Genomic DNA, 111,142 nt, shown 5'->3' with positions numbered 1-111,142 from the left:
CACGTCGTGGGCGATCGCGAGGTACTCCGGCAGTTCCTCGTCGGAGCAGTGCAGCACCTCGAGTACCCCGTCGAGGTCGAGGCCCTCGCCGGTGTCCAGCACAGCCTTGGCAGCATCAAGCATGCTCGTACCTTACAAATCGTTCGGGCCGCCTGTCCGCACCCGATGACTTTGTGCACACCGCACAATCGGTATCGTAGGGGTCCTACAACGGCAGGGGGAGTCCCGGTGGAGTGGCTGAGCGCGCTCGATGAGGAGGCCGCGGCCCGGCGGGCGGCCGGTCTGCGCCGTGAGCTGCGCCCCCGCGCCGATGACCTGCTCGACCTGGCGGGCAACGACTATCTCGGCCTCTCCCGGCACCCGGCGGTGCTCGCGGCCGCCGCTGCCGCGTTGTCGGCGTACGGTCTCGGCGCCACGGGCTCGCGCCTGGTGCGCGGGACGACCGCGCCGCACGAGGAGCTCGAGGACGGCCTCGCCTCGCTGCTCGGGTTCGGCTCGGCGCTGGTCTACTCGTCCGGCTACCTGGCCAACCTCGGCGCCGTGCGCGCCCTGGCCCGCCCCGGCGCGCTGATCGTCTCCGACGCCCACAACCACGCCTCGATCGTCGACGGCTGCCGCCTCGCCCGGGCCGGCCGCGACGGGACCGAGACCGTGGTCGCCCCGCACGCCGACCCCGACGCCGTGCGCGCCCTCCTCGCCGCGCACCCGGGCCGCCCGGCGCTGGTCGTCACCGAGAGCGTCTTCTCCGTGGACGGGGACCTGGCGCCGCTGGCGGAGCTGTACGAGGCCGCCCGCGCCCACGGCGCCCTGCTGCTCGTCGACGACGCCCACGCGCTCGGGGTCATCGGCCCCCACGGTGCCGGCGGCGTCGCCGCGGCCGGCCTGGCGGGCGCGCCCGGCCTGGCGGTGACCGCGACCCTGTCGAAGTCCCTGGGCGCCTCCGGCGGCGTGATCGCGGGCCCGCCCCAGCTGCACCGCCAGCTCGTCGACACCGGCCGCACCTTCATCTTCGACACCGCCCTCCCGCCCGCCGTGGCCGCCGGTGCCCGCGCCGCGCTGGACCTGCTGGCCGGCGGCGACGACCTGCGCGCCGAGCTGCGGGCCCGGGCCGCCCGCGCGGCCGAGCGCCTGGAGGTCCCGACCCCGGCCGGTGGCGTCATCTCGGTCGCGGCACCCGGCCCGGACGAGGCCCTGGCGTGGGCGCAGGCCTGCCGCGACCGGGGCGTGGCGGTAGGCTGCTTCCGCCCACCGTCCACACCGGACGGACGGTCCCGCCTGCGCCTGACCGTCAACGTCGGCCTCGCGCCCGACGCCTTCGACGAGGCGCTCGACATCATCCTGAAGGAACGCCCTTGAACGCCCCCCTGGACGCCCTGTTCGGCGAGGAGATCCCGGGCCCGCTCACCGGCCCGCTCGTGATCACCGGCACCGACACCGGCGTGGGCAAGACCATCGCGACCGCCGCCATCGCCGCCGCCGCCACGGCCGCGGGCCAGCGCGTCGCCGTGGTGAAGCCGGCCCAGACCGGCACCGCCGACGGCGACGAGCCGGACGCGATGACCGTGGCCCGCCTGGCCGGCCCGGACACGACCCGCACCCTGTCCGAGTTCCCGGACCCGCTCGCCCCGCTGGCCGCGGCCCGGGTGGCGGGCGAGGACGCGCTCACGGCGGTGATGGCCCAGCTGGCGATCCGCGCCATCGTCGAGGACCACGACGTGACCCTGATCGAGGGCGCCGGAGGCCTGCTGGTCCCGCTCGGCGAGGGCGGCTGGACGATCCTGGACCTGGCCGCGGCGCTGCAGGCCACGGCGATCGTGGTCGCCCGGCCGGGCCTGGGCACCCTGAACCACACGGCGCTCACCCTGCGGGCCCTGGCCGAGCGGGAGATTCCGGCACTGGTCGTCTTCGGCACCTGGCCGGCGGAGCCGGAGCTCGTACACCGCACGAACCTGCACGACCTGGACGCCGACCTGGCCGGCGCGATCCCGGACGGGGCGGGGGCGATGACGCCGGAGGTCTTCCGGCGGGAGGCTTTGCACTGGCTGGACGCGCGCCTGCACGGTCGCTTCGACCCGGTGGCGTTCCGTTCTCACAGCCGCTGACGCCCTGTCGCGCGAAGGCCAGGCGACTTTCGGACATTTGCCCCGTCCCGGGGGTGTAAGGCGTTGCTGGCGGCGCGTGCCGGGGCGATATCTCCGATGTCATCGACGGGGGTCGGGGTTGCGCCTACCTTCGCGGCTCTCCCGGAGGGTGTGGCCGGTGCGGGTCGTCGGTGGTGTCCAAACGAGTAAGCGTGGTCCGGCTGCGTCGTTGCCCACTGGGCATTCCTCTCGGCCGTTTTGAGTGTGCCGGGTTCGTCTGGGTCATCATTCGGTGGTCCCGGTTTGAATATGTTCGCCATTTGCGTTGGGCTTGGTTTGAGATCGATGTTTGGGTTGGTTGCTGGGATAATGCTGGTATGGGGCAGATGCAGTTGTTCAGTTCTCGGGAATTGGCTGCTATGCGGGATCGGACGAAGGCTCGGAATTGGTGGCCCGGGAAGGATGAGTTTCGGCGGGAGGCGCAGCGGCGGCGGGATTGGGGTTTGGTGAGACGGTATGCGGAGAAGTTGCGCCGCATCCACGGAGCTGCGGAGAATGCCCCGGCGGAAACGCCGCCCGCCCCACGGCAGCCGGTCGAGGAACATCACGCCGGCGTCCGTTCCGAGGTTGGTGCCGCCTCTGCTCCGGCGCGACAATCTCCCGGTTCCGGGCCACGCGATTGCACCGCCGAAACCGAACAGGACGCCGCCACCCGCGCGCGGTCGGCCCGACCAGAATCAACGGCACCTGCTGAATCTCCGGCTATTTCAGCCGCATTTCGACCACGGCCCGGATCAGGCTCTCGCGCGACGGCGGCGCAAGTCTGTGGTGCACAGATCGGGATTGCGCGCGGTCCTGGGCCGGGGCACTTGCAGCGGGTGAGCGAGGCGCTTGGGCGCGCGCGTTGTGCGGCCGCGGCGTGCGGGCCGCGCGGCGCGTGGCTGCGTGTGCGAATTCGGCGCGGGGCGGCGTGCGGCTCGGACGTCTGTGGGGATACGGCGCCGATGCCAACGCACCTCGCGCAGGCGCGCCCGTGGACGCAACGGGGCCCGAACGCGGCGCACTTGTGGACGCGCGTCAGGCGAACGGCGCTCGGGCGCCCGCCGGACGCTGTGCGCAGTCGTGGGGAAGGCGAGCGGATCAGCGCGGCGACGGGGCCAGGACCGAGGACGGCAGCGACAGCCGGAACGAAGTGTCGTCCAGGCGCAGATCCCCGCCGCACAGATTTGCCACCGCCCGGGCGACCTGGACGTCCGGGGCCGGCTTCGGTGGGGCGTCGCTCGGCCGGCGCTGGGGTGCGGCCGACGTCAGCTCGCCCGCCGGCACGATGCGCGCGTCCAGGCGGATGGACGGGTCGCGGCGCAGGGTTATCTCCACGTGGGCTCGGGCCGGTGCCGCGATCGTCAGCCACAGGACGAGCTGACCGACCAGGTGGCGGCAGATCATCTCGTCCACGGCGACCCGGGCGGTCTCGGGCACGTCGGCGTGCACGCTCACCGCGCCCGCCACGGCGACCCGGCGGGCCAGGTCCACGGCGTCGCGTACCACGCCCACGAGATCCGTCGCGCCCTCCCGGGCGGGCGGGGTGGCGGTGGTCGTGGAGGCCAGGGGGAGCACCACGCTGTCGACGTACCGCTCCAGCCGCACCGCGTTGCGATCGATCGCGTCCAGGCATGCCGCGCCGTCGCCGGGGTCGTCCGGCGGCAGGTCGTCGCGCAGGAGGCGGGTGTACGCCTTGATCGACGTCAGCGGCGTGTGCAGCTCATGGCGCATGCGGGCCGCCGCATCATCACCGGTGGTGAACACAGTACGTCAAACCGGGTCCGGCGCCGCGAAGGTTCGCCCAGTCACTCGTTCGCGTTGACAGGCAACCAAATGGCTGCCTAACATGAGCAACCGAAAGGCTGCATATTAAGGTGCGACGGTGACTGATGTGTTCCGGGCACTGGCCGACGAGAGCCGGCGGGCGCTGCTCGACCGGCTCAACCACGCCAACGGGCAGACCCTGCGCGAACTGTGCGCGGGCCTGGACATGACCCGCCAGTCGGTCAGCAAACACCTGGCCGTGCTGGAGGAGGCCGGCCTGGTCACGACGGTCCGCCGGGGCCGGGAGAAGCTGCACTACCTCAACGCCGCCCCGATCAGCGACATCGCCGAGCGCTGGATCAGCCGCTACGACCGGCGGCGGGTCGAGGCGCTCGCCGACCTCAAGAAGGCTCTGGAGGGACCCTCGATGAGCAGGCCCGAGTTCGTCTACACCACCTACATCCGCACCACGCCCGAGCAACTGTGGAAGGGCATCACGGATCCCGCGTTCACCCGGCAGTACTGGGGGCTGGCCTTCGACACCGACTGGCGCCCCGGCTCCGTGATGACCTGGCGGCTCGACCGCAACGACACGGTCCTCGCCGACCCCGAGCAGGTGGTGCTCGTCGCCGAGCCGTTCACCCGCCTGTCGTACTCGTGGCACAGCTTCACCCCCGAGTGGGCCAAGGCCTACGACCTCGACGAGGGCTACCTCGCCGAGGTCGCGGGGGAGCCGCGCTCGAAGGTGACGTTCGAGCTCGAGCCGCGCGGCGAGCACGTGAGGCTCACCGTCACGCACGACGGCTTCGAGGAGGGCAGCGCGGTGCTCCCGGGCCTGTCGGAGGGCTGGCCGGAGCTGATCGCGAGCCTGAAGTCACTGCTGGAGACCGGCAAACCCCTGAAGACGGCATGACACACCGCTAAATCGTGAAATGTCCGATATGTCGCGGCGCGAAGCGCCCGACATATCGCCGCCCCGAACGCTCCCGGACCGGCCGGGTCCTGGGCGATCAGCAGTTCCCGGCCACCGCAGCCGGCTATCAGGCGCTGCTGGCCTGGCTACGGTCCCTGGGCCGGGTCGTCAAGGTCGGGGTCGAAGGGACCGGTACCTACGGCGCCGGCCTGGCAAGATGCCTGACCGCGTGTGGTGTCGAGCTGGTCGAGGTCGACCGCCCGGACCGCAAGACCCGCCGCAACAAGGGCAAGTCCGACCCGATCGACGCGATCGCCGCCGCCCGGGCCGCCCTGTCCGGGACCGCGGCCGGCGTGCCGAAAACCCGCACCGGACCGGTCGAAGCGATCCGCGCCCTGCGAATGGCCCGCCGCGGCGCGGTCAAAACCCGCACCGCCGCACGCAACCAGCTCCACGGCCTCATCGTCTCCGCCCCGCAACCCATCCGCGCCGCGCGCCACGCACTGCCCACCGGCCGCACTGCTCACCGCCTGCACCAGCCTGACCGCCGACGACACCCGCCTGGCCGACCCCACCGAGGCCGGCAAAGCCGCGCCTTTCCGCCCTGTTCGGCGTCGGCCCCGACGTCGCCGGGCAACTCCTCGTCACCGCCGGGGACAACCCCGACCGCTCGGCGCTGGCGCGCCGTCGCTGCCAGGTCCGCCGCTGGTCACCCCGATTCGATCCCTACGGGAGCACGACCACGGAGGTGCCCGAGCCGATGTTGTCCAGCAGTGTCTTCTGGGCCGCCGGCGGCATCCGCACGCAGCCGTTGGACTTGCGGTAGCCGAACTCGTTGCGGTACCAGGCGTGGATGCCCGTGTGCGCGTCGGCCAGCCCGCTCGCGACGGCCTTCTTGTCGTCCGGCACCGCGCCGAGGGCGAGCACGTCCAGCCCCGCGTACACCTTGCTCGGCAGCGCCGAGCGCCCCAGCACGAAGGTCCGCCCGAGCGGCGTCTCGGTGGCGGACGCGCCGACGGTCACGGTCCACGTCTGCTGGGCCTGGCCGTCGCGCAGCCAGGTGAGCGTGTAGGCGCCGCGGTGCACGACGATCTGGTCGCGCAGCGGGGTGGTGCTCCAGCCGCCCGGCGGCAGCCAGCCGATGCTGCGGTTCATCGAGGGCAGCAGGACCGCCACCCAGCCGTCCTGCCTCGCGACCACCGGCATCACGAGGTTCACGCCGCTGATCTGCGGGGTCAGGTACGCCCGCGCCGTGCCCCCCACCCCGTCGTACACCGGCTGCTTCTCCCGCACCTGCAACCCCTCCGTCAGCGGGACGGTCGAGGCCTGGTCGGGGTCGGCCGGGAACCCGGTCGCCGCCTGCGTGTAGGTGATCGTGGTCAGCCCCGCGGCGGGCGGGGCCGCGCTCGGCGGGGCGGCCGGCGGCGCCGGCGAGGAGGGGCCGGCCACGAGCGTCGTCGGGTCCGGGGCGCCCGGCGTGGCGCCGGGGCCGGCCGGGTGGTGCTTGGCGGAACACCCCGTGAGGGTGATCGCGAGCGCGGCGAGGGCGACGGCGCGGCGGGCGAGCATGGGTATGAACTTAGCCGCTGATCGCCGCCGCCGTGTCCGTCAGCCGGTCCAAGGCGGCCGGCAGATCGGCCGTGGCGATGGCGCCGAACCCGATGGCGAGCCCGCGATCCTCGGCCGGTGACGCGTAGAAGTGCGACAACGGCTCCACGGCCACCTCCGCGGCCCGCAGCGCGCGCACGAGCGCGCCGACGTCGGCGGGGCCGGTGCAGCGCAGGGCCAGGTGCAGCCCGGCGCTGGACGGGACCGGCGCGAACCAGGGCGCCAGCGGCCCGGCGGCGGCCCTGACCACGAGCTCGTGGCGGGCCGCGTAGATCCGGCTGACCCTGCGCAGGTGCCGCCGCAGCAGCCCCTCGTCGATGAACGCGGCGAGGGCCGCCTGCGCCGCGGGCTCGCCGTGCCAGTCGGCCAGGGCGCGGGCCGTGCGCAGCGCCGGGCGCAGGGCCTCGGGCGCGACCAGGAACCCGAGGCGCAGCGACGGCAGCAGCGTCTTGGAGAACGAGCCGACGTAGATGACCCGGCCCGTGCGGTCGAGGCTCTGCAGCGGCTCCAGCGGCCGGTCGGAGTAGCGGAACTCGCTGTCGTAGTCGTCCTCGACGATCGCCGCCCCGTGCTCCTGGGCCCAGGCCAGCAGCGCGGTGCGCCGCGCAAGCGACATCGCGGTGCCCAGCGGGTGCTGGTGGGAGGGGGTGACGTACACCAGCCGGGCCGCCGCGGGAATGCGGTCCACGACGATCCCGTCGGCGTCGACCGGCACCCCGGCGACCCGCGCGCCGTGGCTGCTAAACAGCCGCCGGGCCGGCCGGTAGCCGGGCTCCTCGACGGCGACGACCGCGCCCGGCTCGACGAGCACCCGCGCGACGAGGTCGAGCCCCTGCTGCGCGCCCGCGGTGACGAGCACGTCCGCCGGAGCGGCCCGCACCGACCGAGACAACCCGATGTGCCGGGAGACGGCCGCGCGCAGCGACGGCAGCCCGGACGGGTCGTCGTACTCCGCCGACGCCCGCACCGAGCGCGCCAGCAGCCGCCGCCAGGTGGCGAGCGGGAACAGCGACGCGTCGGGGTGGCCGATGCGCAGGTCGAACCGGGCCCCGGGCGTGGGCGACGCGTCGGGCGGCACCGCCAGGAACCGCGCCGTGGGCCGCAGCGGGCCGGCGGGCGCGCGGCGGGAGAGGGCGGGCGGCCCGCCGTACGACACGAACGTCCCCGCCCCCGACCGGCCGGCGAGGAACCCGTCCCCGACGAGGCGGTCGTAGGCGGCGGCGACCGTGTTGCGGGCGACCGACAGGTCCCGGGCCAGCTCCCGGCTCGGCGGCACCCGCTCCCCGGGCCGCAGCCGCCCGTCGAGGATCGCGTCGCGCAGCTGCCGGTAGATCCGGTCGGTGCGGTCGCCGCGCCCCTCCAGGCTGATGTGCAGGTCCACCGGCTTTGGCCCAATCGATCGTGCGCGGATTGGCCCTTCTGCGGGGCCAAATCCGACCGTAGCGTCGCAGGCATGCTCACCGTCAAGCAGGGCGCGGCGCTGTCCGTCGGCGCGGTCCTCGGCACCGGCGTCATCGCCCTGCCCGGGCTGGCCGCACAGGTCGCCGGGCCGGCGTCGCTCGTCGCCTGGGTCGCGCTCATCGCCCTGTCGGCTCCGCTCGCGCTCACCTTCGCCGCCCTCGGCGCCCGCTTCCCCGACACCGGCGGCGTCGCCTCCTACGTCGGGCGCGCGTTCGGCCCCCGCGCCGCGGCCGTGGTCGGCTGGGCCTTCTACTTCGCCGTGCCGGTCGGGGCGCTGCCCGCGGCCACGTTCGGCGGCGCGTACGTCACCGCCGTGCTCGGCGGCGGCCAGCGCACCACGCTGCTGACGGCCGCGGCCCTGGTGGCGCTGGTCACCGCGGCCAACCTCGGCGGCGTCCGGCTGAGCGGCCGCTTCCAGCTCGGCCTGGCCGCGGCCCTGGTCGCGCTGCTGCTGGCCGCGATCGTCACCGCCCTGCCGCACGCGGACCCGGCCAACCTGCGCCCGTTCGCCCCGCACGGCTGGGCCGCGATCGGCCCCGCGGTCGCGGTGCTCGTCTGGGGCTTCGCCGGCTGGGAGGCGCTCACGTCCCTGGCCGCCGACTACCGCGACCCGCGCCGCGACGTGCCCCGCGCCACCTGGATCGCGGTCGCCGTCGTCGGCGTGCTGTACCTCGCCGTCGCCGCCACCAGCCAGCTCGTGCTGCCCGAGCCGTCCGGCGCGCCGCTGGCCGACCTGCTCGCGCTCGGCTTCGGCCACGGTGCCCGGGCACTGACCGCCGTCGTGGCGCTGCTGCTGACCGCCGGGGCGATGAACGCGTACTTCGCCGGCGCCGCCCGCCTCGGCGCCGCCCTCGGCCGCGACGGCGCGCTGCCGGCCTGGTTCGGCCGCGGCGCCGACGCCGGCCAGGTGCCCCGCCGCAGCCTCGCGGTCGTCGCCGGCCTCGCCGCCGCCACGCTCGTGGTGGCCGCCGTGACCGGGCTCGGCCCCCGGCCCTTGATGCTGCTCACGTCGGGGTCGTTCGTCGTGGTGTACCTGCTGGGCACCGCCGCCGCCGTGCGGCTGCTCCCGCACCGCTGCGCGGCCCGGCGCACCGCCGCCGTCGCGCTGGTCTGCGTCGTCGGCCTGCTCGCCCTGACCGGCGTCTACCTGCTGTGGACGGCGCTGGTCGCGGCGGCGGCCCTCGCCTACCGGGCCGCCGCCGCGCGCCGTCAGAGGTCGCGGTCGTTCACGATGTGCATGGCGGCCTCCTCGGCCGAGGCCGCGCCGCCGTCGATGCCCACGTCGGAGCCGACCTCGTCCTTCTCCTCGTCCTCGCCGATGCCCTCGTCGGGCGCGACGAGCCGACCGGCCCGCCGGTCGCCGACCTCGCCGTCGTCGAAAAACTCGCCGGACTCGGTGGCGCGGCCGTAGTCGTCGAGGTCCGGGCGGGCCGACGGGTCCGGCTCCTCCTGGCGCAGCCGCTCGTCGAGCGACTCACCCTGCTCGGCCTCGGCCTGGGTGACCCCGAACGCGGTCACCCCACGCGGCTTCTCCGGCGGCGAGTACCCCTCGTCGAGGGCGTCGTCGAGCCCGCGGTCGGACAACGTGTCCTCCACGGACAACTGGCCCTCGTCGTCTGGATCCGGGTCCCAGCTGTCGGTCTGCTGCGTCATGTCGAAATCCCCTCGAAGGCGTCTGATCCGGGCGCGTCTGATGCTGGTGCCGCTGTGTCCCCTATACCCAGCGGCGCCCGAATCCGAGCCTAGATCACGGCCTCGCGTGCACGCTTGTGCGCGGCGATCAGCTCCGCGTACCGGTGCCCGCTCGCCTTGATCGTGCGCGCCTGGGTGTCGTAGTCGACGCGGACCAGCCCGAACCGCTTGTCGTAGCCGTACGCCCACTCGAAGTTGTCCAGCAGCGACCACGCGAAGTACCCGTCGACCGGCGCCCCGCGCAGCACCGCCTGCCGCACGGCGTCCAGGTGCCCCTCCAGGTAGTCGGTGCGCTCCTTGTCCTGGATCTCGCCGCCGGGCTCCACGGTGTCGTGCCACGCCGAGCCGTTCTCGGTGACGAGGATGCTCGCCGGTCGGTAGGTGTCGGCCACGCGGACCAGGATCTCCTCGAGGCCCTTGGCGTACACCTCCCACGGCATCGCCGTCTCGACCGACCCGGGCACCGGGATCTGGCGCGCGAACGGCGCCGCCCCGGCCGGGTCGTCGACCACGATCTGCCGGAAGTAGTAGTTGACGCCCAGGAACTCGGTCGGCGTCGCGATGATCCCGAGGTCCCCGTCGCGCACCGGCGGCTCGACGCCGTAGCACTCGACCATGTCGGCCGGGTAGCCGCGGCCGAACACCGGGTCGAGCCACCAGCGGTTGGTGTGCCCGTCGGCGCGCACGGCGGCGGCGACGTCCTCGGGCCGGTCGCTGCCGGGCTCGATCGGGCTCAGGTTGAGCACGATGCCCACGTTCGGCGCGAGCCGCGCGTTCGCCCGGATCGCCTGGTCGACGAGGCCGTGGCCGAGCAGCACGTGGTGCGAGGTGTGCACGGCCCGGGTGAGGTCGCGCTCGCCGGGCGCCATGCGGCCCTCCAGGTGCCCGATCCAGGACACGCACAGCGGCTCGTTGACGGTGTTCCAGTCGGCGACCCGGTCCCCGAGCCGCCCGGCCACGATCGCGGCGTAGTCGGCGAAGGCCTGGGCCGTGTCCCGGTTCGGCCAGCCGCCGGCGTCCTGCAGGGCCTGGGGGAGGTCCCAGTGGTACATCGTGGCGAACGGCCGGATGCCCTCGGCCAGCAGCGCGTCGACGAGCCGGTCGTAGAAGTCCAGGCCGGCCGCGTTCACGGCGCCGGTGCCGTCGGGCAGCACCCGGGGCCAGGCGACCGAGAAGCGGTACGCGTCGAGGCCCAGCCGCCGCATGATCGCCACGTCCTCGGGCCAGCGGTGGTAGTGGTCGCACGCCACGTCGCCGGTGTCGCCGTTGTCGACGTTGCCCGGCGCGTGCGAGAAGGTGTCCCAGATGGACGGCTTGCGCCCGTCCTCGGCGACGGCGCCCTCGATCTGGTACGCGGCGGTGGCGGCGCCCCAGACGAAGCCGGGCGGGAGTGCGGACAGATCCAGCACGGGGCGGTCTCCTCAGGTCAGATCTTGCCTTCGGCCGAGCGGAGCTTGGCCTTGATGGACTCGGTGGTGACCGGCCTGCCGGCCGCCGCGTCGGCGAACAGCTCCGCCATCGCCGTGCCGACGAGGGTCTCGAACCGGCTCTCCTCGGGCACCTGCGGCAGCGGGGCCGCGGTCGAGTTGAGCACCTGGAAGAGCACCTCCTGCTCGGGCGTGCGGAACGCCGCGTCGGAGTACGCCGAGCGCACCGCCGGCAGCGAGCCGTAGGCCTTGTTCAGGATGATCTGCTCCCGGTCGCTGGTCATGAACTCGACGAAGTCCAGCGCGCCGGTGAGGTTGCGGGTGTGCTTGTAGACGGCCATGTTGATACCGGCGACCATGCTGTTGATCCGCACGCCGCCGGCCCGGTACGGGTCGGCGAGGAACGGCACCGGGGCGACGCCGTAGTCGTCGGGGTTCATCCCGGCCTGCCGCAGCGACGGCCCGGCCGCCTGCCACAGCAGCATCGCGGCCTTGCCACCGGCGAAGGCGGCCCGCGACTCGTTCTTCGCGTAGCCCGCGCCGGCCGGGTCGACGATGTGGTCGTCGGCCATCAGCCCGACGTAGCGCTTGATCGCTGCGACGTTCTGGTCGGTGTCGAAGGTGGGGCTGCCGTCGGCGGCGAACCACTGCCCGCGGTACTGCTGCGAAAAGGTGAAGGCGTGGTGCGCGTTCTCGGCCGGGTTGCCGCCCTCGATCGCCAGGCCCCACTGCCCCTTCGCGGGCTTGGTGAGCCGCTTGCCGTCCGCGACCAGTTCGTCCCAGGTCTTCGGCGGGCTCGCGATGCCCGCCTCGGCGAACATGCGCTTGTTGTAGTACAGCGCGTAGGACAGCGAGTACAGCGGCACGGCCGACGGCGGCGTGCCGGGCGCCCCCGCGGCGGCCAGCGCGTTGGGCACGAACCGGTCCCGGCCGCCGACCTTGTCCAGGGTCCGGCCGTCGAAGGGCACGAAGGCCCCGGTCGCCTGCAGCGAGGCCGACCAGGTGTTGCCGATGTTCACCACGTCCGGCCCGCCGTCGTCCTTGGTCGCGGCCATGAGCCGGTCGAGCAGGTCCGGCCACGGCACCACCTCGAGCCGCACGTGGACGCCGGTGCGCTGCTCGAACTCGTCGAGCTGCGGCTGCAGGGTCGCCCGGTCGAAGTCGAGGCTCGGGCCCTGGTTGCTGGCCCAGTAGACGAGGGTCTTCGCGTCGGCCGCGGGGTCGTCGCACGCCGCGACCGACCCGGCTAAGAGGGTCAGGGCGGCGAGGCTGAGGATGGCGCGGCGCAGCGGCATGGCGGGGCCCTTCTCGACAGGAGGGGGTGGCGGCGGTGTCCCTTATCTATCGAGACGTAATCGATCGAGACTTAATTTATGTCGCCATTTAAATGGCGCTCAGATCGTGCGTCAAGGTCTCTGCCCTTAGAGTTGCCAGCGCGGGCGGCGACGACGACGGGGGTTGGCGTGCAGGTCGAGCGGGCGAGCAATCGAGGAGTACGACTGCGTAACCGCTCCGCCCTGCTGACCCGGCTGTTCCTGGAAGGCCCGCTCACCCGCCAGGACCTGTCCCGCCGCACCGGCCTGAGCCAGCCCGCGGTGAGCAACGTCGTGAGCGACCTCATCGACGACGGGATCGTCGAGGAGGCCGGCGCCCAGGAGTCCGACGGCGGCCGGCCCGGCATGATGCTGCGCGTCGACCCCGGCTTCGCCGTCGTCGCGGGCGTCGACGTCGGCGAGACCCGCGTCCGTGTCGAACTGTTCGACCTCGGCCTGCGCCGGCTCGCCGAGCACGACCACCCGATCGAGCCGGGCGGGACGCCGCCGGAGGCCGTGGCCAGGCACATCCTCACCGGGCTGCGCACGGTCGCGGCCGGCCGCGAGGTGCTCGGCGCCGGGATCGGCGTCTCCGGGATCGTCCAGCAGCGGCCGGAGGGTGCCCTCGTGCACGCGCAGACGCTCGGCTGGGATGCCGTACCGCTGGAGGCGCTCCTGCGCGCCGGCACCCGGGTGCCGCTGCACCTCGAGAACGGCGCGAAGACCCTCGGCCAGGCCGAGATGTGGTTCGGCGCCGGCCGCGGCCACCGCCACGCCGTCTTCGCCCTCCTCGGCTCCGGCGTCGGCGCGGCCGTCGTCACCGGCGGCACCACCTACCGCGGCGCGTCCAGCAGCGCGGGGGAGTGGGGCCACACCACGCTCGTCTACGGCGGCCGCCCCTGCCGCTGCGGCTCCGCCGGCTGCCTCGAGGCCTACGCCGGCGCCGCGGCGATCCTCGCCCGCTTCCGCGAGCGCTCCGGCCGCCCGGCCCCCGGCGGCGACGAGGAGTCCCGGCTCACCGCCCTGGCCGCCGCGGCCGCCGACGGCGAGCCCGACGCCCGCGCGATCCTCGACGAGACCGCCGACTACCTCGGCGCCGGCGTCGCCAACCTCGTCAACCTGTTCAACCCGGAACTCGTCGTCCTCGGCGGCTGGGCCGCGCTGGCCCTGGAACACCTCCTGCCGCGCGTGCGCGCCTCGGCCGCCCGGCACGCCCTGCGCCAGCCGTTCGCCCAGGCCCGCATCGAGCTCGGCCGGCTCGGCCTCGACGCCGTCGCCCTCGGCGCCGCCACCCTGCCGATCGCGCGGCTGCTCACCGGCGGCGGGGCCGGCCCGCCCGCCGCGTGACCCGGCAGGTATCGACGCAGGGGAATTGATCGATGCCGGTATCGTGCGCGTCGTGGTCCAGGACGCGCGCAGGCGCCGGGGAATGCGCGACGTCGCGGCCGCGGCCGGCGTCTCCGTCAGCACCGTCGCCAACGTCCTCAACAACCCCGGCGTCGTCGCCGAGGCCACCCGCGCCCGGGTCGAGGCGGCGATGGACACCGTCGGCTTCGTCCGCAGCGCCCCCGCCCGGCAGCTGCGCGGCCTGCCCAGCCGGCTCGTCGGCTCGATCACCCCCGACCAGAGCCACCCCTTCTACGCCGAGCTCAACCGCGGCATCGAGGACCACCTCGACGAGGCCGGCTGCATGCTGCTGGCGTGCAGCACCGACCTGCGCCCCGACAAGGAGCTGCGGGCCCTGCGGCTGCTGGAGGAACAGTCCCCGCGCGGCGTCATCATCACCCCGACCGGCGAGCAGCCGCAGCGCCTGAGCGCCGTCAGCTCCCGCGGCACCCCCGTGGTCCTGCTCGACGCCCGCCAGGGCGGCACCGGCCTGTGCGCCGTCGCCGTCGACCACGAGCTCGGCGGCCGGCTCGCCGGCGAGCACCTGATCGGCCTGGGCCACCGCCGCATCGCGTTCGTGACCGCCGGCCCCGACATCGAACCGGTCCGCCGGCGCCGCGACGGCCTCGCCGCGGCCTCCCGCGACGCCGGCCTCGTCGAGCTGCGCATGGCCCCCGGCGGGTTCGCCGAGGACACCGGTGCCGTGATCAGCGCCCTGCTCGACCGGGCCGGCCCGCCGACCGCCGCCGTCTGCGTCAACGACGTCGTCGCGCTCGCCCTCATCCGCGGCCTGGAGGCCCGCGGCCTGCGCGTGCCCGGCGACCTGTCCGTGGTCGGCTACGACGACCTGCCCTTCGCCGCGCACGTGCGCCCCGCGCTGACCACGATCGCCCGCCCGATCCGCGCGCTCGGCCGGGCCGCCGCCGAGCTCCTGCTGTCCGAGGACACCGCCGGCCACCGCCATCAGGAGGTCGTCTTCGCCCCCGAGCTCGTCATCCGCTCCACGACCGCCGCCGCCCGTCCGGCGAGGTAGACCGTCAGTGGATGCTCCGCCCCGAGCAGTGCACGACAGGTCTCGGCCCGGGCGTTGAGCAGGCTGATCCCAATGCGCTCGTGGACGTGCTCGCTGGAGCTGCGGACCGCGTGCAGCAGTATGTCCTCGCCGGTGTCCGTCGTCAGTTGCTGCAGCTGCCCGCCGGCGGCTTCGCGCTCGCCCGCCTTGAACGCCCAGGTAGCGGCGTCTAGCCGGGTGCACAGGGAATGTGGATGCCACCGGCCCAGGATGCGCTCCCGGTCGCTGGCGAGTTCGAGCGTGAGCCGCGCCGCCGCCGCGAACTCTCCGCTGCAGCCGCAGATCTGCCCGATGAGGGTGCGGGTCTGCAGCACACGTGGGCTGTCGGGGCCGAGCAGGCGGTTGTAGGCGTCGCGGACCTCTGCCAGGAGGACCACGGCCTCGGCGGGCCGTGTCTCGGCCAGGAAGGAGCCGATGTAGTGACTGGTCAGGATCGTGTCATGGTGGTCCGGCCCGTATACCCGCTCGTGGTCGCGGCGTAGCTCCTCCAGCAGGGCCAGGCTCGTCGCGGTTTTCCCCACCTTGCCCAGCGCGTAGCCGTGCAGCCGCCGCGCGTCGAGCGTGGCCGGGTCGTCGGGGCCGAAGACGCGACGAAGGTCCGGCACCAGCGTCTCGAACATCCGCACCGCCTCGGCCTGGTCGTGCGGGTCGGCCAGACCCTGGGCGAGCCGCAGCCGGGCCCGCAGGGTCTCCGGTGCGTCGGGGCCGAGGGTGCGTTCACGCTCCCGCCACAACCTTCCGAGTTCGCTGATCGCGGCGTCCCCGTCCGAGAGCAGCCGGGCGTAGAAGGCGGCAGTGACATCGGCGTCGGCGATCCCGCCGGCGGCGGCCCGGCGGAAGGCGAGCACAGCGATGTCGTTGATGAATCGCTGCGCCGCGGCCTCGCCGATGTCGAACGCCTGCCCCGGCGCGGCCTGATCGATCAGCGCCGTCCACGTCTCCTGCGGCACCCGATCCAGCCCACCGACGTCGATGAGGTAGTCGAAGGCCAGCAGCCGCCCATCGTCGCCGGTCGGTACCAGCAGGCTGCTGGCGCCGTGGGCCGGGGCGGTCGCCCAGCGCACCGCCTCGTCCAGCGGTTCGGGCCGCAGCAGCGCACCGTCGCGCTGTCGCAGGTAGGACTCGGCCAGCAGCGCGAGGAATTCGACCGGCTGCGGCTCGTGCACGCCGGCGCGGCGGCAGTCGACGGCTGCTGCCACCAATGCGGCGCCCCGCGGGTGGGCACCCGGGCTCCAGCCGGCCTGCCAGGCCCGCGCCAGGTCAGGTCCGGCAGCGAGGAGCTCGGCGACGCCGAAGCGCCCGGCGTTGCGGACCGCACCGCGGATGCGCGGGTCGTCGTCGTGCTCCCGGGCTCGGGCGAGTTCCGCGTCGCTCCACTGGCGGGGCAGCTCCACGACGCTCGCCAGCCCGAGCACATCGCGGGCGTCGCGCCAGGTGCTGCGAGAGCCGTCGGACGGATCCGTGGAAGCGACCAGCCGGTCGTACTCCGGGCTCCGGAGCGTCGCCACCAGCCGGACGTCCCGGTCGCCGCTGGTCATCCGGCGCACCACCGCGGGGGTCAAGCCGTCCACGCCCAGAAAGCGTTCGAGGTCGTCGAGCCACACGACGGCCCGGTGCAGCTCCGCGACCACCGGGACGATACGGGCCAGAGCCGGCCGGTCCGCCGGCGCGACGAAGACGTGCCGCGCCAGCTGTTCCCGCACCGCCTCGTAGGCGGCGCGCGTCTTGCCCGCCGTGGAGTCCCCGACGAGGAGCACCAGTCCGCCTTGGCCGAGCGTGGCACGCAGCCGGTCGTCGGCGTCACGGGCGATGTACGGCGGCACCCGGTCGAGCCCGCGACGCCTGCCCGCCCCGCGATCGTGGGCCTCTGCTGGGTGCACCCGCACGGCGAGCGCGTCGTCGACGTCGCGGACCAAGGGCAGCCGCCCGCCCGGGCCGATGACGAGCAGACTGTCGGGCAGCGTGACGCGTAGCTGGTCATGCTTCGTCAGCAGCACCTGACCCCGCCCGGCGACGACGGCGAACACGGCGGCGCCGACCGTGGCGACACCCAGGAGGAACGGCCGGCCGGGAAACAGCGCCGAGACGATACCGGCCGCCGCGACCGGCGGAGCCGACACCACCAGCAGCGCCCAGCCCCGCAGCCGGTTCGATAGACGACGACGCATAAGTACACCTAAGGGCACGCAGGGTAACCGGAGGAAGCAACTCGGCGCGAAGCCGATAGGGTGACCGCATGGCCGTCGCGCAGTCGCTGGGGGAGCTCCCGTACGCCGCCTACCTCCGGCCCCACCCCGACGGCGAACCCCTCGCCCCCGACGGCGACTACACCGAGATCCACTTCGACGGGGCCGCGTTCGACGGCGGCGAGGCGACCAGCGCCAAGTTCATCGAGTCCGCGTTCACCGGCACCACCCTCACCACCGTCGGCCTCGAACGGGCCCGGTTCAGCGACGTGTGGCTGAGCCGCAACCGCTGGGTCGGGGTGCGCGTCGCCGGCGGCGAGTGGCTCGACGTGGCCGTGCTCGACAGCGCGCTCGCCGGCGTGCAGGCGTACAGCTCTCGCCTGCGCCGCGTCACCTTCCGCGGCTGCAAGATCGACACCCTGAACCTGCGCGGGGCCACGCTCACCGACGTCGTCTTCGAGGACTGCGAGCTCGACGAGCTCGACTGCGCCGGGGCCGGCCTCACGAACGTCACGTTCCCCGGCTCGTCCCTGCGCAACGCCCGCTTCTCCCAGGTGACGTGCAAGAAGGTGGACTTCCGCGGCGCCCGCGAGCTCGACGTCGCCGACGGCGCCGACGCGCTGCGGGGCGCGACCGTCGACGAGCGTCAGCTCATGCAGCTCGCACCCGCCCTGGCCCAGGCGCTAGGCATTCTCGTCAAGTAGCGCCGCGACCGCCTTCGCCACGCGGCGCTGCCGGGTCTCGGCGGTCTTCGCGCCCTCGACCGACAGCACGTGGCGGCTCTGGTTGCTGTACGACAACGCGTCGAAGCGCGCCCGCGCCCCCGGCTCGGCCTCCAGCGCCGCGGCCAGGTCGGCCGGCACCGCCACCGTCCGCGGCGCCCCGTCCGGCTCGACGTCCACGTCGAACGTGTCGCCGGCCGCGACCCCCGCCCCGGCCCGCACCTCGGCCGAGACCGGCAGCAGGAACGCGCCGCGCATCGAGGCGACCGTGCTGCGGTACGTGTACCCGTTGATCGTCACCGTCACCGGCGGCTTCCTGCCGGTGCCGAGCGCCTCCACGACCTCGGCGGGCACGGTGATGCCGGTCGCCGTCCTGCCGTGCAGCTCGAGGGTCGCGCGGAATCTCATGGGGCTCAGCCAAGCAGGCGCAGCGCCTGCCGTACAGGAAAACGCTCGACCGTCCCCACGAAGGACGTCTCCCCGTGGCAGAAGCGCTCGAACATGCGCCAGCCCGGCGGGGTGCGCAGCAGGTTGTGGAACAGCCGCGGATGGCGCGCGAACACGGCCAGCAGCCGGGCGCCGGCCCGCATCGTCGGCACCAGCGTCTCGGTGACGTCCCGCTCGTACCTCGCCAGCTCCTTCCCGGCCGCCGCCGCCCCGGCCAGCGCGCCCGAGCGGGTGGCGAAGCTGATCCCCTCCCGCGTCCACGGTTCGAGCAGCCCCGCGGCGTCCCCGGCGACGATCACGTTGCCCCGGCGCAGCGGCGACGATTCGGTACGGCACCGCGTCAGATGCCCCGAGTCGTGCACCGGCTCGATCCCGTCGAGCCCCAGCCGCGCCAGAAAGTCCCGCAGATAGGCCTTGGTCCGCTCGCCGTCCCCGCGCGCCGAGATCACCCCGACGGTGAGCAGGTCGCCCTTCGGGAACACCCACGCGTAGGAGCCGGGCAGCGGCCCCCAGTCGATGAGCAGCCGCCCCTTCCACTGCGCCTGCCGGTCCGCGCCGATCGGCAGCTCCACCTCCAGCCCGAGGTCGACCTGCCCGTACTCGACGCCGACATGGCGCGCCGTGACCCCCGACGACCCGTCGGCCCCGATCGCCGCCGCCGCCGTCACCGTCTCGTCGCCGGCGAGCCGGATGCGCACCCCGCCCTCGTCCTGCTCGACGCCGCGGACCGGCGTCGCCTGCCGTACCGTCGCACCCGCTTCTTCCGCGGCCCGCCGCAGCGCGTCGTCGAACTCGGGCCGCCGGACCATCGCCAGCAGCGGCCGCCGGGCCGACCTGCGCGTGAACGCCGCCCGCCCGTCGTGGGTGAAGTCGGCCCGCTCGATGCGGTCGTCGGCCGGGACCGTGATGCGATCGGCGACCGCCGCCACCGAATGGCCGATCAGCCCGCCGCCGCAGGTCTTGTACCGCGGGTGCGTCGCCTTCTCCAGGACGAGCGTGCGCGCGCCTCGCCGGGCGGCCTCGTACGCGGCTGACAGTCCCGCCGGTCCGCCACCGATGATCGCCACGTCCCAGTCAGTCACCCGAGCACCTTAACGGTCCGGCCCGGCGGCCCCGCGCTCGTCGTGCTCCGGCCGTCCGGCCAGGGTGACTTTGGCCTCGTGTGACCAACACATCAGCCGTTCGGGTGACGAATCTGCTTCACTCGGTGCATGTCCGCGATCGACCACCTGATCCATGCGAATGCCCGGTACGCCGAGACCTTCCCGGGCCCGCGCCCGCTGCGCCCGAAGCTGCGCCTGACCGTGATCTCGTGCATGGACTCGCGCCTGGACCTCTTCGGCGCGCTGGGCCTGGAGATCGGCGATGCCCACCTGATCCGCAACGCCGGCGGCCTGCCGACCGAGGAGGTGCTGCGCTCCCTCGCGATCAGCCAGCGCAAGCTCGGCACCCGCGAGGTGGTGCTCATCCACCACACCGAGTGCGGCATGGAGGGCTTCGACGACCCGGCGTTCCGCGCCGAGCTGGCCGAGACGGGCGTGACCCCGACCTGGAACGTGCCGGGCTTCAGCGACCTGCACGACACCATGCGCAACTCGATCCGCACGGTTCGCGAGTGCCCCTGGATCCCGTACCGCGAGGACGTGCGCGGCTTCATCTTCGACGTGGCGACCGCCAAGATCGAAGAGGTCGTCTGACACTAGGTCGCCCTCCCGCATGCCGGACAATGACGTCCGCATGGTGAACGCTGCCCCGCACTGCGCGTAGACACCCCAGTGCGGTCCGTGTCGACCCGTGAGCCCCTACCGCAAATTGCATACGGCAGGGGTGGCGCCGAGGGATCCACGCCGCCCGCATGGGGTGATGCATGCGGCACGATCGGACCCATGCGCTACGGGGGGAGACTCAACCGGATCGAATTCACAGCCCTGATCGACCAGCAGGCCGGCCGGGTCCGCGCGAACGCCGCGACGCTGCCGCTCTACGGTCCGGCGACCTGGCCGGGCCCGTGCCGCCTGGGCGCCTGGGGCTGGGAAGACGACCGCCTGATGCACGCCGGCCTGCTCTACGGCACCCCGGAGACGGCCCCCATCACCGCGACCGCCGCCCCCGCCCTGGCCGGCGTGGGCCTGGACACGCCCGGCACCACCGTGACGGCCACCGCCCCCGCCCCGGACGGCCCGTGGGTCGAGGTGATCACCACCGCCGGCCCGCCGATGCCCCAGCTGATCGACCTGCGCATGGCCGCCACCGCCGCGGCCCGCACGGACCGCCGCAGCGTGGAACGCGCCCTGCGCGCGGCCTCGACCCCGGCCCCGGAGCGCGTGACGATCCCCGTCGACGGCGTGCCCCGCGAGTTCTCCCGCTGGCCGGACGAGCCGCTCGGCGACTCCCTGGGCCGCGGCTGGCTGGCGATCCTGGACGAGGTGCCGGGCCTGCTGCTGCGCGTGTCGGGCCTGACGCCGGCGGATCTGGCCCTGGCCCGGGTCCGCGACGTCGAGCCACATTTGACGGGCACGCGGGCGCACCTGCTCGCCGGCTACGACGCCTACGGCAGCGACTGACCCGGCCCGACGATCACTGGGCCGCGAGGGCCTGCGCGAAGTTGACCCGCTGGATCGCCTCCGCCGTGTGCAGCGGGGAGTACACGATCTCCTGCGCCAGATAATGGTTCGGCCCCGACTGGATCGACACCACGAGCGGCCCCGACATCGCGTGCGTCTTCGCGGTCAGGAACAGCAGCCCGAACAGCAGAAACAGGCTCAGCCCGCAGGTGAAGATCGACAGCAGCAGCGCCAGCACCGCACACGTCACCGCCAGCCCGACACCCCAGCCCGCCGTCGTCGTGATCGGAATCGGCTGCGAGACCACCATCCAGCGGCTGCCGCGGATCGGCCACACACCGACGGGGGTGTAGATCGCCACCCCGTCGACGCGCACGTCGCCGATACGCACGTCGGGGCCGTTGTAGAGCGGGGCGCCGCTGTACGGCACGGGCAGCGTCACAACCGGATTCTCGCCCAGCCCCCGCCCCGCGAGACACCGGCCGGAAGGACGGAATGCACTCACCCGCGACGATCCGCTCGTCGTCCTTACGTCCCGCTCCTCACGCCCGGCCGACAGCACCCAGCGCGGCGAGCTGTTCCTCGTGTCCGGTCAACGGCACCCGGCGGGGCGCGGTGATCTCTGTTCCTTGTGTCCGGCCGACGGCACCCAGCGCGGCGAGCTGCTCCTCGTGCCCGGCCGACAGCACCCAGCGCGGTGATCTCTGTCCCTCGTGTCCGGCCGACAGCGCTCAGCCCTGCGACGGAGCCAGCCCGGAGAACCCAGGGCAATCCTGAAACGCCGTTCGGCCCCACCGGCGCAGGCTCCCCGGCCCGGCAACCACGCCCGCGCAGCTGATCCCGAACCCCCTCAGCGCCGACTCCCAAACGAGCCAGACGTGTGCAATGTTTCGCGGCCCCCTGGGCACGGCCGGGCGGTCCCCATCCAACCCCGGGGACCGGGGGACCGCCCGATGCCCAGCGGAAGCAACGCCCGCAGATTGCCGCAGCTCCCGCCAAATCACGAAATTTCAGGACATAAGCGAATTAAGCTCGCCAAAGTCATACGAATCCGCCAGCGAGCTGTACGTACCCGCGGTGTACGCCTCCCGGGCCGCCCGCCGAGCCAACGCGTACGCGGCCTCGGCAATCCACGACCCAAGGCTGACCCGCGCCACCCCGAGCGCCGCAAGCTCCCCAACCGAAGGCGTCCCCGGCTGCGCGAGCACGTTCAACGGCGCCGGAATCGCCTTGGCCAGCCCCGCGATCGTGTCGGCATCGGCGACCCCGGGCACAAAGATCCCGGTAGCACCGGCCGCGAGATACGCCTCGGCCCGGCCGACGGTCTCGTCGGGACGGCCGCGAAAGTACGTGTCGACGCGAGCGTTGATGTAGAGCTCCACACCCGCGTCCTCGGCCGCGGCGCGGGCCGCCGCGATGCGCGCCTGCTGGCCGGCGACGTCGCGCAGGCCCGCCGTGTCGCCGTCGCGGGCGGTGTCCTCGAGGTTCACCCCGACGGCCCCGGCCGCGATGACGCCGCGGATCGTCTCGGCGACCTCGGCCGGCGTGGCGCCGAAGCCGGACTCGATGTCGGCGGTGACGGGCAGGTCGGCGGGGACGGCGCGCACGATGCGGGCAAGGTGCTCGAGGGCCTGGTCCCGGGTGAGCGCGTCGCCGTCGGGGGCGCCGAGGGTCCAGGCCACGCCGGCGGAGGTGGTCGCGATCGCGGGGGCGCCGGCGGCGGCGACGACGCGGGCGGACGCGGCGTCCCAGGCGTTGACGAGCACGAGTGGGTCGGTGGCGGTGTGCAGGGCCCGGAATCGAGCGGCGCGGTTGGTCATGCGCGCCATTCTTCCGCCGCCGCGCGGGGCCGCCCCAACGTTTCAGTCCACACTAAATTGTTCCCGTGGTGTCGATCGATCTGTCCGCGTCCGCGATGGCGCGGATCCGGTTCGCGGTCTCCCCGTTGTGGGAGACGATCGCGAGCCTGCGAGTGCTGCGCGACCCGGGCGCGCACGCGATCCATCTGCCCTGGGTCTCGCGGGTGCGGGGCCTGGACCTGCCGGGGCTCGCGGGCCTGGTGCCGCCGGCGCCCGGCTACATCCCGGACTTCCTCACCCCGACGCCGCCGGGTCCGTTCCCGGAGCTCGACGACGAGCTGGCGCCGCTCGCGGCCACCCCGGCCGGCGTCGTGCGGGCGCAGACGGGGAGCGATCTCGATCCGGAGGTGCTGGCGGGGCGGCTGCGGGAGTACTTCGCCGCGGCGATCGCCCCCGACTGGGCGCGCATCCGGGTGCTGCTGGAGGCGGAGGTGTACGCGCGGGCCCGGTCGCTCGCCGCCGACGGGGTGGGCGGGCTGCTCAATGACCTGCACGCCAACGTGTCGTTCGCGGACGGGACGTTGTCGGTGCTGCAGCGCTGGTGCACGGCCGGGGATGTGCGCGACGGCGGGGATCTGGTGCTCGTGCCGTCGGTGTTCGTCTGGCCGTCGGTGCTCACGGTCTTCGGGGAGCGGGCTCAGCTGGCGTACCCCCCGCGCGGGGTCGGGGCGCTGTGGGAGTCGCGGGGCGGGGGCCGAAGCGCGTTGGGGGCGCTGGTGGGGCGGGCCCGGGCGCGGTTGCTGCTCGAGCTCGCGGTGCCGGCCTCCACGAGCGATCTCGCGGGGCGGACCGGGCTCACGCCGGGTGGTGTGTCGCAGCATCTCGCGGTGCTGCGCGCGGCCGGGCTGGTGCGGGCGCATCGCGCTGGGCGGGCCGTGATCAATGTCCGGACCGAGGCCGCCGAGGTCCTGATGGAGGCCCAGGAATGACGAAGATGACACGGGTGACCAAGGTGGTGCCGCACTCCGCTTTCCAATAGCACCATACACTATGCCACCTAATCGATCTTCCGAATGAACACGTCGAGTAATCGGTTGGCCCCACAAAAAGAACCGGCCGGCGCCAATGGTAGCGCCGACCGGCTCAAGAGCATTGACCGTGATTACGGTCGGTGAAATGCCGTTACGATCAGTTCTCCGAGGCGCCGAGCTCGGCCGTGCTCGCGCCCTCGACGCCCTGCTGGTGCACCTCGGTGCCCTCGGCGAACGCGGCCTCGAACTTCTCCTGCAGGGCGTTGAGCTCGCTGAACTGGGCCTCGTGCGAGGACTGGGCGCCCTCGGCGGCGAACACGTGGTCGTCGGAGGTCGCGTTGTGCGAGTAGTTGGTGTAGTCGTCCGACTCGTAGTGCACGGCCGCCGGCGCGTCGTACTCGGTGTGGTGGCCCTGCGAGAAGTTCGTCGACTCGGCGTCGTGGTGGCCCTCCTCGTAGACGCCGAACTGCGACTGCGCGTCGGTCTCGGAGCCCTGCGCCTGCTGCAGCTGGTCGATCTCGCCGCTCTCCTGGCCGGCCTCGTAGTGGCCGTAGTCCGCGCCGGTGTCGCCGGTCTCGAAGTCGCTCATGTGATGCGTCCCTTCAAAGGTCTGTGCGTAATGGTCTATGACGTGCCAGCGGCGCGTTGTGCGATGCGTGGTGAAAACGTGCTGGTGGGAGCGTAGACCGGCCCGGACGGCCCGAACTATCCCCCACATGACAGCTGATCAGCCAGTTTTCGTCGCGGCGCGGTGGCCGGTGCATACTCCTGCGGTGCTACGACACTGCTGTGACGGGATGCGTGCCCAGTTTCAGGACGACGACGTGGACCCGTGGGACGACCCGGACGTGGTCGTCGTCTACTCGGCCAAGTTCGACGAGTACGGTCTGCCGGTCCGCGACGGCGGCACGTCGATGGTCGTGATCGGCTTCTGCCCGTGGTGCGGCGCCCGCCTGCCGCAGTCGCGGCGGGACGCCTGGTTCGACGCGATGGAGCGGCTCGGCCTGGACCCGTGGGAGGACGAGCTGCCGGAGGAGTACCACACCGACGCGTGGTGGAAGCCCGAGCAGGTCCCGGGCACCGAGCGCGAGCACGTTGAGCCCGAGCGGGTGATCACGCCGAGCTGACGAGCCGCAGCGATCCCCCTACACCGGTTCGAGCAGCTTCGACTTCTGCACGATGGGCACGCTGAGCGTCTTGTACCCGACCTGCTCGAAGAGCACCACGACGCGGTCCTGCTCGTAGGCCATGACCGTTCCGGTGCCCCAGGCGGAGTGCCGTACCTCGCTCGAGACCGGGAACGGCCGGCTCTCGTCGACGGTCTTGCCCCCGGGCGCGGCCGGGCGCGGGTGCGACGGCGCGGATTCGGGCGCGGACGGGCGGCGGAACAGTTTCTGGTACCACTTGAGCGCCGGCACGACCGGGTCCACGACCACGGTGCCGTTGGCGCAGTTGTCGCAGTGCCCGCACGGGGCGTCGGCCTGTTCGCCGAAGTACGCCAGCAGGGACCGCCCGCGGCAGTTCGCGCTCTCCGCGTACTGGCGCATCATGTCGATCCGCGAGCGCCGCAGCGTCTGGTGCCGCTCGAACTGGGCCAGGGCGAGCCGGGACGCCTCGGCCGGGGTGGGCGCGTACCGCGGGACGGTGAGCTTGTTCCCGGCGCCGACCTCGGCCGCGCCGACCTGCTCCAGGAGGCTCAGCAGGGCGGTGATCCGGCGGGCGGGCAGTCCGCTGCGGGTGGCGAGCGCGGCCCTGGTCGCGGGGCCCTCGCGCAGCGCCGCCGCCAGCTGGGTCAGCTCCTTGCCGTCGGGCGCGCCGGTGGCGAAGAACCGCTGCAGGGCGACGTCCTCGGCGCGGAAGAACAGGATGGTGTTGGCCGGCTCGCCGTTGCGCCCGGCGCGCCCGATCTCCTGCAGGTAGCTGTCGGGGGAGTCGGGCAGGGCGACGTGGTGCACCCAGCGGATGTTGGGCTTGTCCACGCCCATGCCGAACGCGCTGGTGGCGACCATGACCGGGATCCGGTCGGCCATGAAGTCCTCGTAGCGGCGGTTGCGCTCGCCCGCGGCCAGGCCCGCGTGGAAGGCGACCGCGTCGATGCCGCGGTCGGCGAGGCGCTGGGCGTACTGCTCGGCGATGGCGCGCGTCGGGGCGTACACGATCCCGGGGTGTCGCTCCTGCTCGACCTGGGCCAGCAGGCGCTGCCAGCGCTGCTCGTCGCTGGTGCAGTGCACGGCGCCGAGTCGCAGGTTGGCCCGGTCCAGCCCGGCGACGAGGGTGAACGGGTCGCGCAGCCCGAGCGCGGCGATGATGTCGGCGCGCACGGGCGGCGAGGCGGTGGCGGTGAGCGCGACCACCGGTGGCCGGCCCAGTTCCCGGATGAGGTGCCCGAGCTGCAGATAGTCGGGGCGGAAGTCGTACCCCCACGCGCTGACGCAGTGCGCCTCGTCGACGGCCACGAGCCCCGGGCGCAGCGCCTTGACCTCGGCGAGGCGTTCGGGGTTGCCGAGCTGTTCGGGCGTGATGAACAGGAACCGGGCGGTGCCGGCCCGCAGCGCCTCGAGTGCCCGGCGCTGCTGGGCGGGGGTCTCGGCGGAGCTGATCCGCACGGCCTGGCCCTCGCGGCGGCGGTTGAGCCCGGCGATCTGGTCCTGCTGGAGGGCCAGAAGTGGTGAGATGACCACGGCGGGTCCGGCGATCAACGTCGCCGGAACCTGGTAGATCGCGGATTTTCCGCCGCCGGTGGGTAACACGACGAGTGCGTCACGCTTCTTGAGCAGGGCACGCATCGGCGGCAGCTGTCCGGGGCGGAGGGTGTCCCAGCCGAACTCTCGGCGGGCGGCACGGCGCAGGCGGGGCGCGTGGGGCACAAGGTTCATCGGGCGCGACTGTACCGGTGTTCGAACGCTTCGGCGCGCTATGCGACACGCCGAGCCTTGAGGACTCTCACCGTTCAGCAACCGAGATGCACCCGAAAGTGACGGCGTAAGCACCCTTCGTAGTCGAAAGTTCTTCGTGTCAGCAGGTGGACCGCCTGCATGGGGTCCACCCGGACACGAGGGGGAACCGATGACAACGACCCTTGAGGGTGCCACGCTCAAGGTCCAGTTGGAAGGCCGAGAGCTCGAGGACCTGATCCGCGAGCATCTGCCGCTCGTCGGGCATCTGGTGCGCCAGACGCTCGGCCGCCTGCCTGCCCACGTCAGCCGCGAGGACCTGGTCTCCGCCGGGATGGCGGCCCTGGCCGGCGCCGCCAAGGCGTTCGACCCGAGCCGCGGCATCCCGTTCGGCAGCTTCGCCACCACCCGCATCCGGGGCGCGATCCTGGACGAACTGCGCGGGCTGGACTGGGCGAGCCGCTCGGTGCGGGCCCGGGCCCGGCAGGTCGACGCGATGCAACAGGAGCTCACCGCGGCCCTCGGCCGCACCCCGACGAACGCCGAGCTCGGCGAGGCGCTCGGGGTGAGTATCGACGAGCTGCAGGCCATCGACGATGACGTCCAGCGGGCGGCCGTACTGTCGCTGCAGGGATTCGCCGCCGGCAGTGCCGAGGACATGGTCCCCGAGCGGGCGGCCGGGCCGGAGGACCTGATCCTGCATCGGGAGCGCATCGGCTACCTGCACAACGCCGTCGAGGCGCTGCCCGAGCGGCTCGGGAAGGTCGTCAAGGGGTACTTCTTCCAGGAGCGCCCCATGATGGAGATCGCGCACGAGCTCGGCGTCACCGAGTCGCGGGTCTCGCAGCTGCGGGCCGAGGCGTTGATGCTGCTGCGCGACGGGCTCAACACCCACCTCGACCCGGATCTCGTCTCGGCCAGCGACAAGCCGACGGGGTGTGTGGCCCGCCGCCGCGAGGCGTACCACGACAAGATCGCCAACGCGGGCAACCTCAACAGCCGCCTGGCCCAGACCAATCACCACGGCATGCCGTTCACCCAGTCCGGCCGCCACGCCTAGATCCGCGGTACCGCGGGGTACTCGGCCGGGGCCTGTCATGTATATGGCAGCCCCCGGCCGCACGTATTGCAACGCCAAAGATCGTGCGCACAGCGGTGGTAGGGTGGCCGCTGCAATTGGTCCGGCACGTGCTTGATACGTGCACAAATGCGCACCGATTGGCGGTCGAATGCGTTTCCAACCGGATGATGTCGACACTCCGGAACATGATGATCGGCCGGGGGAACCGGCCCTCCCGGTGCGTCGGCGGCGGGGCGGGCGCCGGCTCGGGGTCGTGGTCGCCTCGGCCGCCGCGGTGCTGCTCGTCGCGGCCGGCGCCGGCGCGGTCACCTACATGCACAAGGACTCCGCCGCCTCGAACCCGGAGACGGGCCAGGCGATCGACGCCGCGGGCAACGGCGACCCCGCGGGCGAGTCGGGCCTCGGCGAGGGGCCCTCGGGGTCCGCCTCGGCCGGCCCGTCGGCGTCGGTCAAGCCGGGCGGCGCCGCCTCCAAGGCCGGCGTCGGCTCCGCCCCGGGCGCCCCGTCGATCGCGCCCGCGGCCGGCAAGCGCTGGACCATCGGCTTCAGCGAGGAGTTCAACGGCAGCTCGCTGGACAAGACCAAGCTCAGCCCCTGCTTCGACTGGAACACCGGCGACTGCACCTCGACGTTCAACGGCGGGCGGGAGCACTACCAGCCCAGCCAGGTGGTCGTCTCCGGCGGCACCGCGAAGCTCATTGCCGCGCCGCTGAGCCCGCCGTACAAGAGCAGCGCCTGCCAGGGCGGGTCGTGCACGTACAAGGCGGGCCTGGTCTCCACGGCGCGCCCGAACGCCGACAACGGCTCGAAGTACCTGTATTCGTTCACGTTCGGCTACGTCGAGTCGCGCTTCAAGTTCCCGGCGACGCAGGGCTTCTTCACCGCGTTCTGGATGCTGCCGGCCGACCCGTCCTACAACTACAAGACGGAGCTCGACATCCTCGAGGAGATGGGCGACGACCCCTCGACGATGTACATGACGTACCACTGGGACGACCGCAAGGAGTCCATGCACGTCAACACCGGCAAGAAGAACAACGGCAAGTGCGCGGCGAAGGACTACTCGAAGGACTTCGTGCGGATGGGCGTGGACTGGGAGCCCGACCACATCTCCTGGTACATCGACGGCGTCGAGTGCGCGCGGTTCACCAACGCGCCCGCCATCGAGAAGGGCCCCATGCAGCTGCTCATGCACATGATGGTCGACAACGACTGGCAGCGCGGCTGGGGTGTGGGGCTCACCGACCCGTCGCTGACCCGCCAGCTCGAGGTCGACTACATCCGCGTCTATCAGCAGACGGCCGCCTAGCCGGGAGTGTCGTCGGCCCGCCGGTTCCCGTGACCGGCGGGCCCGGACGCTGACCGAACGGTCAATCCGGTCTCGGCGTATCGAACAATTAACCCTGTCGACGTCCAGCGATACGCTGTCGCCTGTTTCACGGGTGGACAGGGGGCGTAAATATGTCGCTGCGTCGGCGTTTGTCGGTTTTCGCAGCAGCCGCCGTCACGGCCGCCGGCGCGGCATTCGCGCTCGGATTCGGACATTCCTCCGCAACGGCGGCGACGTTGCCGAACGGCTTCCAGGAACAGGTCGTGTTCAGCGGCCTGACCCAGCCGACCAGCATCCAGTTCGCATCCGACGGCCGCGTGTTCGTCGCCCAGAAGAACGGCGTGATCAAGGTCTTCGCCAGCCTGTCGGCCACGAGCGGGACCGTCTTCGCCGACCTGTCCGCCAAGGTGCACGACTACTGGGACCGCGGCCTGCTCGGCTTCGCGCTCAGCCCGACGTTCCCGGACGACCCGTCCGTGTACGTGCTCTACGGCTACGACGCCCCGCCCGGCAAGACCGCCCCCGTCTGGCACGACGACTGCGTCGTCGAGGGCGGCGGGGCCGGCGGCAACTGCGTCGTCACCGCCCGGCTGTCGAAGCTGACCGCCGCCGGCAACCAGTGGAACGGCACCGAGACGCCGCTCATCAACGACTGGTGCCAGCAGTTCCCCAGCCACTCCATCGGCGACCTGCACTTCGGCCCCGACGGCGCGCTCTACGTCTCCTCCGGCGACGGCGCCAGCTTCGGCACCGTCGACTACGGCCAGTTCGGCAACCCCGTGAACCCCTGCGGCGACCCGGCCGGCGAGGGCGGCGCGCTGCGCTCGCAGGACCTGCGCAGCACCGGGGACCCGTTGCAGTACGACGGCTCGATCCTGCGCGTCGACCCGGCCAACCCGGCCGCCGCCAAGCCCGTCGGCTTCGGCCTGCGCAACCCGTTCCGGTTCACCGTCCGCCCGGGCACGAGCGAGATCTGGGCCGGCGACGTCGGCTGGAACTCGTGGGAGGAGATCAACCGGATCCAGACGCCGTCGACCTCATCCCCGGTGAACTTCGGCTGGCCCTGCTTCGAGGGCGCGGCCCGCCAGCCCGGCTACGAGGGCGCCAACCTGGGCCTGTGCAACAGCCTGTACGCGAACGGCGGGCAGACCAGCCCGTACTACACCTACAACCACTCCAACAAGATCGTGCCGGGGGAGTCCTGCCCGTCGGGCGGCTCGTCGATCACCGGGCTCGCGTTCTACCCGGGCGGCGGGTCCTACCCGAGCACGTACAACGGCGCCCTGTTCTTCGCCGACTACGCCCGCGGCTGCATCTGGGCGATGTTCAAGGGCGCGAACGGGCAGCCCGACCCGACCCAGATCCAGACGTTCTCGACCGGCGCGGCGTGGCCGGCGTACCTCACGATGGGCCCCGGCAACGACCTCTACTACGTCGACCTGGTCGGCGGCACCGTCCGGCGGATCCGGTACTTCCCGACGAACCGCCCGCCGGTGGCCTCCTTCACCGCCACCCCGACCTCGGGCACGACCCCGCTCGTCGCCCAGTTCGACGCGTCGGCCTCCACCGACGCCGACGTCGCGGACCAGAACCAGCTCACCTACCAGTGGGACTTCGACGGCGACGGGAAGTTCGACGCGACCGGGGTCAAGGTCTCGCACCCGTACGACAAGGACGGCAGCTACACCGCGATCCTGAAGGTCACCGACCCGCTCGGCGCGAGCGGCACCGCGACGACCACGATCACGGCCGGCACCGAGACCCCGACGGCGGTGATCGACTCCCCGGCGGCCACGTTCACCTGGGGCGTCGGCGACACGGTGAGCTTCTCCGGTCACGCGTACGACCCCCAGACGAAGAGCAACCTGCCGGACTCGGCCCTCAAGTGGGAGCTGCAGATGGAGCACTGCTCAGCTCCGGACAACTGCCACACCCACTTCCTGCAGACGTTCGGCGGCGTGAGCAGCGGCTCGTTCGAGGCGCCGGACCACGACTACCCGTCGTACCTGCGGCTGAAGCTCACCGCCACCAACGACGCCAATCTGACCAGCGTCGCGACCGTCGACCTGCAGCCCAAGACCGTCGAGCTGTCCTTCGCCAGCAAGCCCTCGGGCCTGCAGGTGGTCGTCGGCTCCTCCAGCCAGGCCACGCCGTTCACCCGCCGGGTCATCGTCGGCTCGACGAACTCGGTCAGCGCGCCGGCGCAGCAGACGACGAGCACGATGCTGTACTCGTTCGGCAACTGGTCCGACAACGGCAACCAGACCCACGCCCTGACGGCGCCCGCGACCGCCACGACGTACACGGCCACCTACAACGGCGTCGCCCCGATCGAGCTGCGCGCGAACGCCAACGGCAACTACGTCACCGCGGACAACGGCGGCAAGGCCCCGCTGATCGCCAACCGGACCGTCATCGACGCCTGGGAGCAGTTCGACGTCATCGACCAGGGCGGCGGCTTCGTGGCGCTGCGCAGCCGCTCGAACCTGCAGTACGTGACCGCGGAGAACGGCGGCAACTCCCCGCTGATCGCGAACCGCCCCGCCGTCGGCCCCTGGGAGAAGTTCGAGCTGATCGACAACGGCGACGGCACGATCAGCCTGAAGGCGAACGCGAACGGCAACTACGTGACCGCGGAGAGCGGCGGCAACGCGGCCCTGATCGCCAACCGCACCGCGATCGGCGCCTGGGAGAAGTTCACGAGGGTGAAGGCGCCCACGACCGTGAACGTGACCGCGTACATCAACAACTTCCTGGTGACGGCGGAGAGCGCGGGCACCAAGCCCCTGATCGCCAACCGCGGCGTCATCGGCGCGTGGGAGACGTTCGACATCGTCGACACCGGCGACGGGTACGTGGCGCTGCTCGCCCACGCGAACTCCCGCTACGTGACGGCCGAGAGCGCGGGCGGCAAGGCCCTCATCGCCAACCGCACCGTGGTCGGCGCCTGGGAGAAGTTCCAGATGGTGACGAACGCCGACGGCACGGTCAGCTTCAAGGCCAACGCCAACGGCCGCTACGTGACGGCCGAGAGCGGGGGCGGCAAGCCCCTGATCGCCAACCGCACCGAGATCGGCGCGTGGGAGAAGTTCGGCATCGCCCCGGCCTGATCAGATCCGTCGCCGACCGGCCGGGCCCCGCTCAGGGACCCGGCCGGCCCGGACTTGAACAGGCCGGCACGCTCTACGGCGCCGCACCCACCGGTCCGGGTGCCGACGTCCGGCCGTCCTTACGCCGTGGCCGGGCTGGCAGCTAAGAGACGCGCTCGATGTGCGGCTCCGGCACCGCCCACGACCACTCCAGCGCGGCCCGGAAGAGCGCCTCGGCAAGCCCGCTTCCGCGCGCCTCGGGGCGCACGAACACCGCGACGACGTGCGTCTGCTGCACGCCCTTGCCAGAACTCGTCCGGCATCGCGGCGGCCTGCTCGTACGTCTCGAGAAAGGCGATCGGCGCGACCGTTCGTCCCGGTGACCCCCCTGCTAGCCCCTCGAGGGGCTGCAGTAGCGCCTGGTCGTCCACGCCGGCAACCGGTCCGCGGCGCCGAGACGCGTCATCGACGCAGTGCTCGCCGACGCCGTGTGGATCGGGTGTCGTCTAGACGACACGGCCCTCGGCGAACAAACCTCCGGCGGGACGCATCGAACCCTACGAAACCGATGACGACTCTGAAGGAGTCCACCATGAACGCCAAGGTCCTGACCGCCACCGCCGTGCTCGCCGCCGGTCTGCTGCTGGCCGCCTGCACCAAGCCTCAGCACCAGAGCGGCGATGCGGCCCCGGCCGGCGCCCCCGCGTCCCCCACCGCTGCCCCAGCCAGCCGGCCGGCCACCACCAGCGCCCCGACCGGCCCGCCGGCCACCATCAACGCCCCGACCAGCCGCGCGGCCACGAACGACTTGAGCGTCGTGCTCGGCCCGGACGGGTTGGGCTCGCTGAAGCTCGGCATGAACCGGCAGCAGGCCCTCGCGACGCAGATGGTGGCCTCGCTGCCGGAGGCCACCAACGGCTGCACGACCGGGATTCTGTACGGTGCCCACAAGCCGTACGAGGGCGCCGTCTGGCTCCACGCGAGCGAGGGCGTGAGCGCCATCTACGCGTTCTCGGACGTGCACACCCGCGAGGGGCTGCATCTCGGCTCGACCTACGACGAGCTGATGCGGACGTACCCGGACTGGCAGCCCGTCGACCTGGGCCAGCGGGACGACCGTGGCTACGCGAAGGTGCCCGGTAACGCCAATGCCGTCTGGCGGATCGCGACCTCGGACGGCAAGGTGGCCTCGCTGGCCCTGCAGCTGCGCCACCAGGGCTGCTACGAGTAGGTAGAGGTTGTCGCTGCTGCATGCGGCGACCTGCCGCTCGGCCATGCCGTCTCACCATCACCGCTCACTAGTGATGCGGTGGCATCCGCCATGATCGCCGCCAGGTTGGCGATGCCCGTACACGCCGGGGGCCGGCGATGTGTTCGGCGTGCGCGATGTCGGCGACGAGGTGCCGAGCTCCGGCCGCGGAAGGTTCCTCCGGGACAGAACAGCTAGGCCAGGCGTTCGCGGACGTGGCGGCGGGCGTCGTGGATGCGGGACTTCAGGGTGCCCGACGGGATGCTCAGGTGGCCGGCGATCTCCTCGTAGGAGAGCTGGCACAGGTCGCGCAGGACCAGCGGGGCGACCAGCTCCGGGCGGTGGGCCTCCAGCTGCTCGAGGGCGTCCAGGAGATCCAGGCGGGAGCCCGCGATGACGCTCGTCGTGCGCGGGTCGGCCCGGTCCACCGGGAGCTGCGGGGTGGCCTGCTCGCTTGCTCGGCGCTTCAGGGAGCGGTACGTCTGGCGGGCGCAGTTGGCGGTCACGACGTACAGCCATGTGGTGAACGTCGAGCGGCCGTCGAACGTCGATATCTTCATCACCACCTGGAGCAGGGCGTCCTGGCAGGCCTCCTCGGCGTCCTGGCGGCAGGGCAGGATGCGCTGGCACTGGCGCATGACCTGCGGGGCGATGCGGGCCAGCAGCGCGTCGCGGGCGGCGTCGTCGCCGGCGCCCGCGCGTGCCGCGAGCTGGTCCAGGTCAAGATCTTCCGTCGCCACCGGTGCCCCCATCCGCGTTTGCGTTGGCTCATAATACGGGCGTGCCAGTACCCGACAAGATCGGTCGATATCGTGTGCTGCGGCTGATCGGCTCGGGCGCGTTCGCCACGGTGTGGCTGGGCGCCGACGACGCCCTGGAGGCGTCCGTGGCCATCAAGGTGCTGGCGGACAACTGGGCGTACCACGCCGACCTGCGGGCCCGCTTCGAGGAGGAGGGCCGGATCATGCGGCGGGTCGACTCGCCGCTCCTGGTCCGGGTGCTGGACGTGGGCGAGCTGCCCGACGGCCGGCCGTACCTCGTGATGCCCTTCGCCGCCGGCGGCACGCTCGCCGACCGGCTCGCGGCCGGGCCGATGCCCGTGCGGGAGGCCCTGCTCGTGGCGGCCGACATCGCGGGCGGGGTGGCGGAGCTGCACGCGGCCGGGGTCCTGCACCGCGACCTCAAGCCGTCCAACGTGCTCTTCCAGCCCGCCGACGACCGCGACCGCGTGCTCGTCGCGGACCTTGGGCTGGCCAAGGCGCTGGCCAACGCGTCGGGCTTCACCATCGCCGCCGGCACACCCGGCTACGCCGCACCCGAGCAGGGGCGGCCCGGCTTCGGCCTGGACGTGCGCGCCGATGTCTACGGCATCGGCGCGACCCTGCACCACATGCTGACCGGCCGCCCGGCCCGGCCCGGCGACCGGCCGTCCCGCGGCCGGCCCGGCGTGCCACCCACAGTGGACGAGATCGTCCGCCGGGCGCTGCACCCGGACCCGCGCCGGCGATGGGCGTCGGCCGCCGAGCTGGCCGGCGCGCTGCGGGCGGCGGCCGAGTCGACGCGGGAGGGTGCCCGGCGGCGCCGGGCCTTGCAGGTGCCGGTCCGGGTCGGCGGCGCCACGCTCGCGCTCGCTGCGGCACTGGCCCTCGCGGGCTCGGCGGCGGTGCTGCCGGCGCCGCCGGGCTGGGTGCGGGTGCGCGACGCGGCCGGGGTGGTGTCGATCGCGGTACCGCGGGCCTGGGCCGGCCACCTACGCGACGCGGGCTGGAACCCGTCGGCCCTGCGGCTGCCCGGCGTCCACGCGCCGGGCCTCGTCGTCGCGCCCGACCTCGCCGCCTGGGCCGACCCGGCGAGCGTGCTGCCGGGCGTCTTCGTCGGCGCGAGCGACGCCCTGGCCGGCGGCGCGACGCCGGCCCTGCCCGACCACGAGCCCTGCGTGCGGCAGCCCGACCGCACGGCCACCGCTGCGGGGGCCAGCGCACAGGTCCGACGCTGGACTTCCTGCCCCGGACCGGTGTCGTACAGCGAGGTCGTCCTCGCCGTGCCGCAGCGGGCCTACGGCGTCTACGTGCAGATCAAGCAGGTCGACGGGGTTGACCGGACCGACGAGATCCTCGCCGGCCTGCGGCTGTCGGCCTACTCGTAGCAGGCGTCGTCGACGACCATCAGGCTCAGGACCGTCACCAAGCCGTTCACAGCCACGATCGGGCACGCCGCATCCGCTCCGCCTGGCCGGGGGTGCACGCAACGACGAACGTCGACCAGAGGGCGGGTCTGGGCGAGCGAAGCGAGCCAGTGCCGACGCGAAGCGAGGCATGGGGGGCGCGGGGTGGCGAAGCCCCCCCCTGGAGCGAGCGCCAGTGAGCGCGAGGAATCCACCACCGAAACGGCGAAAAGGGGCGGAGCCGCTTGAGCAGGCTCCACCCCTCGGTGGTGGGCGATACTGGGTTCGAGCCAGTGATCTCTTCCGTGTCAACGCCATGATGACGCGCCTGGCGATTGGATTCCGACTCGATGTTCCAAACCGTCCTCACGTTGACCGTAAGAAGGTTCGACGATACGCATCCCGCAACTTGTCTCACCGCAAGTCTTTCCGAGGCTATTGACCGCTTGACGGCACTGGAGCGTAAGGCGGCTGGCCTGTAGGCCGCCGTTTGTCACACTCCGGCGGCGAGCCATCTCCGGCAAGTCACTGAGCCATTCCGCGCAACGTGCTGCTGACGCTGGGTGATCTCCGGTGGTCCGGCGGCTGACACGCCGGAACCCGTTGTGGTGCAACGAAAAGACGCAGAACCCCGGTATGAAGGTGGTCCTCTCACAGATCAACTTCACATGGGGCTCTGCGCCGACGATGAGTGTCACATACACCGCGTCCCTGCCGGTACGCGACGAGACGGTGGACTTCCTGTCCGGTCTGCTGACAGCCGAACGCGCCCGGCGCGGCACGCGGCAGCGGACCAGGTCGCTGTCCTGCCACGAGCAGGCGGTGCTTGTCCTGCGCTGGTTCTGCGACGGCACCCGGATGAGCCAACTGGCCGCGGACAACGCGATCAGCGTCTCGACCGGCTACGACTATCTGCACGAAGGTGTCGACGTCCTCGCCTCGCGGTCACCCTGCCTGCACGGCGCGCTTCTGGCAGCCAAGGCAGCCGGCTACGGCCACGTCATGATCGACGGCACCCTGATCGAGACGGACCGGTGCCGCACGCCCGGCCCGACCCCCGGCGTGGACCTGTGGTGGTCGGGCAAACACGCCCAGCACGGCGGCAACGTCCAGGTCATCACCGCCCCGGACGGCTGGCCGATCTGGACCTCCGACGTGCGACCAGGCCGGGAACACGACACCACCGCAGTCCGGACGCACACCGAGATCCTGCCTGCCCTCACCACGATCGCCGCCGATCTGCGCACCCTCGGCGACCTCGGCTACGAAGGCGAGGCCGGCACCATCACCGTGGCGTTCAAGAAACCCAAGGACAGCCGGCTCACCCTGCACCAGCAGCAGCTCAACCGAGCCCACAACGCCGTACGCGCGATCGCCGAACGTGGCAACGCCCTGCTCAAAGGCACCTTCAAGGCACTCCGCAACGTCAGCCTCTGCCCCTGGCGGATCGGCAGAATCGTCGCCGCCGCACTCGTCCTGCTGCACCTCGACCACGCCCGAACAACATGACCATCAGTGATCAACACGTTGCGCGGAATGGCTCACTGTGCCCGGCGCCCGCTCGATCAGTGGGCGCCGGGCTTCGGCGCGTTCAGCCTCGGGCGCGAGTCCCGAGCGGTCGCGCAGCGCCGAAGGCCGCCTTGAAGACGTATGGAAAGTTTGCGCCCGGACAAACGGGCACGGGTGCGACAACCGAACCCCGGCAAAGCCATGGGTGTCGCGTATGTCCAGCGCGGTGTGAGGACCTCTGCGCGGGATGGTGTGCTCGGCTGCCGGTTCACGCTCTGCCCATGACCAGCTTGCCGCTCCAAGTCGCCGGCGGCATCAAGGTCCGTTTCCCTTGTGGCTGAGGCTGGTCGCGTTCGAGCCGGGACCTGATCATCGAGTGGCGGCTCGAATGCCCGCGACGATCGCGGCAACCAGGAGCGCGAGCGCGAGCACGAGCAGTACAACAGGACCTAGCAATAGCGTCAGTATCAAAACCAGCAACACAGCAAGTTTCAGCTGGAGGCTTGTCTGCGACCAAGCACCCTTGATCGCAGGCCAGACAGGGTTCTTTCCCCGCAGCTTGGCTTTCAGCCCCTCGAAGACCGCCTGCGTGGCGGGCGCTCGGCTTGCCACGAAATTGTTCAGATCGTCGGCCCAGTCCTCCACCTTCCGCGACGCCTTCGCAGCGGCGTACCGCAGGGCCGCTTCTTGCAGGTCACGCAGCGCAGATGCCACGCTCGCCGGCGCGAGGGCGCTCTTCGCGCCGCTGGCGGTGTTCGATGCTGTCATGTCGCGATCTCCCCATCAAGGATACCGCCACGGTGCAGGGGACGCTGAAAAGGTTCTGGCGCGAACTTGGTGATCTTCAATCAACATACGTCAGCGATCCGAACCGCAAATACGCCGCCAACCACTGCAGGAGACCGGGTCGCTAGTGTCCTGCGTCAGAAATTCGCCTACAAAATCGGGCGAGTGACTCCAGGATCTCCTCGGCGGTCTTGGTCCAGATGAACGGGCGTGGGTTGCTGTTCCAGTCAGCGATCCACGCCCGGATGTCCGCTTCCAGGGCTTGGACGCTCTTGTGGACGCCGCGGCGGATCTTCTGCTCGCTGAGGAACCCGAACCAGCGTTCGACCTGGTTGATCCAGGACGAGCCGGTCGGGGTGAAGTGCATGTGGAAGCGGGGGTGCCGGGCCAGCCAGGCCCGGATGGCCGGGGTCTTATGGGTGCCGTAGTTGTCGCAGATCAGATGCACATCCAGTTCCGCCGGCACGGTCTTGTCGATCGCGACCAGGAACTTCTGGAACTCGGCGGCACGGTGCTGGCGGTGCAGCTGGCTGATCACAGTGCCGTCAGCCACGTTGAACGCGGCGAACAGGCTGGTGATCCCGTTACGGGCGTAGTCGTGGGTACGCCGCTCGGGCATGCCCGGCATCATCGGCAGCACCGGCTGCGAACGGTCCAACGCTTGGATCTGGGACTTCTCGTCAACGCAGAGCACCACCGCCCGTTCCGGTGGGTTGTGATAGAGCCCGACCACGTCAACGACCTTCTCGATGAACAGCGGGTCGGTCGACAGTTTGAACGTGTCCGCCCGGTGCGGTTTCAGCCCGAAGTCCCGCCAGATCCGTCCGATCGTGGACTTCGACAGCCCCGACCGCTGCGCCATCGACGTGCGCGACCAGTGGGTAGCGTTGCGCGGCGTCTGTTCCAGGGTGGCCACCACCACCTCTTCCACCCGGTCCAGGCTGATCGACGGCGGCCGGCCCGGCCGCTGCTCGTCGATCAGCCCGTCCAGACGCTCGGCCAGGAACCGCCGCCGCCACTTGCCCACAGTGGACAGATGCACACCCAAAGCCGTGGCCACATCAGTGTTCGACGTGCCCTCGGCGCACGCCAGAATGATCTTCGCCCGCATCGCCAGGACCTGCGCCGACTTCGCCCGCCGCGACCAGCGGACCAACGTCGCGCGCTCCTCGTCGGACAACACCAGCGGCGGGGTGGGACGCCCGGTCCTCGGCATCCCATCACCCTACACCTATTTATAAGGCGAACTTGTGGCGCGGCACACTAGGTGGTGTTTGCGCTGGTGAATGGCCATCCATCAGTGGCGCATGCACTCTCCTAACGCGGGTATTTGAGGTGACACCGGGTCCTTCGCTCCGGGATGCTGCCTGGCGGAGGTGGCGGAGCGTTGGCCGGTGCGAGTGTGGCGGTGTGTGTTGAGGTGGTCGATGGGCAGCCGGTGGTGGAGGCGGTCGCCGCCGCTCTAGAGCCGTTCGACATGGCGTACGGTCCGGACGGGCGCTGGGACAGGTGGCGTATTGATGGCTGGCTGCCGGTACGTGCCGGCTGTGAGGACGATCCTCGGGTCCTGCGGGTGTCGGAGCCGCGGGAGGGGTGGGTGCCTGATCGGTGCGACGGCGCGCCCCGCGGGCTGCTGGACTTCACGCTGGTGCGTTCGGCGGCGCGCGAGCGGGCTGAGGCCGTATGGGCGGAGTGGTACGAGATCGCGCGCCGCTGTCCGGCCGGGCGGCCGCTGGGGGATTTCCTACTGCGGCATCGGGCGGACCCGGAGGGCTATTCGCTGGACGCGGCGCGGCTGGACCACCGCAGCCAGCCGGTCATGCAGGCGTACATCGCGGCGCACGACATCGGCCCCGGTGTCATCTGGTTCGAGTCCAACGACCCGATCGGCCTGTTCGGCTACGAGCCTGAGCCCTACGTGGGCAACCGCGTAGCGCGTGTCGTTCCGGCCTCGGAGTTGCTGCGGCTCGACGGGGTCTGGGTGGAGTACGGCGATTACCCCAACTCGGGCAACAGGTTCGATCACACCAGTTGGGACGCGTACTACCGCGCGGCGGACGCCTACCTGGACGCGCTGCCCGGCGACGCGTATGTCGTCCAGATCCACATTCACAGTTGACGGTGATTGCGGCTTGACCTACGTGCGGCGCCACGCCGCAGCTTGCGGTGGTGCCTTCTCATCCCAGGGTCCGCGCCCGCTGGCCTCGTAGCGCCAGATCTGCCGTGGAAGGGCTGGACGCTACAACCTCGGCTCTATCGGGAACGGGAGCTTGGCTGCCCACGCTTGAAGCGCTCCAGCGGCGCTCAACCAGCGGGCCTCCGTGGCCGATGTGACTCGGCGGCGCGTGCAACAGGCCATAGCCGATCTCGGATACGTCCGGGGTGCAGCCGGCGGGGGAGTTGGCACCGCACTGGCGCCGGAACGGGTTCGTCACGTGGCTGTTCCGCCCGGCGGTCTCGGGCTGGTATCGGGCCAAGGCGCCGCTCGCGTCCCGCCCGGTGCCGCTGCTGGCCGAACCGTGGCCGGGCATCCCGGTCCGGGGCCGCGATGCTGCGGGGCGTGCTCAGTGCTGCTGGACGCCGATCGCACCGGGCCTGACACCGCACGGTCTGCGCCACAGCTGCAAGACGATGATGGTCGAGCTGGGCACCCCGGCGACGTTGATGGACGCGCAGACGGGGCACGCGGACGGCTCGGTTCAGGCACTGTATGCGCACGTCACGGTGGCTATGGTTCGGCGGCTGTGCCCGGCGTCGCCGGTCGGTGTCCTGGATCGCCTGCTACGGGAGAACTGAGCATGCCCCGCTTCGCAAGATCGTCTCCCAGAATTCTCCCGGGCGTCGGCCAAGACGGGAAACGGCCGGTCCCTCGTCGCGAGGAAACCGGCCGTGACCTGGTGTTTCATATGGTGGGCGATACTGGGTTTGAACCAGTGACCTCTTCCGTGTCAAGGAAGCGCGCTCCCACTGCGCCAATCGCCCTAGCAGTACAGCCACACAAAATGCGGCGGCTCCGAGGTGGGAACGGGATTTGAACCCGTGTACACGGCTTTGCAGGCCGTTGCCTCGCCTCTCGGCCACCCCACCGTGGTGACTATCCCGAGCGGACGACGGGATTCGAACCCGCGACCCTCACCTTGGCAAGGTGATGCGCTACCAGCTGCGCTACGTCCGCACCGCCAGCTACGTTCCCTGGCGACGGATGCAAACTTTAGCCGACCTCCAACCCCCATGCCAAACCGGTATCCCGCTTCGGCGCGTCGAGCCCGTCTGAGCTGGGATTTCATCCGGACAGACCCGCGCAGGTGCGCAGGCCCGCGTACCGGCGGCTCAGCTTGTCCGCCGCGGCGCCCGTCAGCAGGACCGGCTGGCCGGTGTCGGAGACGACGGCGGGCAGGAACTCGGCCTTGGTGACGGCCCTGGCGCGGACCGTCAGGCGCAGGATGCCGGTCTCGGTGCTCTTCGACGTGCCGTACCACAGGAAATTGCCCAGGCCGTAGGCCACATAGGTGCTGCCCAGCCAGCCGGAGCCCTGCAGGGTGTGGGCGTGGGCGCCGATGATCAGGTCGGCGCCGGCCTTCGCGAGGCGGGCCGCGAACGTCTTCTGTTCGCTGTTGGCGCAGCTGTTCGCCTCCTCGCCCCAGTGGTTGAACACGATCACGAGGTCGGCTCGGGCGCGGGCGGCGGTCACGGACGCTGTGGCGCGGTCGGTGTCGAAGGCCAGGGCCACGCCGGGCCGGTCGGGGCCGGGGGCCCACGTCGAGGCGAGCTCGTGGACCTGGCTGAAGCCCAGCAGCGCGACGCGGACGCCCTGCACGGTGGTGTAGAGGGGCGCGTAGGCGTCCTCGGTGTTCCTGCCGGCACCGAAGTACGGGTAGTCCGCCGCGTGCAGGGCGTCGAGGGTGTCGAGGAGGCCGACCCGGCCGTAGTCGAGGATGTGGTTGTTCGCGATGGTGACCGCGTCGATCCCGGCGGCCTTCAGCGCGTCGACGGCCCTGGGGTCGGTCCGGAAATGGTACGTCTTGGGCTCCGGCGTCCCCCGGGTCGTGATCGCGGTCTCGAGGTTGACCACCGTGAGGTCGGCGTCGGCGAGCGTGGACGCGATCGGGCCGAACGCGGTCGCCGGGTTCGACAGCAGCTTCGCGGTGCGGTCCATGAAGTGCACGTCGCCGGCGAAGGCGAGGCGCAGGTCGGGCGGCGCCGGGGAGGCCGACGGGGTGGCCGCGGCCGAGGCGGGGGCCGCGGCGGCCGGCGGAGCAGTCGCGGCCGGAGGATTGCTGCAGCCCGCGAGCAGCAGCGTCAGGGCGAGCGCACGCACCTTCACGGCGTCACGCTAACGGGCGACGACCCCGGTTGGGAGTCCCGCGGGCGAATGCGCTACAGTCCTTTCTCAGTGCGGACGTAGCGCAGCTGGTAGCGCATCACCTTGCCAAGGTGAGGGTCGCCGGTTCGAATCCGGTCGTCCGCTCTTTTCATTTCGATTCCCGCCGGCGCCCGGCGGGAATCGGTCGTTTCGGGGCCTTGTCCAGCACCCACAGCGGATTGGACACGCCCACGACGTCGCCGCCGGCGAGACGGACCTGGAGCCGGACATAATGGCCCGGCGACACCGTGACAGTTTTCGATTGCTCCGTTTTCGTCGACGGTACCGCGGCCGCCTCGTCGACCACGCCGACGATCAATTCCGCCTTGGCCCCGCCGGGCAGGCCGGTCGCGATCGCGTCGACGGTCACCGGCGCCCGCGTCATGAGCACGGCACCGAGATGCGAAACGCCGCCGACGCGCAGATCCAGGCTTCCCCGGTACCGCGCCAGATCCGTGAACCACGCCGCCCCCCTCGCCATCGCGGCGAGCAGATCCGGCTGGGCGAGCGACGGCGACCACACGTAGGTGATGTCGTGCTCCGGCTCCTTCGCCCAGTCCGTCGCGTCGTGGTCGTCGCTGCTGCCGACCGCGGTGAAGAACAGCGCGTTGCGGCAGGCGACGTCGTACACCCACAGCAGGTCGTCGTACGGTTTCCGGCCGATCTCGACGAGGTCCACGCCGAGGAAGTCCCGTTCCAGCATCAGCTTCACGAGCTCGTCGCGCTTCGCCACGTCCATCGGATGGTTCCAGCACACGAGGCCGCCGTGCGCCTTCAGGTACCGCACCATCGACGCCGTCAGCGCCGGGCTGTCGTCGCGGACCGGCGGGCGCGGAAACGACGGGAACCGCTGGTCGCCGCCGAACCAGTTCAGGTGCCGCACGAGCGAGATCTCCATCGCGCGGTAATGCGTCACGCCCGCCCCGTGCTTCGCCGCCGCGGCCGCGATGACCTCGGCCCGCAGCTGCTCACCGGCCTGCCCGGCGCGCCGCGAGCGGTGGAACGTGAGCCGGTCGGCGACGAACCCGGCGTGCTGGACCCCGATGCGCAGCCCGGTGAGGGCGTTGTCGCCGGCGGCGATGGCGGGCCACAGTTTCGCGACGTCGTCGCGCAGCACGAACGTGTATTCCCGCCATTGACCGGCCTTGATGGGCAGGCGCACCGTCCCGTTCGGCCCGGTCGCCGTGTGCGTGGTGGCGGCGAAGGGCCCGATCTGGTACCGCAGCCGCAGCACCCCCAGCCCGGGATGGTTCGACAACTGCAGCTCGAAGAGCAGGGAGCCGTCCGCCGGGAGCGTTTCCGGCAACAGGTCCAGGGTCAGCTCGGTGTCGGCGATGCAGGCGTTCATGGTGTTGTTCCAGGACTGCCCGCGGTACCAGATGATGCCCTTGTTCTTCGAAACGAGCCGGAGGGCCTTGCCGGTGCCGTCCTGCGGCGAATGGGGCGAGGCGACGAACTCGGCCACGGCCCCGGCGGGCCTGCCCTCGGTCTCCTTGACCCATTGCCAGTCCAGGCCGTGCTCGGGCTCGACGGCCCCGTCGAAATGGACCGCCTGACGGTGCTCGAACGCGGCGATGCGGAAGTCGTGATCGGTCCACCAGACCACGTCGACGTTGTTCGCGCGGGCCTGTTCGAGGTGTGCGGAGAAGCTCGCGAGGCCCTCGCTGAACGGGCCGTGAATGTGCGTCGCCATGCTGACCGGCCGCAGATCCCGCGCCGGTTCCGTCGCGGGCGGCACGACTCCGGCGGCGAGGGCGGCCCCGGCGGCGCTCAGCACGGTGCGGCGGGTCAGTGGGTGATCCACATTCCCTGACGTTCCCGGAACACCGCCGGGCGGCGCAGGCGAATCGCTAAAGCTGCTCCACATGAATGTCGAGCTGACCCGGCCGGAGCTCCTCGACGCGATAGCCGAGGCCGCGCAGCGTCTGCGTGAGCCGCGCCGGCGTGCGCGGCCGCGCCCCGGACTCGAGCAGCGCCCGCACGATCCGGCCCTTCGTCGCCTTGTTGAAGTGGCTGACGACCTTCCCCCCGTGCAGCACCCGCACCGTGACGGCGTGCGGCGGCGTCCACATGCCCGCGTACGCCGACGAGCGCAGGTCCAGCACCAGCTCGTCCCCGGCCACGGCGTCCAGGGGCGCCTTGAGCGCCGCCTTCCAGTGCGCGGCGAGCGGCCCGGTCGACGGCAGCCGCACCCCGATCGAGCACCGGTACGGCGGAATCCGGTCCCCGACCCCGACCACGCCCCACAGCCCGGAGAAGATCAGCAGCTGCTTCGCGGCCCGCCGTTTCGCGGCCGCGTCGAGGCCGGCGAGCCCGAGCGCGTCGTAGAGCACGCCGGTATACACCTTCCCCGCGGCGACCGCGGGCGCGCTGGCCAGCCGCGCGTTGCGCTCGACCTCACCGGTCTGCCCGGCGCCGAGGCCGAGCGTGCCGATCGCGAGCTGCGGGTCGGCCGCGAGCGCGACGAGGTCGTCGAGCACTTGCCGCCGCGCGTCGCCGAGCTCGGGAACGGACAGCGTGGCGAGATCGACCGGCCGCCCCCGCCGCGGAGCGTCGGCCTTGCCCTCGGAGGGCGGCAGCAGGATGAACACGACGCCTATTGTTCAACAACCACCTCGACCGTCTCGGCATCGACCTGCTCGACGGTGCCGTCGGCGCGGCGGATCTCCAGCAGCGGCACGCCGCGCTCGATGCCGAGCCGGGCCCGCTCCTGCGGGCTGGGCATCCGCCCGACGAGCGCGGCGCCGCGCTCGAGCACGATCCGGCGGCGCTTCGGCCGGGCCCGTACCCGTGCCGCCCGGCCCCGCTGGGTGGCGATGAGGCCCTCCTCGCGCAGCAGGGCCAGGGCGCGCCGGACGGTCATGAGGCTGACCGCGAACTCCCGCATGAGGAGGGCCTCGGCGGGCAGCGGCCGCCCTTCCTGGTACTCGCCGGCCGCGACCTGCTCCCGGAGCTGGTCGGCCACGGCGCGGTACCGCACCGCCGGCTCGCTGCTCCGCCCCCGCACGCGGCGACGGTAGCCCACAAGGCCGTATGGCCATAAATAATGCTCAACACAAGTTCCTCGAAGAGCGGCCGCCGTACCTCGAGCGCATGGGGTGCGATCACCGCGTGTATTACGGCGAGTTCACCCCCTACGAGGACGCGCACGACGAAGTGTGGTGTGACCGTTCGACCGGCGTGCACTTCCTGCGCTACGAGCCGGCCTACCGGCGTCTCAACATCGGCTGGCTCCAGGCCGGCCGGCCCTGGACCGCCGCTGCGGCCCCGGAAGGATTCGCCGGCCACCAGCGCGCCAGCGCGGACACCGCCGAGATCGGAGTCCCCGCCGACGGCAACACCGCCTACGCGGCCCCACGCCTCGTCGGTCACTACGTCATCGACCACGGCTACCGGCCACCGCAACCGTTCATCGACGCCGTGCTCGCTTCCGACCCTCACAGCTCCCGGCCGACGCACGGCCCAGAGATCCGCTTTCCGTGGATCCCGAGCCAAGCACGCCTGCGCTGCGTCGACGATGACGACTTCTGGGACGACCACACCGGGACGTAGACCTTCTGCTCGAGCCGATGCGACTGCTCCCACGGGCAGCCCGGGCATCACGTCATCGGAGTCGGCGATAGAGGGCCCACCCTTTGCCTGTCAGAGCCCACTGCCCGTATCCAGCCGAGTTGACGGGCTCCAGCAGGCCCTCTCGCACCATGGCGGCCCGCTCGTAAGAAGTGCGGTTCGCCCAGTTGGGTTCGTTGGGGTGCTTCTCCGGTGAGCGCCAGTCTTCCTCGGTGAACCGGCCGTGGAAGGCTTTTTCCATGGCTCGCAGGGCCGCGTCCCGCCTCGCCTTTCCACCCATTCCGCCGAGCGTCTGCACGAGCCAGATCCGAAGCTGGGATTGTGGCGTCAATGGCACGCGGGCTCCTCAGGGAAGAAGATCGCCGCTAACCGTAGCGGCATCGACCACTGCAAGAAAGATCCCGCTGACTGGTTCCTCATCCGCCCTCGCGCGTAGCAACGGCGCAGCCATCGGCAAGCCAAGGACCGGCACTTCAGTGCCGATCGCTGGAGCAACGCAACGTATGAGCGCGGCGGTCCCGGGCCGCCTCCGGGTCGCGGTCCAGCGGCCGTTCGTCGAGCGTGGCCTGCGCGATCAGCGACGTGAGCCGCAGGCGTAGACGGCGAGACCGGCGCCGCGCGAGACCGGCGCCGCGCGGGGCGGCGCCGTGCGGGGTGGCGCCGTGCCGGGCGGCGGAGATCGCGGTCTGCAGCCCCAAGCGTCAGCGTCACGCACGCCACCGGCCTGACCGGCGCGGGCAGATCGGCAGCGTCTGCGCCGCCCATCGGCACCGGCACGGCCGGGGCGGCGAGCCGGAGCAGCATCGCGGCCATGGCCGGCGCGCCGTCCTGGATCAGCTTCGTGGCCAGCGGTGCCCGGCCGGCCAGGCGGTGATGTCACGCAGCACCGCCGGGTCCGCGATGCGTGCGCCTGGCGGAAATTGGTTTCCTGTGCCAACCTATTGGCATGAGTACTGATTCGGTGCCCGCCGGGGAAGATCCGCGGCGGCTGCTCTCGGAGGCCCGGGGGCTCGCCCGCCGGGTTCGCGTCGACCAGCGGGTGACCTGGTTCGCGCTGCTGGTCCTGGCGGTGGTCACGTTCGCCGCCATCCCGTTCGACTGGTACTTCTTCGACCCCGCCTTGTCCTGGCGCCGCGGCGTGCTGTTCTTCTGGCCCCCGGCCCTGCTGCTGTCCTACGCGGCGATCGCGGCCTGCTACGTGCGCGTCGCCCGGGCGCGGGGGCTGGGCGCTCGCGTGCGGCCGTACGCGATCACCGGCATCGCGCTCACCGTGCTGTTCACCGCCGCGTGGATCGCCGCGCGGCTGTACTTCCCGACGCATCCGCAGCGGCTCCCCGAGTGGGCCCTCGTGATCGACCGGCTCGTCGCGCCGTGGGGCACGATCGGCGTCGCGCTGCTCGTGCTGGCCCGGCTCGAGCGCAACGTCGGGCTGCTGGTGTTCACCCTCGCGTACCTGACCGTGGTGCTGGTGCCGATCGACTTCGGCTGGCACTCGGAGGGGCAGGGGGGCACCTTGTTCCTGCCGCAGCAGTGCATCAACGGCGCCGTGCTGCTGCTGGGCGCCGCCGGCTTCGGGCTGGCCGAACGGCGGCGGCGATGACCGACGAGCCGCTGCACCCCGTCAACGGGCTGGACGAGGTGGTCCACCAGCGGGTCCGGCTGGGCATCCTCACCATCGCCCACGAGGCGCGCCGGGCGGAGTTCGGCTACCTGCGCGCCCAGCTCGACCTCACCGCCGGCAATCTGTCCAAGCACCTGAGCGTGCTGGAGGCCGCCGGGCTGATCGAGATCGAGAAGGGCTACGCCGGCAAGCGCGGGCGCACCTGGATCAGCCTCACCGCCGCCGGCGACACCGCGCTCGCCGAGGAGGTGGCGCGGCTCAAGCAGCTGATCGCCCGGGTCGAGACCGCGCAGCCGCGGCGGGAGGACTGAGCGGCCCGGCCCTTCGAATGTGCGGGCGGTGCGTGGTGCGGCTAGCGTCGGCGTCGATACCTACAGCAGGAGGTAGCGATGGCATGGAGAGCCGCACGCTCGTTGCTGGTCCTCCACCAACAGTTGCAAGCCGGGGCGCCGCGGGCACGGCCGCCCGGGACCGGGGCCGACGAGTGGGGGCTGATCGGCGACGCGGCGCATGACCCGACGTCCGACCACTCGCCGCACAACTTTCCCGGCTGGGGCAACCAGATCGTCACCGCGGCGGACTTCCCCAACCGGCCGGATCTCGGGCTCGACGCCCACCGGGTGCTCGACGACATCCGGCGCTCGCACGACGGCCGGGTGAAGTACGGCATCTCCAACGGGCAGATGTTCTCCAGCTATGCGGTCAGCGGGTACGGGGCCTGGACCTGGCGGCCCTACAACCCCAAGAACGGCGACCGGCACTTCACGCACGGCCACCTGTCCGTCGTCGGCGACGCGCGGGCGGACGGCACCCAACCCTGGCAGACGATCGGCGCCGGTCTCGGCGGCGACGAGGAGGATGACGACGACATGGGCGCTTCGTTCGGTCCGATCAGCATCGAGCGCGAGGGTGTCACCTCGCTGACGATCCCGCCGGTGCAGGCGGGGCTGGCCGACCCGCGACCGGCGTGGCTGAACTTCTGCAACGACACGGGGCAGGTGTACGGGCTGCGCGTGTGGTACACCACCGGCAACGAGACCTTCTCGCCGTTCCCGGGCACCAGCAACGGGCAGCTCGCCCTGCGCTCCGGGCAGCGCTGGAGCGGCGACATCCCCGCGGGCACCTCCTGCCTGTCGATCCTGCGCCAGGCGATCGACGCCGACGGCAACGTGGTCGCGCCGACGGCCGAGTACCGCGCGTACGCCGGCCACCTCACCTGCGCCATCGAGCGCGGCGCCGTCAAGCGCTGAGGTCGACATCACGGCCGGTGCGGGCGGGACCCGCGCCGGCCGTGGGCGCGGCTGGACCATGATGGGACCGTGAACTTCCGCTCGATCTACGCCCACGGCTTCGCCCGGGTGGCCGCCTGCACCGGGCAGACCGCCATCGCCGACCCGCCCGCCAACGCCGCGGCGATCCTGCGGCAGGCGCGGGAGTGCTCGGACGAGGGGGTCGCCCTCGCCGTCTTCCCGGAGCTCGGCCTCAGCGGGTACAGCATCGAGGATCTTCTCCTGCAGGACGCCGTGCTCGACGGCGTCGAGGACGCGCTCGCACAGGTCGTGGCCGGATCCGCCGATCTGCTGCCGGTGCTCGTCGTCGGGGCGCCGCTGCGGCACCGGGGGCGCGTCTACAACTGCGCGGCCGTCGTGCACCGCGGCCGCCTCCTCGGCGTCGCGCCCAAGTCCTACCTGCCCAACTACCGCGAGTTCTACGAGGCCCGCCAGCTCACCGCCGGCGACGCCGAGCGGGGCGGGACGATCCGGGTCGGGGGAGTGGACGTGCCGTTCGGGCCCGACCTGCTCTTCGCCGCCGAGGACCTGCCCGGGTTCGTCCTGCACGTGGAGGTGTGCGAGGACATGTGGGTGCCGGTCCCGCCGAGCGCGGAGGCCGCGCTCGCCGGGGCGACGGTGCTCGCGAACCTCTCCGGCAGCCCGATCACCGTCGGCCGGGCCGAGGACCGCCGGCTGCTGTGCCGCTCGGCGTCGTCGCGGTGCCTGGCCGCGTACGTGTACGCCGCCGCGGGCCTCGGCGAGTCCACGACCGACCTGTCGTGGGACGGCCAGACGATGATCTACGAGAACGGGGCGCTGCTGGCCGAGACCGAGCGCTTCCCCGACGGCGAGCGGCACGCCGTGGCCGACGTCGACCTGGACCTGCTGCGCCAGGAGCGCCAGCGGATGGGCACGTTCGAGGACAACCGGCGCACCCACGAGGAGCGCACGCGCGACTTCCGGCGCATCGCGTTCACGCTCGCCCCGCCCGACACCGACCTCGGGCTGCGCCGCGTGGTCGAGCGCTTCCCGTTCGTGCCCGCGGACGTGGAGCGGCTCGCGCTGGACTGCTACGAGGCGTACAACATCCAGGTCGCCGGCCTGCGTCAGCGCCTCGCCGCGATCGGCGAGCCGAAGGTCGTCATCGGGGTCTCCGGCGGCCTCGACTCGACCCACGCGCTCATCGTGGCCGCGCGCGCGATGGACCGGGCCGGCCGCCCGCGCACGGACATCCTCGCCTACACCATGCCGGGTTTCGCCACGTCGAGCGGTACCAGGGACAATGCTTTCGCCCTGATGCGAGCCCTGGGCGTGAGCGTGCACGAGCTCGACATCACCCCCACGGCGCGGCTCATGCTCGCCGAGCTCGGGCACCCGTTCGCCGCGGGGGAGCCCGTCTACGACGTGACGTTCGAGAACGTGCAGGCCGGGCTGCGCTACGACTACCTGTTCCGGATCGCCAACCACCGCGGCGGCATCGTGCTGGGCACCGGGGACCTCTCGGAGCTGGCGCTGGGCTGGTCGACGTACGGCGTCGGCGACCACATGAGCCACTACAACGTCAACGGCGGCGTGCCCAAGACGCTCATCCAGCACCTGATCCGCTGGGTGGCCGCGAGCGGGCAGTTCACCGACGAGGTCGCCAAGATCCTCTCGGTGATCGTCGAGCAGGAGATCAGCCCCGAGCTCGTGCCGGGGGAGGAGCTGCAGTCCTCGGAGTCGAAGGTCGGCCCGTACGCGCTGCAGGACTTCACGCTGTTCCACGTGCTGCGCTTCGGGATGCGCCCGTCGCGGATCGCCTTCCTGGCCTGGCACGCGTGGCGCGACGCCGACGCCGGGGCGTGGCCGGCGCACTTCCCGGACCACCGGCGCGTCGCCTACGACCTGCCGGAGATCCGGCACTGGCTCGAGGTGTTCTGCCGGCGGTTCTTCGGCTTCGCCCAGTTCAAGCGCTCCGCCCTGCCGAACGGCCCGAAGGTCTCGGCGGGCGGCTCCCTGTCCCCGCGCGGCGACTGGCGGGCCCCGTCGGACGGCAACGCGAACGCCTGGCTGCGTGACCTCGAACGGTGGGACATGTCGTGAGCTGCTTCAGCTGTACGCAGAACGCTCGCCGCGACCTTCCGTTGCGCGAGCGGATCGCCGTGGACGAGCACTGGCGGGTGGTGCACGCCTTCGACACCGGTGTCGCGGGCTGGCTGATCCTGGTTCCCCGCCGGCACGTGCTGTCGATCGCCGAGCTGACGGATGCCGAGGCCGCGGCGCTGGGCACGTGGCAGGTGCGGCTGTCGCGGGCCTTGCACGAGGTGACGGGCTGCGAGAAGACGTACGTGGCCCAGTTCTCGGAGGCCGAGGGCTTCGCGCACGTGCACTTCCACGTGGTCCCGCGGGCCGCGGACCTCCCGGACCCGGCGCGCGGCCCGGGGATCTTCGGCCTGCTCCGCCCGGCGCCCGGCCTCGTCGTCCCGGCGGAGCGGATCGACGAGGTGTCGGCGGCCCTGTCAGCCCTCCTGCGCTGAGGCCGGCTCGTCGCCCGGGCCGAGCGGCTCGGGCTGCCGCTGCGGCGCACGCACCGGGGCGTCGGCGCCGGCGTACTCGGAGCGCACCATCGAGTACAGGTACAGGCTGCGCCACCGGCCCTCCCGGAACTGCGACGCCCGGATCTCGCCCTCGCGGGTGAACCCGGCCTTCTCCAGCGCCCGCTGCTCGGCGACGTTCTCCACGTCGGTGTACGCCTCCACGCGCTCGACCGGGGTCGTGCCGAACAGGTACGCGGCCAGCATCCGCTGCGAGGCCGTGCCCGCCCCCCGGCCCCGGAACTCGGGCAGCAGCTGGATGCCGATGGTCCAGCACGCCCAGACCGGCACCCCGTAGGTGTTGCGGCTCCAGTGCACGGTCCCCGCCACGGCTGCGTCCAACAGCACGATCAGGCACCCGATGTCCGGGCCGATGAGCCGGTTCTCCTCGAAGCGGCGGCGGATGGCGACGATGTCGCGATACCCGGACCAGTTGAACTCGCCACCGGTCTCGGGGTCGTCGGCCTGCCGCTCCAGCAGCCACAGATCGGCGGCCGTCACCGGCCGCAGCACCACGTCCGGAGTATCCACGGGCGCAGCGTACCGGCAGCGGGGCCGGATCGATGGCCCGCTCGTTCGGGTGCGGTCTGTGGAGAACCCTTCGGGGACGAGCCGAACCCGCGCCGGTGGACGATGATCGGCGCGGGCGGAGGTTGGAGAACCGCCCGGCATCTGCGCGAGACCGTGCACGCCGGTGTGAGGCGCCGCGGGCGGCCCTGGCGCCGTAACCCAACAACGGCGGACAAAACGGTCAAGTCCCGGCCGGGGCGGTCGATGGGGACCGTGTGCACTCTGAGGCGGCCGGGCGGCTGGGCGCGGGAGCGAAGACGCTCACGCCCGTCACGCTGCCCGGTGACCGCCTGCGCCGCGAGGCCGTCATCCTGCAGCGCCTCGGGGGCATCGGCGGCGTGCCGGTCCTGCTGGAGCCGTGCGACGGGACCTGCCTGCCGGTCGTCGGGCACGGCCGGCCGCGGGCCGTGCTGCCCGGCACCGACCTGACCAGCGCCTGCGTGGCGGCCGCGCGGCCCGGCGCGGGGGCGGGCCGCAGCGGCTCGCCGAGGCCGCGGACGTCGCGCTGGATGAGGCGAAGCGCGAAGGGCGCAACCGGGTCGCACCGGGTTTGCGGCCCCCGGTAATCTCAGCGGTTTGAGGGAGCAAGCAACGGCGATGGCGGACCACCGCGCGGACCAGCCCACCGGCGAGCAGGCCGGCGGGCCGGTGACGCTGACGTTCGCGGAGCTGGAGTTCGTGCTGCGCTCCGCGGCCGAGCGCGGGGTCGACGTCGACGACGTGCGCCGCCGGCTCAACTTCCAGCCCGGGGTCTCCACCGGGATCGTGGTCGCCGCCGGGGTCGCCTCCCTCGTCGCGCGGGACCTGTGCCGCCTCGACGACAGCGGCGTGCGGCCCGGCGAGTTCGTGCAGGGCGCGATCGCGGCCCTGGCGACCCGGCACACGAGCACCGAGGCGGCCGGCTGGCTGGACGAGCGCCCCGTCGTGGTGCACCTGTTCTCCGGCGTGACCGGCCGGCTCGCGGTCTACCCGGGCTCCTACGGGCTCTTCTCCGTCGAGCTCATCGACGCGACCGAGCCCCTGTCGGCGCCCGTGATCCGGTTCCTGGACCTGTGCACCTCCGGCGACGGCGCGGCCACGGTGCTGATCCGCACCCAGGCCGGCGCGGCCGACGAGTCCGGCGTCGCGGTCGCCCGCAGCGCCGCCGGTGCCTGGTTCATGTCCGACTCGTTGGAACGACCGGACCCGGGCCGCCCACTGGCCCGTGCGGCCGTCGTCGCCCGCCTCCTGTCGCTGCTCGCACAGCCGGTGGGAGTCTGATGGACGCCGGGCAGTCCGTCGTGTCCGGTCGTTTCGGCGATGGTGCGATCTTGACGATAATGGGATCTTGATGGCGTTCGTGGTTTCGATGGCGGTGGAGGGCTGATGGCGACAATCCGGGCCGGCAAGGCGACCGACGTCGGGAAGATCCGCCGCCGCAACGAGGACAGCGCGCTGGTCGGCGAGTGCATCTTCGCCGTGGCCGACGGCATGGGAGGCCACGCGGCCGGCGACGTCGCCAGCCACCTGGCGGTCACGGCCCTGGAGCGCCTCGACGGCGTCGCGGGCCCGGGCCCCCTCGACATCCGCGACGAGATCGTCCAGGCCAACGCCGACATCCTGGCCGCGGCCGCGGCGGACCCGAGCCAGGGCGGCATGGGCACCACGGCCGCCGGCCTGTGCCTGGGCAAGGTCGACGGCGACGAATGCTGGATCATCTTCAACGTCGGGGACTCGCGGGTGTACCGCTTCGTCGGCGGCACCCTCGACCAGCTCACGATCGACCACGTGGCCCCCGAGGCGGTCACGATGCGCCGAGGCGTGATCACGCGCGCCCTGGGCACCGACCCGGGGCCGCGGCCGGACCTGTGGGTGCGCACGGCCGAGGCCGGGGAGCGCTTCCTGGTCTGCTCGGACGGCCTGCCGCTGGAGCTCACCGACGACGAGATCGCCACGGTGCTGACGGGCTGCGAGGACCCGCAGGCGGCGGCGGACGAGCTGGTCCGCCGGGCGGTGCTGGCCGGCGGCCGGGACAACGTGACCGTGGTCGTGGTCGACAACGTCTAGCTAGTCGCCGGCGCGGGGCCACCGGACTCCGGTCCCGGCGGCCGGGTGCACCTCCTCGACGTCCCCGGTGCGCACGACGAGCACGGGCACCCCGTCGGGCAGCCCGAGCTCGTCACGCTCCCGGGGCGTCGGCATGCGGGCCCGGACCACGCTGGTGGGGCCGGCCTCGACCACGTTCGCGGGCGTCTCGACGGCCGGCACGGCGCGCCGCTCGACCCGGATGTTGCAGTCCCGGCCGATGACGAGCAGGCCCTCGTTGCGCAGGATCTTGACGGCCTTGAGCGCGGTGTCCCGCCCGACCCCGAACTCCTTGGCGATCTGGTCGGCGCTGGGTATCAGCGCCCCGACGGCCAGCTCGCCGCCGCAGATCCGCTGCCGGAGGACGTCCGCGATATGGTCGTAGCGCGCCACCCGTTCAATGTAGCCAAGTGGCCCTACGGAACAAAAGCCCCCTTCGATGCGCTGGCTAGGCGCTCGGGGACGCGGAGCGGCGGTAGGCCAGCACGCCCACCACCAGCCCGGCCAGGCCCAGGACCAGCCCGGCGATGCCCAGGCCGATCGCGGTGCCGTCCGAGGACGAGGAGGAGGACGCCGGGTCGGCGGCGTTCACCGCCGGGCCGGCCGAGGTCGTCGCGCCGGCCACGGCGGTGTCGGCCTTCTTCGCCAGCTTCAGCACCGGCGCCGGGTGCTCGGCCTGCGTGCCGGCCGCGGGCTCGTCGATCCAGCGCACGACCTCGCCGCTGGAGTACGTCTGCAGGGCCTTGAACACGATCTGGTCGACCTGCGGCAGCGGGCCCAGGGACACGTCGAACTCCTGGAACTGGTGCGGCTTGATCGCCGAGTTCGCGTCCGCCGTCCACGTGATCTTCGAGACGGCCTCGGTCAGCTCGGCGCCGCCCTCGGTCTTCACCGGCGTCGCCAGCTTCGCCGTCTCGGTCGCCGCCGTCCAGCCCGGCACGGGCTTGAGCGACACCGAGGCGATCGGCTTGTCGGTCGGGATGGCGACCTCGACCTTCGTCGTGCCGGCGTCGTCGCGCTCGTTCGGCACGCGGAAGGTCACCTTCGTGTACCCGCCCTGGACGGCGGTGTTCGGGTTGACCGTGACGTGCGCGGAGGCGAGCGCGGGGAAGGCGAGCGCCGCGGTGACGGCCGCGGCGACGGCGACACCGGCGCGGACCACGTGGGTCAGGCGCATGACGGGGGCATCCTCTCGGGAGACGTGTACCGCGCGGTTAGTCGGCGCACGTCCCCCGAAAGTTCCTACAGATCCGACGGGTCGGCGTAGGCGGTCCCGATGGCCGTCACCGCGAACAGCGCCACCGCGAGCACGTGCACCCCGGTGCACCACAGGCAGATCGCGTGCAGCGTGAACAGCTCCGCGAACACCAGGTAGAACACGAAGAGCACGCCGATCGTGGCGAGCGCCAGCCGGCCCGTCCGGATCGCGGGCATCGACGAGCGCCACAGCGGGCCCGCCGAGAGCGCGAGCATCGCGGCGAAGTAGACGAGGCCGAGCACGGCCACGGGGATCCCGAACACCGCCGACTGCTCGGACGTGGTGACCTTCAGGCAGTTCAGCGCGCCGGTGTCCGGGCAGGCGAGCGTGGTGGACGCGGTGAAGTGCTCGACCGTGAGGTACACCGAGATCCCGAGGCCGGCGACCGCCAGCACCAGCGACGCGAGCGGCACCCACGGCTGGACCCGGCTGCGGTCGAGCTCGATCTCACTGGCCGACATTCGCGAACTCCCCCTGGTAGGCGCGCACGGCCGCGCTGGAGCACACGTCCGCGGGCTGGTTCCCGGTGATCTTGCACAGCAGGGCGGTCATGGCGTTGGCGCTGCCGTCGATCGCCCGGCCGAGCTGGCTGTTCGGGTCCTTGATCGCGTCGAGCACCTGCTGGTGCGTGTGGTTCGCGAGCAGCTGCGGGCTGTAGGAGGCGCCCGCCTGGATGGCCTTGTTCGCGAAGTCCATGAACGGGATCGCCCCGGCCGAGTCCTGGGGCACGTAGGGCGGCGCGTTGTACTTGGCGAGCACCTGCTGCTGCGCGGGGGTGAGCTGGTCCAGCGGCGCGTACTGCCCGCCGACGCGCTTGTTCGTGGTCGTCTCGACGCCCTGGAACGCCAGATACTGACTCGTGTACTTGGCGCCGTGGAACGACAGCGTCGGCGTGTTGGGGTAGGCGTCGTCGGCCGCGGACGTCGTGAGCGTCAGCCCGCTGAACGTGCCGAACCGCGACAGCGCGATGACCACGGGCCAGCGCTGGGCCGCGCAGAACGGGCAGTACTCGGCGCCGACGTAGAGCACCAGCGGCTTGCCGCCGTCGGTGAGCGCGGGCTGCCCCGTCAGCGCGGTCGGCAGGGCCGGCTTCTCGCCCGCGGCCACGGTGTCGAGGGTCGCGGCCGGCACCGAGGTCACCCCGCTGATGACCGCCTCGGCCGAGGCGCCGGTGGGCAGGGCGCTCGGCGCCTGCGCGCCGCCGCCCGCGGTGCCGAGCTTGACCAGCCCCATCACCACGAAGACCAGCAGCACGGCCCCGATCGCGGAGTACGCGATCCGCATCCGGCCGCGCCGGGCGGTGGCCCGCTCCTGGATCATGCGCATGCGCCGCGCATACTCGCGCGAGTCACGCTGCCGTTTCGACACGCGGCCAACCTCCTGCGATGTGCGGTTGCGTTCGTCTCCTTAGTCGCACGGGGCGGGCGACCGGTTCCCGGAATCGGGCGAAAGATCACCCGAAGCGCCTCGATCGTAAGTCACGGGGCTCGCGGGAGACCGGGGCGAAAGACCCGAAAACCCATGACTCCGGTCCGTTGTGCGCACGACCGTTGCTCCCGTCAGAAATCCCGGCCTCCGCGGTGGGCAGGACCGCACCACGTAGATTGACGCCTATGCAAAGACGACACCTGCTCGCCGCCGCGGCCGGAGGGGCCGTCGCGGGCGCCGCCGGGCTCGCCGGCACCGCGGACGCCGCCGACACCGACGCCTTACGCCCGGGCAAGACCCGGCTCATCAGCCTGTCCCACGTCAACGACCCGGCCAAGACCAACATCTACCCCGGTGACCCCGCGTTCACGCTCGAGACGATCGCGACGATCGAGAACGAGGGGTACTACCTGCAGTACGTCCGCGAGGGTGAGGCGACCGGCACCCACTGGGGCGCCCCGGGCCACTTCAACGCCGGCGAGCCCCTCGCCGACGACCTCGACCCGAACGATCTGTTCCTGCCCGCGGTGAAGATCGACGTGCGCGACAAATGCGCCCGAAACGCCGACTACGCATTGACGATCGACGACGTCAAGCAGTGGGAGAAGCGGCACGGCCGCATTCCCGCCGAATCCATGATCATCATGTGGACCGGCTGGGAGTACAAATGGGGCACCCCGGCCTTCCCGAACCTCGACCGCGACGGCGTGCTGCACCAGCCCGGCTTCGCGCCCGAGACGATCCAGTGGTTCATCGACACCGGCCGCATCGGGCGCAACGGGGGCACCGGCATCGACACGTTCGGCCCCGACCTCGGCACCGACCCCGAGTACCTCGCCTCGCTGCTGGTGTACCGGCGCCACCGGATCAGCCTCGAGATCCTCGCGAACCTGGCCCAGTTCCCGACCACCGGCGCCTCGGTGCTCGCCGGCGGGTTCATCAACTACAAAGGGTCGGGCTCGACCGCCCTTGTCTTCGGCGTCATCCCGCCGGGCGTGCATGTGTGAGTGAGGCCGGGCCGGTCCGATTGACGTAAGGACCGGCCCGCCTTAGTGTCCTTTTATGAGCACGATGTCCGGAGCCGAGTCGTCCCAGGCGGCGACCACCCCGCTGGTCCTGCCCATCTCCCGCTCGCTGGTCTGGCTCGGCGGCACCGCGCTGCTCGCCCTGCTGCTGTACTACTTCATCGGCATCGACCAGGGCGCCGTGTCGATCTTCGGCAGCGACAGCCACGTGCACGAGTTCGTCCACGACGGCCGGCACTTCCTCGGCTTCCCCTGCCACTAGCGCTCTCCCGCCTTCCGGCTTCCCCTGCCGCTAGCGCAGGTTGAGCACGCAGTCCCCGCAGGTGCCGCCTCCGGGGACGCGGTAGTAGAGGCAGCAGTTGCGCCGCTGCAGCCGGCCGCCCCGCACCTCGGCCATGCCCCGCAGCGGCGCCCGCTCCAGCAGCCCGGCGACGATCGGCCAGGCGTCGGCGGAGAGCTGCCCCGCGGCCCCGCCGAGCGCCGAGGCCACGTTGCCCCAGAGCACCCGCGGCGAGAGCCGGAACCGCTCCCCGAACACGGACACGAGCGGCTCGACCAGCCCGAGCACGACCACGTCGAAGAACTCGCCCGCCGGCCGGGACCCCGCACCCGAGACCGCCATGGGCAGCGGCCCGCCCGGCACCTCCCGCCACCAGAGACCCTCCGGCGTCACGGCCGGGATCGAACCCGAGTCGAGCACCTGGGCGAGGGGCGGCGAGACGAGCCTCGACGCGTACCCCAGCAGCAACACCGACGCGACCACCCGCTCCGGCAGCGCGTCGACCTCCAGCCCGAGCATCCCCGCGAGCGCCGCCCGCGACGCCGCCACCCGCGAGGCCGCCACGTCCGGGGACAGCAGCTGCGTGAACGGCCGCCACGACGAGCCGCCGTCGTGAGGCTCCCAGACGAAGTACGGATTCACGCCCGAACCCTAGCCGCTCGACGAGCGCGGAAAAGTTCCCGAGTTGGTTGAACCCTGAACTGTCTGATGGGGTAGAGGTCGACAGGGAGGCCGTCGAGAGGGGCTGCGCGTGACGCGCGACGAAGAGCTCATGACCGCGCTGTACACCGAGCACTACGGTGTGCTGCTCGCCTTCGTCTCGCGGTACGAGCGGGACCGCCACCGCGCCGAGGACCTCGTGCAGGACACCCTCCTGCGGGCCTGGAAGCACATCGAGCGCATCGACGTCAGCCGGGACACCACGCGGGCCTACCTGCTCACCATCGCGCGCAACGTGGTCAGCAACAACTGGCGCGCCGAGCAGCGCCGGCCCAGGCTCGTCTCCGACCCCGACGCGGTGGCGGCCGTCGCCGACCCCGACAACGTCGACGAGCTCGTCGAGGGGTGGCTGATCACCGCCGCCCTCGACCGCCTCTCCGTCGAGCACCGCGAGGTGATCCGGTCGGTGTACTACGACGGCCGGACGGTCGCCGACACAGCGAAACGCCTCTCGGTACCGGAGGGTACCGTCAAGTCGCGCGCCTACTACGCGGTCCGGGCGCTTCGGGCGGTGTTCGAGGAGATGGGGGTGTTACGGTGACCGCCGGCCACGACGCGGTGCGCCGACTGCTCGGGGCCTACGTCCTGGGCGGCCTCGACGACGCCGACCAGGACACCGTCGACGCCCACCTGAGCACGTGCGCCGAGTGCCGCACCGAGGTGGGGCGCCTGGCCGCCGTACCGGAGCTGCTGCAACGCCTTCCGAGCGGCCCCGGCGCACCGCTCGAGCCGCCCTCCCGCGCCGGCCTCGACGCCCTCCTGCGCCGGGCCCGGCCGCGGCGCCTGCCCGTGGTGGCCCTCGCCGCCGCCTGCCTCGTGCTGGCGGTGCTCGTCGGTCTGCTGGCCGTGAACCGCCCGGAGTCCTCGTCCCCGCCACCGCGGGCCGGCGCGTCGCCGAGCGCCTCGGCGAACCCGGGCACCATCGTGGAGTTCGAGGCCGCGGCGGGCAGCGGGCTGTCGGGCCGGGCGACGCTGAGCCCGCGGCAGTGGGGCGTGTCGGTGTCCCTGGAACTCGCGGGGCTGCCGGGCGAGGGCCCCTTCACGATGCAGGTGCTCGGCCGCGGCGGGCAGTCGGAGCAGGCGGCGTGCTGGGGCCGGACTCAGACGGCGCAGGCGCGGGTGACGGGGGCGAGCTCGATCCAGCTGGCGAACGTGGACGCCATCCAGGTCGCGGACCACGATGGCCACTTGCTGGGCTCGGCTCGTCTCGCCTGACGCGGGTTGATCTCGTTATGTCGGGCGCTGGCGCGCCACGACATAACGGATTTATACCCTGACGGGTGATAAATCCGATCTCAACGTCGGAGGGCGCGTCTTGGTCGTCGCGGTAGGGCCGGTCTGCGGCTTCGGCGCTCGGCGGCCGAACGTCGGAGGGTGCGTCTCGGTCGTCGCGAGAGGGCGGTCTTTGGCTTCGACGCTCGGCGGCCGGTGGAGGGCACTGTCGCTCGCCGGCGTCGAGGACCGCTTGACGGGCCGGGTCGTTGCCGTGCGGGCGTCGGGTGGAAGGCGCGGCGGCCTCCGAGCCGTGCGTGGGTCCCTGCGCGTGGGGGGTCGTTGCCGTGCGCGCGTCGGGTGGAAGGTACGGCGGCCTCCGAGCCGTGCGGGGACCCCTTCGCGTCGGGGGTCGCTGCCGTGCGCGCGTCGGGTGGAAGGCGCGGCGTTCGGGCGACGGTGCGGGTTGTCGGCGGCTGTAAAAACGAGTAAGCGTGGTCCGTCGGCGTCGTTGGTCGCCGGGCATTCCTCTTGGTTGGCTCGAATGTGCCGGGTTTGTGCGGGTCGTCATTCGGTGGTCCCGGCTTCAATATGTTCGCTATTTGTGCTGGGATGTGGCTGGGGTCGAGGATTCGGTGGTGTTCTGGGATAATTGTGGTATCGGGCAGTTGCAGTTGTTCAGTTCGCGGGAATTGGCTGCTATGCGGGATCGGACGAAGGCTAAAAATTGGTGGCCGGGGAAGGATGAGTTTCGTCGGGAAGCGCGGCGGAGGCGTGAATGGGGGATGGTGAGGCGGCATGCGGAGAAGCTGCGCCGCATCCATGGTCCCGCGGAGAACACCCCAGAGAAAATCCCGGTGCAGGCCCCTTCCGGTCCAGCCGGAACCGTCGAACACCGCGTGGTGGCACCTGCTGGTGTGTCTGAACAATTGCACCGGCCCTCCGGCGAAACCGGCGCCGCGTTTCCCGAATCCAGCAATCCTGCGGGCCGCGACCGTGCCATTCCGTCGCCGGGGCGCTATTCCGCTGGGCCGGCCGCGGAGGATGATCAGGGAGCGGTTGGGACGTCACCGTCCGCGGGTCTCCATGCTGAGCCGAGCCCGGCCGCCGGCGTCGAGGAACGCGCGCCGGTCGTGCTCGCCGTGGGGGAGGCGCGAGCTGGGCGGGCCACCGGTGCGCAGGGGCCGACTTGCCGGAGCCAAACCCGTAAAGGTTGCGGTTCGGGTGGCCGATGGTTGCGATGTGGAGGTCACAGGAGTAGCGGGGATCGCGACCCGCATGGCGGAGATCCGCTCCCAGATTGCCGCCTTCCGCCCGCAGACCACGCCCGCCGCGGCCGGGGCCGAGTCGTTTCAGCAGACCCTGGACGCGACGATGCGCACCGCGCGTACGCCGGAGGGGGTGCCGGTCGAGCTGGCGAAGTACGGCAACGGCAAGATTCCCGAGAATGCTCTGCAGCAGGTCGGCGGCACCGGGCATCGGCTCTGGGGGCCGGCCGCGACGAGCCTCGACATGCTCATGCGCGCGGCTCGTCAGCAGGGGGTGCACATCGGCATCACCGACTCGTACCGGCCCTTCGCCGAGCAGGTCGACCTCGCCAAGCGCAAGGGGCTCTACTCGCAGGGCGGGCTCGCCGCCAAGCCGGGGACCAGCGATCACGGCTGGGGCATGGCCGTCGATCTCGACCTCGACGACAAGGCCCAGGCGTGGATGCGGCAGAACGCGGGGCGCTTCGGGTTCGCCGAGACGACGCCGCGTGAGCCGTGGCACTGGGCGTATCGCGTCGCGAAATAGGAGCCGGGACGGTGCCGCGTGGGCCGTGGCGGTGGGCGTGTCGCGTCGCGGAGTAGGAGCCGGGACGATGCCGCGCGAGCTGTGGCGGTGGGCGTGTCGCGTCGCGGAGTAGGAGCCGGGACGGTGCCGCGCGAGCTGTGGCGGTGGGCGTGGGCCGTGGCGCTGGGCGTATCGCGCTGTGGAGTGCGTGGCGCGGCCGCGTGGGTGGTCCGCGAGCGTGCGGCCGGGACGACGCCGTGTGGGCCGTGGCGGTGGGCGTATCGCGTCGCGGAGTAGGTGGCGCGCCGAAAAATCGGTGCCGCGCCGCAGAATTAGGGGCGTGATCGCGCTCTTCACGACCGTGCACCTCGCACTGGCCGCCGCGTGGGCGGGGGCGATGGGCTACAGCCTGCTCGTGGTGCAGCCCAAGGCCGAGCGGTTCTTCGCCGGGCGGGACGACGACTACGAGGATTTTCTGCTGGTCATGGCGCACGGGAACCGGTGGAAGGTCGTGCCGCTGATCGCCGGGCTGATGGTCACCGCGGTGCCGGCCCGCCTGATGTACCTGCTGCCGGTGTACGTCCTCACCGCCGTCGTCTTCGCGAACGTCAGCTGGCGGCATTGGCCGGCCCGGGTGTTCGCGCTGCCGGCGGAGCGGGCCGGGTTCCGGCGCAGTCTGCGGCGGCAGGCGTGGGTGATGACCGTGCTGGCCGGTGGCGCGTTTCTGACAGGTCTGGCGGCAACCAGCGGACTCTTCTGATCTCCCTGCCGCGGTTAGGGTCGTTTGCGACCTGACGAACGACCTGACGAACGACCTGACGAACGACCTGACGAACGACCTGACGAACGACCCGACAAACGGCACGACAAACGACCTGACGAACGGCCCGACAAGCGGCCCGACGACCGACGACCAGACGAGCGACCTGACGAACCAAGGAGAGGGCAGCCCAGTGACCGGTTTCCGCCACGACCTGGCGCAGCTGTTGAAGGCCAGGTTCCCGGTCCTGTACGTCGAGTCGTACGAGGAGCACCGCGTGCTCACCGAGCTCGCCACCGTCGCCGGTGACGCCGCGCTCGTGCGCACCCCGCGGCCGGTGTGGACCTGGTCGGCGACGAGCGGGCTGCTGCAGCCGGACGGGGTCGCCACGCAGTACACCACCGAGCCCGACAACGCCCTCGACGCCGTGCTGCGCATCCAGCAGCCCGGCCTGTTCGTGTTCCGCGACCTGCACAACTCCCTGGGCGGGGACGTGCCGGTGCTGCCGAGCGTGGTGCGCCGGCTGCGGGACATCGCCGCGGCGTTCAAGGCCGGCGCGGTGCCCCGGACGCTCGTCATCGTCGCGCCGGTCTTGCGGATCCCGGCGGATCTGGAGAAGGACATCACGATCGTCGACTTCCCGCTGCCGACCGAGGCCGAGATCCGCGGCGTGCTGGAGGCGATGATCGCGGGCAACGCCGCCGGCGGGCGGATCCGCATCGAGCTCGACCCCGTCGGCCGCGAACGCTTCGCCAAGGCCGCGACCGGGCTCACGCTCAACGAGGCCGAGAACGCGTTCGCCCGCGCGATGGTCAACGACGGCGTGCTCGACCTGCACGACCTCGACGTGGTGCACGAGGAGAAGCGGCAGGCGGTACGCAAGGCCGGGGTGCTCGAATACGTCGAGGCCGGGGTGCGCCTCGACCAGGTCGGCGGGCTGGAGAACCTCAAGCGCTGGCTGGCCAAGCGGGACAACACCTGGCTGGCGGCCGCCGCCGAATACGGGCTGCCGGCCCCGAAGGGCGTGCTCATCACCGGCGTCCCCGGGTGCGGCAAGTCGCTGACCGCCAAGGCCGTCGCCGCCGCCTGGGGGCTGCCGCTGCTGCGGCTGGACATCGGCCGCGTCTTCTCCGGCCTGATCGGCTCCAGCGAGCAGAACATGCGGGCCGCGCTGCGCACCGCCGAGGCGAGCGCCCCGTGCGTGCTGTGGGTCGACGAGATCGAGAAGGGCTTCGCGGCGAGCGCGTCCAACGACGGCGGTACGACCAACCGGGTCTTCGGCACGTTCCTGACCTGGATGCAGGAGAAGACGGGCTCGGTGTTCGTCATCGCGACCGCCAACGACATCGAGCGCCTCCCGCCGGAGCTGCTGCGCAAGGGCCGCTTCGACGAGATCTTCTTCGTGGACCTGCCCAGCCGGGCGGAGCGCGCCTCCATCTGGGCCGTGCACCTGCGCCGGCGGCTGAACCGGCCCGCGGTCCAGGGTGCGCTGCACGTCGACGACGCCCTGCTGCGCGAGCTGTGCACGCTGTCGACCGGCTACTCCGGCGCCGAGATCGAGCAGGCGGTCGTCGCGGCGCTCTTCGACGCGTTCTCCGAGCGGCGCCCCCTGCACCGGGACGACCTGCTGCGGGCGACGGCGGCCACGGTACCGCTGAGCGTCACCCAGTCCGAGAAGCTCGACGCGATCCGGGAATGGGCCCGCACCCGCGCCGTGGCGGCGACGGCCGCCGAGGACTGGGACGCCGGCGAGGAGCCGCCGACCGCACCCATGCCCGTGCTGGGCACGCACGGACGCACGATCGAGGTATGACGATGAGCGTTTCGCTGATCCTCCTGCCGCTGGCGATCGCCGCCGCCGCGGCCCACGCCGGGCTCACGAAGGGCACGGACGCGACCGTGTGCGAGGTGCAGACCCGGATGCGCGACGCGGGCCTGCTCGCGGCCGCCCTGCGGGACACCCGGGCGGCGGTGACGCCCGACGGGGACGGGCTCGTCGCGGACTGGGCGGGCGTGCGGGCCCGCTTCGTCCGCGACGAGCGGCAGGTCTGGTCCGCGCACTTCACCGGCGACGTCGACGAGCCGCGGGCGGTGGACATCGTGCGGGCGGTCGACGCGGCCTACGGCCGGCAGGTCCAGGCCGCGGTGCTCGAGCGCCTGACCCGTCGCGCCCCGGCCGCGGGCCTGCGCCTGGAGTCGCGCTCGGTGACTCCCGACCGGGCCGTGCGCCTGGTCTTCGCCGTGGAGCGGGCCGGATGAAGCGGATCGTCGTGACGGTGGCCGAGGACGGCACGGTCGCCGCCGAGACGCTGGGCATGAGCGGCTCCACGTGCCTGGACTACATCGCCGTGCTCGAGGACCTCCTGATGGCGCAGACGGTGCACAGCGAGTACACCCGCGAGGCGGCGGTGCAGACGACCAGGCAGGAGCAGCACGATGGCCGCTAGCCCCGCGAGCCTCGGCTGGCGCCTGCGCAACAGCTGGTGGGTCCTGCTCGTCGTCCTCGGCCTGGGCTGCCTCAGCGGCACCGGCTTCCTCTACATCGGCATCACCGCCCGGCGCCCGGCCTGGTGGGGGATCGGGGTGGCGTACCTCCTGCTGCCGTGGTCCGCCCTGGTCGCCATCAACCGCCTGGACAAGGACTCCGAGCTGAGCACCGCGCTCGCCGTGGCCTACTTCGCCCTGTGGTTCGCGAGCATCCTGCACGCCCTGATCCTGAACGGCTCCTGGCTGCGCTGGCGCGCCGCGAACCGCCCCTGGTTCGAGGCCTCCCAGGCACAGCCCGGGCCGCTGGCCCCACCCCCGGTCTTCTCGGCCCCGCCCGCCCCCGCGCCGGCGCCGGTCTTCCCGGCCCCGCCCGTCGCCGCGCCGCCCCTGGACGTCAACGCGGCGACGGCGGCCCAGCTCGCCCGGGCGGCCGGCCTCGACCTCGGGCGCGCCGAGCGGATCGTGGCGGATCGCGAGGCCCGGGGCGGCTTCCAGACCGTCGAGGAGTTCGCGACGGCCGCGGCCCTGGCCCCGCACGAGTTCGCCCGCGTCCGCGCCGGGCTCACCTGCACCCCGCGCCCCCGGGCACCGCACCAGCAGGGCCCGGGCCGTGTCCTGGACTTCTGAGCCCCGCCCGCCCGTCGACGCCGGCACCGTGGCCGTGGCCCGGCTCGTGGAGCGCACGACGGCGGAAGGCCCGGGGGAGCGCACGGCCCTGTGGGTGCAGGGCTGCACCATCCGCTGCGCCGGCTGCTTCAACCCGCACCTGTGGACCTTCCGCGGCGGCACCCCGGCCCCGACGGCGGAGGTCCTGACCCGGGTCCTCGCCGCGGGCACGGAGGGCCTGACGCTGCTCGGCGGCGAGCCGTTCGACCACGCCGCCCCGCTCGCCGTGCTCGCCGCGGGCGTGCGGGCCGCGGGCCGCTCGGTCCTGACGTTCTCGGGCTACACGACGGCCCAGCTGAACCGGGCGGTGCGCGACGGCCGCGGGGACGTCGCGGCCCTCCTGGACGCGACGGACCTGCTCATCGCCGGCCCCTACGTCGCCGCCCTGGTCGACCGTGACCGCCCGTGGGCCGGCTCGACGAACCAGGAGTACGTCCACCGCGGCGACCGTATCCCCCCGTCCGCCGTGGCCGCGTCCCCGGACCGGCTGGAGATCACCGTCGGCGCCGACGGCACCCTCGCGGTCAACGGCTGGGCCGACGACGAGACCCTCGACGCCCTCCTGCACGACCTGGGCCGCCCGGCGCGCCCGGCCCGCACCCGCTGACGCGCCGGCTCAGCGCACGAGCAGCACCACGAGGGTGCGCGGGCCGTGGACGCCCTCGACGCGGTTGAGCTCGATGTCGCTCGTCGCCGACGGGCCGCTGACCAGTGTCAGCGGGCGGGTCGGGGTCAGCCGCGTCAGCAGGTCGGGGACGCTCTGCACGACCTGGTCGGCCCGCACCACGCAGAAGTGCCGGTCCGGCACCAGGCTGATCGCGCGGCGGCCCTGGTCCGGCGAGCCGTCCAGCGCGATCGTCCCCGTCTCCGCCACCGCCGCCGCGCAGCAGGTGACCACGCCGGCGAAGGCGTCGAGCTGCGCGGCCGGGAGCGAGCCGTCGTCCACGGTGGAGCCGGGCACCGGGAACGGCAGGCCCGGCGGCACGATCAGCGGGCCCACGCCGTCCAGCGCCGCGGCCAGGTCGGACTCGAGCGCGGCGGCGGTCGTGGCCACGACGGTCGCCTTGTAGTCCTCGAGCCGGTCGACCAGCAGGTCCAGGTCGCCCCGGCGGGACGGGTCGGCCGGGCGGTAGTCGCGCGGGACCGCGGGCACGGCGGGGGAGGAGCCGAGCGCGGCGCGGATGCGGGCCAGCACCACGGAGCGCGAGTCGTCAGCCATTGCGGGTGCGCCACCATTCGCGGAAGGTCTGGGCCGGCGGGCGGGGCAGGTCGCGGCTCGCCGTCCACGCCGACAGCGGCGGTGGCAGGGCGCCGATCCGGTCCCGTTTCCGCCCGAGCAGCCGGCCGAGGCGCAGGAGCCGCTCGCCGCCGCGGAAGCGGCCCGGCCGCGCCATCACCCACGACATCGCGGCCATCGAGACCGCCTCGGCCGACGGTCCGCGGTGCTCCTCGACGTGCCGGGCCCGCAGGTGCACGAGCAGCGACGGGATGTCGATACGCACCGGGCAGGCGTCGAAGCAGGCGCCGCAGAGGCTGGACGCGTAGGGCAGCGAGGCGTTGTCCTCGACCCCGGTGAGCTGCGGGCTCAGCACCGCGCCGATCGGGCCGGGGTAGACGGAGCCGTACGCGTGACCGCCCGTGCGCTCGTAGACCGGGCACACGTTGAGGCAGGCGCTGCAGCGGATGCAGTGCAGCGCCGAGCGGCCGGCCTCGTCGGCGAGCACCGCGGTGCGCCCGTTGTCCAGCAGCACCAGATGGAAGTCCTGGGGGCCGTCGCCGGGGGTGACGCCGGTCCACAGCGAGGTGTACGGGTTCATCCGCTCCCCGGTCGAGGAGCGCGGCAGCAGCTGCAGGAACACCTCGAGATCGGTCCACGTGGGCACGAGCTTCTCGATGCCCATGACGGTGATGAGCGTCCGCGGCAGGGTCAGGCACATCCGGCCGTTGCCCTCGGACTCGACCACGGCGAGCGTCCCGGTCTCGGCCACGGCGAAGTTGGCCCCGGACACGGCGACGCGCGCGGTCAGGAACTTGCGCCGCAGGTGGGCCCGGGCGGCCATGGCGAGCTGGCGCGGCTCGTCGGTCAGGTCGGCGGGCGCGCCCTCCATCTCGCGCAGGAAGATGTCGCGGATCTCGGTGCGGTTGCGGTGGATCGCCGGCACCAGGATGTGCGAGGGCTTGTCGTGGCCGAGCTGGACGATGAGCTCGGCCAGGTCGGTCTCCCACGCGGCGATGCCCTGCGCCTCGAGGGCCTCGTTGAGCCCGATCTCCTGGGTCGCCATCGACTTGACCTTGACGACCTCGTCGGCGCCGGCCCGGCGGACCAGGCCGGCGACGATGGCGTTGGCCTCGTTGGCGTCGCGGGCCCAGTGCACGTGCCCGCCGCGCGCCGTCACCCGCTCCTCGAGCTGGACGAGCAGCTCGGGCAGGCGGGCCATGGTCGCGGCCTTCAGCGCCTCGCCGGCCCGGCGCAGCTCCTCCCAGTCCGGCACCTCGGCGACGACCGCCGCCCGCTTGGCGCGGATGGTGCGGGTCGCGTGGCCGAGGTTGCGCCGCAGCTGCTCGTTGCCCAGTGCCGTGCGCGCCGCCGCGGGGAAGGGCTCGTCGCCGCGCAGCTGCCCGACCCCGCGCGGGGCCACCGCCGGCATCCCCAGGAATGTGCTGGTCATTGCGCCGCCAGGATTTCAGCCAGGTGTACCGGCTTCGTGTCCACCGACAGCCGGGACAGGCCGCCGCCGATGTGCATCAGGCAGGACGAGTCGCCGGCGCAGACCGCGTCGGCCGAGGTCGCCAGCACGTTGCGCAGCTTGTCGGCGAGCATCGCGGCCGAGGTGTCGGCGTTCTTGAGCGCGAAGGTGCCCCCGAAGCCGCAGCACTGCTCGGCGTCGGGCAGCTCGACCAGGTCGATGCCCTCGACCTCGCGCAGCAGCCGCAGCGGCCGGTCCCCGACGCGCAGCATGCGCAGCGAGTGGCAGGTGGGGTGGTAGGTGACCCGGTGCGGGTAGCGGGCGCCGACGTCCGTCACGCCGAGCACGTCGACCAGGAACTCGGAGAGCTCGTAGGTGCGCTCGGCGACCTCGCCGGCCCGGGCCGCGAGCTGGCGCTTGCCGGCGCGCTCGGCGACCGTGGCGTGCTGGTGACGTACCGAACCCACGCAGGAGCCCGAGGGCGCTACGATCGCGTCGTAGGGCTCGAACGTGCGCATGTGGTGCTCGACCAGCTTGACGGCCTGGCGCTGGTAGCCGGTGTTCACGTGCATCTGCCCGCAGCACGTCTGGGCCTCGGGGAACACCACCTCGTGCCCGAGCCGCTCCAGCAGCGTCACGGTGGCCTTGCCGACCTGCGGGAACATCGCGTCGACCAGGCACGTGACGAACAGCGCTACGCGCACGGTCACCGGCCCTTTCGACGGCCGCGCGGGCGGCCGCTCGACTCGCGGACGATCAGCTCCGGTTGGAAGACCACGTGGCGGTGCTGGTGCCGGCCGTCGTCCTCGATCTCCTCGAGCAGCAGGGCGGCCGCCGTGCGGCCGAGCTGTTCGCGGGGTTGCCGGACCGAGCTTAACGGCACCGCGGCGGCCGCGGCGAACTCGATGTCGTCGTAGCCGACGATCGCCACGTCCTGCGGCACCCGCAGGCCGCGCTGGGTCATCTCCTGCAGCACCCCGAGGGCGAGCAGGTCGTTGGCGCAGAACACGGCGGTCGGGCGCGCACCGTCCGGGCCGGAGGCGATCTGCGTGGCGGCGGCCCGGCCGGCCGCGACCGTGAGGTTCGGCGTCGGGACGACGACCAGCTCCGCCCGGCCCTCGACGGCCTCGGCGATGCCGGCCCGGCGATCCTGGACCTGGGCGATCGACATGGGGCCGCCGACGAAGGCGATGCGCCGGTGCCCCCGCTCGACGAGGTGCTCCCCGGCGAGCCGGCCGCCGAGAACGTCGTCGACGGCGACCGAGCAGCGGCTGTGCCGGCCCGAGCCGCGGTCCACGAGCACGACCGGGGTGCCGCGCCGGATGAGCTGCTCCAGGCGGGAGCTCGGCCCCTCGTCCACCGGCGTGATGAGCACCCCGCGCACCCGCTGCTCCTCGAGCAGCTCGAGGTGGCGTTGCTCGCGGTGGGCGTCCTCGCCGCTGTTGCACACCACGACCATCACGCCGTGGTCCTCGGCGGCCGCCTCCGCGCCGCGCACGACGTCGGTGAAGAAGGGGTTGGTCACGTCGAGCACCACCAGCGCGATCTGCCGGCTCTGCCCGGCCCGCAGCTGCCGCGCCGAGTCGTTGCGCACGTAGCCGAGCTCGGCGATCGCGTCGAGCACGCGCTGGCGGGTGGTCGTGGCGACGAGCTCGGGGCGGTTGAGGACGTTGCTGACGGTACCGATGGAGACGCCCGCCCGCCGTGCGACCTCTTTGATGCCCGTTGTGGTGGTCATCGATCTCCTGAAACGAGTCAACATCCGGCGCGCTGCGGTGCGCCGCGTCCGGTGTATCAAATCGGTAACGCGATCGAAACCCTTGACGGCGTCAGGGCTCGGCTTCTACCGTCACTCTAACCATCCTATGAAACGTTTCACAAGGACCCTCAGAAAGGGGGCCCGCGTGCTCGTACTCGAGGGCGTCAGCAAGTCCTTCGGTGCCGTCGCGGCGCTGCGCGACGTGCGCCTGGACCTGCGCGCCGGCGAGGCCCACGCGCTCGTCGGCGAGAACGGCGCCGGCAAGTCCACGCTGGTCAAGATCCTGGCCGGGGCGCACGCGCCCGACGCCGGAACGCTGAGCCTCGACGGCGAGCCGCTGGTGCTCGCCAACCCCGCCGCCGCCCGCGCGGCCGGCATCGCGGTCATCTACCAGGAGCCGACGCTGTTCCCGGACCTCTCGGTGGCCGAGAACATCTTCATGGGCCGCCAGCCGCTGAAGTCCGGCCGCCGCATCGACACCGCCGAGATGCGCCGCCGCGCGACCGAGCTGTTCACCCGCCTCGGCGTGCAGATGGACCCCGACCGCCCGGCCCGCGGCCTGTCGATCGCCGACCAGCAGCTGGTCGAGATCGCCAAGGCGCTCTCCTTCGACGCCCGGGTGCTGGTCATGGACGAGCCGACCGCGGCGCTGTCCGGCGTCGAGGTCGAGCGGCTCTTCGCCGTGGCCCGCTCGCTGCGCGACGCCGGGGCCGCGGTCCTGTTCATCTCGCACCGCTTCGACGAGGTGTTCGCGCTGTGCCAGCGCATCACCGTCATGCGCGACGGGCAGTGGGTCTCCACCGACCCGGCCGACGAGCTCACCGTCGCCGACGTCGTGCGCCGCATGGTCGGCCGCGAGGTCGGCGAGCTGTTCCCCAAGGAGGAGGCGGCGATCGGGGAGGCGCGGCTGGAGGTGCGCGGCCTCAACCGGCAGGGCGCCTTCCACGACGTCAGCTTCACCGTCCACAGCGGCGAGATCGTCGCCCTGGCCGGGCTCGTCGGGGCCGGGCGCTCCGAGGTCATCCGGGCCGTGTTCGGCGTCGACCGCTACGACTCGGGCGAGGTGCTGGTCGACGGCCGGCGCTTGCGCGCGGGGAGCGCGTCCGCCGCGATCGGGGCCGGCCTCGCGCTCGTGCCCGAGGACCGCCGCCAGCAGGGCCTGGTGATGGAGCTGTCCGTCGAGCGCAACGCCACCCTGCCGCGGCGCTGGTCGCTGTCCCGGCTCGGGCTGCTCCTCGGCGGGGCCGAGCGGCGCTCCGCCCAGGACTGGGCCGGGCGCCTGCACGTGAAGGCGGGCCGGCTCGGCGACCCGGTCTCCACGCTCTCCGGCGGCAACCAGCAGAAGGTGGTGCTGGCCAAGTGGCTGGCCACCCGGCCGCGCGTGCTCATCGTCGACGAGCCCACCCGCGGTATCGACGTCGGCACCAAGGCCGAGGTCCACCGGCTGCTGACCCGGCTGGCCGGCGAGGGCGTCGCGGTCCTCATGGTCTCCAGCGAACTGCCCGAGGTGCTGGGCATGGCCGACCGGGTCCTCGTGATGCACGAAGGGCGGCTCGCCGCCGACATCCCCCGCACCCGAGCCGACGAGGAGTCCGTGATGCTGGCCGCCACCGGGCAGGGGGAGCGATGACCGTCGTCGACACCCCGGCCCCGCCGCGCACCGCCCGGGCCACCCGGCTCACCCACCGCGTCTTCGTCGTGCGGGAGCTCGGCATCCTCGTCGCGCTCGTGCTGCTCATCGGCGTCACGGCGATCACCAACCCGCGCTTCCTGTCCCACCAGAGCGTCAAGGACCTGCTGCTCGGCGCCACGATCCTGGCGATCCTGGCCACCGGGCAGGCGATCGTCGTCATCACGCGCAACGTCGACCTGTCGGTCGGCTCGGTCCTCGGCCTGTCGGCGTTCCTGACCGGCACGCTCTTGCTGCACCACCCCGGCCTGCCGATCCCGGTGGTGCTGGTGGCGGGCGCGGCGCTCGGCGCGGTGTGCGGCGCGGTCAACGGCGCCCTCATCGCCGCCGCCCGGGTGCCGGCGCTCGTGGTCACGCTCGGCACGCTGTACGTCTTCCGCGGCATCGACTACCGGTGGGCAACCGGCAAGCAGATCAACGCCGCGGACCTCCCGGTCGCGTTCCTGCGCATGGGGACGCGCACGATCCTGGGGGTACCGCTGCTGACGCTCTTCGCCCTCGTCGTCGTGCTCGCCGCCGGTTTCTGCCTGCGCTCGTACCGCAGCGGCCGCGAGCTCTACGCCATCGGCTCCGATCCCGCCGCGGCCCGGCTGTCCGGCATCGCGGTCGGCCGGCGGGTGTTCTTCGCGTTCGTCACCTGCGGCGCGCTCGCCGGGCTCGCCGGAACCCTGTACGTGGCCCGCTTCGGCACCCTCGACGCCAACGCCGGGCTCGGCCAGGAGCTCAACGTCGTGGCCGCGGTCGTCGTCGGCGGGGTCGCGATCTTCGGCGGCAGCGGATCCGTCTACGGCGCGGCCCTGGGCGCCATGCTGCTCACCACCATCGGCAGCGCCCTGCCGGTGCTCGGCGTCACCCCGTTCTGGCAGAAGGCCGCCGTCGGCGCGCTGATCCTGGCCGCGATCGGGCTGGACCGGGCGCTGTCGGTGCGCGTCACCAAGAGCCTGCAGCGAGGGGTACACCAGTGAATGTCATCCGCAGGCTGGGCTCCTGGGACCTGATCGTCCTGCTCGCCCTCGTGCTGGTCGTCGCCATCGGCGCGAGCACGATCGAGGGCGTGGCGAGCCCGCGCTTCTGGCGGTTCGTGACGCTCGAGGTCATCCCGATCGCGATCGTGGCCCTGCCGCTGACGCTCGTCGTCATCACCGGCGAGATCGACCTGTCCGTCGCCAGCGTCATGGGCCTGACCTGCGCCGTGATGGGCGACCTGTGGGCCCACGGGGTGACCTCGCTGCCCGTGCTCGTGGTGCTGAGCCTGGTCCTCGGCGCCGTGCTGGGGGCGGTCAACGGCCTGTTCGTCACGGTCTTCGGGCTGCCCTCGCTCGCGGTCACGATCGCAACGCTGGCCCTGTACCGGGGGCTCGCCTACGTCGTGCTCGGCGACCGGGCGATCTCCGACTACCCCGATTCGTGGACCAGCGGCTCGACGAAGGCGATCCCCGGCCTGACCATCCCCTGGTTCATCATCGTCGTGGCGGTCCTCGCCGTGCTCTTCGCCGTGGTGCTGCACGCCACGCCGATCGGCCGCGGCCTCTACGCGATGGGCAACAGCGCAGAGGCCGCCCGCTTCGCCGGGGTCGCCGTCGGCCGCACCAAGTTCTGGCTGTTCGTCACCACGAGCACCATGTCGGCCCTGGCCGGAGTCTTCTGGACCTTCCGCTTCGCCAGCGCCCGCGCGGACAACGCCAACGGCCTGGAGCTCGCCGTCGTCGCGGCCGTGCTCCTCGGCGGCGTGTCCATCTTCGGCGGGCGCGGCGGCCTGCTCGGCGTCCTCGGCGCCGTCGTGCTCATCTGCGTGCTGCGCAACGCGCTGCAGCTGGCCTCCGTGCCCGAGAACACGCTCACCATCGTCACCGGGTCGCTGCTCATCGCCTCGGTCGTCGGACCGAACGCCGTCGCCATGGCGCGGGAACGTCTGCGCCGTCGCCGGCCCGCCTGAACGTTCGCCGAACACCCCCAGGGAAGTCCCGCCCGCCAGTTGAAAGGATTCACATGAGACGAGGCAAGCTCATCGCGGCCGTGGTCGCGACCGCCCTCGCGTTCAGCATGTCGGCCTGCGCCGAAGACTCCGGCTCCTCGACGTCCGCCGACAGCAGCGGGGGCGCCGGCGGCTCCGGCACCATCAAGAGCGGGCTGAAGGTCGCGTTCCTGCCCAAGCAGGTCAACAACCCGTACTTCGACACCTCCGACAACAAGGGCGGCAAGGTCGCCGTCGAGGAGTTCAAGGGCACCTACAGCGAGACCGGCCCGTCCGAGGCGAGCCCGTCGGCCCAGGTCAGCTACATCAACACGCTGTCGCAGCAGGGCGCGAACGTGATCGCCGTGTCGGCCAACGACAAGGACGCCATCTGCGGGGCGCTCAAGGACGCGCGGCAGAACGGCGCCAAGGTCGTCACCTACGACTCCGACACCAAGCCCGAGTGCCGCGACCTGTTCATCAACCAGGCCAGCACCGAGGGCATCGCGAAGATCCAGGTCAAGCTCATCTCGGACGCGATCGGCGCCGACGGCGGCGAGATCGCGATCCTCTCGGCCACGGCGAACGCGACCAACCAGAACGCCTGGATCGAGCAGATGAAGACCGAGCTGGCGAAGCCGGAGTACAGCAAGCTCAAGCTCGTCGACACCGTCTACGGCGACGACGACGACCAGAAGTCGTTCCAGGAGGCCCAGGGCCTGCTGGCCAAGCACCCCAACCTCAAGGGCATCATCTCGCCGACCACCGTGGGCATCGCCGCCGCCGGCCGCTACCTGAGCGGCTCGTCGTACAAGGGCAAGGTCCAGCTGACCGGGCTCGGCACGCCGAACCAGATGAAGGCGTACGTCAAGGACGGCACCGTCAAGGCCTTCGCCCTGTGGAACCCGGCCGACCTCGGCTACCTGGCCGCCTACGCCGGCGCCGCGCTCGCCTCCGGCCTGATCAAGGGCAAGGAGGGCGACAAGTTCACCGCCGGCAAGCTCGGCGAGTTCACCGTCGGCAAGGACGGCGTCGTCCTGCTCGGCGACCCGTACACCTTCAAGGCCGACAACATCGACCAGTTCAACTTCTAAGGGGTCGTCGTGCGCCGGTACTGCTTCACGCTGCAGGTGAAACCCGAATTGCTGGAGGAGTACCGGCGCCGGCACGCCCACGTCTGGCCGGAGATGCTCGTCGCGCTGCGCGGTGCCGGCTGGCACGAGTACCAGCTCTTCCTGCGCGACGACGGACTGCTCGTCGGCACGTTGCTCGCCGACGACCTGGCCGCCGCGCAGGCCGCCATGGACGCCACCGAGGTGTCCGCGCGCTGGGAGGCGCAGATGGCGCAGTTCTTCATCCACGGGCGGCGCTTGGTCGTCCTCGACGAGGTGTTCAACCTGGAGCACCAGCTTGGAGCATTGCAATGACCGATCTCGCCCCGGAGACGCGGGCGCGTGTCGCGGCGCGGCTGCGCGATCAGCGGATCGAGACGGCGTCCTGGGCGTACGGCAACTCGGGCACCCGCTTCAAGGTGTTCGCGCAGGAGGGCGTGCCCCGCGACCCCTACGAGAAGCTCGCCGACGCCGCCCAGGTCCAGCGCTTCACCGGCGTCGCGCCGAGCGTCGCGCTGCACATCCCGTGGGACCTCGTCGACGACTACGCGGACCTGGCCCGGCACGCGTCCGACCTCGGTGTGCGGGTCGGCACCATCAACGCCAACGTGTTCCAGGACAACGACTACAAGCTCGGCAGCGTCACCAACCCCGACGCCGGCGTCCGGCGCAAGGCGATCGGGCACCTGCTGGAGTGCGTCGACGTGATGGACCGCACCGGGTCGCGGGACCTGAAGCTGTGGTTCTCCGACGGCACCAACTACCCGGGGCAGGACGACGTGCGCACCCGGCAGGACCGGCTCGCCGAGGCGCTCGCGCAGACCTACGCGCGGCTCGGGGAGCACCAGCGGATGCTGCTGGAGTACAAGCTGTTCGAGCCGGCGTTCTACATGACCGACGTGCCGGACTGGGGCACCGCCTACCTGCACTGCGCGGCCCTCGGCGAGCGCGCCCAGGTCGTCATCGACACCGGCCACCACGCGCCCGGCACGAACATCGAGTTCATCGTGGCGATGCTGCTGCGGGCCGGCAAGCTCGGCGGCTTCGACTTCAACTCCCGCTTCTACGCCGACGACGACCTCATGGTCGGGGCGGCGGACCCGTTCCAGCTGTTCCGCATCATGCACGAGATCGTGCTCGCCGACGCGCTGAGCGACCAGGGCGCGTACAAGGGCGTCGCCTTCATGCTCGACCAGTGCCACAACATCGAGCCGAAGATCCAGGCGGTCATCCGCTCGGTGCTCAACGTGCAGGAGGCGACGGCGAAGGCGCTGCTCGTCGACCACGCGGCGCTGAAGGCGGCGCAGGACGCCGGTGACGTGCTCGGCGCGAACGAGGTGCTGATGGACGCGTACAACTGCGACGTGCGGCCGCTGCTGCGCTCGGTGCGCGAGGACATGGGGCTCGACCCCGACCCGATCGGGGCGTACAAGCGCTCCGGCTACCTGGAGAAGATCGTGGCGGAGCGTGTGGGCGGCAACCAGGCCGGGTGGGGCGCGTGAGTGCCGACGACCTGATCGCACGGTCGAACCGCCTGGGCGCCGACCCGCGCAACACCAACTACGCCGGTGGCAACACGTCGGCCAAGGGGTCTGACACGGACCCGGTGACCGGCGGCCCCGTCGAACTGTTGTGGGTCAAGGGCTCGGGCGGCGACCTGGGCACGCTGACCTCGTCCGGGCTCGCGGTGTTGCGCCTGGACCGCCTCCGTTCGCTCGTGGACGTCTACCCGGGCGTCGAGCGCGAGGACGAGATGGTCGCCGCGTTCGACTACTGCCTGCACGGCCGCGGCGGCGCGGCCCCGTCGATCGACACCGCGATGCACGGCCTGGTCGAGGCCCCGCACGTCGACCACCTGCACCCCGACGCCGGGATCGCCCTGGCGACGGCGCTCGATGGCCCGGCGCTGACCAAGGAGTGCTTCGGCGACCGCGTGCTGTGGGTGCCGTGGCGCCGGCCCGGGTTCCAGCTCGGTCTCGACATCGCCGCCGTGCACCGCGCCAACCCGCAGGCGATCGGGGTGATCCTCGGCGGTCACGGGATCACGGCATGGGGCTCCACCTCCGAGGAGTGCGAGCGGAACTCGCTGGACATCATCGCGACCGCCACCGCGTTCCTCGCCGCGCGGGGCCGGCCGGCGCCGTTCGGCGCGTCCGTGCACCCCGCACTGGACCCGGACGAGCGCCGTGCTGTCGCGGCCGGGCTCATGCCGCTGCTGCGCGGGCTCGTGTCGACCGACCGGCGGCAGGTCGGCCATTTCCGGGACGACGACGTGGTGCTGGACTTCGTGGGATCGGCGCGGATGCCCCGGCTCGCGGCGCTCGGGACCTCGTGCCCCGATCACTTCCTGCGGACCAAGGTGCGTCCGATGGTCCTGGAGCCGGGCGGCGGCAGCGAGGAGCGCATCCGCGAGCTGCACGCGGCGTACCGGGCCGACTACGCCGCCTACTACGAGCGCAACGCGACCCCGGACTCGCCGGCCATGCGTGGCGCGGACCCGGCGATCGTGCTCGTGCCGGGCGTGGGCATGTTCTCCTTCGGCGCCGACAAGCAGACGGCGCGGGTCGCGGGCGAGTTCTACGTCAACGCGATCAACGTGATGCGCGGGGCCGAGTCCGTGTCGGCCTATGCGCCGATCGACGAGGCGGAGAAGTTCCGGATCGAGTACTGGGCCCTCGAGGAGGCCAAGCTCCGGCGCATGCCGAAGCCCAAGCCGCTCGCGACCCGGATCGCGCTGGTCACCGGCGGCGGCTCCGGCATTGGGCGGGCCATCGCCCTGCGCCTGGCGGCCGAGGGCGCGTGCGTCGTCGTGGCCGACCGCGACGCCGCCGCCGCGGCGGCCGTGGCGGGCGAGATCGGCGGGGCCGACGTGGCGCTGCCGGTGACGGTCGACGTCACCGACGAGGACGCCGTCCGCGCGGCGCTCGACGCGGCCGTGCTCGCGTTCGGCGGCGTCGACCTCGTCGTGAACAACGCGGGGCTCTCGGTGTCCAAGCCGCTGCTGGAGACCACCACGGCCGACTGGGACCGGCAGCACGACGTGATGGCGCGCGGCTCGTTCCTCGTCGCGCGGGAGGCGGCCCGGGCCATGGTCCGGCAGGGGCTCGGCGGCGACATCGTCTACATCGCCAGCAAGAACGCGGTCTTCGCGGGGCCGAACAACGTGGCCTACGGGGCGACGAAGGCCGACCAGGCGCACCAGGTGCGGCTGCTGGCGGCGGAGCTGGGGGAGCACGGCATCCGCGTCAACGGCGTCAATCCCGACGGCGTGGTCCGGGGCTCCGGCATCTTCGCCTCCGGATGGGGCGCGCAGCGGGCCGCGGTCTACGGCGTGCCCGAGTCGGAGCTGGGCGCCTTCTACGCACAGCGCACGATCCTCAAGCGGGAGGTCCTGCCCGAGCACGTGGCCAACGCGGTCTTCGTGCTGACCGGCGGCGAGCTGTCGCACACCACCGGCCTGCACATCCCGGTGGACGCGGGCGTGGCGGCGGCGTTCCTGCGATGAGGATCGCGGCGGTCGATCTGGGGGCCTCGAACGGCCGGGTGATCGTCGGGGACGTCTCGTCCTCGTCGCTCACCTTCGCCGAGGTGGCCCGGTTCGCCAACGACCCGATCCGGGTCGGCGGCGTGCTGAGCTGGGACTTCGAGGCGTTGTACCGGGGGGTGCTGGAGGGGCTGGCGGCGGCCGGCCCGCTGGACTCGGTCGGCATCGACTCGTGGGCCGTCGACTACGGCCTGCTCGACGAGCGCGGTGCCCTGCTCGGCCACCCCGTCCACTACCGCGACGCGCGGACGGACGGGGTCGCCGACCGGTTCGACGGCTACGAGCTCTACCGGGCCTCCGGCATCGCCACGCTGCCGTTCAACACGATCTTCCAGCTGGCCGCGGCCCGGGGCAGCGAGCAGCTCGAGGCGGCGCGGACGCTCCTGCTCATGCCGGATCTGCTGTCGTACCGCCTGACGGGCGTCGCGGGCACCGAGCTCACGAACGCCTCGACGACCGGGCTGCTCGCGGCCGGCGGCGGCAGTGGATGGTCGCCGGGCCTGCTGGCGCTGGCGGGGGTCGACGCGGCGCTGTTCCCGCCCCTGCGCGCGCCCGGGACTCCCGCGGGCACGATCAAGACCTCGATCGGGGTGTCGCCGGGCACCCCGGTCACCGTCGTCGCGTCGCACGACACGGCGTCGGCGGTGGCCGGGGTGCCCGGTGCGGGGAACTTCGCGTACATCTCCTGCGGCACCTGGTCGCTCGTCGGCGTGGAGCTGCCCGCGCCGGTGCTGACCCGCGACTCCTACGAGGCCGGCTTCACGAACGAGATCGGGGTCGACGGGACGGTGCGGTACCTGCGCAACGTCATGGGCCTCTGGCTGCTCCAGGAATGCATGCGGGAGTGGTCGCTGCCCCTCGCCGGGCTGCTGGAGGGCGCGGCGGCGGCACCGGGCGGGCGCAGCGTCGTGGACGCCACCGATCCCGCGTTCCTCGCGCCGGGCGACATGCCGGCGCGCATCGCCGCGGCGTGCCGGGCGGCCCAGCAGCCGGTGCCGTCCACGCCCGCGGAGATGACGCGCTGCATCCTGGACTCCCTCGCGCTGGCCTACCGGCGGGCGATCGACGACGCGCGGCGGCTCGCCGGGGTGAGCGTGGACGTCGTGCACATGGTGGGCGGGGGCGCGCTGAACACGCTGTTGTGCCAGCTCACCGCGGACGCCTGCGGTCTGCCGGTCCTCGCCGGGCCGGTCGAGGCCGGCGCGCTGGGCAACATCCTGGTGCAGGCGCGGGCGCTCGGGGTGGTCGACCCGGACCTGACGGCCATGCGGGAGCTGGTGCGCTCGACGCAGCCGATCGTGCGGTACATGCCGCGCGCCTAGGCGGATTTGCCGTACCCCTGCGGTACGGTGGCGGCATGGTTAGAACAGACGTTCTAGGCCGTGGGGAATCTCGACTGGAAGGCCAGGCGGCCCTCGGCGCCGGCCGCGATGCGGGTGAGCTCGTCGTCGAGGCGCATGAACACGGCCCAGACCGGCTCGCCCCTGGCCTCGGCGACGACCCGCGCGACCCGCTCCTCGAGCCCGGCCTGGCGCTGCCCCTTCCAAACCTTGTCGGCGAGCGTGACGAGCAGCTCCTCGAGCGTGGCCGCGTCGCGCCGCCAATTCCCGTGCAGCGCCGCGAACCGGGCCAGGCGCGGCTCGACGAGCAGCTGCTGCCCGGCCGGCTCGTGCTGTGCACCGGACCCGGACAGCTCGCCGGGGAAGCGGACCTTGCCGATGTCGTGGGTGGCCGCGCCGAAGAGGACCGCCGCCCGGTCCACCTCCACCTCGCCGCCGACCCAGTCGACGATCTCTACGGCGACGTCGTGCACGGCCCGCAGATGGGCGCCGAGCCGGGCCGGCGCGCCGACCTGCCGTAGCAGCGCGGCGGCCGCCTCCGGCAGCGGACGCGGCCCTTCCTCGGTGATCGCCCGCTCCAGGGTGCTCACGCGGCCACGATCCCCGCGCTGCGCACCAGGTCGGGCGCGGCGTGGAACCGGCCGCGGAACACGGTGGGCGCGCCGGGCGAGCGCCGCAGCCGCTCCGGGAGGATCTGCGCCTCGAACGAGCCGGTCTCCACGTCGATCGTCAGCCGGGCGTCGAGGAAGTCCAGCCAGGTCCCGACGATCGGCGACCACAGCTTGTAGACGACCTCCTTGGCCGAGAAGTGCACCGCCGGCCACCAGTCCTCGTCGCCGCGAGCCGCACACCAGGCCAGCTCCTCGGGCCGGCAGATCGCGGACCGGATGTTCTGCGGCAGGATCGTGCGCCGCTCGGCATCGATCCCGACGGCCCGGACGTCCTCGCGCCGGGCGACGGCCGCGGCGCAGTAGCCGGCGGTGTGCGTGATGCTTCCGGTCGTCCCGTCGGGCCAGATCGGCGCCCGGTTCGCGGACGGCACGAGCGGCTTGGCGTGCACCCCGAGCCGCGACAGCGCCCGCCGCGCGCAGCTGCGCCCGGCGGTGAACTCCCGCCGCCGGCTCTCCACGGCCCGGGCGCTCAGCCCGGCGGCCTCGTCGGGCAGCAGCTCCGCCGTGTAGTCGGCTTCCCCCGCGACCTCGACGGCCACCCACTCCGGCAACAGGTCCCGCACCCGAGCGACTTTACTGTTCGCGCACTCCTGCGCCCACCCCGCCGGATCACCCGGCGCCGGCGTCAGCGGCCGGTTTCCGGATCGCGGGTGGTGAATGGCAGGAACAGCCCGCCGAGCACCGCCCCCGCGAGCACCGTCAGCACGACGACGCCGCTCCACAGCTCCAGCGACCACGCGACCCCGAGCGAGAGCCGCACCCCGAGCAGGTGCGTGGGCCAGACGAGCAGCGGCACGACCACCCCGATCGCGAGCGGCACGGTGCCGGCCCGCCGGGCTACGCCTCCCTGGACCCTTTGGACCACGAGATCGGCCAGGACGGCCCCGAGCAGCGGCCAGAGCTGCGCGGAGAGATTCTCGAAGTCGGAGAACACCCCGTTGGGCACCGAGGCGGCCGCGACCACGAACGTGACGAGCCCGAACGGCACCCGCCCGAGCCGGCTCCAGACGAACAGCACCGCGGCGACGACCAGCACCGAGTACGTCAGGTACTGCGCCATCCCGAGCGCCTGCCCGTTGCCGTATCCGCTGCTGGCCGCCGGGGCGTCGGTGAACGGCGAGAGATAGTCGAGGAAGAACGCCGCGACCGCGGTCGCGCTCGTGGCGCTGATGAGCACCGGCACCTCGGCCGCGCCCACGGGGCTCGCGGGGCCGTCGCGCCGGTCGCGCTTGGCGGCGGCGGCGCGCACGGGCGTCGCGATCATCAGCGACCCGGCGGTGAGCAGCAGCAGGTGCGGCGGACTGAGCAGCGCCTCGAGATTGACCTCGATCCCGAACGTGATGTGCCAGAGCATGTCGAAGACCCCGCCGGCGGCGAAGAGGATCGCCCCGAGCAGCCCGAGCCCGTATCCGGCCGGCACCCAGGTCCGCACCGCCCCCTCCGGGCGCCCGCGCCACAGCCGGGCGGGCACCAGACTGATCGCGAGCGCCGCGTAGCCGCTGTAGAGCACCCCGTGCCACGGCGTGAAGAACGTCTCGAGCGACGGGACGTGCGAGTGCGCCCACCCGTCCATGAACAAGCCGCCGGCCAGCCAGACCGAGGCGAGCGCGACGATGAGATCCCGCCGGTCGGTCGAAACCGGCCGGTGCGCAGCGGTACGTTCGGAAACCGTGGACGCCATCCATCGATCCTGACGCATAGCGCGCTCGCGCACAGCCTCGTTTCGGCCGACAACCCCGCCCTGGGTGCCGAAAACGGGCGGTTCGGTCAGGTCGTCGTCCGGCGCAGCAGGTGCTCGCGGGCCCCGGCGTCCATCGGCCCGTTGCGCGCGGCCAGGTGCGCGGCAAGTTCCTGGCGATGCTCGGGCGTGCGGTTGCCGCCGTACTTGAACTTGCCCGCCACCGCCGTGATCGTCAGCTCGATGCCCCGGATGCCGGGCAGGTTGCGGTCCGACGGCAGCACCGGCGCGCGCTCGGTCGCGGGCTGGAACTGCGCGAGCTGGCGGCGCAGCAGGGCCGCCTTCTCGGCGGGATCGTCGATGACGCGCACGTCGCACGAGAGCTGCACGGCCGCGTAGTACGACGTCGGCACCCCGTCCCGCGGATCGGTGCCCGGCCTCGCGTTCCAGTCCGACGGCACGTACACGTAGTCGCCGACGACCGCCAGCAGCGCCCGCGGATGCTCCCGCAGCGCCGCCCACACCGGATTGGGCCGCGCGAGGTGCAGCCAGACGCGCTCGCCGCCGTCGAACGAGAAGTGCGTCGGCACCACCACCGGCAGGTCGCGGCCCCGCCCGGGCGCGATGAGCTGCCCGAAGTCGTGCCCGCCCAGCCACTGCCGCCACTCGGAGCCGTCGATCGGCGCGTCCCACGGATGTACCAGCACGAGGACCAGCCTGCACCACGAACGGGTCAGGCGGGAAGGCTCGCCCCCTGGGCTCGCAGGACGCGCTGGACCTGGGCGGCCGGGATCTCCCGCGGGGGCTTGCCGATGTGGGCCGCCAGCGCCGCGCACACCCCGGCGGCCTGCCCGGTCGCCATCGAGATCGGCATGATGCGGTACGAGCTGTGCGCCACATGGTCGCCCGAGATGCAGCGGCCCGCCACGAGCAGGCCGTCGGTGTCGCGGGGGAGCAGGGAGCGCAGCGGGATGTCGTACGAGCGCCCCTGCGGCACGCGGCGCAGGATCGTGCCGGGGCCGTTCGGGTTGTGGATGTCCACCGGGTAGGCGCCGCGCGCGATCACGTCGTCGAACGAGCGCGCGCTCAGCACGTCCTCGCCGGTGAGCTGGTAGTCGCCGAGCACCCGGCGCGTCTCGCGAACGCCGACGTGCACGCCGCTCTGCAGGACGTACGACTCCTGGAACCCCGGCACCCGGTCGTGCAGGAACCGCGCGATCTGGGCCAGCTGCCGGTGCGTCTCCAGCTCGGCGCGGGTCAGGTCCCACACGCTGATGCCCAGGCCGCCGATCCGCGTCGAGTTGACGGAGACCTCGTCGGGGTGCGGGGTGGCGAAGAACAGCACGTCCTCGCGGTGCAGGTCGAGCTCGCCGGCCTCGCGCGCCTGGCGGATCAGGTCCCAGAGCCCGTGGACTCCCCGCCACTGGTCGGGATGCTCGTGGACGTAGTCGAGGAACGCCGCGCGGTCGAAGTTGCCGACGCGGAACATCAGCGTCATCGGCTGGGTCAGGCCGTCCTCGGGGCGGCCGATCTCGTAGGGGGCGCCGGACGCCGCGGCGAGGTCGCCGTCGCCCGTACAGTCGACGACCACATCGGCGTCGAGCACGACCGGGCCCGACTTCGTCTCGAACACGACCCGGGAACCGCCGTCGGGCAGCGCCATCATGTCCGAGGCGAAGGAGTGCAGCAGGAGCCGGACACCGCAGCCGGTCAGCATGTCGTAGGTGACGAGCTTGAACAGCTCCGGATCGAAGGGCACGGTGTAGCCGGTGCTCGGGTCCGGTGGGATGGCGCCGCGGGCCCGGACCAGGCGATCGAGCAGCGTCCACAGGACCCCCGCCACGACCGGCTCACCCTCGCCGTGGTCGGTCGGCAGCAGCCGGTTGTCGTCGCCGCCCACGGCCTGCTTCATCTCGTTGTGGAAGCTCATGAGGGGCATGACCAGCGCGGCCGTCGCGTTGCCGCCGAGGAACCCGTAGCGCTCCACGAGCACGACGTCGGCCCCGGCCGCGGCCGCGCCCGTCGCCGCCCCGATCCCGGCCGGCCCGCCGCCCACGACCAGCACCTCCGTGCGGCCGCCGTGCGTCGCCGAGCGCGGCGGGAGCTGCACCTTGGGCAGCCCGCGCGGCCGTTCGAGCGCGGTCACGCGCTCACCGCCTCCCGTCCGGCGACGGGCACCAGGCGGTCCAGCTGCGCACCCAGCCGCCGGCCGGTCTCCGTCGCGCGCTGGCGCAGCCCGGCGACCCGCGCCGAGACCTCGTCCTGCCGCTGCGGCCGCTCGTCCCACAGCCGGTCGACCTGGGCGATGAGCGGGCCGGCCGCCTCCCGCACGACCCCCCGGGGAACGGGCGCGCCGATGCGTTGCGCGAAGTCGAAGACCTTGCCGGCGTACGGCAGGGCCAGCAGCGGCACACCGGCCAGCGCCGCGAAGATGAGGAAGTGCAGTCGCATGCCGACCGCGAGGTCCAGATGACGCATCAGGTCGAGGATCTGGCCGGGCCGATATTGCCCGTTGAGCACGCGGCAGTGCTCGGCGGCGGTCATGCGCGACAGTACGGCGTGCGAGTGCCGGATGTCCGAGCGCTCCATAGGCACGAAGAGTAGTGCCGCGTCGAGCCGGTGCACGATGAAGTCTCCGACATGGGCGAGGAGCTGGTGGTACTCGTCCGCGTCGAGGTGCTGCGCCGCCCGGCCCGGCTCGCGCACGCTCATGCCGACCACGCGCCGCCCCGGCGGGAGCGTGCCGTCCAGCGTGGCGGCGTCGAACTCCTCCGGCTGCAGCAGCAGGGCCGGGTCCGCGGTCACGGTGACCGGCGCGGTCACGCCCGCCTCCTCCAGCGCGACCTTCGACTCCTCGTCACGCACCGTGAGCTCCGTCGCCGCGCCGAGCACCTCACGCGCCATGGTGCAGTCGAGGTCCTCGGTGAGCGGGCCGGCGCCGATGGCGTAGGTGAACACGGGCACCCGCCGCTCCTGGGCGGTGCGCACGACCCGCAGGTAGCGGCGGGCCTCGGTGTCGTACAGGATGCCGCCCCCGCCCAGGACGAGCAGGTCGAGGCGGGCCAGGGCCTCGGCGGTCCGGTCGCGCCCGACGCCCTCCCACGGGGCGACGGCGATGCCCGGGTGCTCGGCGGCGGTGTGGTCCGGGTCCCGCGAGAACACGAGGACCCTCGCGTCCGGGCGCCGGGCCCGCAGGTCGGACAGCAGGCTGGCCAGAATCGCCTCGTCGCCGAGGTTGTACCCGCCGTAGGAGCCCAGAACGCCCACCCGTGGACCGTGCTCGCCCATGATCGCGCCTCCCGTCGCCGGAGCCGGCCCGACTACCCACGAGCGGAACTGTCACACCCGACCCTTATGGTGGATTTCGTGATCCACCTTCCAGCCGTACGTCGCGGCCCGTTGCGAGCGATCAGTGCCCGTCTCGGCCTCGCCGTCGGCCTGGTCTGCGCGATCGTCCTGGTCATCTTCATCGACCGTGATGGATACCGGGACGTCAACGGCGACGGCCTGTCGCTGCTGGACTGCTTCTACTACGCCGTCGTGACGCTCTCGACGACGGGCTACGGCGACATCACACCGGTGTCCGAGTCCGCCCGGCTCGTCAACATCCTCGTCATCACGCCGGCCCGCGTGCTGTTCCTGATCATTCTGGTCGGCACCACCCTCGAAGTCCTGACCGACCAGTACCGCACCAACCTCAGGTTGCAGCGGTGGAGGAAGCGCGTGAAGAACCACGTCATCGTGTGCGGCTACGGCACCAAGGGCCGGGCCGCCGTCAGCACCCTGCTGGAGAACGGCTTCGACAAGACCAGCGTGGTGGTCGTCGAGAGCGACCGCGGCGCGCTGCGGCAGGCCACGGCCGACGGGCTCGTCGCGATCGAGGGCTCGGCCACCCGCTCCGGCATCCTCGTCGAGGCGCGCGTGCAGGAGGCCAAGGCGGTCATCATCGCGACCGACAGCGACGACGCGTCGGTGCTGGTCACGCTCACCGTCCGCCAGCTCACCGCGGGCAAGGTGTCGATCATCGCCGCGGCCCGCGAGGCCGAGAACGCCCCGCTGCTGCGCCAGTCCGGCGCCCACCACGTCATCGTCTCCTCCGCGACCGCCGGCCGGCTGCTGGGCCTGTCCACGACCGCGCCGCCGCTCATCGAGGTCGTCGAGGACCTGCTCACGCCCGGGCAGGGGATGGCCCTCGCGATGCGCTCGGCCCGGCGCGACGAGGTCGGCTCCTCGCCCCGCGAGGTCACGGAGCTGGTGATCGCGCTGTTCCGCCGGGGCAAGGTGCTGTCGCTGGCCGATCCCGAGGGCACGGCGATCCAGACCGGAGACATGATCGTCTACGTCCGCGACGACCGCCCGGAGTCGATTCCCGCCATGCCGTAGCCGCCCGTCCGCGCTCCGGACCTTGCCGTAGGGTTCGTCGGGTGGCGGCGCGCATCGGGACGTTCCTCGCGGCCGTCGTGCTCCTGCTGCTGGTGGCGACGCCGGCCCGGGCCCACGGCGGCGCCTCGGTGACGATCCACGCCGACGGCCTCGGCTCCGTGTGGATCACCGCCCAGTGGCAGGACGGCCACCCGATCAACGAGCCGACGACCGTGACGCTGACGGCCTCGGACGGCGCTTCGGCCTCGGTGGCGCCGTCGGTACTGCGCCAGACCGGCGACGAGCGCGGCACCCAGACGTACGGCGGCACGCTGACCCCCGGCTCCTGGCGCGTGGCGATCGACCTCGGCGCTCCCGTGAACGGCCACTGCCAGGCGGTCATCCCCGTAGCCGCGGCAACGGCCTCGGCCACGCCGACGGAGGTCGCGTGCCTGATCCCGGCGACGGGCTCGTCCACGGCGGCGGCTCCCTCGCGGGGCGGCGGCGGGAGCTTGGCGCCGCTGTGGTTCACGCTGGCCGGCTTGGTCGCGGCGGCCGCGGCGACGACACTCTTCGTGCGGCGCCGGCAGCGCCCCTGAGGCCGCGCGTCTGCTCTCGGCTCCCTTGCCCGCGTCCGTCCCCGGCTGCGACGGCCGTGCCGCTCGTGGCCGGCGCGGCGGCGACGGTCCTTGTGCCGGGTCCTTCCTTGGTTCGCTTGGCCGTGCTGCTGTTCGCCTCCCTGCCTTTCTCGCGGCGCGTGTTCACTGCCCGGATTTTTTGTCGTACCCCTGTTCTAAATTGTCGGCATGGGGCACGCGCTGACCGCAGAGGACCCGTTGGAATGGCGCGACCGGCTGCAGACGATGCTGGCCGAGCACCGGCTCCGCCGCGCCCGTCGCGCCGCGATCCGGACCTCCTTCGCCGAGGCGAGGCGGCGGGGGCTCGAGGAGCGGCACGCCGAGCGCCTGGCTCGGATTGACCGTGAGGCGCGCACCGCCGAACTGGAGGCGCACTGGGCCCAACGGGACGCTCGGGCCGCCCGCCGACCACGCACCGCCTGGGCCCCGCCACCGCCGCGCCCGACACTCAATTCGCCCGCGCCCGCGCCCGCGCCCGTGCCCGCGCCCGCGCCCGTGACGGCGGCGGCGCCTGCGCCCGCGCCCGTGACGGTGCCCGTGCCCGCGGCGGCGCCTACGCCCGTGACGGCGGCGGCGCCCGCGCCCGTGCCCGTGCCCGTGCCCGTGACGGTGCCCGCGGCGGCGCCTGCGCCCGCGCCCGTGACGGTGCCCGTGCCCGTGCCCGCGGCGGCGCCTACGCCCGTGACGGCGGCGGCGCCCGCGCCCGTGACGGTGCCCGCGCCCGTGCCCGTGCCCGTGACGGTGCCCGCGGCGGCGCCTGCGCCCGTGACGTCGGCGGCGCCTGAGCCGGTCGCACTCGATTCCCAGTTGCCCGCGACCCCGGCGCCCGACGCCGCCCAGGCTCAATCCGCTGCCCCGGCTCTATTGTCTTCGTCGGCCTTCTTACCTCGCTCGGACGGCGCACGGGCCGGTCGATCGCGACCCTCGCCCTGTTCCGCTTCTCTACCAGCGAGCCGTTCCCGGACCGGCGTCGATCTCCGAGAGCGGGGCCCACCCGAGTGGCCGTGGTGTTTTCGCCGGCCGGTGCTCGATCTCGGCTCGGTGGGCTCGGCAACACCCTGGTGAGGCGGAGGGGGGACTGCCAGAGTGGGGCGCTAGGCTCGCTGCGTGACTGCTGAGGCCAACGGCGAGGTGGACCCGGCGACCGAGGCGCTCCTGGCCGCGCGGTCGGGCGACGAGCGGGCCGCGGCCGTCTTCGTGCGGGCCACGCAGGCGGAGGTCTGGCGGTTCGTCGCGGCGCTGGTGGGCGTGGCGCAGGCCGACGACGTGACCCAGGACACCTACCTGCGGGCCTTCCGGGCGCTGCCGGAGTTCGCGGGCCGCTCCTCGGCGCGCACGTGGGTGCTCTCCATCGCCCGGCGGGCGTGCGCCGACCAGGTGCGGGCGGCCGTTCGCGCGCGGCGCCTCGAGGCCCGGGTCGTGGCCGAGCCGGCGTCGCTGGCCGAGACCGACCACGCGGGCCTGCACGCCACGAACTCGCTGGTCGCGGCCCTGCCTGCGGAGCGCCGGGTCGCGTTCGTGCTGACGCAGGTGCTCGGCTTGTCATACGCGGAGGCCGCCGAGATCGAGGACGTCCCGGTCGGGACCATCCGCTCTCGGGTCGCCCGGGCTCGCGCCGACCTGGTCAACGCCATCGCGGCCGCCCGAGCCGGATGACCGACGCCCACCGAGATCACCTACACGCGCCGCGAACCGGGGTGCCCGCGCCGCGAACCGGGGTGCCCGCGCTGCGATCCGGGGTGCCCGCGCTGCGATCCGACGTGCCCGCGCTGCGAACCAGGGCGCCCGCGTCGCGATCCGGGGCGCCCGCGCTGCGATCCGACGTGCCCGCGCTGCGAACCAGGGCGCCCGCGTCGCGATCCGGGGTGCCCGCGCTGCGATCCGGGGTGCCCGCGCTGCGATCCGGGGTGCCCGCGCTGCGATGCGAAGTGCCCGCGTCGAGCTGGATGGCCGACGACCGCCGAGGCGACCTGCGGGTGCCGCGAACTGAGGTGCCCGCGCCGCGTTGGATGGCCGATGCCCGCCGAGGCGACCTGCGTATGCCGCGATCCGAGTTGTCTGCGCCGGGCCGGATGGCGAACGTCCGCCGAGGCGACCTGCGCGCATCGCGAACTGAGGCGCTTGCGCCGCAAAACGAGTCGCCTGTGCTGAGCTGGATGGCGAACGTCCGCCGAGGCGACCTGCGCGCATCGCGAACTGAGGCGCTGGCGCCGCAAAACGAGTCGCCTGCGCTGAGCTGGATGGCCGACGACCGCCGAGGCGACCTGCGTGCGCCGCGACCGGAGGTGCCCGCGCGGAGCGGGGCGACTGACGTCCGCATAGATGACCTGCGTGCGCCGCGATCCGAAGTGCCCGCGCTGGGCGGGATGGCCGGCAACCGCCGAGACGACCTGTGTGAGGGCGATGACTGTGGGAAAGAGGTGCGGGCGATGAGGCGGGGCGCGGCGGCCGTTCGTGGCGGTCTGCACCTCAGCGCCGTCGTCTGGCGGCTTGTTGCTGCGGTCTGCGCCGGGATCGTCGGCGTTGTGCTCTACAGCGGGCCGGCCGCCGCGCACGGGGCCGATGCGCCCGTCGCCGTCGGCTACGTCGTGCGCGTCGCGTCCGTCTCCGTTGCCGGGGTTCAGGTTCGCGCGGTTGAAGGTGGGGCTCGGCTCGAACTCGTGAACCGGTCGGGACGGGAAGTCGTCGTGCTCGGGCTGCAAGGCGAGCCGTTCCTGCGCGTCAGTGGTCGCGGCGTGGAGGAGAACCGGCAGTCGCCCACCTGGTTCGCCAGCCGGTCGATCAGTGGGAGCGCCGCCGGGGGGAGCGCGACCGCCGCGCCGGAGTGGCATCTCGTGGCGAACCAGCCGCGGGTACGGTGGCATGACGAGCGGGCGCGGGAGTTGCCGGCTCGCGCGTGGAGTGTGCCGCTGCTGGTCGACGGGCGGGAGCCGGGGATCGTGCGCGGCAGCGTCGCGGCGGTTCCGGCGCCGCGGACCGGGTGGTGGTGGGCCGGGGGCGTGCTCGGGGCCGTGGTCGTCGGGCTGTTGTGGCGGCTGCGGACCCTCCTGGCCGTCGCCGCTGTCGGGGGCGGGGTCGTCGCCTCCGTCTGGATCGTGCAGTCCGCCGTGCTCGCCGCCTCGCCGGCCGATGGGGTCGGGGCGCAGGTGCTGGCCCGGCTGTGGCCGCTCGTGGCGGCCGTCGGCGTGGTGGCGGCCGGGGTGCTGTCGCTGTTCAAACGTGTGGACATCGTGGTGGCGATCGCCGGGGCGTGTCTGGCCGTCATGGTGGGCGTGGGCGACTCGGCGGTGTTCCGGTATGGGACGCTCGCCGGGCCGACGTGGGGCAGATGGGGCGTCGTCGTGGCGCTGGCGGTGGGCGCGGGGCTCGCGGTCGCCGGTGGACTGCGGTGGTATCAGGCAGCCGGCGAAGATAGCGATCAAGAACCGAGCGATCAAGAACCGAGCGATCAAGAACCGCGCGACGCAGCACGGCGCGACGCAGCACGGCGCGGCCCAGAACGGCGCGATGCAGAACAGCGCGACGCAGAACAGGGTGGGCCAGAAGCCGAAGGCGAACGAGAGCGTGACCGGGCGCCGTCGGAGAGTGCACAACCATCACTGGAGAAGTAAACAAAAGCGAACGAGTTCTTTCATGAACGACCGTTTCTCTGCATAATCGGGCATCGATGTTCCCCGCCAGGAGCAAAGGAGTCCGATCGTGGACCGTAGGACCTTCGTCGCGCGAGGGGCCGTCGTCACCGGCGGCGCGATCGCGCTCAGCACCGCCGTCGCCGGGGTCGCGAACGCCGCCGTGCGCACCAGCAAGACCGTCGTGGCCGGGGCGCGCACCGGGCAGTACTCGCCGAACCTCGCCCCGCTCAAGGCCACCCCGTTCCTGAAGCTGCCGCCGGGGGCCGTGCAGCCGCGCGGGTGGATTCGCAACCAGCTCAACATCGAGGCCGACGGCCTGTGCGGGCGGATGACCGAGGTCTCCGACTACCTGGTGTACGCCAACTGCGGCTGGGTCGACAAGACCAAGGGTGCCTGGGAGGAACTGCCGTACTGGCTGCGCGGCTTCGGCGACCTCGGGTACGTCACCGGCAACACGCGCATCCTGGCCCTTGCCCGCCAGTGGATCGACGGCATCATCGCCAACCAGGCCTCCGACGGCTTCTTCGGGCCCAACAGCCTGCGCACGAGCCTCGAGGGCGGCCCGGACTTCTGGCCGCACATGCCGCTGCTGGACGCGCTGCGCTCGTTCGCGGAGTACAGCGGCGACACCCGCGTGGTGCCGTTCATGCGCAAGTACTTCCAGTTCCAGAACGCCCAGCCGGCCGCCGTGTTCAACCGCAGCTGGGCCGCCCTGCGCTGGGGCGACAACATCGACAGCATCTACTGGCTCTACAACCGCATCGGCGAGAGCTGGCTGCTCGACCTCGTGCGCAAGATCCACGCGGGCTCGGCCGACTACACCAACGGCATCCCGAACTGGCACAACGTCAACCTGGCGCAGGGCTTCCGGGAGCCGGCGCAGTACGGGCTGCTCGACACCGACCCGAAGTTCCAGCAGGCCACGTACAACGACTACAACACGGTGATGGGGCTCTACGGCAACTTCCCCGGCGGCGGCTTCGCCGGCGACGAGAACTGCCGCACCGGCTACACCGACCCCCGCCAGGGCTTCGAGACCTGCGGCATCGTCGAGTTCATGCACAGCCACCAGATGCTCGCCCGGATGACCGGCGACTCCGTGTGGCTGGACCGCTGCGAGGACCTCGCGTTCAACTCGCTGCCGGCCGCGCTCGACCCCGCCCAGAAGGGCGTCCACTACATCAGCTGCGCGAACAGCATCGCGCTCACGGACCGCACGCTGACGCAGGGGCAGTTCCAGAACGGCTTCCCGATGCTGGCGTACATGCTCGGCATCCACAACTACCGCTGCTGCCCGCACAACTACGGCATGGGCTGGCCGTACTACGCCCAGGAGCTGTGGTTCGGCACGTGGGACAACGGCCTGTGCGCCGCGATGTACGGCGCCTCGCAGGTGACCGCCAAGGTCGGCGCGAACGGGACCACCGTCACGATCACCGAGGACACCGACTACCCGTTCAGCGACACGATCACGTTCACGCTGGGCACGCCCGGGGCCGTGAGCTTCCCGCTGTACCTGCGGATTCCGGGCTGGTCCACGGGTGCCCAGGTCCGGGTCAACGGCACCCTGGTCACCGGCGCGCTGCAGCCGGGCTCGTTCGTCATCCTCGACCAGACCTTCAACAACGGCGACAAGGTCACCGTCACGCTGCCGATGCGCACGACGGTGCGGACCTGGGCGAAGAACGGCAACGCGATCAGTGTCGACAACGGCCCGCTGACCTTCTCGCTGTCGATCCCGGAGCGCTGGTCGCGCATCGGCGGCACGGACGCGTGGCCGACCAGCGAGGTCTACACGGACGCCGCCTGGAACTACGGGCTCCTGCTGGACCCGAACAACCCCGCGGTCACCGTCACCCGCAAGCCCGGCCCGCTGGCCGCGAACCCGTTCACCCGCGACGGCGCCCCGATCTCGCTGACCACCACCGGGCGCAAGATCCCCAACTGGCAGGCCGACGCCGAGGGGATCATCCGCACGCTGCAGCAGAGCCCGGCCCGCTCGACCCAGCCCAACGAGACCGTGACCCTGCTGCCGATGGGCGCACAGCGCGTGCGCATCACGGCGTTCCCGCGCATCAGCGACGGCGCGGAGGCGATCGAGTGGTCGATCCCGGCGACGGCCTCGGCGTCGTGGTGCTGGGGCGGCGACAGCGTCGGTGCGATCAACGACGGCAAGGTCCCCAGCAGCTCCGGCGACCAGTCCATCCCGCGGCTGACCTGGTGGGACCACCTCGGCACGAGCGAGTGGGCGCAGCTGTCCTACGCGACGCCGATCAACACCGGCGCGGTCTCCGTGTACTGGTTCGACGACACCGGCGCCGGGCAGTGCCGCGTGCCGCAGTCGTGGCAGGTGCAGTACCTCAACGCCTCCGGCCAGTGGACGGCGGTGAGCGGGGCCTCGGCGTACGGTACCGCGCTGAACACCTTCAACCGGGTCACCTTCAACTCGGTCACCACGTCGGCCCTGCGCGTGGTCGTCCAACTCAAGGCCGGCTTCTCGGGCGGCATGCTGGAAATGCGCGTCGAGGGCACCACGGCACCCATTGCCTGGAAGCGCATCCAGAACAAGAACAGCCTCAAGGTGCTGGGTGTCGCGGGTATGTCGACGGCGAACAGCGCCAATGTCGTGCAGTTCGACGACAACGGGACGGCGGACCACAACTGGCGCCTGATCGACGCGGGCTCAGGGTGGTACAAAATCCAGAACCAGAACAGCGGGAAGCTCCTGGCCGTGCAGAACATGTCGACGGCCGACGGTGCGCCGGTCCAGCAGTACGAGGACAACGGCAGCGCGGACCACCTGTGGCGGCTCGTGGACAACGGCGACGGCTGGGTGCGCATCCAGGTCCAGCACAGCCTGAAGGTGCTCGGCGTCTCCGGCATGTCGACGGCGAACAGCGCCCAGGTGGTGCAGTTCACCGACAACGGCACCGCCGACCATCTGTGGAAACTGCTTTAGCTTCGGTACCGTGGCCGCGGCATCAACCGCGTCGTGGGCAACCCGGGGGCGGGGAGCGGTTCCTCGCCCCCGGGCACGACGCCGAAGCGGTCCGCGCCGCGCGTCCAGTCCTCGCGGGCCTCGACGATCTCCTCGTGCGAGCGCCCCACAAAGTTCCACCACATCACGAGCTCCTCCTCGAACGGCACCCCGCCGAGCAGGAACAGCCGCGCGCCGTCCTCGGCCTCGAACCGGAGGCGGTCGCGGCGGGCCCCGAGGTAGAGCAGTGAGCCGGGCGCCACCTGCACCCCCTCGACCCGGGCGACCCCCTCGGTGACGACGACCGCGTGCTCGAAGTCGGCCCGCACCGCGATCTCGGCGCCCCCGGCCAGCCGGACGTCGGCCCCGAGCAGCTCGGTGTGCACCTCGGCGGGCGACCGCGCGCCCTCGAGCTCCCCGACCGCGACGATGATCCGGGTGCCGCCGTCGGCGAGCTCGGGCAGGTCCGCGATGTGCTGGAACGCCGGGGCGCGGTGCCGCGCGCCCTCCGGCAGGGCGACCCACAGCTGCAGGCCGTGCAGGATCGGCGGCCGGGCGGCCGGCGAGTTCTCGGAGTGCGCGATGCCGCGCCCGGACGTCATGATGTTGAGCTGCCCCGGGACGATGACCTGGTCGGAGCCGAGGCTGTCGCGGTGGCGCACCTCGCCGCTCATCAGCCAGCTCACGGTCTGCAGCCCGATGTGCGGATGCGGCGGCACCCGCATGCCCGGCGTCCCGGTGACGTCCTCGGGCCCGAAGTGGTCGAGGAAGCACCACGCCCCGACGGTCCGCCGCGACTTGTTCGGCAGGCTGCGGCGCACGACGGTGTACCGCCCGAGCGGCACGTCGCGCCCCTCGAGCAGCTCGGCACACGGCGCGGCATCGGTGTCGACCGGCAGCTCGACCTCGGCCGGCTGCCCCTCCAGGTTGCTCACGGTTCCGATTGTGGTCCAGGTGCCGCGGGGAGCGAAAAGTCGGGCGCTCCCGCACCGCGAGGAGCGAAAAGCTTGGGCCTGCGCGGGGAGCGAAAAGCTCGGGCGCTCCCGCACGGCGAGGAGCGAAAAGCTTGGGCCCGCGTGGGGAGCGAAAAGTCCGGGCGCTCCCGCACGGCGAGGAGCGAAAAGCTTGGGCCCGCGTGGGGAGCGAAAAGTCGGGCGCTCCGCGCCGCGACTTTTCGGACTTATGCCCCGTCAGGCGATATGTCGTTTATCGGGGAAAAACCGCCAATGGGCGGCATCGAGCCGGTACGTTGGCGAACGTGGGGCTACTCGTCGCCGCGATCCTCGCCGTGCTCGTCGCCGGGGGCGCCGTCTACCTCGGCTGGGCCGCGCTGCAGGCCGCCCGCCGGGCCGCGGCCGCCGTCGTCGAGCTGACCGCGCTGTACCGCCTCGCCGACGACCGCCGCGACGCCGAGCGCGTGTGCGCGTGGGCGGTCAGCGAGCGCGAGACGTTCGAGAAGATCATCACGCGCGGCGTGGTCGGCGCGGCGGTGCGCAATGCCGGGCAGGCACCGGTGTACGACGTCGAGATCGTCTTCCACGACCCGCCCGCCGCGTGGACGGCGATCCGGCGGGTGCGGATCGTGCCGCCGGGGGAGCAGCCCGAGGTGTACGCCGGGTTCGACCAGGAGCAGACCGACGGGCCCGTCGACCGGGACCGCATCAACGACGACGGCACCATCCGGCTCGCGCCCTCGGCCGACATGCACGTGGAGCTGCGCTTCACCGACGCGAGCGGCCGCCGCTGGCAGCGCGACGACAAGGGCGTGCTCAACCTGACGGCCGAGGACGTCCCCCGGGCCCCGGTCCCGGTCGAGACCGCCTGATCTGGCGAAAACCGGCAAAGCTCAGATAAGCGGCGGCGGGCGAAAAATGCGGATATGTCGTGGCGCGAAGCGCCTGACATATCAAGTCAAGCGCACACGGTCAGGCGACGACCGTTCCCGCCGCGGCGATCGCCGCGCCCCGAGCCCCCGCCATGTCGCGCTCCGGCACCAGCGAGAACTCGGCCACCGCGGCCTGCTCCTCGCGCAGCAGCGTGTGCTCGCGCACCCGGGCCAGGAACCAGTCGCGGAAGTGGGGTGCCGCCTCCACCACGCCGCCGCCGACGAAGTAGCAGTCGGGGTCGGTGAAGTTCGCGGCGATCGTGAACAGCCGGCCGAGCCCCATCGCCTGCTGCTCGAAGATACGCAGGGCCAGCGCGTCGCCCTGCTCGGCGTAGGAGCGGACCTGCTTCGCGGCGGACTTGAGGGAGTCGGCGCCGTGCAGCGGGTGGTCGGGGAAGCGGGTGAGCCAGTACGGCAGCAGGTTGCGCACGATCCCGGTGAGCGACGAGACGCTCTCCACGTCGCCGAGGAAGCCGCACCCGCAGGACGGCAGCGGCTGGCCCTCCTCGAGCAGCCCGTGCATCGGGATGTGCACGTGCCCGAGCTCCCCGGCCATGCCGGCCGCGCCCCGGATGACCTTGCCCTGCTCGATGACGCCGCCGCCGAGGCCGGTGCCGACGATCGCCGAGACCGACGACTTGGTGTCGGCGGCCGGCCCGAAGTACACGTGATGCGCGTAGAGGGCGGCCGCGTTGCCGTCGTTGTTGTAGACGACGGGCAGGCCGAGCCGGCGCTCGAGCGCGCCGCGGAAGTCGTAGCCCCACCAGGCCGGCTGGGAGAAGTTCGTCGCGCCCTTGGACGAGATGACCCCGTCGGCGCTGGCCGGGCCGGGCGTGTCCAGGCCGACGGCGACCACGCGGGAGCGGTCGACCTTGGTCACCGCGAGGATGTTGTCGAACGCCGCGGCCAGCGACTCCACGGCCGCCTCGGGGCCGTCGAGCACCCGGCTCGGCACCTCGACGAGCCCGTCCACCAGGAACGAGCCCTCGTGGTCGAGCACCGTGGCGTTGTTCGCGGTGCCGCCGTTGTCGAGCCCGACAACGACCCAGTCCTTGGCGTTCACCATCGTCGACTCCCTGAGAACTTCGGCGTGGCCAGCACGGTACCCCATTGACCTCAAGCGCGCTTCAGGTCGCACAGTCGTTGCTCATGAGAGCCGCTGCCTTCGCCGAACCCGGTCCGCCCGACGTCCTTCGCCTCCACGACCTGCCCGAGCCGCAGGCCGGACCCGGTGAGGTCCGGGTCCGCGTGCGCTTCGCGGGCGTCCAGCCGTTCGACGCGGGGCTGCGCCGCGGGTGGGTCCCGCCCTACGCGCCCGTCACGCTCCCGCAGATCCCCGGCAACGAGTTCTCCGGCGTCGTCGACCAGGGCACGGACGCGGTGCCGGTGGGCTCGGAGGTGCTCGGGTTCAGCGTGTTCAACGCGTACGCCGAGTGGATCGTGGTGCCCGAGGACCAGGTCACCCCCAAGCCGGCGAGCGTGCCGTGGGAGGTCGCGGGCGGCTTCACGGCCGGCTGGCAGACGGCCCGCCTGGCGCTCTCGGCGATCGGGGCCGGGCCGGGCGACACCGTGCTCGTCAACGCGGCGGCGGGCGCGACCGGCACGGCCGGCGTGCAGCTCGCCCGGATCATGGGCGCCACGGTCATCGGCACGGCGAGCGAGGCCAACCAGGACTATGTGCGCTCGTTGGGCGCGATTGCGGTGGTGTACGGCCCCGGCCTGCCGGACCGGGTCCGCGCCCTCGCGCCGCAGGGCGTGACGGCGGCCGTCGACGGGGCCGGGGGAGAGGCCCTGGAGACGTCCCTGGCGCTCGTCCCCGACCGCAAGCGGATCATCACCCTGGTCGCGCACGACCGCATCGAGGAGCTGGGGCTGGGCAGCATCCAGGGCCGGCGCAGCCGGGAGGCGCTGGCCGAGCTGATCGACCTGTACGCCGCCGGCCGCACCCAGTGGCACGTGCGCCGCGTCTACCCGCTCGCCGAGGCCGCCGACGCGCACCGCGAGATCGAGACCGGTCACGGTCGCGGCAAGATCGTCCTGAGTATCTGAATCGTGATATGTCAGAAAAATCCTGAGCCGACAGGCATCGGGATTTTCGCGGCTACGAAGAACCGTGCAGGTGCGCGAGCACGGCCAGCACGCGGCGGTTGTCGTCGTCCGAGACCGGTAGGTTCAGCTTGCCGAAGATGCTCGCGATGTGCTTGTTCACCGCGCTCTCCGACAGGAACAGCTGCTTGGCGATCGCCGCGTTCGAGCGGCCCTCCGCCATCAGCGTCAGCACCTCGCGCTCGCGCGGCGTCAGGGTGCCCGTCCGCGGCGACGGCCGGGCCACCAGCTTCGCGATCACCGACGGGTCCATGACGGTGCCGCCGCCGGCCACCCGCCGTACCGCGTCGATGAACTGGTCCGCGTTGAACACACGGTCCTTGAGCAGGTAGCCCACCGCGCCGGTGCCGTCGGCCAGCAGCTCCCGGGCGTAGAGCTGCTCGACGTGCTGCGAGAGCACCAGCACGGGCAGGCCCGGCACCTCGCGGCGGGCGGCCAGGGCGGCCTGCAGGCCCTCGTCGGTGAAGCTCGGCGGCAGCCGCACGTCCACGACGGCGACGTCGGGCCGGTGCTCCAGCAGGGCGGCGAGCAGGTCCGGGCCGGTGTCGACGGCCGCCACGATCTCGAAGCCGTGGCTGCGCAGCAGCAGGACCAGGCCGTCCCTCAGGAGGTAGAGGTCTTCGGCGAGGACAACGCGCACGGCAGCTCCAGCGAGGCGACGGTCGGCCCGCCCGCGGGGCTGTGCAGGGCGAGCGTCCCGTCGAAGGTACCCAACCGCCGCTCGATCCCCCGCAGCCCGGTGCCGCGCGACGGGTCCGCGCCGCCGTGGCCGTCGTCGGTCACGGTGATGCGCAGCAGGCCGTCGGCGGAGGCGATGTGCACCAAGATGTGCGCGGCGCGGCCGTGGCGGACCGCGTTGGCGAGCAGCTCGCTGACCGCGAAATACGCCGCGGACTCGACCGGGGCCGCCGGGCGCCCATCGAGGCGGCCGGTGACGGTGACGTCGGCCGCGGTGTCCAGGGCGAGAGCGCGCACGGCGTCGGGCAGGCCGCGCTCGGAGAGCACCGGCGGGTGGATGCCGCGGACGAGGGCGCGCAGCTCGCTCAGCGCCGTCTGCGAGGTCTCCCGGGCCTGGGCGACGAGCTTGCGGGCCGCGTCCGGGTCGGTGTCCATGAGCCGCTCGATCGCGCCCAGGGTGAGCCCGACGGAGATGAGCCGCGCCTGAGCGCCGTCGTGCAGGTCGCGCTCGATGCGGCGCACCTCGGCGGCCTGCGCGTCGACGGCGTCGGCCCGGGTCTGGGTGAGCCGCTCGACCCGCCGCCGCAGCTGCTCCTTCGCGGTCGGGCGCAGCAGGACGGCGCTCCAGCGCGAGGCGAGCCCGACCGCGGTGCCGGCCAGCGCGAAGGAGACGGCGACGAGCGCGATGCCGGCGAGGAGGCCGGCGGTGCGGTTGCCGTCCAGGGCGCCGTACCACCGGCTCGACTGCGCCCCGAACCACTGCGTCCACACCCAGGGCAGGGCCAGCCACCAGGCGCCGTAGATCCCGGCCGCGACCGGGACGCCGGCCACGACCCCGACCACGAGCGCGTCGGCGACGAGCCACAGCAGGTCCCGCCATGAGGCGGCGTCGTGCCAGATCCACTGCCAGCGGGCGTTGAACTCGGCCATGCCCGCGGTCTTGTAGAGGCTGCGGTCCACCCGGTACAGGCCGTCCGGGCGCAGCTCCGGGCGCTTGCGGGCGGTGTAGGGCGGCTCGATGGTGACACCGGCCCAGGCCGCCCACTCCCGGCGCAGGCTCGCCAGCCAGCGGAAGTGGGTCAGGCCGAGCGGGATCAGGAACACCAGGCCGAGCCCGAAGCCGAGCGCGAAGCACAGCACCGTGACCGCGAACAGGACCACCTGCACCACGGCGCTCAGCGCGAGCAGGCCGCAGCGGGCCCACGCCAGTAGGACGCGCTCGGAGCGCTTCGGCTCGCTGCGCCGGGGGCCGGCGACCGGGCGCAGCCGGGCCTCGCTCCACCGCGCGACCAGGTCCACGGCCCGCGGCGCGACCGGCAGGCCCAGCGGGACCACCAGCACCACGACGAGCGGGAACCACAGCATCCAGGTCAGGTCGCGGGCGAGCGCGGGGTCCTTGGCGAACCAGTCGACCCGCCGCAGGTACGCGGGTACGCGGGGCGAGCGGTAGAGCTGGTTGTCGTGGCGGTACAGCCCCTCCTCGTCCGGCCGCGGCGGCTCGGGCTCGGGCTGGTACGGCACCGGGATCTCGCGGCCGAGCCAGTCGCCGAACAGTGCCCGCCAGCGGTTGGTCAGCCGGCGCACGGCGATCCCGGGGGCGACCACGACCACGCCGCTCGGCAGGACCGTCAGCACGAACTGGGCGAGCGTGAGCACGGTCATCCCGAGCAGCTGCGCGCTGCGGACGAGCGCCCTGGAGTACGTCATGCCATCGAGCCTCGCCTTCCCCGCCGCCGCGCACATCGGCCCTGGCTGCCGTGCCGGGTGCAGACAACTCCACCCCGGCCTCGGCATCCAGCGTCATTCTGCCCGGTCGCCGGGGCCGGGAGAGTGCTCGGTGTGACGGCCATCGACGCCGCCGCGCTCCTACGAAGCGGGCTGGATCCGGTCCGCGAAGTCGTCGGCCGACATCGGTGTCGAGAACATCGGGAAGTCGTACTTCAGCGCGTTGTCGTGCTCCTCCTGCGAGGTGGCCGCCACGCAGTCCTGCAGGGTGATCACCTGGTAGCCATGCTCGTAGCCGGTCCGCATCGTCGACTCGACGCAGCAGTTGGTGAGGAAGCCGCCGATGGCGATCGTGGTGATGCCCTTGCTGCGCAGGATGAAGTCGAGGTTGGTGCTGGCGAACGTGTCCAGCCCGCGCTTGCCTTCCACGACGATGTCCCCGGCCTGGGGCGCCAGCTCGTCGACGATCTGCGCGCCCCACTCGCCCTTGACGAACGCGTTGCCGTCCACGACGCCCTTGAGAATGCCGTACGGATGCGAGGTGATCTCGTTGTACCCGGGCGCGAAGGTGATCGGCGCGTGGATGATCGTCACCCCGGCGGCCCGGGCGGCGGCGACGGCCTTGCGCGTGTTGGCCATCATGCCGGTCTTGTCCATGACGCCCTGGACGGCGGCGTGGAACGCGCCGCCCTCGGAGACGAAGTCGTTCTGGTACTCGATGAGGACGATGGCGGTCTTCGCGGGATCGAGGGGCATGCTGGCCTCCGGCGGCGGTCGGCGACGTGGTCGTGACGCAGCTCACCCTACGCCGCTCCGATAGGCTCGACGCCGTGGAACTCCTGCATTCCGGCAAGGTCCGTGACGTGTACGCCGACGGCGACGACCTCATCCTCGTCGCCTCGGACCGGATCTCCGTCTACGACGTGGTGCTGCCGACGCCGATCCCGGACAAGGGCGCCGTGCTCACCCGGCTGTCCCTGTGGTGGTTCGAGCAGCTCGCCGACATCGTGCCCAACCACGTGATCTCCGCGACCGACGTGCCGGCCGAGTTCGCCGGGCGGGCGATCCGCTGCCAGCGGCTGGAGATGCTGCCGGTCGAGTGCATCGCGCGCGGCTACCTCGCGGGGCAGGGGCTGTCGGAGTACACGGCGCACGGTGCCGTGTCCGGCGTCGAGCTGCCGCCCGGGCTCGTCGAGGGGGACCGCCTGCCGGAGCCGGTCTTCACGCCGACGACCAAGGCCCCGGCCGGCGAGCACGACGCGTTCGTGACGTTCGGCGAGGTCACCGAGGAGATCGGCAAGGAGCTCGCGGAGGAGCTGCGGGAGCTCACGCTGCGGGTGTACTCGCGCGGAGCCGCCCTCGCCGCCGAGCGCGGGATCATCGTCGCCGACACCAAGCTCGAGTTCGGCCGCGACCGCACGGGCGCCGTGGTGCTGGGCGACGAGGTGCTCACCCCGGACTCGTCGCGCTTCTGGCCGCTGGACGAGTGGGAGCCGGGGCGCACCCAGTTCTCCTTCGACAAGCAGCAGGTGCGCGACTGGTCGCTGACCACCGGCTGGAACAAGACCGCTCCCGGGCCCGAGGTGCCGGACGACGTGGTCGCCCTGACCCGGGCCCGGTACGTGGAGGTCTACGAGCGCCTCACCGGCACCAGCTGGTAGGCCGCCGGTTCACAGGTTGGGCGGCTCGTCGCCCCGGCTCTGCTCGGCCAGGAACCGCTCCAGCTCCGCGCCGATCTCGTCCGCGGTCGGCAGCGGGGCGGGGGAGTCGGCCAGCAGGTTGTTGTTGCCGGTGCGGCCGCGGGTGAAGGCGTCGTACTGCTCCTCGAGCGCCCGCACCAGCGACGCGGCCTCGTCGGCCTGGGCGATCTGCACGTCGATCTCCGCGCGCACCGAGTCGGCCGCGGCGTGCAGCTCGTCCATCGGCACCCGCAGCCCGGTCGCGTCGGCCAGGCACGAGAGCAGCTTCTCCGCGGCGGCCGGGAACTCGGCCTGGGCCACGTAGTGCGGCACGTGCACCGCGAAGCCGAACGCGTCGCGGTCCTGCTGGCCGATGCGGTACTCCAGCAGGTTCCCGACGCTGCCCGGCACCTGCACCCGCTGCAGCCACGGCTCGAAGCCGGCGATGAGGTCCCGGCTGGTGCCGTGCGCGGTCACGCCGGTCGGGCGGGTGTGCGGCACGGCCATCGGGATCGCGGTGAGCCCGACCGTGGCCCGCACGTCGAAGCGCTCGATGAGCTCCAGCACGGCCGCGGTGAACCGCTCCCACTGCAGGTCGGGCTCGGGCCCGTCGAGCAGCAGGAACTCGGTGCCGGTGGCGTCGCGCAGCACCCGCAGCAGCAGCTGGGGCTGCTCGTAGTGCTCCCAGTGGTCCTCGACGAAGAGCATCGGGGGGCGCCGGCCGCGGTAGTCGTAGAGCTGATCGAGGTCGAACGTGGCGACCGTGCGCGCCGAGCCGACGCTGAGCAGGTGCTCGCGGGCGAGGCGGGTGGCGTTGCCGGCGTCCACGAAGCCCGTCAGCGCGTGCACGAGCACCGGCCGGTCGGCCGCCGGCGGATCATCGGTGAGCTCGTAAAGTTCGCTGGGGTTCAGCACCGCGAAGCGTCCCTTCCCTTTTTCAACCGTGCAACCCGGCCGTAGGTCCGATCATTCCATCCGCTGTCATCCAGGGGTTGGTGAGGATCGCGTAGACCAGTTCGTCCACGGCCGGCGTCAGCTCGGTGAACGACGGGCCGGCACCCGTGTACGGGTCGCAGACCTGCAGCATCATCTCGTGCACGCCGCCGACGAGGGCGATGGCCAGCAGCGGCGACAGGCGGGGGATGCCGGGGTCGGCGGCCCGGGCCCGCTCGATCACCTCTACCAGCGCGTCGGCGAAGCGGCGCTGCATCTGCTGGCGCAGCCGGAACGCCCGGGGGCCCGCCGCCTGGATCTCCACGAGCAGGGTCCGGGTGACGGCGGGCATGGTCTCCAGCGCGGTGAGGTACGCCGTCACCCCGCTGTTGATCATCTCCTTCCACGGGCGGCCGCCGGGCCCGGCGGCGCTGCGCACCACCTCGAGCAGGTGCTCGCAGCCCTGCGCGTAGAGGGCCATCAGGCAGGCTTCCTTGTCCGCGAAGTGCTCGTAGAACGTGCGCTTCGACACGCGCGCGTGCATGACGATGTCGGCGATCGTCGTGGCGGCGTAGCCCTTGGCGGCGATCGACTCGGCCAGCCCGCCCGTGAGGTCGGCGCGCAGCTCCTCGGCGGTCCTGGTGCTCGTCATGCGGTGGCCTTCACCTTTCGCGACAATGTCCCCGGGTGCTAGTTTGCCTGGTACTGAACGGTACCGCCGATGGGAGGCCCTCGGTGCAGCGCAAGAGCCTGTCCGGCCAGGTGGTGCTCATCACCGGCGCCGCCCGCGGCATCGGCGAACATACGGCGCGTGAGGCCGCCGCCCGCGGCGCCCGCGTCGCGCTGGTCGGGCTCGAGCCCGACCGGCTGGAGACGCTCGCCGGACAGCTCGGCGGGGTCTGGTTCGCCGCCGACGTCACCGACCAGGCCAGTATGGCGGCCGCGGTCGACGGGGTGATGAGCGCCTACGGCCGCATCGACGCCGTGGTGGCCAACGCGGGCGTCGCCAGCCGCGGCACGGTGGCCACCGGCGACATCGAGGCCCTCGTGCACACCGTCGAGGTCAACCTGGTCGGCGTCATGCGCACGACCGCCGCGTGCCTGCCACACCTCATCGCGGCCCGCGGCTACCTGCTCATCGTCGCCTCGGCCGCCTCGTTCGCGGCGCTGCCGGGGATGGCGCCGTACTGCGCCTCGAAGGCCGGCGTCGAGCACTTCGGCAACGCGGTGCGGCTGGAGGTGGCCCACCACGGCGTCGCCGTCGGCACCGCCCACCCGAGCTGGATCGACACCGACCTCGTCCGCGACGCCCAGGACGACCTGCCCGCGTTCAAGGACACGCTGCGGCGCCTGCCGCCCCCGCTGGGCTCGACCACGTCCGTCGAGCGCTGCGCGGCCGCCTTCGTCGACGCGCTGGAGCGCCGCCGCCGCAAGGTCTTCGTGCCCCGCGGCGTGATGCTCGCGTACTGGCTGCGCACCCTGCTCAACAGCCGCCTGGCCGAGCGGGTGGTCGAGTCGGGGGCCCGGCGCAGCGTCCCGCTCATGGAGGAGCAGGTCCGAGCGCTGGGCCGCGGCTTCGGCGCGCACACTGCGCTGCCGGTCGTCACCCGGCCGGCCGAACCCGGGGCCGAGCCCGGGTTCATCGCGAACCGCTATCACCGATAATCGAGTCCATGCCCCGACCGCCGATCTGGGCGCGCCCGGAGCCCGGTTCCCGCGCGCCCCGCTTCAGCCGCGAGCGCATCGCCGCCGCGGCCCTGGAGATCGCCGACGCCGAGGGCATCGAGGCGGTCTCGATGCGCAACGTGGCCGCGCGGCTCGGCGCGGGCACGATGACGCTCTACAACTACGTCGAGACCAAGGACGAGCTGGTCGAGCTCATGGACGACGCGCTCATGGCCGAGGCCGTGGTCGCCGAGGGCGAGCTGCCGGCGGGCTGGCGCGAGGCGACCGCGACCATCGCGCGGCGGACCTGGGCGGTGCTGTCGCGGCACCCGTGGGCGATCACGCTGCGCCCGGGCCCAGCGCTCGGGCCCAACGCCATGCTGCACTTCGAGCAGAGCCTCGCGGCCCTGGCCGGCACCGGGCTGGACAACGCGGGCCGGTTCGACGTGATCGCGATCGTCGACGCGTACGTCTTCGGCGCCGCCCTGCGCGCCGCGGAGGCCCGCGCGGAGCCCGACCCGGAGGTGGTGAAGGCCGTGGTGGCGTACGGGATGGAGCAGCTGGCGACCGGCCGCTACCCGCACACCGCGGGCCTGCTGGACGGCCACGAGCCGGGCTCGCCCGAGGTGGTCGGCCCCGCCACGGGCCCCGACGCGGTGGCGGCGCAGTTCGAGCGGGGCCTGCAGGCGGTCCTCGACGGGGTGGCGGGCCTGATCCAGTCGGGCTGATCAGTCGTGCTGATCCAGTCGTGCGACTCGTGCACCAGGATCGCCACCTGGACCCGGTTCGTGCAGCCCGGCTTGGCCGGGATACCGTCGCCACGCTCATGCTGCACGGCCGCGACGGTCGCGCACTCGGCTCGTCACGACTGCACCAGCGGTCGCCAGTGCTGCACGGCCCCGACGTCGCGCCCGGTGAAGCCGAGCTTGTGCGGCTCGTCGGCGTCGGCGGCACGCTTGTTCTCCAGCGCCTTGGCCCGCGCGGCCGGCCCCCCGAACGGTACCCACGGCAGCGACAGCAACCACCGAGCCGCGATCGGCAGCCCCCACCCGAGCAGCCCCCCGGCGAGCACGACAACCCGGTCCCCGCGCGTCAGCCCCAGCTCGTGATCAGCCATGACACCCACGCTAGGCAGCCGCCGCGGTGGGGGACAGTCGCCAGAAGCAGCCGCCGGTGCCACGGGCTCAGCCGTCCCTGATGTGGATCGTCTCGACCCAGGGCGGAGTGTCCGGGGGATCGGGGCCGATCAGGCCGGCGATCAGGCGGCAGCCCGCGGGCTCGTCCGGCCACGGGGTCAGGCCGTCGGTCAGCACGACGATGATGTTCGGGGGCTCGGGGCCGCGCCGCGCGCGCTCGATGCCCACGCGCATGTCGGTCCCGCCGCCCCCGCTCAGCCGGACCTGGTCCGCCTTCGTCACCCGCGTCACGGCCCGCACGTCGGCGTCGCAGGCCAGGACCGTGACGCGGTTGCCGCGAATGCCCACGGCGCGCAGCACGCCGGTGACCTCGGCCAGGCACGACGCGAGCTGGTCGTCGCCCATCGAGCCCGAGGTGTCGACGACGATCGCGACGCGCGGCAGGGGCTGGCGCAGGCTCGGCAGGACGACCCCGCGCAGCGCGGCGCTGCGCCGGCCCGGGCGCGCATACGTGTAGTCGACCGCCCCGCTCGCCCACACCACGGCCTGGCGCAGCGCGCCGGTGAGCAGGCGGCGCCAGTCGACGGTCGGCTCGGCGATCTCGTCGGCCCACCGCCGCCAGCCGAACGGGACGGTGCCGCGGGCCCGCACGTGCCCCCGGATGGCGTCGGCCGTCGTGCGGCGGATGGCGCCCGCCTCCACCTCGGGCACCGCGGGCGCGCCGCCGGCCCCGACCTCGCCCGGCACCGGCATGCCGTGCGCGCCCGAGCCGCACTGCACGTGCAGGGCGTGCGTGTGCGCAATGCCGGCCAGATACTCCTCGAAGAGCCGCCCCGTCGCCAGCCCGAACGTCGAGGGCTCCACGCGGCTCGCCGGCAGCGGCAGCCCGTCGGCGATCAGGTCGTCGTTGATCTCGCAGTCCTGCGCCAGGTTGACCCGCAGGTGGTCGTCGCGGTCCACGTGCCGCAGCCGGCCGGCCCGGCCGTGGTGGTCCCGCAGCAGGTGCGCGACCTCGTGCACCCAGACCCCGGCCAGCTCCTCGACGGGGTGCGCGGCCACGAAGTCCGGGTTCGCGTACAGCCTCCAGTGCTGATCCACGCCCATCGTCGACAGGTGCCAGGAGGGCACCACGGACAGCGCGTACATCGCCGAGGCGAGGTACGGCCGCAGCTTGGCCGCCCGATACCGCCCCGCGAGCAGCTTCGTCCTGTCCAGCGCGAGCCGCGCGGCCGGCACCGCCGCGAACACCCCTGCCGCGCCCCCGCCCCCGCCCGCCGCCTCCGCTGGTTCCGCGCCGGCTGCCGTTTCTGGTCCCGCGCCGGCCGTTTCTGGTCCCGCGCCGGCCGATTCTGGTTCCGCGCCGGCCGATTCTGGTCCCGCGCCCGCCGTCTCTGCGGGTTCTGCCCGCGCCGCCGCTGGTTCCGCGTCCCCCGGCCGCGACGAGGGCGACTCCGAGGTCATCGCTGCATCGCCCCCGACAGCCGCAGGATGTCCACGAACGCGTCGATCGTCTCCGGCACCGGCCAGGACTTCTCGCGCATGGCCGCCAGGTCGGCCGCGGCCCGGGCCGCCACGTCCGGCACCCCCGCCTCGACCGCCTTGGCGAGCACCGCCCACGCCGCCTCCCACCGGGGCCGCGACACGTCCGACTGCACCGCCGAGACGATCGCGGTGAGGAAGGCGAGCTGCCGGTCCCCGCGCTCCGGCAGCGCGAACGCGTCGGGGTTGGCCAGGACCCGGTTGGGGTCGGGCAGGTCGAGCTCGTCGAGGTAGGTGATGAACTCCAGGCCGGCGCCGTCGCCGATCGCGCCGATCAGCGCCGTCGCCAGGGCCTCCCGAGAGGCGTCGCCGGCCAGGGCGAAGGTGAGCAGCCGCAGCGCCATCTCCCAGGTGCGCGGGGACGGCCAGGCGCCGCCGCGGCCCTCGGCGTCGGCGGGCAGGTGGTGGGTCAGGCCGGGGCGGGCGGTGAGGAAGCCCGACAGCGTGCCGCGGGCGCGGGCCAGCGCGGACGCGGCCCGGCGCGGGTCGATGCGCGGAATGTCGGCGGTGGGCCAGGTGCCGGCCAGTCCGCGGGCGACGACGGCGGGGTCGTGGGTCCAGCGCAGGTGCACGAACCGGTTGGCCAGCGGTGGGCTGAGGTGCCAGCCGTCGGCGGCGCTGGCCGGCGGGTTGGCCGCGGCGACCACGCGCACCCCCGGCGGGAGCTCGAGGCTGCCGACCCGGCGCTCGAGCACGACCCGCAGCAGGGCCGCCTGCACCGCGGGCGGGGCCGAGGACAGCTCGTCGAAGAAGACCAGGCCGACGCCGCTGCGGGTGAGCCGGATCGCCCAGTCCGGCGGGGCCATCGGCACGCCCTGGGTCGCGGGGTCGTCGCCGACGACGGGCAGGCCGGCGAAGTCGGAGGGCTCGTGGATGCTCGCGATGACGGTCTCCATCGGCACCCCGAGCCGGTCGGCGAGCTGCTGCAGCGCGGAGGACTTGCCGATGCCCGGCTCGCCCCACAGGAGCACCGGCAGGTTGGCCGCCACGGCCAGGGCGAGGGCCTCGAGCTGCACGTCGTCGCGCCGCTCCACGCGGGTGGCGCGGGTCGCGGCGAGCAGTTCGTCCGCGGCGGCGAGCAGGTTCAGGGCCTCCGTCATGCCCGCGAGAGTAGCGGGGAGGTACGACAGTTTTCCGGGGGAAAGACGGGTGCTGCTAGCGGTACACGCTGAGGATCTCGCTCGCCAGGGGCGGCTCGCCACCGGGCAGAAGCTGGGCGAGCGCGCGCTTGACGCGCCGCGGCACATCGGGCCCGAGCGTCAGCCGCCGCAGCGCCGTCCGGCCGGTCTCGACCGCGGCGAGCAGCGCCTTGGCCCCGCGCCCGCGAATGCCCGTGTGCCGCAGGTCGAGGCGGCGCAGCGGGCTGCCGGGCAGCGCCTCGGCGAGCAGCCGCGCGCCCGGGTCGCCGATCGTGTTGTCGGTGGCGCCCAGCACCCGCAGCGACTGCGGCCGGCTCAGGTCCAGCGCCTCCAGCGCGGACAGCCGGGCCGCGACCGGGGCGGCGTCGGTCAGCCCGTTGCCGCCCAGGCCCAGGGTGCCGCCGCCGACGACCCCGTCCATGAGCACCCGGACGCCGGCGTCGCCGAGCCGGTTCGCCGCGAGGAACAGGTCGGTCACGCCGCAGCCGGTGAGCAGGCGCGACAGCAGCGGCGCGGCCGACGGCCCGAGCCCGTTGCCGCCGAGGAAGACCCGCGTCACGGGCCGCTCCCGCGCGCCGAGGGCGTCGGCGAGCAGCGCCAGGCCGGCGTCGGTGAGCCCGGTGTTGACGAGGTCGAGGGTGGTGAGGGCGGTGTTCGTGCGCAGCATCGCGGCCAGCGCGGCGATCCCGTCGTCGCCGAGCGGGTTGCGCTTGAGCCACAGCGCGGTCACGGTGTCGTCGCCGGCGAGCCGCTCGAACAGTGGTTCCGCGCCGCCCGCGTCGATGGCGTTGCAGCCGAGGTACAGCGTCCGCACGCCGTGCCCGGGCGCGAGCGACGCGGCGAGCGCGGCGGCCCCGGGCGCCCCGAGGCCGTTCGTGCCGAGCAGCAGGTGTACCGCATGACCCGACCCGACCACCCGATCCAGCACCCGGCTCACGCCGTCCGCGCCGAGGCCCTGCTTGCACAGGTCGAGCCGCCCGTCGGGCTGCAGCGTGCCGAGCGGGAAGCGCTCGGTCGCGGCCACCCCGGACGGGTCGGACAGCCGCGCCAGCAGCGGTTCGAGCAGGGTCGGATCAGCCGGCGGTACCGTCGGGGCCGCCAGCACGGGACACGAGATCTCGACCTCTACCACTGCACCGCCCGGTAGTCCTCGAGGAAGACATCGTGCACGCCCGGCACGATCGGGTCGTGGACGCGCGCGGTCCCGTCCACCGCGTCCAGCGGCACCGGGAACCCCCGCTCGCGCAGGGCCTCCCGGGTCGTGTGCGGCCGCGCGCCGGTGACGTGGATGCCGGTGAGCAGCGCGCGCCGCCCGGGCAGGTCGGCCCCGGCGTGCCGCCGGGCGGTGGTGCTCGTGGCGCACTCGGCGCACATCTGCGGGTACGACGGCGGAACCTCGCGGCAGGGCGACTCGCACGCGTAGCGCCGGCGCGCCCGCGGCAGCACCTCGGCGCCTTGCGGGTCCGGCGGCCGCGCGGGGTCACCGGTCCGTGGCTGCGTCACCAGGCGCCGGTCGTGCTCGCCGGTCGCCGCGCGCCGCTCCGCCGTGCGCCGCTGCTTGCGCGCCCGGTACGCCTTGCCGACCGCCGCCACGACCCGCTCGCCGGCGTCGTCGACCGCGGCCGCCACCCGCGGGCAGGCCTCGACGTCATCGGGGTCGAGCGGCACCGCCGTATGGTAGCCGCCCGCGCGAAGGCGGCGGACCGGCCGGAGTCGAACCGGCGTCCTCACCGATTATGAGTCGGCGCGCGACGACCTCTGCGCTACGGCCCACCGCGCCCAGCAGCCTGTGCGAGCGGCCGGACCGGCGGGCCGAGCGGGTCCGGCCGAGGCGAGCGGGTCCGGCCGAGGCGAGCGCGACCTACAGCGACGGCACCGACGCGAAGCTGACCGTCCGGATCCGCGGCTGGTAGAGCTGGTGCAGCACGAAGGTGTTCCCGTCCGGGTCGGCGAAGCTCGTGACCCGCGAGAACGGCCCCTCCTCGATCGGGGACTCGAAGACGATCCCGCGCTCGGAGAGCTCCTCGTAGGTCTTCTCGATGTCGTCGGTGTCGAGCACGATCCCGCGCAGCGATCCGGCCGGCATCGACTCGAACCAGGTGACCAGCGTGAACGACGTCTGGCCGTGCTTCGGGGCGACCTCGACCCAGCGGCGGTCGCCCTCGTCGTTGTCGCTGATCAGCTCCCAGCCGAGGGCGTTGAGGTAGAAGTCGCGGGCCCGGTCCTGGTCGGTCACGGGAATGGACACGATCTGCACGTGGTCGATGGGCATGGCCGGCTCCTCGCAGCGTCGCGGCACCTTTTCCGCGACCGTACCCGCTGTGACCAGGGGCTTTGCGAGGAATTCTACAATTGCACCCATTCTGTGCGGACCGGTACGAATGCCCCCTCGACCTCAGGCTCGCAGCGCAGCCGCACGGGGCCGGTCGCGACCCCCTCGAACCGGAAGCGGCCCTCGTCGTCGGCCGACGTCTCGTGCGACCCGGCCGGCGACTCCACGACGACCTTGGCCGCGACCACCGGGGCCAGCTCGCCGACCACGTCCACGCCGCCCGGGCGCGCGGTCACCTGGACGTCGATGGTCAGGGCGCCGCTGAAGAACGTCAGCACTCGCGGGGTTCCGCCGCGAATCCCGCCCCGCACGGCGATGAGCCGGTCCAGCGAGTCGCGGGTCAGCGCGGCCAGCGCCGCGTCCGGATCGCGCCAGGACAGGCTCGCCCGGGCGGCCGCCAGCACGTTCGGCGGCACCGGGTCGCGCCGGCCGGCGATGTCACGCAAAGAGCTCAGCACCTCTTCCTCCCCGATCATCGGGTCGGCCCTGCGCAGCCGCGGTGGGTGGTCATATCGAAGTCGCCAATCGTCGGCGCAGCGTGCCCAGGCAGCGCTTGCGAGTCGGACCGATACTGCCGATCGGCACGTCGAGCGCGGCCGAGACCTCGGCGTAGCTCGGCGGGGGATCGGCGATGAGCACCCGCAGCAGCTGCTGGCACTGGCGGGACAGGGTCTGGAACTCCTGCCAGAGCATGGCGTCGCGCTCGTCGCGCAGGACGCCCGCGTCCGGCTCCTCCTCGACCGGATCCACGCCGGCCGGGGCGCCGCCCAGGGTCTCCACGAAGTCACCGGCCGCCCCCGCCGGCACGTCGCGCCCGCTCTTGCGCAGCAGCGCGATCGCCTCGCGGCGGGCGGTGGTCGCCAGCCAGGAGCCGAGCTTGTCGGCCTCCCGCACGGCGTCGACGTGCTCCACCAGCCGCAGCCACGTCGCCTGGCTCACGTCCGCGGCGTCGGACTGGCCGAGCTGGAAGCTGCGCGCCACCGACCAGACCAGGTTGGCGTACCTGTCCACAATGGACTCCCACGCCTGC

The 111,142-nt window shown here is 72.6% G+C and carries 111 protein-coding genes, 5 tRNA genes and 3 pseudogenes (1 of these 119 only partly in view); 59 read left to right on the top strand and 60 right to left on the bottom strand.

The annotated features are described in order from the left end of the window. A protein-coding gene (bioB, locus tag ACQP2P_RS37325; RefSeq protein WP_433609088.1) for a biotin synthase BioB crosses the window boundary here: on the bottom strand, positions 1-123 show its 5' portion. The gene continues 861 nt to the left of window position 1, outside the view; 123 of the gene's 984 nt are visible here — the first part of the coding sequence; it begins with the start codon at positions 121-123; its stop codon lies off the left edge, out of view. Between the two features lie 105 nt (positions 124-228). Between bioB and ACQP2P_RS37320 the strand changes: the two genes are divergently transcribed. Continuing rightward, entirely contained in the window at positions 229-1,356 is a 1,128-nt protein-coding gene (locus tag ACQP2P_RS37320) for an aminotransferase class I/II-fold pyridoxal phosphate-dependent enzyme (RefSeq protein ID WP_433609086.1), read from the top strand. Continuing rightward, on the top strand, positions 1,353-2,102 hold the full coding sequence (bioD, locus tag ACQP2P_RS37315; RefSeq protein WP_433609084.1) for a dethiobiotin synthase: 750 nt from the start codon (positions 1,353-1,355) through the stop codon (positions 2,100-2,102). The genes ACQP2P_RS37320 and bioD overlap by 4 nt, the downstream gene beginning before the upstream one ends. A 1,119-nt stretch (positions 2,103-3,221) precedes the next feature. Here bioD and ACQP2P_RS37310 read toward each other — a convergent pair. Continuing rightward, the gene (locus ACQP2P_RS37310; protein WP_433609082.1) at positions 3,222-3,854 is read right to left on the bottom strand and encodes a histidine kinase dimerization/phospho-acceptor domain-containing protein; all 633 of its coding nucleotides are present in this window, start codon (positions 3,852-3,854) and stop codon (positions 3,222-3,224) included. 151 nt (positions 3,855-4,005) lie between these two features. Here ACQP2P_RS37310 and ACQP2P_RS37305 point away from each other — a divergent pair, with 151 nt between their 5' ends. After that, complete coding sequence (locus ACQP2P_RS37305; RefSeq protein WP_433609080.1) at positions 4,006-4,800, top strand: ArsR/SmtB family transcription factor; 795 nt, start codon at positions 4,006-4,008, stop codon at positions 4,798-4,800. A 14-nt stretch (positions 4,801-4,814) separates the two neighbouring features. Then, positions 4,815-5,204: pseudogene (locus ACQP2P_RS37300) on the top strand (IS110 family transposase); the annotation flags it as partial. Positions 5,205-5,526: 322 nt separating this feature from the next. Here the strand turns inward: ACQP2P_RS37300 and ACQP2P_RS37295 are convergent. Both ACQP2P_RS37295 and ACQP2P_RS37290 read right to left on the bottom strand, forming a co-directional pair. Continuing rightward, complete coding sequence (locus ACQP2P_RS37295; RefSeq protein ID WP_433609078.1) at positions 5,527-6,369, bottom strand: L,D-transpeptidase; 843 nt, start codon at positions 6,367-6,369, stop codon at positions 5,527-5,529. Between the two features lie 10 nt (positions 6,370-6,379). After that, on the bottom strand, positions 6,380-7,789 hold the full coding sequence (locus ACQP2P_RS37290) for a PLP-dependent aminotransferase family protein (protein WP_433609076.1): 1,410 nt from the start codon (positions 7,787-7,789) through the stop codon (positions 6,380-6,382). 72 nt (positions 7,790-7,861) lie between these two features. Between ACQP2P_RS37290 and ACQP2P_RS37285 the strand changes: the two are divergent. Further along, positions 7,862-9,058, top strand: a pseudogene (locus tag ACQP2P_RS37285) (APC family permease); the annotation flags it as partial. 20 nt (positions 9,059-9,078) lie between these two features. Here ACQP2P_RS37285 and ACQP2P_RS37280 read toward each other — a convergent pair. The 3 genes from ACQP2P_RS37280 to ACQP2P_RS37270 all read right to left on the bottom strand — a co-directional run bounded on the left by ACQP2P_RS37280 (position 9,079) and on the right by ACQP2P_RS37270 (position 12,283). Beyond that, positions 9,079-9,522, bottom strand: a complete 444-nt coding sequence (locus tag ACQP2P_RS37280) for a DUF5709 domain-containing protein (RefSeq protein ID WP_433609074.1) — start codon at positions 9,520-9,522, stop codon at positions 9,079-9,081. Between the two features lie 89 nt (positions 9,523-9,611). Continuing rightward, positions 9,612-10,970 (bottom strand): GH1 family beta-glucosidase, encoded by a 1,359-nt coding sequence (locus ACQP2P_RS37275; RefSeq protein WP_433609072.1) that lies wholly within the window; start codon positions 10,968-10,970, stop codon positions 9,612-9,614. A gap of 17 nt (positions 10,971-10,987) precedes the next feature. After that, entirely contained in the window at positions 10,988-12,283 is a 1,296-nt protein-coding gene (locus ACQP2P_RS37270) for an ABC transporter substrate-binding protein (RefSeq protein ID WP_433609070.1), read from the bottom strand. A gap of 168 nt (positions 12,284-12,451) precedes the next feature. On the opposite strand from ACQP2P_RS37270, the gene ACQP2P_RS37265 reads away from it, so the two are divergent. Both ACQP2P_RS37265 and ACQP2P_RS37260 read left to right on the top strand, forming a co-directional pair. After that, positions 12,452-13,648 carry an ROK family protein gene (locus ACQP2P_RS37265; protein WP_433609068.1) on the top strand — a complete coding sequence of 399 codons (1,197 nt, stop codon included), beginning with the start codon at positions 12,452-12,454 and terminating at the stop codon, positions 13,646-13,648. A 52-nt stretch (positions 13,649-13,700) separates the two neighbouring features. Continuing rightward, a complete protein-coding gene (locus ACQP2P_RS37260; RefSeq protein WP_433609066.1) occupies positions 13,701-14,720 on the top strand; it encodes a LacI family DNA-binding transcriptional regulator in 1,020 nt (339 codons plus the stop codon). Here the strand turns inward: ACQP2P_RS37260 and ACQP2P_RS37255 are convergent. Further along, complete coding sequence (locus ACQP2P_RS37255; protein WP_433609064.1) at positions 14,651-16,927, bottom strand: tetratricopeptide repeat protein; 2,277 nt, start codon at positions 16,925-16,927, stop codon at positions 14,651-14,653. The two genes, ACQP2P_RS37260 and ACQP2P_RS37255, sit on opposite strands and share 70 nt — an antisense overlap. 68 nt (positions 16,928-16,995) lie before the next feature. On the opposite strand from ACQP2P_RS37255, the gene ACQP2P_RS37250 reads away from it, so the two are divergent. Then, complete coding sequence (locus ACQP2P_RS37250; protein ID WP_433609062.1) at positions 16,996-17,649, top strand: pentapeptide repeat-containing protein; 654 nt, start codon at positions 16,996-16,998, stop codon at positions 17,647-17,649. On the opposite strand, the gene ACQP2P_RS37245 is transcribed toward ACQP2P_RS37250, so the two are convergent. Next, a complete protein-coding gene (locus ACQP2P_RS37245; RefSeq protein ID WP_433609060.1) occupies positions 17,629-18,075 on the bottom strand; it encodes a YdeI/OmpD-associated family protein in 447 nt (148 codons plus the stop codon). The genes ACQP2P_RS37250 and ACQP2P_RS37245 overlap by 21 nt on opposite strands. 5 nt (positions 18,076-18,080) lie before the next feature. After that, entirely contained in the window at positions 18,081-19,196 is a 1,116-nt protein-coding gene (locus ACQP2P_RS37240; protein ID WP_433609058.1) for a geranylgeranyl reductase family protein, read from the bottom strand. Positions 19,197-19,325: 129 nt separating this feature from the next. On the opposite strand from ACQP2P_RS37240, the gene ACQP2P_RS37235 reads away from it, so the two are divergent. Further along, a complete protein-coding gene (locus tag ACQP2P_RS37235) occupies positions 19,326-19,811 on the top strand; it encodes a beta-class carbonic anhydrase (RefSeq protein WP_433609056.1) in 486 nt (161 codons plus the stop codon). Positions 19,812-20,000: 189 nt separating this feature from the next. Beyond that, positions 20,001-20,678: a hypothetical protein gene (locus tag ACQP2P_RS37230; protein ID WP_433609054.1), complete on the top strand. Its 678-nt coding sequence runs from the start codon at positions 20,001-20,003 to the stop codon at positions 20,676-20,678. 13 nt (positions 20,679-20,691) lie between these two features. On the opposite strand, the gene ACQP2P_RS37225 is transcribed toward ACQP2P_RS37230, so the two are convergent. Further along, positions 20,692-21,120 (bottom strand): hypothetical protein, encoded by a 429-nt coding sequence (locus ACQP2P_RS37225; protein WP_433609052.1) that lies wholly within the window; start codon positions 21,118-21,120, stop codon positions 20,692-20,694. A 568-nt stretch (positions 21,121-21,688) separates the two neighbouring features. Beyond that, on the bottom strand, positions 21,689-22,498 hold the full coding sequence (locus tag ACQP2P_RS37220) for an isocitrate lyase/PEP mutase family protein (RefSeq protein ID WP_433609050.1): 810 nt from the start codon (positions 22,496-22,498) through the stop codon (positions 21,689-21,691). A 65-nt stretch (positions 22,499-22,563) separates the two neighbouring features. Between ACQP2P_RS37220 and ACQP2P_RS37215 the strand changes: the two genes are divergently transcribed. Continuing rightward, the gene (locus ACQP2P_RS37215) at positions 22,564-23,466 is read left to right on the top strand and encodes an ArsR family transcriptional regulator (protein WP_433609048.1); all 903 of its coding nucleotides are present in this window, start codon (positions 22,564-22,566) and stop codon (positions 23,464-23,466) included. Between the two features lie 199 nt (positions 23,467-23,665). Here ACQP2P_RS37215 and ACQP2P_RS37210 read toward each other — a convergent pair whose 3' ends face one another. Next, positions 23,666-24,097 (bottom strand): hypothetical protein, encoded by a 432-nt coding sequence (locus ACQP2P_RS37210; RefSeq protein WP_433609046.1) that lies wholly within the window; start codon positions 24,095-24,097, stop codon positions 23,666-23,668. Between the two features lie 208 nt (positions 24,098-24,305). Between ACQP2P_RS37210 and ACQP2P_RS37205 the strand changes: the two genes are divergently transcribed. Continuing rightward, positions 24,306-24,635 (top strand): DUF6980 family protein, encoded by a 330-nt coding sequence (locus ACQP2P_RS37205; protein WP_433609044.1) that lies wholly within the window; start codon positions 24,306-24,308, stop codon positions 24,633-24,635. Positions 24,636-24,653: 18 nt separating this feature from the next. On the opposite strand, the gene ACQP2P_RS37200 is transcribed toward ACQP2P_RS37205, so the two are convergent. After that, positions 24,654-26,384, bottom strand: coding sequence for a RecQ family ATP-dependent DNA helicase (locus ACQP2P_RS37200; RefSeq protein WP_433609042.1), 1,731 nt, complete (start codon positions 26,382-26,384; stop codon positions 24,654-24,656). A 190-nt stretch (positions 26,385-26,574) separates the two neighbouring features. Here ACQP2P_RS37200 and ACQP2P_RS37195 point away from each other — a divergent pair, with 190 nt between their 5' ends. The 3 genes from ACQP2P_RS37195 to ACQP2P_RS37185 all read left to right on the top strand — a co-directional run bounded on the left by ACQP2P_RS37195 (position 26,575) and on the right by ACQP2P_RS37185 (position 31,923). Then, positions 26,575-27,462 (top strand): sigma-70 family RNA polymerase sigma factor, encoded by an 888-nt coding sequence (locus ACQP2P_RS37195; RefSeq protein ID WP_350617221.1) that lies wholly within the window; start codon positions 26,575-26,577, stop codon positions 27,460-27,462. Between the two features lie 238 nt (positions 27,463-27,700). Beyond that, a complete protein-coding gene (locus ACQP2P_RS37190) occupies positions 27,701-28,792 on the top strand; it encodes a glycoside hydrolase family 16 protein (protein ID WP_433609040.1) in 1,092 nt (363 codons plus the stop codon). A 284-nt stretch (positions 28,793-29,076) separates the two neighbouring features. Then, a complete protein-coding gene (locus ACQP2P_RS37185) occupies positions 29,077-31,923 on the top strand; it encodes a PQQ-dependent sugar dehydrogenase (protein ID WP_433609038.1) in 2,847 nt (948 codons plus the stop codon). Positions 31,924-32,065: 142 nt separating this feature from the next. On the opposite strand, the gene ACQP2P_RS37180 is transcribed toward ACQP2P_RS37185, so the two are convergent. Continuing rightward, a complete protein-coding gene (locus ACQP2P_RS37180) occupies positions 32,066-32,200 on the bottom strand; it encodes a GNAT family N-acetyltransferase (protein ID WP_433609036.1) in 135 nt (44 codons plus the stop codon). Positions 32,201-32,494: 294 nt separating this feature from the next. On the opposite strand from ACQP2P_RS37180, the gene ACQP2P_RS37175 reads away from it, so the two are divergent. Then, complete coding sequence (locus ACQP2P_RS37175; RefSeq protein WP_433609034.1) at positions 32,495-33,133, top strand: hypothetical protein; 639 nt, start codon at positions 32,495-32,497, stop codon at positions 33,131-33,133. A 212-nt stretch (positions 33,134-33,345) separates the two neighbouring features. Here ACQP2P_RS37175 and ACQP2P_RS37170 read toward each other — a convergent pair whose 3' ends face one another. Next, a complete protein-coding gene (locus ACQP2P_RS37170) occupies positions 33,346-33,891 on the bottom strand; it encodes an RNA polymerase sigma factor (protein ID WP_433609032.1) in 546 nt (181 codons plus the stop codon). A gap of 41 nt (positions 33,892-33,932) precedes the next feature. Between ACQP2P_RS37170 and ACQP2P_RS37165 the strand changes: the two genes are divergently transcribed. Both ACQP2P_RS37165 and ACQP2P_RS37160 read left to right on the top strand, forming a co-directional pair. After that, complete coding sequence (locus tag ACQP2P_RS37165; RefSeq protein ID WP_433609030.1) at positions 33,933-35,297, top strand: protein kinase domain-containing protein; 1,365 nt, start codon at positions 33,933-33,935, stop codon at positions 35,295-35,297. Between the two features lie 705 nt (positions 35,298-36,002). Continuing rightward, complete coding sequence (locus ACQP2P_RS37160) at positions 36,003-36,824, top strand: transposase family protein (RefSeq protein WP_433619418.1); 822 nt, start codon at positions 36,003-36,005, stop codon at positions 36,822-36,824. Positions 36,825-37,193: 369 nt separating this feature from the next. On the opposite strand, the gene ACQP2P_RS37155 is transcribed toward ACQP2P_RS37160, so the two are convergent. Together ACQP2P_RS37155 and ACQP2P_RS37150 are read right to left on the bottom strand one after the other, a co-directional pair. Further along, positions 37,194-37,592, bottom strand: coding sequence for a hypothetical protein (locus ACQP2P_RS37155; RefSeq protein WP_433609028.1), 399 nt, complete (start codon positions 37,590-37,592; stop codon positions 37,194-37,196). 142 nt (positions 37,593-37,734) lie between these two features. Further along, positions 37,735-38,826 carry an IS630 family transposase gene (locus tag ACQP2P_RS37150; protein WP_433608031.1) on the bottom strand — a complete coding sequence of 364 codons (1,092 nt, stop codon included), beginning with the start codon at positions 38,824-38,826 and terminating at the stop codon, positions 37,735-37,737. A gap of 204 nt (positions 38,827-39,030) precedes the next feature. Here ACQP2P_RS37150 and ACQP2P_RS37145 point away from each other — a divergent pair, with 204 nt between their 5' ends. Both ACQP2P_RS37145 and ACQP2P_RS37140 read left to right on the top strand, forming a co-directional pair. After that, entirely contained in the window at positions 39,031-39,729 is a 699-nt protein-coding gene (locus ACQP2P_RS37145) for a hypothetical protein (protein WP_433609026.1), read from the top strand. 169 nt (positions 39,730-39,898) lie between these two features. Then, positions 39,899-40,503, top strand: a pseudogene (locus ACQP2P_RS37140) (LacI family transcriptional regulator); the annotation flags it as partial. Between the two features lie 14 nt (positions 40,504-40,517). Here the strand turns inward: ACQP2P_RS37140 and ACQP2P_RS37135 are convergent. From ACQP2P_RS37135 to ACQP2P_RS37120, 4 genes are all read right to left on the bottom strand, one after another. Beyond that, positions 40,518-40,592: transfer RNA gene (locus tag ACQP2P_RS37135), tRNA-Val, on the bottom strand. Between the two features lie 34 nt (positions 40,593-40,626). Beyond that, a tRNA-Cys gene (locus tag ACQP2P_RS37130) sits at positions 40,627-40,697 on the bottom strand. 15 nt (positions 40,698-40,712) lie between these two features. Next, a tRNA-Gly gene (locus ACQP2P_RS37125) sits at positions 40,713-40,785 on the bottom strand. A gap of 108 nt (positions 40,786-40,893) precedes the next feature. Further along, positions 40,894-41,934 (bottom strand): CapA family protein, encoded by a 1,041-nt coding sequence (locus ACQP2P_RS37120; protein WP_433609024.1) that lies wholly within the window; start codon positions 41,932-41,934, stop codon positions 40,894-40,896. 71 nt (positions 41,935-42,005) lie between these two features. Between ACQP2P_RS37120 and ACQP2P_RS37115 the strand changes: the two genes are divergently transcribed. Beyond that, positions 42,006-42,078: transfer RNA gene (locus tag ACQP2P_RS37115), tRNA-Gly, on the top strand. 4 nt (positions 42,079-42,082) lie between these two features. On the opposite strand, the gene ACQP2P_RS37110 is transcribed toward ACQP2P_RS37115, so the two are convergent. The 3 genes from ACQP2P_RS37110 to ACQP2P_RS37100 are packed head-to-tail and all read right to left on the bottom strand — an operon-like array spanning position 42,083 to position 44,980. Then, entirely contained in the window at positions 42,083-43,777 is a 1,695-nt protein-coding gene (locus tag ACQP2P_RS37110; RefSeq protein ID WP_433609022.1) for a hypothetical protein, read from the bottom strand. 46 nt (positions 43,778-43,823) lie between these two features. Beyond that, positions 43,824-44,564: a YaaA family protein gene (locus ACQP2P_RS37105; protein WP_433609020.1), complete on the bottom strand. Its 741-nt coding sequence runs from the start codon at positions 44,562-44,564 to the stop codon at positions 43,824-43,826. Between the two features lie 5 nt (positions 44,565-44,569). Beyond that, a complete protein-coding gene (locus ACQP2P_RS37100; RefSeq protein ID WP_433609018.1) occupies positions 44,570-44,980 on the bottom strand; it encodes a GntR family transcriptional regulator in 411 nt (136 codons plus the stop codon). Between the two features lie 104 nt (positions 44,981-45,084). Here ACQP2P_RS37100 and ACQP2P_RS37095 point away from each other — a divergent pair, with 104 nt between their 5' ends. Beyond that, positions 45,085-45,525, top strand: coding sequence for a hypothetical protein (locus ACQP2P_RS37095; protein ID WP_433609016.1), 441 nt, complete (start codon positions 45,085-45,087; stop codon positions 45,523-45,525). A 52-nt stretch (positions 45,526-45,577) separates the two neighbouring features. Here ACQP2P_RS37095 and ACQP2P_RS37090 read toward each other — a convergent pair whose 3' ends face one another. Both ACQP2P_RS37090 and ACQP2P_RS37085 read right to left on the bottom strand, forming a co-directional pair. Further along, complete coding sequence (locus tag ACQP2P_RS37090; RefSeq protein WP_433609014.1) at positions 45,578-45,880, bottom strand: hypothetical protein; 303 nt, start codon at positions 45,878-45,880, stop codon at positions 45,578-45,580. 136 nt (positions 45,881-46,016) lie between these two features. Further along, complete coding sequence (locus ACQP2P_RS37085) at positions 46,017-46,241, bottom strand: hypothetical protein (RefSeq protein ID WP_433609012.1); 225 nt, start codon at positions 46,239-46,241, stop codon at positions 46,017-46,019. A 248-nt stretch (positions 46,242-46,489) separates the two neighbouring features. Between ACQP2P_RS37085 and ACQP2P_RS37080 the strand changes: the two genes are divergently transcribed. The 5 genes from ACQP2P_RS37080 to ACQP2P_RS37060 all read left to right on the top strand — a co-directional run bounded on the left by ACQP2P_RS37080 (position 46,490) and on the right by ACQP2P_RS37060 (position 50,951). After that, positions 46,490-47,143 carry a hypothetical protein gene (locus tag ACQP2P_RS37080; protein ID WP_433609010.1) on the top strand — a complete coding sequence of 218 codons (654 nt, stop codon included), beginning with the start codon at positions 46,490-46,492 and terminating at the stop codon, positions 47,141-47,143. Further along, positions 47,140-47,475 (top strand): transcriptional regulator, encoded by a 336-nt coding sequence (locus tag ACQP2P_RS37075; protein ID WP_433609009.1) that lies wholly within the window; start codon positions 47,140-47,142, stop codon positions 47,473-47,475. Before ACQP2P_RS37080 ends, ACQP2P_RS37075 begins: the two co-directional genes overlap by 4 nt. A 78-nt stretch (positions 47,476-47,553) precedes the next feature. Then, positions 47,554-48,414 (top strand): hypothetical protein, encoded by an 861-nt coding sequence (locus ACQP2P_RS37070; RefSeq protein ID WP_433609007.1) that lies wholly within the window; start codon positions 47,554-47,556, stop codon positions 48,412-48,414. A gap of 69 nt (positions 48,415-48,483) precedes the next feature. Continuing rightward, positions 48,484-50,517 carry an NAD(+) synthase gene (locus ACQP2P_RS37065; RefSeq protein WP_433609005.1) on the top strand — a complete coding sequence of 678 codons (2,034 nt, stop codon included), beginning with the start codon at positions 48,484-48,486 and terminating at the stop codon, positions 50,515-50,517. After that, a complete protein-coding gene (locus ACQP2P_RS37060; protein WP_433609003.1) occupies positions 50,514-50,951 on the top strand; it encodes an HIT family protein in 438 nt (145 codons plus the stop codon). The genes ACQP2P_RS37065 and ACQP2P_RS37060 overlap by 4 nt, the downstream gene beginning before the upstream one ends. Here the strand turns inward: ACQP2P_RS37060 and ACQP2P_RS37055 are convergent. Then, positions 50,934-51,539 carry a GNAT family N-acetyltransferase gene (locus tag ACQP2P_RS37055; RefSeq protein WP_433609001.1) on the bottom strand — a complete coding sequence of 202 codons (606 nt, stop codon included), beginning with the start codon at positions 51,537-51,539 and terminating at the stop codon, positions 50,934-50,936. The genes ACQP2P_RS37060 and ACQP2P_RS37055 overlap by 18 nt on opposite strands. A gap of 254 nt (positions 51,540-51,793) precedes the next feature. Between ACQP2P_RS37055 and ACQP2P_RS37050 the strand changes: the two genes are divergently transcribed. The 3 genes from ACQP2P_RS37050 (at position 51,794) to ACQP2P_RS37040 (ending at position 53,624) form a co-directional block, all read left to right on the top strand. Further along, entirely contained in the window at positions 51,794-52,144 is a 351-nt protein-coding gene (locus tag ACQP2P_RS37050) for a hypothetical protein (RefSeq protein WP_433608999.1), read from the top strand. Between the two features lie 10 nt (positions 52,145-52,154). After that, positions 52,155-52,838 carry a hypothetical protein gene (locus ACQP2P_RS37045; protein WP_433608997.1) on the top strand — a complete coding sequence of 228 codons (684 nt, stop codon included), beginning with the start codon at positions 52,155-52,157 and terminating at the stop codon, positions 52,836-52,838. 105 nt (positions 52,839-52,943) lie between these two features. After that, positions 52,944-53,624 carry a PP2C family protein-serine/threonine phosphatase gene (locus tag ACQP2P_RS37040; protein ID WP_433608995.1) on the top strand — a complete coding sequence of 227 codons (681 nt, stop codon included), beginning with the start codon at positions 52,944-52,946 and terminating at the stop codon, positions 53,622-53,624. On the opposite strand, the gene ACQP2P_RS37035 is transcribed toward ACQP2P_RS37040, so the two are convergent. From ACQP2P_RS37035 to ACQP2P_RS37020, 4 genes are all read right to left on the bottom strand, one after another. Next, entirely contained in the window at positions 53,625-54,035 is a 411-nt protein-coding gene (locus tag ACQP2P_RS37035; RefSeq protein WP_433608993.1) for a GntR family transcriptional regulator, read from the bottom strand. Between the two features lie 55 nt (positions 54,036-54,090). Beyond that, a complete protein-coding gene (locus tag ACQP2P_RS37030) occupies positions 54,091-54,819 on the bottom strand; it encodes a YcnI family protein (protein WP_433608991.1) in 729 nt (242 codons plus the stop codon). Positions 54,820-54,884: 65 nt separating this feature from the next. Beyond that, complete coding sequence (locus ACQP2P_RS37025) at positions 54,885-55,361, bottom strand: vitamin K epoxide reductase family protein (RefSeq protein WP_433608989.1); 477 nt, start codon at positions 55,359-55,361, stop codon at positions 54,885-54,887. Further along, entirely contained in the window at positions 55,348-56,226 is an 879-nt protein-coding gene (locus ACQP2P_RS37020) for a DUF929 family protein (protein WP_433608987.1), read from the bottom strand. The genes ACQP2P_RS37025 and ACQP2P_RS37020 overlap by 14 nt, the downstream gene beginning before the upstream one ends. A gap of 287 nt (positions 56,227-56,513) precedes the next feature. Here ACQP2P_RS37020 and ACQP2P_RS37015 point away from each other — a divergent pair, with 287 nt between their 5' ends. Together ACQP2P_RS37015 and ACQP2P_RS37010 are read left to right on the top strand one after the other, a co-directional pair. Then, a complete protein-coding gene (locus ACQP2P_RS37015; RefSeq protein WP_433608985.1) occupies positions 56,514-57,335 on the top strand; it encodes a cyclase family protein in 822 nt (273 codons plus the stop codon). Positions 57,336-57,390: 55 nt separating this feature from the next. Continuing rightward, on the top strand, positions 57,391-57,615 hold the full coding sequence (locus ACQP2P_RS37010) for a CbtB domain-containing protein (protein ID WP_433608983.1): 225 nt from the start codon (positions 57,391-57,393) through the stop codon (positions 57,613-57,615). Between the two features lie 30 nt (positions 57,616-57,645). On the opposite strand, the gene ACQP2P_RS37005 is transcribed toward ACQP2P_RS37010, so the two are convergent. Further along, on the bottom strand, positions 57,646-58,275 hold the full coding sequence (locus tag ACQP2P_RS37005) for a (2Fe-2S)-binding protein (protein ID WP_433608981.1): 630 nt from the start codon (positions 58,273-58,275) through the stop codon (positions 57,646-57,648). A gap of 109 nt (positions 58,276-58,384) precedes the next feature. On the opposite strand from ACQP2P_RS37005, the gene ACQP2P_RS37000 reads away from it, so the two are divergent. The 9 genes from ACQP2P_RS37000 (at position 58,385) to ACQP2P_RS36960 (ending at position 65,858) form a co-directional block, all read left to right on the top strand. Next, positions 58,385-58,894 (top strand): sigma-70 family RNA polymerase sigma factor, encoded by a 510-nt coding sequence (locus ACQP2P_RS37000; protein WP_433608979.1) that lies wholly within the window; start codon positions 58,385-58,387, stop codon positions 58,892-58,894. Next, the gene (locus ACQP2P_RS36995) at positions 58,891-59,568 is read left to right on the top strand and encodes a zf-HC2 domain-containing protein (protein ID WP_433608977.1); all 678 of its coding nucleotides are present in this window, start codon (positions 58,891-58,893) and stop codon (positions 59,566-59,568) included. The genes ACQP2P_RS37000 and ACQP2P_RS36995 overlap by 4 nt, the downstream gene beginning before the upstream one ends. 1,239 nt (positions 59,569-60,807) lie before the next feature. Further along, positions 60,808-61,359, top strand: a complete 552-nt coding sequence (locus ACQP2P_RS36990) for a M15 family metallopeptidase (RefSeq protein ID WP_433608975.1) — start codon at positions 60,808-60,810, stop codon at positions 61,357-61,359. A 319-nt stretch (positions 61,360-61,678) separates the two neighbouring features. Beyond that, entirely contained in the window at positions 61,679-62,098 is a 420-nt protein-coding gene (locus tag ACQP2P_RS36985) for a hypothetical protein (protein WP_433608973.1), read from the top strand. 193 nt (positions 62,099-62,291) lie between these two features. Beyond that, on the top strand, positions 62,292-63,911 hold the full coding sequence (locus tag ACQP2P_RS36980) for an AAA family ATPase (RefSeq protein ID WP_433608971.1): 1,620 nt from the start codon (positions 62,292-62,294) through the stop codon (positions 63,909-63,911). Then, the gene (locus tag ACQP2P_RS36975) at positions 63,908-64,357 is read left to right on the top strand and encodes a hypothetical protein (RefSeq protein ID WP_433608969.1); all 450 of its coding nucleotides are present in this window, start codon (positions 63,908-63,910) and stop codon (positions 64,355-64,357) included. Before ACQP2P_RS36980 ends, ACQP2P_RS36975 begins: the two co-directional genes overlap by 4 nt. Continuing rightward, positions 64,354-64,545 carry a DUF2997 domain-containing protein gene (locus ACQP2P_RS36970; RefSeq protein WP_433608967.1) on the top strand — a complete coding sequence of 64 codons (192 nt, stop codon included), beginning with the start codon at positions 64,354-64,356 and terminating at the stop codon, positions 64,543-64,545. Before ACQP2P_RS36975 ends, ACQP2P_RS36970 begins: the two co-directional genes overlap by 4 nt. Then, positions 64,535-65,212 (top strand): helix-hairpin-helix domain-containing protein, encoded by a 678-nt coding sequence (locus ACQP2P_RS36965; RefSeq protein ID WP_433608965.1) that lies wholly within the window; start codon positions 64,535-64,537, stop codon positions 65,210-65,212. Before ACQP2P_RS36970 ends, ACQP2P_RS36965 begins: the two co-directional genes overlap by 11 nt. Beyond that, on the top strand, positions 65,196-65,858 hold the full coding sequence (locus ACQP2P_RS36960; protein WP_433608963.1) for a 4Fe-4S single cluster domain-containing protein: 663 nt from the start codon (positions 65,196-65,198) through the stop codon (positions 65,856-65,858). Before ACQP2P_RS36965 ends, ACQP2P_RS36960 begins: the two co-directional genes overlap by 17 nt. Before the next feature lie 9 nt (positions 65,859-65,867). Here the strand turns inward: ACQP2P_RS36960 and ACQP2P_RS36955 are convergent, their stop codons facing one another. The 4 genes from ACQP2P_RS36955 to ACQP2P_RS36940 are packed head-to-tail and all read right to left on the bottom strand — an operon-like array spanning position 65,868 to position 69,676. Continuing rightward, the gene (locus ACQP2P_RS36955) at positions 65,868-66,470 is read right to left on the bottom strand and encodes a LutC/YkgG family protein (RefSeq protein ID WP_433608961.1); all 603 of its coding nucleotides are present in this window, start codon (positions 66,468-66,470) and stop codon (positions 65,868-65,870) included. Beyond that, positions 66,463-67,920 carry a LutB/LldF family L-lactate oxidation iron-sulfur protein gene (locus ACQP2P_RS36950; protein WP_433608959.1) on the bottom strand — a complete coding sequence of 486 codons (1,458 nt, stop codon included), beginning with the start codon at positions 67,918-67,920 and terminating at the stop codon, positions 66,463-66,465. Before ACQP2P_RS36950 ends, ACQP2P_RS36955 begins: the two co-directional genes overlap by 8 nt. Next, positions 67,917-68,642, bottom strand: coding sequence for a (Fe-S)-binding protein (locus ACQP2P_RS36945; RefSeq protein WP_433619416.1), 726 nt, complete (start codon positions 68,640-68,642; stop codon positions 67,917-67,919). The genes ACQP2P_RS36950 and ACQP2P_RS36945 overlap by 4 nt, the downstream gene beginning before the upstream one ends. Positions 68,643-68,644: 2 nt before the next feature. Then, positions 68,645-69,676 (bottom strand): LacI family DNA-binding transcriptional regulator, encoded by a 1,032-nt coding sequence (locus ACQP2P_RS36940; protein ID WP_433608957.1) that lies wholly within the window; start codon positions 69,674-69,676, stop codon positions 68,645-68,647. Positions 69,677-69,842: 166 nt separating this feature from the next. On the opposite strand from ACQP2P_RS36940, the gene ACQP2P_RS36935 reads away from it, so the two are divergent. Genes ACQP2P_RS36935 through ACQP2P_RS36900 form a run of 8 tightly spaced genes read left to right on the top strand, consistent with a single transcriptional unit; the run spans position 69,843 to position 79,319 of the window. Further along, positions 69,843-71,327, top strand: a complete 1,485-nt coding sequence (locus ACQP2P_RS36935) for a sugar ABC transporter ATP-binding protein (protein ID WP_433608955.1) — start codon at positions 69,843-69,845, stop codon at positions 71,325-71,327. Next, positions 71,324-72,352 carry an ABC transporter permease gene (locus ACQP2P_RS36930; protein WP_433608953.1) on the top strand — a complete coding sequence of 343 codons (1,029 nt, stop codon included), beginning with the start codon at positions 71,324-71,326 and terminating at the stop codon, positions 72,350-72,352. The genes ACQP2P_RS36935 and ACQP2P_RS36930 overlap by 4 nt, the downstream gene beginning before the upstream one ends. After that, positions 72,349-73,323, top strand: coding sequence for an ABC transporter permease (locus ACQP2P_RS36925; RefSeq protein ID WP_433608951.1), 975 nt, complete (start codon positions 72,349-72,351; stop codon positions 73,321-73,323). Before ACQP2P_RS36930 ends, ACQP2P_RS36925 begins: the two co-directional genes overlap by 4 nt. A gap of 53 nt (positions 73,324-73,376) precedes the next feature. After that, on the top strand, positions 73,377-74,435 hold the full coding sequence (gene rhaS, locus ACQP2P_RS36920; RefSeq protein WP_433608949.1) for a rhamnose ABC transporter substrate-binding protein: 1,059 nt from the start codon (positions 73,377-73,379) through the stop codon (positions 74,433-74,435). A 9-nt stretch (positions 74,436-74,444) separates the two neighbouring features. Continuing rightward, positions 74,445-74,768, top strand: coding sequence for an L-rhamnose mutarotase (locus ACQP2P_RS36915; RefSeq protein WP_433608947.1), 324 nt, complete (start codon positions 74,445-74,447; stop codon positions 74,766-74,768). After that, positions 74,765-75,955, top strand: coding sequence for an L-rhamnose isomerase (gene rhaI / locus ACQP2P_RS36910; RefSeq protein WP_433608945.1), 1,191 nt, complete (start codon positions 74,765-74,767; stop codon positions 75,953-75,955). The genes ACQP2P_RS36915 and rhaI overlap by 4 nt, the downstream gene beginning before the upstream one ends. Next, a complete protein-coding gene (locus tag ACQP2P_RS36905) occupies positions 75,952-77,958 on the top strand; it encodes a bifunctional aldolase/short-chain dehydrogenase (RefSeq protein ID WP_433608943.1) in 2,007 nt (668 codons plus the stop codon). The genes rhaI and ACQP2P_RS36905 overlap by 4 nt, the downstream gene beginning before the upstream one ends. Continuing rightward, complete coding sequence (locus tag ACQP2P_RS36900; RefSeq protein WP_433608941.1) at positions 77,955-79,319, top strand: rhamnulokinase; 1,365 nt, start codon at positions 77,955-77,957, stop codon at positions 79,317-79,319. The genes ACQP2P_RS36905 and ACQP2P_RS36900 overlap by 4 nt, the downstream gene beginning before the upstream one ends. Positions 79,320-79,372: 53 nt before the next feature. Here ACQP2P_RS36900 and ACQP2P_RS36895 read toward each other — a convergent pair whose 3' ends face one another. From ACQP2P_RS36895 to ACQP2P_RS36870, 6 genes are all read right to left on the bottom strand, one after another. Continuing rightward, a complete protein-coding gene (locus tag ACQP2P_RS36895) occupies positions 79,373-79,927 on the bottom strand; it encodes an HD domain-containing protein (RefSeq protein ID WP_433608939.1) in 555 nt (184 codons plus the stop codon). Further along, positions 79,924-80,571 (bottom strand): 4'-phosphopantetheinyl transferase family protein, encoded by a 648-nt coding sequence (locus ACQP2P_RS36890; RefSeq protein WP_433608937.1) that lies wholly within the window; start codon positions 80,569-80,571, stop codon positions 79,924-79,926. The genes ACQP2P_RS36895 and ACQP2P_RS36890 overlap by 4 nt, the downstream gene beginning before the upstream one ends. 62 nt (positions 80,572-80,633) lie before the next feature. Further along, positions 80,634-81,689, bottom strand: a complete 1,056-nt coding sequence (locus ACQP2P_RS36885; protein ID WP_433608935.1) for a hypothetical protein — start codon at positions 81,687-81,689, stop codon at positions 80,634-80,636. An 86-nt stretch (positions 81,690-81,775) separates the two neighbouring features. Then, positions 81,776-82,393: an FMN-binding negative transcriptional regulator gene (locus ACQP2P_RS36880; protein WP_433608933.1), complete on the bottom strand. Its 618-nt coding sequence runs from the start codon at positions 82,391-82,393 to the stop codon at positions 81,776-81,778. Positions 82,394-82,419: 26 nt separating this feature from the next. Beyond that, positions 82,420-83,832: an FAD-dependent oxidoreductase gene (locus ACQP2P_RS36875; protein ID WP_433608931.1), complete on the bottom strand. Its 1,413-nt coding sequence runs from the start codon at positions 83,830-83,832 to the stop codon at positions 82,420-82,422. After that, on the bottom strand, positions 83,829-84,974 hold the full coding sequence (locus ACQP2P_RS36870; RefSeq protein WP_433608929.1) for a polysaccharide pyruvyl transferase family protein: 1,146 nt from the start codon (positions 84,972-84,974) through the stop codon (positions 83,829-83,831). The genes ACQP2P_RS36875 and ACQP2P_RS36870 overlap by 4 nt, the downstream gene beginning before the upstream one ends. 78 nt (positions 84,975-85,052) lie before the next feature. On the opposite strand from ACQP2P_RS36870, the gene ACQP2P_RS36865 reads away from it, so the two are divergent. After that, positions 85,053-86,069, top strand: coding sequence for a potassium channel family protein (locus tag ACQP2P_RS36865; protein WP_433608927.1), 1,017 nt, complete (start codon positions 85,053-85,055; stop codon positions 86,067-86,069). Between the two features lie 41 nt (positions 86,070-86,110). Further along, positions 86,111-86,647: a hypothetical protein gene (locus ACQP2P_RS36860; protein ID WP_433608925.1), complete on the top strand. Its 537-nt coding sequence runs from the start codon at positions 86,111-86,113 to the stop codon at positions 86,645-86,647. Positions 86,648-86,809: 162 nt separating this feature from the next. Here ACQP2P_RS36860 and ACQP2P_RS36855 read toward each other — a convergent pair whose 3' ends face one another. Next, positions 86,810-87,061 carry a hypothetical protein gene (locus ACQP2P_RS36855; RefSeq protein ID WP_433608923.1) on the bottom strand — a complete coding sequence of 84 codons (252 nt, stop codon included), beginning with the start codon at positions 87,059-87,061 and terminating at the stop codon, positions 86,810-86,812. Between the two features lie 732 nt (positions 87,062-87,793). Here ACQP2P_RS36855 and ACQP2P_RS36850 point away from each other — a divergent pair. The 3 genes from ACQP2P_RS36850 (at position 87,794) to ACQP2P_RS36840 (ending at position 93,277) form a co-directional block, all read left to right on the top strand. Beyond that, positions 87,794-88,342: a sigma-70 family RNA polymerase sigma factor gene (locus ACQP2P_RS36850; protein WP_433608921.1), complete on the top strand. Its 549-nt coding sequence runs from the start codon at positions 87,794-87,796 to the stop codon at positions 88,340-88,342. A 488-nt stretch (positions 88,343-88,830) separates the two neighbouring features. Next, complete coding sequence (locus tag ACQP2P_RS36845) at positions 88,831-90,297, top strand: hypothetical protein (protein ID WP_433608919.1); 1,467 nt, start codon at positions 88,831-88,833, stop codon at positions 90,295-90,297. A gap of 88 nt (positions 90,298-90,385) precedes the next feature. Further along, positions 90,386-93,277: an RICIN domain-containing protein gene (locus ACQP2P_RS36840; RefSeq protein ID WP_433608917.1), complete on the top strand. Its 2,892-nt coding sequence runs from the start codon at positions 90,386-90,388 to the stop codon at positions 93,275-93,277. Here ACQP2P_RS36840 and ACQP2P_RS36835 read toward each other — a convergent pair. After that, positions 93,274-94,230 (bottom strand): pirin family protein, encoded by a 957-nt coding sequence (locus ACQP2P_RS36835; protein ID WP_433608915.1) that lies wholly within the window; start codon positions 94,228-94,230, stop codon positions 93,274-93,276. The two genes, ACQP2P_RS36840 and ACQP2P_RS36835, sit on opposite strands and share 4 nt — an antisense overlap. A 323-nt stretch (positions 94,231-94,553) precedes the next feature. On the opposite strand from ACQP2P_RS36835, the gene ACQP2P_RS36830 reads away from it, so the two are divergent. Next, positions 94,554-95,120, top strand: coding sequence for a hypothetical protein (locus ACQP2P_RS36830; RefSeq protein WP_433078606.1), 567 nt, complete (start codon positions 94,554-94,556; stop codon positions 95,118-95,120). A 100-nt stretch (positions 95,121-95,220) separates the two neighbouring features. On the opposite strand, the gene ACQP2P_RS36825 is transcribed toward ACQP2P_RS36830, so the two are convergent. After that, entirely contained in the window at positions 95,221-96,246 is a 1,026-nt protein-coding gene (locus tag ACQP2P_RS36825; RefSeq protein WP_433608913.1) for an ROK family protein, read from the bottom strand. Positions 96,247-96,329: 83 nt separating this feature from the next. On the opposite strand from ACQP2P_RS36825, the gene ACQP2P_RS36820 reads away from it, so the two are divergent. Continuing rightward, positions 96,330-97,229 carry an NADP-dependent oxidoreductase gene (locus tag ACQP2P_RS36820; protein WP_433608911.1) on the top strand — a complete coding sequence of 300 codons (900 nt, stop codon included), beginning with the start codon at positions 96,330-96,332 and terminating at the stop codon, positions 97,227-97,229. Between the two features lie 52 nt (positions 97,230-97,281). Here ACQP2P_RS36820 and ACQP2P_RS36815 read toward each other — a convergent pair whose 3' ends face one another. The 3 genes from ACQP2P_RS36815 to ACQP2P_RS36805 all read right to left on the bottom strand — a co-directional run bounded on the left by ACQP2P_RS36815 (position 97,282) and on the right by ACQP2P_RS36805 (position 100,445). Further along, positions 97,282-97,926, bottom strand: a complete 645-nt coding sequence (locus ACQP2P_RS36815; RefSeq protein WP_433608909.1) for a LuxR C-terminal-related transcriptional regulator — start codon at positions 97,924-97,926, stop codon at positions 97,282-97,284. Next, the gene (locus ACQP2P_RS36810) at positions 97,890-99,671 is read right to left on the bottom strand and encodes a sensor histidine kinase (protein WP_433608907.1); all 1,782 of its coding nucleotides are present in this window, start codon (positions 99,669-99,671) and stop codon (positions 97,890-97,892) included. The genes ACQP2P_RS36815 and ACQP2P_RS36810 overlap by 37 nt, the downstream gene beginning before the upstream one ends. Positions 99,672-99,830: 159 nt before the next feature. Next, a complete protein-coding gene (locus ACQP2P_RS36805) occupies positions 99,831-100,445 on the bottom strand; it encodes a cysteine hydrolase (RefSeq protein ID WP_433608905.1) in 615 nt (204 codons plus the stop codon). A 74-nt stretch (positions 100,446-100,519) separates the two neighbouring features. Between ACQP2P_RS36805 and ACQP2P_RS36800 the strand changes: the two genes are divergently transcribed. Then, a complete protein-coding gene (locus tag ACQP2P_RS36800) occupies positions 100,520-101,350 on the top strand; it encodes a phosphoribosylaminoimidazolesuccinocarboxamide synthase (protein WP_433608903.1) in 831 nt (276 codons plus the stop codon). 9 nt (positions 101,351-101,359) lie between these two features. On the opposite strand, the gene ACQP2P_RS36795 is transcribed toward ACQP2P_RS36800, so the two are convergent. Continuing rightward, entirely contained in the window at positions 101,360-102,283 is a 924-nt protein-coding gene (locus tag ACQP2P_RS36795; protein ID WP_433608901.1) for a proteasome assembly chaperone family protein, read from the bottom strand. Between the two features lie 22 nt (positions 102,284-102,305). Then, a complete protein-coding gene (locus ACQP2P_RS36790) occupies positions 102,306-102,953 on the bottom strand; it encodes a TetR/AcrR family transcriptional regulator (protein WP_433608899.1) in 648 nt (215 codons plus the stop codon). A gap of 83 nt (positions 102,954-103,036) precedes the next feature. Here ACQP2P_RS36790 and ACQP2P_RS36785 point away from each other — a divergent pair, with 83 nt between their 5' ends. Next, positions 103,037-103,966 carry an SDR family oxidoreductase gene (locus tag ACQP2P_RS36785; protein ID WP_433608897.1) on the top strand — a complete coding sequence of 310 codons (930 nt, stop codon included), beginning with the start codon at positions 103,037-103,039 and terminating at the stop codon, positions 103,964-103,966. Between the two features lie 8 nt (positions 103,967-103,974). Beyond that, entirely contained in the window at positions 103,975-104,694 is a 720-nt protein-coding gene (locus ACQP2P_RS36780; protein ID WP_433608895.1) for a TetR/AcrR family transcriptional regulator C-terminal domain-containing protein, read from the top strand. Between the two features lie 134 nt (positions 104,695-104,828). On the opposite strand, the gene ACQP2P_RS36775 is transcribed toward ACQP2P_RS36780, so the two are convergent. The 9 genes from ACQP2P_RS36775 to ACQP2P_RS36735 form a co-directional block, all read right to left on the bottom strand. Then, complete coding sequence (locus ACQP2P_RS36775) at positions 104,829-105,083, bottom strand: YqeB family protein (protein ID WP_433608893.1); 255 nt, start codon at positions 105,081-105,083, stop codon at positions 104,829-104,831. A gap of 67 nt (positions 105,084-105,150) precedes the next feature. Beyond that, on the bottom strand, positions 105,151-106,338 hold the full coding sequence (locus ACQP2P_RS36770) for a vWA domain-containing protein (RefSeq protein WP_433608891.1): 1,188 nt from the start codon (positions 106,336-106,338) through the stop codon (positions 105,151-105,153). 221 nt (positions 106,339-106,559) lie between these two features. After that, entirely contained in the window at positions 106,560-107,741 is a 1,182-nt protein-coding gene (locus ACQP2P_RS36765) for an AAA family ATPase (RefSeq protein WP_433608889.1), read from the bottom strand. 55 nt (positions 107,742-107,796) lie between these two features. Beyond that, positions 107,797-108,912 carry a gala protein gene (locus ACQP2P_RS36760; RefSeq protein ID WP_433608887.1) on the bottom strand — a complete coding sequence of 372 codons (1,116 nt, stop codon included), beginning with the start codon at positions 108,910-108,912 and terminating at the stop codon, positions 107,797-107,799. After that, a complete protein-coding gene (locus ACQP2P_RS36755) occupies positions 108,906-109,448 on the bottom strand; it encodes a hypothetical protein (protein WP_433608885.1) in 543 nt (180 codons plus the stop codon). Before ACQP2P_RS36755 ends, ACQP2P_RS36760 begins: the two co-directional genes overlap by 7 nt. 30 nt (positions 109,449-109,478) lie before the next feature. Then, positions 109,479-109,553 (bottom strand) — tRNA-Met (locus ACQP2P_RS36750). An 88-nt stretch (positions 109,554-109,641) separates the two neighbouring features. After that, positions 109,642-110,052 (bottom strand): VOC family protein, encoded by a 411-nt coding sequence (locus ACQP2P_RS36745; RefSeq protein WP_433608883.1) that lies wholly within the window; start codon positions 110,050-110,052, stop codon positions 109,642-109,644. A 74-nt stretch (positions 110,053-110,126) separates the two neighbouring features. Beyond that, complete coding sequence (locus ACQP2P_RS36740) at positions 110,127-110,588, bottom strand: hypothetical protein (protein WP_433608881.1); 462 nt, start codon at positions 110,586-110,588, stop codon at positions 110,127-110,129. Between the two features lie 31 nt (positions 110,589-110,619). Continuing rightward, positions 110,620-111,123 (bottom strand): RNA polymerase sigma factor, encoded by a 504-nt coding sequence (locus tag ACQP2P_RS36735; RefSeq protein ID WP_433608879.1) that lies wholly within the window; start codon positions 111,121-111,123, stop codon positions 110,620-110,622. Between the last annotated feature and the right edge of the window lie 19 nt (positions 111,124-111,142).

Origin of the sequence: Dactylosporangium sp. CA-139114 (genome assembly GCF_050955725.1) — a bacterium.
Lineage (GTDB): Bacteria > Actinomycetota > Actinomycetes > Mycobacteriales > Micromonosporaceae > Dactylosporangium.
Note: the sequence above shows the minus strand (reverse complement) of the source record. Positions and strands in the feature narration are given on the sequence as shown.

Bases quoted from the DNA above. Each gene is read 5' to 3' on its own strand.
- ACQP2P_RS36810 (WP_433608907.1), bottom strand. From the start codon at position 99,671: ATGACGTACTCCAGGGCGCTCGTCCGCAGCGCGCAGCTGCTCGGGATG.
- ACQP2P_RS37230 (WP_433609054.1), top strand. From the start codon at position 20,001: ATGCGCTACGGGGGGAGACTCAACCGGATCGAATTCACAGCCCTGATC.
- ACQP2P_RS36780 (WP_433608895.1), top strand. From the start codon at position 103,975: ATGCCCCGACCGCCGATCTGGGCGCGCCCGGAGCCCGGTTCCCGCGCG.
- ACQP2P_RS36950 (WP_433608959.1), bottom strand. From the start codon at position 67,920: ATGACCAGCACATTCCTGGGGATGCCGGCGGTGGCCCCGCGCGGGGTC.
- ACQP2P_RS36870 (WP_433608929.1), bottom strand. From the start codon at position 84,974: ATGGGCGAGCACGGTCCACGGGTGGGCGTTCTGGGCTCCTACGGCGGG.
- ACQP2P_RS37075 (WP_433609009.1), top strand. From the start codon at position 47,140: ATGACCGACGAGCCGCTGCACCCCGTCAACGGGCTGGACGAGGTGGTC.
- ACQP2P_RS36900 (WP_433608941.1), top strand. From the start codon at position 77,955: ATGAGGATCGCGGCGGTCGATCTGGGGGCCTCGAACGGCCGGGTGATC.
- ACQP2P_RS36775 (WP_433608893.1), bottom strand. From the start codon at position 105,083: ATGGCTGATCACGAGCTGGGGCTGACGCGCGGGGACCGGGTTGTCGTG.
- ACQP2P_RS36745 (WP_433608883.1), bottom strand. From the start codon at position 110,052: ATGCCCATCGACCACGTGCAGATCGTGTCCATTCCCGTGACCGACCAG.
- rhaI (WP_433608945.1), top strand. From the start codon at position 74,765: ATGACCGATCTCGCCCCGGAGACGCGGGCGCGTGTCGCGGCGCGGCTG.
- ACQP2P_RS36885 (WP_433608935.1), bottom strand. From the start codon at position 81,689: ATGGCGTCCACGGTTTCCGAACGTACCGCTGCGCACCGGCCGGTTTCG.
- rhaS (WP_433608949.1), top strand. From the start codon at position 73,377: ATGAGACGAGGCAAGCTCATCGCGGCCGTGGTCGCGACCGCCCTCGCG.
- ACQP2P_RS37235 (WP_433609056.1), top strand. From the start codon at position 19,326: ATGTCCGCGATCGACCACCTGATCCATGCGAATGCCCGGTACGCCGAG.
- ACQP2P_RS37150 (WP_433608031.1), bottom strand. From the start codon at position 38,826: ATGCCGAGGACCGGGCGTCCCACCCCGCCGCTGGTGTTGTCCGACGAG.
- ACQP2P_RS37070 (WP_433609007.1), top strand. From the start codon at position 47,554: ATGGCATGGAGAGCCGCACGCTCGTTGCTGGTCCTCCACCAACAGTTG.
- ACQP2P_RS36825 (WP_433608913.1), bottom strand. From the start codon at position 96,246: ATGGTGAACGCCAAGGACTGGGTCGTTGTCGGGCTCGACAACGGCGGC.
- ACQP2P_RS36740 (WP_433608881.1), bottom strand. From the start codon at position 110,588: ATGATCGGGGAGGAAGAGGTGCTGAGCTCTTTGCGTGACATCGCCGGC.
- ACQP2P_RS37210 (WP_433609046.1), bottom strand. From the start codon at position 24,097: ATGAGCGACTTCGAGACCGGCGACACCGGCGCGGACTACGGCCACTAC.
- ACQP2P_RS37245 (WP_433609060.1), bottom strand. From the start codon at position 18,075: ATGAGATTCCGCGCGACCCTCGAGCTGCACGGCAGGACGGCGACCGGC.
- ACQP2P_RS36970 (WP_433608967.1), top strand. From the start codon at position 64,354: ATGAAGCGGATCGTCGTGACGGTGGCCGAGGACGGCACGGTCGCCGCC.
- ACQP2P_RS37160 (WP_433619418.1), top strand. From the start codon at position 36,003: ATGAGTGTCACATACACCGCGTCCCTGCCGGTACGCGACGAGACGGTG.
- ACQP2P_RS37020 (WP_433608987.1), bottom strand. From the start codon at position 56,226: ATGCGCATGATCCAGGAGCGGGCCACCGCCCGGCGCGGCCGGATGCGG.
- ACQP2P_RS36765 (WP_433608889.1), bottom strand. From the start codon at position 107,741: ATGACGGAGGCCCTGAACCTGCTCGCCGCCGCGGACGAACTGCTCGCC.
- ACQP2P_RS37195 (WP_350617221.1), top strand. From the start codon at position 26,575: ATGACAACGACCCTTGAGGGTGCCACGCTCAAGGTCCAGTTGGAAGGC.
- ACQP2P_RS37025 (WP_433608989.1), bottom strand. From the start codon at position 55,361: ATGTCGGCCAGTGAGATCGAGCTCGACCGCAGCCGGGTCCAGCCGTGG.
- ACQP2P_RS37040 (WP_433608995.1), top strand. From the start codon at position 52,944: ATGGCGACAATCCGGGCCGGCAAGGCGACCGACGTCGGGAAGATCCGC.
- ACQP2P_RS37255 (WP_433609064.1), bottom strand. From the start codon at position 16,927: ATGCGTCGTCGTCTATCGAACCGGCTGCGGGGCTGGGCGCTGCTGGTG.
- ACQP2P_RS37280 (WP_433609074.1), bottom strand. From the start codon at position 9,522: ATGACGCAGCAGACCGACAGCTGGGACCCGGATCCAGACGACGAGGGC.
- ACQP2P_RS37250 (WP_433609062.1), top strand. From the start codon at position 16,996: ATGGCCGTCGCGCAGTCGCTGGGGGAGCTCCCGTACGCCGCCTACCTC.
- ACQP2P_RS36805 (WP_433608905.1), bottom strand. From the start codon at position 100,445: ATGCCCCTCGATCCCGCGAAGACCGCCATCGTCCTCATCGAGTACCAG.
- ACQP2P_RS36790 (WP_433608899.1), bottom strand. From the start codon at position 102,953: ATGACGAGCACCAGGACCGCCGAGGAGCTGCGCGCCGACCTCACGGGC.
- ACQP2P_RS36940 (WP_433608957.1), bottom strand. From the start codon at position 69,676: ATGACCACCACAACGGGCATCAAAGAGGTCGCACGGCGGGCGGGCGTC.
- ACQP2P_RS37220 (WP_433609050.1), bottom strand. From the start codon at position 22,498: ATGACCAACCGCGCCGCTCGATTCCGGGCCCTGCACACCGCCACCGAC.
- ACQP2P_RS36930 (WP_433608953.1), top strand. From the start codon at position 71,324: ATGACCGTCGTCGACACCCCGGCCCCGCCGCGCACCGCCCGGGCCACC.
- ACQP2P_RS37270 (WP_433609070.1), bottom strand. From the start codon at position 12,283: ATGCCGCTGCGCCGCGCCATCCTCAGCCTCGCCGCCCTGACCCTCTTA.
- ACQP2P_RS36975 (WP_433608969.1), top strand. From the start codon at position 63,908: ATGACGATGAGCGTTTCGCTGATCCTCCTGCCGCTGGCGATCGCCGCC.
- ACQP2P_RS37295 (WP_433609078.1), bottom strand. From the start codon at position 6,369: ATGCTCGCCCGCCGCGCCGTCGCCCTCGCCGCGCTCGCGATCACCCTC.
- ACQP2P_RS37080 (WP_433609010.1), top strand. From the start codon at position 46,490: ATGAGTACTGATTCGGTGCCCGCCGGGGAAGATCCGCGGCGGCTGCTC.
- ACQP2P_RS36955 (WP_433608961.1), bottom strand. From the start codon at position 66,470: ATGGCTGACGACTCGCGCTCCGTGGTGCTGGCCCGCATCCGCGCCGCG.
- ACQP2P_RS37155 (WP_433609028.1), bottom strand. From the start codon at position 37,592: ATGACAGCATCGAACACCGCCAGCGGCGCGAAGAGCGCCCTCGCGCCG.
- ACQP2P_RS36965 (WP_433608965.1), top strand. From the start codon at position 64,535: ATGGCCGCTAGCCCCGCGAGCCTCGGCTGGCGCCTGCGCAACAGCTGG.
- ACQP2P_RS37200 (WP_433609042.1), bottom strand. From the start codon at position 26,384: ATGAACCTTGTGCCCCACGCGCCCCGCCTGCGCCGTGCCGCCCGCCGA.
- ACQP2P_RS37010 (WP_433608983.1), top strand. From the start codon at position 57,391: ATGAGCACGATGTCCGGAGCCGAGTCGTCCCAGGCGGCGACCACCCCG.
- ACQP2P_RS36820 (WP_433608911.1), top strand. From the start codon at position 96,330: ATGAGAGCCGCTGCCTTCGCCGAACCCGGTCCGCCCGACGTCCTTCGC.
- ACQP2P_RS37030 (WP_433608991.1), bottom strand. From the start codon at position 54,819: ATGCGCCTGACCCACGTGGTCCGCGCCGGTGTCGCCGTCGCCGCGGCC.
- ACQP2P_RS37175 (WP_433609034.1), top strand. From the start codon at position 32,495: ATGAACGCCAAGGTCCTGACCGCCACCGCCGTGCTCGCCGCCGGTCTG.
- ACQP2P_RS37310 (WP_433609082.1), bottom strand. From the start codon at position 3,854: ATGCGCCATGAGCTGCACACGCCGCTGACGTCGATCAAGGCGTACACC.
- ACQP2P_RS37205 (WP_433609044.1), top strand. From the start codon at position 24,306: ATGCGTGCCCAGTTTCAGGACGACGACGTGGACCCGTGGGACGACCCG.
- ACQP2P_RS37015 (WP_433608985.1), top strand. From the start codon at position 56,514: ATGCAAAGACGACACCTGCTCGCCGCCGCGGCCGGAGGGGCCGTCGCG.